The 114052-nt window shown below is 64.8% G+C and carries 101 protein-coding genes, 2 tRNA genes and 1 pseudogene (1 of these 104 cut by a window edge); 49 read left to right on the top strand and 55 right to left on the bottom strand.

Annotation, left to right across the window (positions count from 1 at the left end; genetic code table 11):
• The 5 genes from ugpC to BMZ97_RS16600 form a co-directional block, all read left to right on the top strand.
• Window positions 1–452, top strand: the 3' end of a protein-coding gene (ugpC, locus tag BMZ97_RS16620; RefSeq protein WP_092171763.1) for an ABC transporter ATP-binding protein. Its footprint begins 604 nt before the window's first position; 452 of the gene's 1056 nt are visible here — the last part of the coding sequence; its start codon lies beyond the left edge, outside the window; the stop codon is at window positions 450–452.
• Between the two features lie 166 nt (window positions 453–618).
• Window positions 619–1926: an ABC transporter substrate-binding protein gene (locus BMZ97_RS16615; protein WP_092171760.1), complete on the top strand. Its 1308-nt coding sequence runs from the start codon at window positions 619–621 to the stop codon at window positions 1924–1926.
• A gap of 130 nt (window positions 1927–2056) precedes the next feature.
• Window positions 2057–2998: a carbohydrate ABC transporter permease gene (locus BMZ97_RS16610; protein WP_092172456.1), complete on the top strand. Its 942-nt coding sequence runs from the start codon at window positions 2057–2059 to the stop codon at window positions 2996–2998.
• Entirely contained in the window at window positions 2991–3890 is a 900-nt protein-coding gene (locus BMZ97_RS16605) for a carbohydrate ABC transporter permease (RefSeq protein WP_092171757.1), read from the top strand. The genes BMZ97_RS16610 and BMZ97_RS16605 overlap by 8 nt, the downstream gene beginning before the upstream one ends.
• 171 nt (window positions 3891–4061) lie before the next feature.
• A complete protein-coding gene (locus BMZ97_RS16600) occupies window positions 4062–4964 on the top strand; it encodes an NAD(P)-dependent oxidoreductase (RefSeq protein WP_092171755.1) in 903 nt (300 codons plus the stop codon).
• A gap of 8 nt (window positions 4965–4972) precedes the next feature.
• On the opposite strand, the gene BMZ97_RS16595 is transcribed toward BMZ97_RS16600, so the two are convergent.
• The gene (locus BMZ97_RS16595; RefSeq protein WP_092171752.1) at window positions 4973–6061 is read right to left on the bottom strand and encodes a LacI family DNA-binding transcriptional regulator; all 1089 of its coding nucleotides are present in this window, start codon (window positions 6059–6061) and stop codon (window positions 4973–4975) included.
• A 103-nt stretch (window positions 6062–6164) separates the two neighbouring features.
• On the opposite strand from BMZ97_RS16595, the gene BMZ97_RS16590 reads away from it, so the two are divergent.
• A complete protein-coding gene (locus tag BMZ97_RS16590) occupies window positions 6165–7076 on the top strand; it encodes an NAD(P)-dependent oxidoreductase (protein ID WP_092171749.1) in 912 nt (303 codons plus the stop codon).
• A 255-nt stretch (window positions 7077–7331) separates the two neighbouring features.
• Here BMZ97_RS16590 and BMZ97_RS16585 read toward each other — a convergent pair whose 3' ends face one another.
• The 4 genes from BMZ97_RS16585 to BMZ97_RS16570 form a co-directional block, all read right to left on the bottom strand.
• A complete protein-coding gene (locus tag BMZ97_RS16585; RefSeq protein ID WP_092171747.1) occupies window positions 7332–8075 on the bottom strand; it encodes an aspartate/glutamate racemase family protein in 744 nt (247 codons plus the stop codon).
• A 523-nt stretch (window positions 8076–8598) separates the two neighbouring features.
• Window positions 8599–10827: a hypothetical protein gene (locus BMZ97_RS30765; RefSeq protein ID WP_139221239.1), complete on the bottom strand. Its 2229-nt coding sequence runs from the start codon at window positions 10825–10827 to the stop codon at window positions 8599–8601.
• A 351-nt stretch (window positions 10828–11178) separates the two neighbouring features.
• Window positions 11179–11400, bottom strand: a complete 222-nt coding sequence (locus BMZ97_RS16575; protein ID WP_092171744.1) for an addiction module antidote protein — start codon at window positions 11398–11400, stop codon at window positions 11179–11181.
• Window positions 11401–11608: 208 nt separating this feature from the next.
• Window positions 11609–11693, bottom strand: a tRNA-Leu gene (locus BMZ97_RS16570).
• 232 nt (window positions 11694–11925) lie between these two features.
• Here BMZ97_RS16570 and BMZ97_RS16565 point away from each other — a divergent pair.
• Both BMZ97_RS16565 and BMZ97_RS16560 read left to right on the top strand, forming a co-directional pair.
• Window positions 11926–12537, top strand: coding sequence for a YqaA family protein (locus tag BMZ97_RS16565; protein WP_092171742.1), 612 nt, complete (start codon window positions 11926–11928; stop codon window positions 12535–12537).
• A gap of 10 nt (window positions 12538–12547) precedes the next feature.
• Window positions 12548–13072 (top strand): disulfide bond formation protein B, encoded by a 525-nt coding sequence (locus BMZ97_RS16560; protein ID WP_092171739.1) that lies wholly within the window; start codon window positions 12548–12550, stop codon window positions 13070–13072.
• Window positions 13073–13109: 37 nt separating this feature from the next.
• Here the strand turns inward: BMZ97_RS16560 and BMZ97_RS16555 are convergent, their stop codons facing one another.
• The 22 genes from BMZ97_RS16555 to BMZ97_RS16450 form a co-directional block, all read right to left on the bottom strand.
• On the bottom strand, window positions 13110–14342 hold the full coding sequence (locus tag BMZ97_RS16555) for an amidohydrolase (RefSeq protein WP_092172454.1): 1233 nt from the start codon (window positions 14340–14342) through the stop codon (window positions 13110–13112).
• A gap of 85 nt (window positions 14343–14427) precedes the next feature.
• Complete coding sequence (locus BMZ97_RS16550; RefSeq protein WP_069693314.1) at window positions 14428–14985, bottom strand: HNH endonuclease; 558 nt, start codon at window positions 14983–14985, stop codon at window positions 14428–14430.
• 262 nt (window positions 14986–15247) lie between these two features.
• Entirely contained in the window at window positions 15248–16132 is an 885-nt protein-coding gene (locus BMZ97_RS16545) for a 3-hydroxybutyryl-CoA dehydrogenase (protein ID WP_092172451.1), read from the bottom strand.
• 149 nt (window positions 16133–16281) lie between these two features.
• Window positions 16282–17226, bottom strand: a complete 945-nt coding sequence (locus tag BMZ97_RS16540; protein WP_092171736.1) for an electron transfer flavoprotein subunit alpha/FixB family protein — start codon at window positions 17224–17226, stop codon at window positions 16282–16284.
• A complete protein-coding gene (locus tag BMZ97_RS16535) occupies window positions 17226–17975 on the bottom strand; it encodes an electron transfer flavoprotein subunit beta/FixA family protein (RefSeq protein WP_092172448.1) in 750 nt (249 codons plus the stop codon). Before BMZ97_RS16535 ends, BMZ97_RS16540 begins: the two co-directional genes overlap by 1 nt.
• A 155-nt stretch (window positions 17976–18130) precedes the next feature.
• A complete protein-coding gene (locus tag BMZ97_RS16530; RefSeq protein ID WP_092171734.1) occupies window positions 18131–18826 on the bottom strand; it encodes a rhomboid family intramembrane serine protease in 696 nt (231 codons plus the stop codon).
• Between the two features lie 188 nt (window positions 18827–19014).
• On the bottom strand, window positions 19015–19590 hold the full coding sequence (locus BMZ97_RS16525; protein WP_092171731.1) for a cob(I)yrinic acid a,c-diamide adenosyltransferase: 576 nt from the start codon (window positions 19588–19590) through the stop codon (window positions 19015–19017).
• Window positions 19591–19774: 184 nt separating this feature from the next.
• Window positions 19775–20365: an acyloxyacyl hydrolase gene (locus BMZ97_RS16520; RefSeq protein ID WP_092171728.1), complete on the bottom strand. Its 591-nt coding sequence runs from the start codon at window positions 20363–20365 to the stop codon at window positions 19775–19777.
• 182 nt (window positions 20366–20547) lie between these two features.
• Complete coding sequence (locus BMZ97_RS16515) at window positions 20548–20736, bottom strand: twin transmembrane helix small protein (protein ID WP_069688739.1); 189 nt, start codon at window positions 20734–20736, stop codon at window positions 20548–20550.
• Between the two features lie 126 nt (window positions 20737–20862).
• A complete protein-coding gene (locus BMZ97_RS16510) occupies window positions 20863–21735 on the bottom strand; it encodes an ABC transporter permease (RefSeq protein WP_092171725.1) in 873 nt (290 codons plus the stop codon).
• Complete coding sequence (locus tag BMZ97_RS16505) at window positions 21732–22781, bottom strand: ABC transporter substrate-binding protein (protein WP_092171723.1); 1050 nt, start codon at window positions 22779–22781, stop codon at window positions 21732–21734. Before BMZ97_RS16505 ends, BMZ97_RS16510 begins: the two co-directional genes overlap by 4 nt.
• A gap of 30 nt (window positions 22782–22811) precedes the next feature.
• On the bottom strand, window positions 22812–23870 hold the full coding sequence (locus BMZ97_RS16500) for an ABC transporter ATP-binding protein (RefSeq protein WP_092171720.1): 1059 nt from the start codon (window positions 23868–23870) through the stop codon (window positions 22812–22814).
• Window positions 23871–23874: 4 nt separating this feature from the next.
• A complete protein-coding gene (locus BMZ97_RS16495; protein WP_092171718.1) occupies window positions 23875–24693 on the bottom strand; it encodes an ABC transporter permease in 819 nt (272 codons plus the stop codon).
• A 328-nt stretch (window positions 24694–25021) separates the two neighbouring features.
• The gene (locus tag BMZ97_RS16490) at window positions 25022–26254 is read right to left on the bottom strand and encodes a metal-dependent hydrolase family protein (RefSeq protein WP_092171715.1); all 1233 of its coding nucleotides are present in this window, start codon (window positions 26252–26254) and stop codon (window positions 25022–25024) included.
• Window positions 26255–26639: 385 nt separating this feature from the next.
• A complete protein-coding gene (locus BMZ97_RS16485; protein ID WP_092171712.1) occupies window positions 26640–27923 on the bottom strand; it encodes a glycosyltransferase family protein in 1284 nt (427 codons plus the stop codon).
• Between the two features lie 149 nt (window positions 27924–28072).
• Window positions 28073–28843, bottom strand: a complete 771-nt coding sequence (locus tag BMZ97_RS16480) for a polysaccharide deacetylase family protein (protein ID WP_092171710.1) — start codon at window positions 28841–28843, stop codon at window positions 28073–28075.
• Window positions 28840–29955: a glycosyltransferase family 4 protein gene (locus BMZ97_RS16475; RefSeq protein ID WP_175525597.1), complete on the bottom strand. Its 1116-nt coding sequence runs from the start codon at window positions 29953–29955 to the stop codon at window positions 28840–28842. The genes BMZ97_RS16480 and BMZ97_RS16475 overlap by 4 nt, the downstream gene beginning before the upstream one ends.
• Before the next feature lie 37 nt (window positions 29956–29992).
• The gene (locus BMZ97_RS16470; protein WP_175525596.1) at window positions 29993–31165 is read right to left on the bottom strand and encodes an ABC transporter permease; all 1173 of its coding nucleotides are present in this window, start codon (window positions 31163–31165) and stop codon (window positions 29993–29995) included.
• Complete coding sequence (locus BMZ97_RS16465; protein WP_069693309.1) at window positions 31162–32160, bottom strand: ABC transporter permease; 999 nt, start codon at window positions 32158–32160, stop codon at window positions 31162–31164. Before BMZ97_RS16465 ends, BMZ97_RS16470 begins: the two co-directional genes overlap by 4 nt.
• Before the next feature lie 5 nt (window positions 32161–32165).
• Window positions 32166–34124 carry an ABC transporter substrate-binding protein gene (locus BMZ97_RS16460; protein WP_092171704.1) on the bottom strand — a complete coding sequence of 653 codons (1959 nt, stop codon included), beginning with the start codon at window positions 34122–34124 and terminating at the stop codon, window positions 32166–32168.
• Window positions 34124–35995, bottom strand: coding sequence for an ABC transporter ATP-binding protein (locus BMZ97_RS16455; RefSeq protein WP_092171702.1), 1872 nt, complete (start codon window positions 35993–35995; stop codon window positions 34124–34126). Before BMZ97_RS16455 ends, BMZ97_RS16460 begins: the two co-directional genes overlap by 1 nt.
• 98 nt (window positions 35996–36093) lie before the next feature.
• Complete coding sequence (locus BMZ97_RS16450; RefSeq protein WP_244546455.1) at window positions 36094–37083, bottom strand: heparin lyase I family protein; 990 nt, start codon at window positions 37081–37083, stop codon at window positions 36094–36096.
• 154 nt (window positions 37084–37237) lie between these two features.
• On the opposite strand from BMZ97_RS16450, the gene BMZ97_RS16445 reads away from it, so the two are divergent.
• From BMZ97_RS16445 to BMZ97_RS16395, 11 genes are all read left to right on the top strand, one after another.
• The gene (locus BMZ97_RS16445; RefSeq protein WP_092171699.1) at window positions 37238–39970 is read left to right on the top strand and encodes an ABC transporter ATP-binding protein/permease; all 2733 of its coding nucleotides are present in this window, start codon (window positions 37238–37240) and stop codon (window positions 39968–39970) included.
• Window positions 39967–40416 carry a cyclic nucleotide-binding domain-containing protein gene (locus BMZ97_RS16440; protein WP_092171696.1) on the top strand — a complete coding sequence of 150 codons (450 nt, stop codon included), beginning with the start codon at window positions 39967–39969 and terminating at the stop codon, window positions 40414–40416. Before BMZ97_RS16445 ends, BMZ97_RS16440 begins: the two co-directional genes overlap by 4 nt.
• 16 nt (window positions 40417–40432) lie before the next feature.
• Entirely contained in the window at window positions 40433–42364 is a 1932-nt protein-coding gene (locus tag BMZ97_RS16435; RefSeq protein WP_092171693.1) for an adenylate/guanylate cyclase domain-containing protein, read from the top strand.
• Between the two features lie 78 nt (window positions 42365–42442).
• Window positions 42443–43102 (top strand): hypothetical protein, encoded by a 660-nt coding sequence (locus tag BMZ97_RS16430; RefSeq protein ID WP_092171691.1) that lies wholly within the window; start codon window positions 42443–42445, stop codon window positions 43100–43102.
• Window positions 43099–44355, top strand: coding sequence for a glycosyltransferase (locus BMZ97_RS16425; RefSeq protein WP_092171688.1), 1257 nt, complete (start codon window positions 43099–43101; stop codon window positions 44353–44355). Before BMZ97_RS16430 ends, BMZ97_RS16425 begins: the two co-directional genes overlap by 4 nt.
• A complete protein-coding gene (locus BMZ97_RS16420) occupies window positions 44355–45554 on the top strand; it encodes a glycosyltransferase family protein (RefSeq protein WP_092171685.1) in 1200 nt (399 codons plus the stop codon). The genes BMZ97_RS16425 and BMZ97_RS16420 overlap by 1 nt, the downstream gene beginning before the upstream one ends.
• 201 nt (window positions 45555–45755) lie before the next feature.
• Entirely contained in the window at window positions 45756–46739 is a 984-nt protein-coding gene (cobS, locus tag BMZ97_RS16415; RefSeq protein WP_092171682.1) for a cobaltochelatase subunit CobS, read from the top strand.
• A gap of 14 nt (window positions 46740–46753) precedes the next feature.
• Complete coding sequence (locus tag BMZ97_RS16410; protein WP_092171680.1) at window positions 46754–47110, top strand: GFA family protein; 357 nt, start codon at window positions 46754–46756, stop codon at window positions 47108–47110.
• A gap of 8 nt (window positions 47111–47118) precedes the next feature.
• Entirely contained in the window at window positions 47119–47535 is a 417-nt protein-coding gene (locus BMZ97_RS16405; protein ID WP_139221238.1) for a GNAT family N-acetyltransferase, read from the top strand.
• The gene (gene cobT / locus BMZ97_RS16400; RefSeq protein WP_092171674.1) at window positions 47532–49430 is read left to right on the top strand and encodes a cobaltochelatase subunit CobT; all 1899 of its coding nucleotides are present in this window, start codon (window positions 47532–47534) and stop codon (window positions 49428–49430) included. Before BMZ97_RS16405 ends, cobT begins: the two co-directional genes overlap by 4 nt.
• A gap of 220 nt (window positions 49431–49650) precedes the next feature.
• Entirely contained in the window at window positions 49651–50655 is a 1005-nt protein-coding gene (locus BMZ97_RS16395) for an esterase-like activity of phytase family protein (protein ID WP_092171671.1), read from the top strand.
• Window positions 50656–50830: 175 nt separating this feature from the next.
• Here the strand turns inward: BMZ97_RS16395 and rpmB are convergent, their stop codons facing one another.
• Window positions 50831–51118: a 50S ribosomal protein L28 gene (rpmB, locus tag BMZ97_RS16390; RefSeq protein WP_092171669.1), complete on the bottom strand. Its 288-nt coding sequence runs from the start codon at window positions 51116–51118 to the stop codon at window positions 50831–50833.
• Window positions 51119–51394: 276 nt separating this feature from the next.
• Here rpmB and BMZ97_RS16385 point away from each other — a divergent pair, with 276 nt between their 5' ends.
• The 6 genes from BMZ97_RS16385 to BMZ97_RS16360 all read left to right on the top strand — a co-directional run bounded on the left by BMZ97_RS16385 (window position 51395) and on the right by BMZ97_RS16360 (window position 58991).
• Window positions 51395–52219, top strand: a complete 825-nt coding sequence (locus BMZ97_RS16385) for a DUF3108 domain-containing protein (protein WP_175525595.1) — start codon at window positions 51395–51397, stop codon at window positions 52217–52219.
• Window positions 52220–52489: 270 nt separating this feature from the next.
• The gene (locus tag BMZ97_RS16380) at window positions 52490–53377 is read left to right on the top strand and encodes an alpha/beta fold hydrolase (protein WP_092171664.1); all 888 of its coding nucleotides are present in this window, start codon (window positions 52490–52492) and stop codon (window positions 53375–53377) included.
• A gap of 347 nt (window positions 53378–53724) precedes the next feature.
• On the top strand, window positions 53725–57027 hold the full coding sequence (locus tag BMZ97_RS16375; protein WP_092172439.1) for a helicase-related protein: 3303 nt from the start codon (window positions 53725–53727) through the stop codon (window positions 57025–57027).
• Between the two features lie 145 nt (window positions 57028–57172).
• Window positions 57173–57484, top strand: a complete 312-nt coding sequence (locus BMZ97_RS16370) for an RNA-binding S4 domain-containing protein (protein WP_092171661.1) — start codon at window positions 57173–57175, stop codon at window positions 57482–57484.
• 177 nt (window positions 57485–57661) lie between these two features.
• Window positions 57662–58000: a ferredoxin FdxA gene (fdxA, locus tag BMZ97_RS16365; RefSeq protein WP_092171658.1), complete on the top strand. Its 339-nt coding sequence runs from the start codon at window positions 57662–57664 to the stop codon at window positions 57998–58000.
• Window positions 58001–58391: 391 nt separating this feature from the next.
• Window positions 58392–58991, top strand: coding sequence for a CarD family transcriptional regulator (locus BMZ97_RS16360; RefSeq protein WP_092171656.1), 600 nt, complete (start codon window positions 58392–58394; stop codon window positions 58989–58991).
• A gap of 448 nt (window positions 58992–59439) precedes the next feature.
• On the opposite strand, the gene BMZ97_RS16355 is transcribed toward BMZ97_RS16360, so the two are convergent.
• Both BMZ97_RS16355 and BMZ97_RS16350 read right to left on the bottom strand, forming a co-directional pair.
• Window positions 59440–60936 (bottom strand): M48 family metalloprotease, encoded by a 1497-nt coding sequence (locus BMZ97_RS16355; RefSeq protein ID WP_092171653.1) that lies wholly within the window; start codon window positions 60934–60936, stop codon window positions 59440–59442.
• Window positions 60937–60940: 4 nt separating this feature from the next.
• The gene (locus tag BMZ97_RS16350; protein WP_092171651.1) at window positions 60941–61723 is read right to left on the bottom strand and encodes a hypothetical protein; all 783 of its coding nucleotides are present in this window, start codon (window positions 61721–61723) and stop codon (window positions 60941–60943) included.
• 28 nt (window positions 61724–61751) lie between these two features.
• On the opposite strand from BMZ97_RS16350, the gene BMZ97_RS16345 reads away from it, so the two are divergent.
• Window positions 61752–61828 (top strand) — tRNA-Arg (locus BMZ97_RS16345).
• Window positions 61829–61931: 103 nt separating this feature from the next.
• The gene (locus BMZ97_RS16340) at window positions 61932–62309 is read left to right on the top strand and encodes a hypothetical protein (RefSeq protein WP_139221237.1); all 378 of its coding nucleotides are present in this window, start codon (window positions 61932–61934) and stop codon (window positions 62307–62309) included.
• 136 nt (window positions 62310–62445) lie between these two features.
• On the opposite strand, the gene BMZ97_RS16335 is transcribed toward BMZ97_RS16340, so the two are convergent.
• The 11 genes from BMZ97_RS16335 to BMZ97_RS16285 all read right to left on the bottom strand — a co-directional run bounded on the left by BMZ97_RS16335 (window position 62446) and on the right by BMZ97_RS16285 (window position 72962).
• Complete coding sequence (locus tag BMZ97_RS16335; protein WP_139221236.1) at window positions 62446–63270, bottom strand: MipA/OmpV family protein; 825 nt, start codon at window positions 63268–63270, stop codon at window positions 62446–62448.
• 79 nt (window positions 63271–63349) lie between these two features.
• Window positions 63350–64729 (bottom strand): sigma-54-dependent transcriptional regulator, encoded by a 1380-nt coding sequence (locus BMZ97_RS16330; RefSeq protein WP_092171642.1) that lies wholly within the window; start codon window positions 64727–64729, stop codon window positions 63350–63352.
• A complete protein-coding gene (locus BMZ97_RS16325) occupies window positions 64726–66495 on the bottom strand; it encodes a sensor histidine kinase (RefSeq protein ID WP_175525594.1) in 1770 nt (589 codons plus the stop codon). Before BMZ97_RS16325 ends, BMZ97_RS16330 begins: the two co-directional genes overlap by 4 nt.
• A 180-nt stretch (window positions 66496–66675) precedes the next feature.
• Window positions 66676–67101, bottom strand: coding sequence for a DUF2147 domain-containing protein (locus BMZ97_RS16320; protein ID WP_175525593.1), 426 nt, complete (start codon window positions 67099–67101; stop codon window positions 66676–66678).
• A complete protein-coding gene (locus tag BMZ97_RS16315; RefSeq protein WP_092171637.1) occupies window positions 67094–67504 on the bottom strand; it encodes an EamA family transporter in 411 nt (136 codons plus the stop codon). Before BMZ97_RS16315 ends, BMZ97_RS16320 begins: the two co-directional genes overlap by 8 nt.
• Window positions 67501–68664, bottom strand: coding sequence for a GNAT family N-acetyltransferase (locus BMZ97_RS16310; RefSeq protein ID WP_175525592.1), 1164 nt, complete (start codon window positions 68662–68664; stop codon window positions 67501–67503). The genes BMZ97_RS16315 and BMZ97_RS16310 overlap by 4 nt, the downstream gene beginning before the upstream one ends.
• Before the next feature lie 5 nt (window positions 68665–68669).
• A complete protein-coding gene (locus BMZ97_RS16305) occupies window positions 68670–69524 on the bottom strand; it encodes an alpha/beta hydrolase (RefSeq protein WP_092171632.1) in 855 nt (284 codons plus the stop codon).
• 10 nt (window positions 69525–69534) lie between these two features.
• The gene (locus tag BMZ97_RS16300) at window positions 69535–69894 is read right to left on the bottom strand and encodes an EamA family transporter (RefSeq protein WP_092171629.1); all 360 of its coding nucleotides are present in this window, start codon (window positions 69892–69894) and stop codon (window positions 69535–69537) included.
• Window positions 69891–70814, bottom strand: coding sequence for an arginase family protein (locus BMZ97_RS16295; RefSeq protein ID WP_210188270.1), 924 nt, complete (start codon window positions 70812–70814; stop codon window positions 69891–69893). Before BMZ97_RS16295 ends, BMZ97_RS16300 begins: the two co-directional genes overlap by 4 nt.
• A gap of 17 nt (window positions 70815–70831) precedes the next feature.
• Window positions 70832–72274 carry an aspartate aminotransferase family protein gene (locus BMZ97_RS16290; protein WP_092171624.1) on the bottom strand — a complete coding sequence of 481 codons (1443 nt, stop codon included), beginning with the start codon at window positions 72272–72274 and terminating at the stop codon, window positions 70832–70834.
• The gene (locus tag BMZ97_RS16285; protein WP_092171621.1) at window positions 72267–72962 is read right to left on the bottom strand and encodes an MtnX-like HAD-IB family phosphatase; all 696 of its coding nucleotides are present in this window, start codon (window positions 72960–72962) and stop codon (window positions 72267–72269) included. The genes BMZ97_RS16290 and BMZ97_RS16285 overlap by 8 nt, the downstream gene beginning before the upstream one ends.
• 412 nt (window positions 72963–73374) lie before the next feature.
• Here BMZ97_RS16285 and BMZ97_RS16280 point away from each other — a divergent pair, with 412 nt between their 5' ends.
• The 4 genes from BMZ97_RS16280 to BMZ97_RS16265 all read left to right on the top strand — a co-directional run bounded on the left by BMZ97_RS16280 (window position 73375) and on the right by BMZ97_RS16265 (window position 77780).
• Window positions 73375–74646: an SAM-dependent methyltransferase gene (locus BMZ97_RS16280; RefSeq protein ID WP_092172433.1), complete on the top strand. Its 1272-nt coding sequence runs from the start codon at window positions 73375–73377 to the stop codon at window positions 74644–74646.
• 223 nt (window positions 74647–74869) lie between these two features.
• On the top strand, window positions 74870–75868 hold the full coding sequence (locus tag BMZ97_RS16275) for an ABC transporter substrate-binding protein (protein ID WP_092171619.1): 999 nt from the start codon (window positions 74870–74872) through the stop codon (window positions 75866–75868).
• Window positions 75869–76067: 199 nt separating this feature from the next.
• Window positions 76068–76892, top strand: coding sequence for an ABC transporter ATP-binding protein (locus tag BMZ97_RS16270; RefSeq protein WP_092171616.1), 825 nt, complete (start codon window positions 76068–76070; stop codon window positions 76890–76892).
• A 12-nt stretch (window positions 76893–76904) separates the two neighbouring features.
• Window positions 76905–77780 carry an ABC transporter permease gene (locus tag BMZ97_RS16265; RefSeq protein ID WP_092171613.1) on the top strand — a complete coding sequence of 292 codons (876 nt, stop codon included), beginning with the start codon at window positions 76905–76907 and terminating at the stop codon, window positions 77778–77780.
• A gap of 43 nt (window positions 77781–77823) precedes the next feature.
• Here BMZ97_RS16265 and BMZ97_RS16260 read toward each other — a convergent pair whose 3' ends face one another.
• From BMZ97_RS16260 to BMZ97_RS16240, 5 genes are all read right to left on the bottom strand, one after another.
• Window positions 77824–79227: a sensor histidine kinase gene (locus tag BMZ97_RS16260; protein ID WP_175525591.1), complete on the bottom strand. Its 1404-nt coding sequence runs from the start codon at window positions 79225–79227 to the stop codon at window positions 77824–77826.
• A gap of 81 nt (window positions 79228–79308) precedes the next feature.
• A complete protein-coding gene (locus tag BMZ97_RS16255) occupies window positions 79309–79980 on the bottom strand; it encodes a response regulator (protein WP_092171608.1) in 672 nt (223 codons plus the stop codon).
• Window positions 79981–80132: 152 nt separating this feature from the next.
• Window positions 80133–80969: a heme ABC transporter ATP-binding protein gene (locus BMZ97_RS16250; RefSeq protein ID WP_092171604.1), complete on the bottom strand. Its 837-nt coding sequence runs from the start codon at window positions 80967–80969 to the stop codon at window positions 80133–80135.
• Complete coding sequence (locus BMZ97_RS16245; protein ID WP_092171601.1) at window positions 80956–82065, bottom strand: FecCD family ABC transporter permease; 1110 nt, start codon at window positions 82063–82065, stop codon at window positions 80956–80958. The genes BMZ97_RS16250 and BMZ97_RS16245 overlap by 14 nt, the downstream gene beginning before the upstream one ends.
• Complete coding sequence (locus BMZ97_RS16240; protein ID WP_092171599.1) at window positions 82062–83018, bottom strand: heme/hemin ABC transporter substrate-binding protein; 957 nt, start codon at window positions 83016–83018, stop codon at window positions 82062–82064. Before BMZ97_RS16240 ends, BMZ97_RS16245 begins: the two co-directional genes overlap by 4 nt.
• Before the next feature lie 299 nt (window positions 83019–83317).
• On the opposite strand from BMZ97_RS16240, the gene BMZ97_RS16235 reads away from it, so the two are divergent.
• From BMZ97_RS16235 to BMZ97_RS16215, 4 genes are all read left to right on the top strand, one after another.
• Entirely contained in the window at window positions 83318–83665 is a 348-nt protein-coding gene (locus tag BMZ97_RS16235; protein ID WP_092171596.1) for a heme-degrading protein HmuQ, read from the top strand.
• A gap of 68 nt (window positions 83666–83733) precedes the next feature.
• Window positions 83734–84219 carry a heme utilization cystosolic carrier protein HutX gene (hutX, locus tag BMZ97_RS16230; RefSeq protein ID WP_092172430.1) on the top strand — a complete coding sequence of 162 codons (486 nt, stop codon included), beginning with the start codon at window positions 83734–83736 and terminating at the stop codon, window positions 84217–84219.
• Window positions 84220–84681: 462 nt separating this feature from the next.
• Window positions 84682–85695, top strand: coding sequence for an ABC transporter substrate-binding protein (locus BMZ97_RS16220; RefSeq protein WP_092171591.1), 1014 nt, complete (start codon window positions 84682–84684; stop codon window positions 85693–85695).
• On the top strand, window positions 85692–88436 hold the full coding sequence (locus BMZ97_RS16215; protein ID WP_092171588.1) for a hybrid sensor histidine kinase/response regulator: 2745 nt from the start codon (window positions 85692–85694) through the stop codon (window positions 88434–88436). Before BMZ97_RS16220 ends, BMZ97_RS16215 begins: the two co-directional genes overlap by 4 nt.
• On the opposite strand, the gene BMZ97_RS16210 is transcribed toward BMZ97_RS16215, so the two are convergent.
• Window positions 88400–89137 carry a response regulator gene (locus BMZ97_RS16210; protein WP_092171586.1) on the bottom strand — a complete coding sequence of 246 codons (738 nt, stop codon included), beginning with the start codon at window positions 89135–89137 and terminating at the stop codon, window positions 88400–88402. The genes BMZ97_RS16215 and BMZ97_RS16210 overlap by 37 nt on opposite strands.
• 390 nt (window positions 89138–89527) lie before the next feature.
• Here BMZ97_RS16210 and BMZ97_RS16205 point away from each other — a divergent pair, with 390 nt between their 5' ends.
• The 3 genes from BMZ97_RS16205 (at window position 89528) to BMZ97_RS16195 (ending at window position 92312) form a co-directional block, all read left to right on the top strand.
• Complete coding sequence (locus BMZ97_RS16205; RefSeq protein WP_092171583.1) at window positions 89528–90418, top strand: UbiA family prenyltransferase; 891 nt, start codon at window positions 89528–89530, stop codon at window positions 90416–90418.
• Window positions 90419–90431: 13 nt separating this feature from the next.
• Window positions 90432–91745, top strand: a complete 1314-nt coding sequence (locus tag BMZ97_RS16200; RefSeq protein WP_244546454.1) for an FAD-binding oxidoreductase — start codon at window positions 90432–90434, stop codon at window positions 91743–91745.
• A 273-nt stretch (window positions 91746–92018) separates the two neighbouring features.
• Entirely contained in the window at window positions 92019–92312 is a 294-nt protein-coding gene (locus BMZ97_RS16195) for a hypothetical protein (protein WP_139221235.1), read from the top strand.
• A 255-nt stretch (window positions 92313–92567) separates the two neighbouring features.
• Here the strand turns inward: BMZ97_RS16195 and BMZ97_RS16190 are convergent, their stop codons facing one another.
• The 5 genes and pseudogenes from BMZ97_RS16190 to BMZ97_RS16170 all read right to left on the bottom strand — a co-directional run.
• The gene (locus BMZ97_RS16190) at window positions 92568–94697 is read right to left on the bottom strand and encodes an alpha/beta hydrolase domain-containing protein (protein ID WP_092171578.1); all 2130 of its coding nucleotides are present in this window, start codon (window positions 94695–94697) and stop codon (window positions 92568–92570) included.
• Between the two features lie 201 nt (window positions 94698–94898).
• Window positions 94899–95276, bottom strand: a complete 378-nt coding sequence (locus BMZ97_RS16185; RefSeq protein ID WP_092172424.1) for a VOC family protein — start codon at window positions 95274–95276, stop codon at window positions 94899–94901.
• Between the two features lie 154 nt (window positions 95277–95430).
• Window positions 95431–96870 carry an aspartate aminotransferase family protein gene (locus BMZ97_RS16180; protein WP_092171575.1) on the bottom strand — a complete coding sequence of 480 codons (1440 nt, stop codon included), beginning with the start codon at window positions 96868–96870 and terminating at the stop codon, window positions 95431–95433.
• Window positions 96867–97871 carry an NAD-dependent epimerase/dehydratase family protein gene (locus BMZ97_RS16175; RefSeq protein ID WP_092171572.1) on the bottom strand — a complete coding sequence of 335 codons (1005 nt, stop codon included), beginning with the start codon at window positions 97869–97871 and terminating at the stop codon, window positions 96867–96869. The genes BMZ97_RS16180 and BMZ97_RS16175 overlap by 4 nt, the downstream gene beginning before the upstream one ends.
• A gap of 248 nt (window positions 97872–98119) precedes the next feature.
• A pseudogene (locus BMZ97_RS16170) lies at window positions 98120–98485 on the bottom strand (EamA family transporter); the annotation flags it as partial.
• Between the two features lie 311 nt (window positions 98486–98796).
• Between BMZ97_RS16170 and cynS the strand changes: the two are divergent.
• The 9 genes from cynS (at window position 98797) to BMZ97_RS16125 (ending at window position 107076) form a co-directional block, all read left to right on the top strand.
• Complete coding sequence (gene cynS, locus BMZ97_RS16165) at window positions 98797–99285, top strand: cyanase (RefSeq protein ID WP_092171567.1); 489 nt, start codon at window positions 98797–98799, stop codon at window positions 99283–99285.
• 173 nt (window positions 99286–99458) lie between these two features.
• Complete coding sequence (locus BMZ97_RS16160) at window positions 99459–101204, top strand: alkaline phosphatase (RefSeq protein WP_092171565.1); 1746 nt, start codon at window positions 99459–99461, stop codon at window positions 101202–101204.
• Window positions 101205–101249: 45 nt separating this feature from the next.
• Window positions 101250–101714 (top strand): hypothetical protein, encoded by a 465-nt coding sequence (locus BMZ97_RS16155; protein WP_244546453.1) that lies wholly within the window; start codon window positions 101250–101252, stop codon window positions 101712–101714.
• Window positions 101692–102423, top strand: a complete 732-nt coding sequence (locus tag BMZ97_RS16150; RefSeq protein ID WP_092171562.1) for an ABC transporter ATP-binding protein — start codon at window positions 101692–101694, stop codon at window positions 102421–102423. Before BMZ97_RS16155 ends, BMZ97_RS16150 begins: the two co-directional genes overlap by 23 nt.
• Window positions 102420–103655 carry an FtsX-like permease family protein gene (locus BMZ97_RS16145; protein WP_092171559.1) on the top strand — a complete coding sequence of 412 codons (1236 nt, stop codon included), beginning with the start codon at window positions 102420–102422 and terminating at the stop codon, window positions 103653–103655. The genes BMZ97_RS16150 and BMZ97_RS16145 overlap by 4 nt, the downstream gene beginning before the upstream one ends.
• Window positions 103656–103735: 80 nt before the next feature.
• Window positions 103736–104359 (top strand): hypothetical protein, encoded by a 624-nt coding sequence (locus BMZ97_RS16140; protein ID WP_092172418.1) that lies wholly within the window; start codon window positions 103736–103738, stop codon window positions 104357–104359.
• A 193-nt stretch (window positions 104360–104552) separates the two neighbouring features.
• The gene (locus tag BMZ97_RS16135) at window positions 104553–105050 is read left to right on the top strand and encodes a hypothetical protein (protein WP_092171557.1); all 498 of its coding nucleotides are present in this window, start codon (window positions 104553–104555) and stop codon (window positions 105048–105050) included.
• Window positions 105051–105373: 323 nt separating this feature from the next.
• Complete coding sequence (locus BMZ97_RS16130; protein ID WP_092172415.1) at window positions 105374–106300, top strand: ABC transporter ATP-binding protein; 927 nt, start codon at window positions 105374–105376, stop codon at window positions 106298–106300.
• The gene (locus BMZ97_RS16125) at window positions 106297–107076 is read left to right on the top strand and encodes an ABC transporter permease (protein WP_092171554.1); all 780 of its coding nucleotides are present in this window, start codon (window positions 106297–106299) and stop codon (window positions 107074–107076) included. Before BMZ97_RS16130 ends, BMZ97_RS16125 begins: the two co-directional genes overlap by 4 nt.
• Before the next feature lie 239 nt (window positions 107077–107315).
• Here BMZ97_RS16125 and BMZ97_RS16120 read toward each other — a convergent pair whose 3' ends face one another.
• Entirely contained in the window at window positions 107316–108989 is a 1674-nt protein-coding gene (locus BMZ97_RS16120; protein WP_175525590.1) for a methyl-accepting chemotaxis protein, read from the bottom strand.
• A 319-nt stretch (window positions 108990–109308) separates the two neighbouring features.
• Between BMZ97_RS16120 and BMZ97_RS16115 the strand changes: the two genes are divergently transcribed.
• Window positions 109309–110928 carry a peptide chain release factor 3 gene (locus BMZ97_RS16115; protein WP_092171549.1) on the top strand — a complete coding sequence of 540 codons (1620 nt, stop codon included), beginning with the start codon at window positions 109309–109311 and terminating at the stop codon, window positions 110926–110928.
• Window positions 110929–111286: 358 nt separating this feature from the next.
• Here the strand turns inward: BMZ97_RS16115 and BMZ97_RS16110 are convergent, their stop codons facing one another.
• Window positions 111287–112582: an aminotransferase class V-fold PLP-dependent enzyme gene (locus BMZ97_RS16110; RefSeq protein ID WP_092171546.1), complete on the bottom strand. Its 1296-nt coding sequence runs from the start codon at window positions 112580–112582 to the stop codon at window positions 111287–111289.
• Window positions 112583–112839: 257 nt separating this feature from the next.
• Here BMZ97_RS16110 and BMZ97_RS16105 point away from each other — a divergent pair, with 257 nt between their 5' ends.
• Entirely contained in the window at window positions 112840–113529 is a 690-nt protein-coding gene (locus BMZ97_RS16105; protein ID WP_092171544.1) for an OmpW/AlkL family protein, read from the top strand.
• 202 nt (window positions 113530–113731) lie between these two features.
• Here the strand turns inward: BMZ97_RS16105 and BMZ97_RS16100 are convergent.
• Window positions 113732–114052: PLP-dependent transferase (locus BMZ97_RS16100; RefSeq protein WP_175525589.1), on the bottom strand; the 321-nt coding region annotated here is incomplete at its 5' end.

Raw genomic sequence — 114052 nt, 5'->3', positions numbered from 1 at the left:
ACAAGATCGTCGTGATGCATGACGGCATCGTCGAGCAGATGGGCGCCCCGCTCGATCTCTACGACAAGCCCAACAACCTCTTCGTCGCCGCCTTCATCGGCTCTCCCTCGATGAATCTGCTGAAGGGCACGATCAAGCCCGAGGGCTTCGTGACCGAAGGCGGCGTCACCTGGCCGATCGGCAAGCACCCGGCGGATTCGAACGGCAAGGCCGCGGTCTACGGTATCCGGCCCGAGCATTTCCGGCTCGATCCCAACGGCCTGAAGGCGGAGGTCGTGGTCATCGAGCCGACCGGTTCGGAGACGCAGGTGGTGGTGCGCTGCGGCGGGCAGGAACTGACCTGCGTCTTCCGCGAGCGGATCGATGCCAAGCCCGGCGAGAACATCGGCATCACGCCCGACACCAATGTGACGCATCTCTTCGATGCGGCGACAGGTAAGCGGATCGACTGAGCCCGGCTTCACGAAGCCGACAGCAACGGTCACGCGATCAGGAGAGACGATAACGAGACATCAAGCCCGACCCGTTCCCTAGCGAACGGGCGGGCCGACAGGAAAACCGGATGGTCCGGTTCAAGGCGGCCGAAAAAGAGCTGCCGGACCCAAATCCCCAGGGAGGATGACGATGAATTTCGATCGCAGATCGCTGATCAAAGGCGGTGCGGCGCTGGGCCTTGGCGCCAGTACGAACCTGCTCGACTACGCCAAGGCCTGGGCGCAGGCCTCGCCATTCAAGGCGGAACCCAACGCCAAGATCAACCTGATGCGCTGGAAGCGCTTCGTCGAGGCCGAGGACGTCGAGTTCATGAAGCTCGTCGCGGCTTTCGAGGCAGCGACCGGCGCCAAGATCACCGTCACCAATGAATCCTATGACGATCTGCAGCCAAAGGCTTCGGTCGTTGCCAATACCGGGCAGGGGCTCGACCTTGTCTGGGGGCTCTATTCGCTGCCGCATCTGTTTCCGCAGAAGTGCCTCGACCTCACCGATGTCTCGAAATATCTCGGCGAGAAGCATGGCGGCTGGTTCCCCTCGGCGGAGGCCTACGGCAAGCTCGGCAACAAGTGGATCGGCATTCCGATCGCTGCCAGCGGTGGCCTGATGAACTACCGCATCTCCTCAATGGAGAAGGCCGGCTTCAAGGAGTTCCCGAAGGACCATGCGGGCTTCCTGGAGCTCTGCAAGGCGCTGAAGGCCAATAACACCCCGGCAGGCTTCGCCTTCGGCCATGCCTCGGGCGACGCCAACACCTGGCTGCACTGGTTGCTCTGGTCGCATGGCGGTTATCTCGTCGACAAGAACGACAAGGTGATCATCAACTCGCCCGAGACCGCCAAGGCGCTCGAATACGCCAAGGCGCTGTATCCGACCTTCATCCCCGGCACGGCCTCCTGGAACGATTCCTCGAACAACAAGGCCTTCGTGGCAGGCGACCTGCACCTGACCGCTAACGGCATCTCGATCTATGTCACGGCGAAGAAGGACAATCCCGCCGTCGCCGCGGATATGAATCACGCCTATCTGCCGGTGGGTCCGGTCGGCAAGCCGACCGAATTGCATCTGCCCTTCACGATGCTCGCCTTCCAGTTCACCAAGGTGCCGAATGCCTGCAAGGCCTTCATCGCCTTCATGCTGGATGCGCCGCAATACAATCCCTGGATCGGCGCGGCGCAGGGCTATCTGTCGCATTTCCTCGGCGAGTACGACGCCAACCCGGTCTGGACGGCCGACCCCAAGACCACGCCTTACCGCGATGTCGCCAAGCGCACGCTGACGCCTGCGGGTCTCGGCACGCTGGGTGAGAAGGCGGCGTCCGCGATCGCGGATTTCATCGTGGTCGACATGTTCGCGAACTACGCGACTGGCCGCGAAGACCTCAAGGGCGCCATCGCCGGCGCCGAGCGGCAGGCCAAGCGAATCTATCGCTGATCCGGGAGGTTCGATGGCGGCCCGTCTCCAGCGGGCCGCCTTTCGCTCCCAGATGCGCATTCCGGCCCGCGGGCCGGCCCACGCCGCGTTTTTTGAACATGGAAGCGTGATGGTGAATTCGGCAATCGACATGACCGGGAATCCGGGCAGGCGCCAAAGCGAGCGAACGCTTTGGGCGAAGCTGCAAGGCAACCGGAATTGGCTCGGCTTCTGGTATATGCTGCCGGCTATCGGCATCCTGGTGCTGTTCCTCGCCTATCCGCTGTTCCTCGGCGTCTGGCTGTCCTTTACCGACACCAAGATCGGCCGGGCTGGCGAATTCATCGGCTTCGAGAACTATGAATGGCTGTGGGACGACAGCGTCTTCTGGGTGTCCGTCTTCAACACGCTACTCTACACAATCGTCGCCAGCGCGGCGAAGTTCGGCATCGGCCTCTACCTCGCCTTGCTGCTCAACAAGCGCCTGCCGTTCAAGGCCCTGATCCGCGCGCTGGTGCTGATCCCCTTCATCGTGCCGACGGTGCTTTCTGCCATCGCCTTCTGGTGGATCTACGATTCGCAGTTCTCGATCCTGTCCTGGTCGCTGCGCAAGCTCGGCTGGATCAGCGCCAATATCGATTTCCTCGGCGATCCCTGGAATGCGCGCTGGTCGACGATCTTCGCCAATGTCTGGCGCGGCGTGCCCTTCATCGCGATCACCCTGCTGGCCGGCCTGCAGACCGTCTCGCCCTCGCTCTACGAGGCGGCGACGCTTGACGGCGCCACGCCCTGGCAGCGCTTCCGGCACATCACCTATCCGCTGCTGACGCCGATCATCGCGGTGGTGATGACCTTCTCGGTGCTGTTCACCTTCACCGATTTCCAGCTGATCTGGGCGCTGACCCGGGGCGGGCCGGTCAATGCGACGCATCTGATGGCGACCTTGTCCTATCAGCGCGCGATCATCGCCGGGCAGCTTGGCGAGGGCGCAGCGATCTCGACGGCGATGATCCCCTTCCTGCTCGCGGCGATCGGCATCGCCTGGTACGGGCTCCAGACACGCAAATGGCAGCAGGGCGGCAGCAATGACTAGCATCGACGCCGGCCGCCGCGCCGATACCACCGACCACAGTGATGGGATGGCCTATCTCGAGACGGTGCCGAGCCGCGTCGTCACGACCTATATCCCCCTGTTGCTGATCCTCATCGTGCTGCTGTTCCCGTTCTACTGGATGGCGTTGACCGCCATCAAACCGAACGATCAGCTGATCGACATGGACAAGGTCAGCCCGTTCTGGACCTGGAATCCGACCTTCCAGCACATCCACAAGCTGCTGTTCGAGAGCGACTATCCGCGCTGGCTCTGGAACACGATGTTCATCGCCAGCTGCGCCACCTTCATCTCGCTGGTCGCCAGCGTGCTCGCGGCTTACGCGATCGTGCGGCTGCGCTTCAGGGGCGCGCAGACCGTCGGCGCGCTGATCTTCCTGGCCTATCTCGTGCCGCCCTCGATCCTGTTCATTCCGTTGGCGACGGTGATCTACAAGGTCGGCCTGTTCGACTCGCCGCTGGCGCTGATCCTGGTCTATCCGACCATCCTGATCCCGTTCTCGACCTGGCTCCTGATGGGCTATTTCAAGACCATTCCTTTCGAGCTCGAGGAATGCGCCCTGATCGACGGAGCGAGCCGCTGGCAGATCCTGACCAAGATCGTTCTGCCGCTGGCGATCCCGGGACTGATCTCGGCCTTCATCTTCTCGTTCACGCTGTGCTGGAACGAGTTCATCTACGCGCTGACCTTCCTGTCCTCGACGCAGAACAAGACGGTGCCGGTGGCGATCGTCAACGAGTTCGTCGATGGCGACATCTATCGTTGGGGCTCGCTGATGGCCGGGGCGCTGGTAGGCTCCTTGCCTCTGGTCATCCTCTACGCCTTCTTCGTCGAGCATTACGTGTCAGCGATGACCGGGGCGGTGAAGGAGTAGCCTTCAGCGAGGGTGGTCTTTTTACATGATCCCCGCGCCGTCATCCCGGCCGAAGCGGCGAAGCCGCGCCGAGCCGGGATCCATTCCGGAACGTCGATCGGATAGGCTCAGGAATGGATCCCGGGTCTGCGCTTCGCTCGGGATGACGCCAGCATAGGATATAGCGAGCAGATGCCGACCATCCCCAATTCCATCGCCTTCATCGGGCTCGGCGCCATGGGCGCGCCGATGGCCGAGAATCTCGTCAAACGGCAGTTCCGCGTCACCGGCTTCGATATGCGCGAAAGCGCGCGCGAGGCGCTGGCGGCCGCCGGCGGGCATGCCGCCGACAGCGCCAAGGCCGCGGCTGCCGGCGCCGAGGCGCTGGTGCTGATGGTGGTGAACGCCGCCCAGGCGCGCGCGGTCCTGTTCGAGGCCGGCGCGCTTGCCGCGCTCAGCGACGGTGCGGTCGTCATGCTGATGGCGACCTGCCCGCCCGGCGAAGTCGAGGCGATCGCGGCCGAGGTCGTCAGATCCGGCCGGCATTTCGTCGATTCACCGGTTTCGGGCGGCGTGGTCGGGGCAAGGGCCGCGACGCTCTCGATCATGGTCGGCGCGCCGCAGGAGAGCTTCGACAAGGCCAGGCCCGTGCTCGACGCGATGGGCGATAAGGTCTTCCATGTCGGTGAGAGGCCGGGGCAAGGCGCGACGGTGAAGACGGTCAACCAGCTGCTCTGCGGCGTGCATATCGCGGTCGCCGCCGAAGCGCTGTCGCTCGCGGAGAAGGCCGGAATCGACGGGCGCGTGCTGTTCGAGATCATGGGCGGCTCTGCGGCATCCTCCTGGATGCTCAGGGATCGCGGCCCGCGCATGCATGAGCCCGATCCGACTGTCGCCAGCGCCGTCGACATCTTCGTCAAGGATCTCGGCATCGTGCTCGATGCCGGGCGCGCCGCCAAGACGGCGCTGCCGCTGGCGGCCGCCGCCCACCAGATGTTCCTGGCGGCCTCGGGGCTTGGCCATGGCGCACGCGACGATTCGCAGGTGGTGCGGGCCTATCGTGCGCTCAACGCCAAGCCTGCGAATGATCCGTGAAGCCAGGCTCAGCGCCGGGGCGGAGCGGTCGTGGCGCGCAGCACGAGCTCCGGCGTCAGCAGCAGGCGCCGCGTCGGGGCGTCGGGCTCGGCGATACGCTTGATCAGGAATTCCGCGGATTTGTGGCCCATCTCGTCCTGAAAATTCCTGATCGTCGTCAGGGCCGGATACCACTGCGCCGCCTCCTGAACGTCGTCGCAGCCGATCAGCGAGAAATCGACGCCCGCCTCCAGGCCGCGATGGCGCAAGCCCATCATGGCGCCAAAGGCGGTCAGGTCGTTGAAGCAGACGGCGGCGGTCGGCGGGTCGTCGACGTCGAGGACCGCCTGGATGCCCTTGAGGCCGTTCTCGCGCGTGCCATAGGCGGAATAGACGATGGCCGGGTCGAGCGGCATGTCGTGTCGCGCCAGCGTCCCGCAATAGCCGGCATAACGGTTGCGACCGGTCGAGATGCTCTGGCTCTCGCCGAGAAAGGCGATGCGGCGGTGGCCGAGCGCGATCAGATGCTCCATCGCCAGAACCGTACCCTGGCGGTCGTCGGAGCCGACGAAATCGAGATCGAGCCCGATGATCTCGCGCGAGAGCTGGACGAGCGGCACGCCGGCCGCGATCAGATGGTTGAAGGCCTCGGGCGTGCTGCCCCCGGCCGCGCAGATGATCATCCCGTCGGGGCGGTATTCCTTCAGCGTGGAGAGCACGCGGTCCTGGCGTTCCAGGCTCTCGGCATAGGTGCCGAGCAGGATCGAGCGGCCATGAGCGGTGGCCGTCTCCTCGATCGCGGCCAGCAATTCGGCGAAATACGGGTTGGTGATGTCGTGGAAGCCGACGCCCAGGATGTTGGTGCGGTCGGTCCGCAAGGAGGCGGCGCTGCGATTATAGCTGTAGCCCATCTCGCGGGCGATCTGCTGGACGCGTGTGCGGGTCGCTTCCGCGACCAGGGGCGAGCCGCGCAAGGCCAGCGAGACCGTCGCGGTCGAGACCGAGAGACGGTCGGCGATGATCTGCAGGGTGACGCGCCCGCGACCGTTGAGGACTGCCGGCGGGTTTGCGGTCCTGCCGGGGGGCGTCGTCTCGGGCGGGGGGCCTTTGCCGGTCATGCGCGCTTCTCCGGAAGCGGAATCAAGACCTCACAGCCTGTCCTGGGCCCGGCCATTCCGTCACTCGATGATGTCATTCTCATAGAAACAGGAGAAATTGAAGATGAGCGCAAGCAAAGAGTCCATCGGTTTCATCGGCGTCGGCCTGATGGGCCAGGGCATGGCCCGCAATCTGGTGGATAAGGGCTTCCCACTGACCGTGATGGGCCACCGCAACCGCAAGCCGGTGGAGGCGCTGGTCGCGGCCGGCGCGAAGGAGGCCAGAACGCCGAAGCAACTGGCGGAGAACGCGACGATCATCTTCCTGTGCGTCACCGGCTCGGCCCAGGTCGAGGCGGTGGTGAACGGCCCCGACGGCATTGCGGCCGGAGCCAGGCCCGGGACTGTGATCGTTGATTGCTCGACCTCCGATCCGGGCGTCACGGTTCGGCTTGCGGCCGAGCTGGAAGCGAAGGGCCTGCATCTGGCGGACGCACCGCTCGGCGGCACGCCGGCCCAAGCGGCGCTCGGACAGCTCTCGGCGATGGTCGGCGCCGCGCCTGAGGTGTTCGCGCGGATCAAGCTGGCCTGCGAGGCCTGGGCGCAAAAGGTCGTGCATCTCGGTCCGGTCGGCGACGGCCACAAGATGAAGCTGCTCAACAACTTCCTCTCGATGGGCTATGCCGCGATCTACTCGGAGGCGCTGACGCTGGCGCAGAAGATCGGCATCACGCCGCAGACCTTCGACAGCGTCTTGCGTGGCAGCCGGATGGATTGCGGCTTCTACCAGACCTTCATGCAATATGTGCTGGAGCGCGACCGCGACGCGCACAAGTTCACGCTGGTCAATGCGCTGAAGGATGTCCGCTATCTCGAGAGCGTCGCGAATGCGGCGGGCGTGCCCAACCCGGTCGGCAATGCGGTGAAGAACGCGTTTGCCTCGGCGGTCGCTGCCGGGAAGGGCGAGGATTACGTGCCGATGCTGTCGGACTGGGTCGCCTCGCAGAACGGCATCTCGCTGGCCGGGAAGGGCTGAGCGCTTAGCTCGAAAGCATGCGCCTCAGGAGAAGTATCATCCGCGCCGTCATCCCGGACACAGCCCCCAGGTCCGATCTTCGATCGGCCCAAGGATAAACTCCGCGGAGATCCGGGATCCATGCCGGAGCGCGCTGCCTGGTTAGGCTCCGGCATGGATCCCGGGTCGGCGCGGCGGAGCCTGTCCTTGGGCCGGCCAAAGGCCGGACCCGAGGGCCGCTTGCCCGGGATGACGCAGTGTTTCCGAGGAAACCTGTCAGGGCTTCGCGAGAAGGGCAGCAAGGCGCTCCGACAAACCCTTGCTTCCAACGGGCGGCGGCAAGGCGAGATCTCCCGCTGCCGGTTTGTCGAAGCCGCCAGCCAGCGCCGCCAGAACGGCCTTCGCCCCGGTCTCGACCGAGCAGAGAACGGGGATGTCGACGAGGGGCTGGACGCGCGCCGCCAACCCCGCGAGCCCCGCACCGCCGAGAATGACCGCGCCGGCGCCGTCGCGCTGCGCAGTCTTGCGGCAAGCCGTAGCAAGAAGCGCGATCGAACCTTCCGGATCGCGCGCGATGTCGGCGCCTGTCGGGGCAACTGTCTCGACAGCGGCCAGGCGCTCGCCGAGCCCGAGCATCGCGACGAATTCGTGCAGGATCGGACCCCAACGCTCGCCACCGGTGACGATCGAGAAGCGGCCGGCCTTTTGCGCGGCGGCCTTGCAGCTCGCCTCGGCCATGCCGATGACGGGAATGGGCGCGAGCTCCTTCAGCGCGAACAGGCCGGGATCGCCGAAGCAGGCGAGATAGACCGCGTCGCAGCCCTCGCCATGCTCGGCATAGGCCTCGAGCGCGGCATGGGCGGCGATCGCGCCGGCGCTGCGGCTGGCGATGTACTGCGCTCCAAACCGCCCGGTAGCGGCTTTCAGGGAGACGCCTGCCGGCAGATGTGGAGTGACGACGCGAACGACCAGATCGGTCATCTCCGGCATCGTGTTCGGATTGATCAGGAGGATGCGCAAGAGGGCCTCGGAACCGAAAGCCGGCTGTGGTGCGCTTCAACCGAGAAGAAGCGAACCGGCTTTTCGATGAATTAGCCGATTGGGCGCAGGTTTTAAAGGACACATCGTTGGCGCGGCCCAAGCCGTCCTCACCGCAAGACGGCGCGCATCTGGACGGAGGCCGTAGCGCACACGCTCTATTGCGGCCTGCCCGACAACGACAGGCTGCGCGATATCGAGCACCGTTCGGGCAAGACGTCCGTCATGATGCGCGGGTTCAACGTCGACATGAATCAGGTTAACGGCTCGGGCGACAACTCTCCGAACAGGCGCGGCCATTGCTACAGATGGAAGACATCCGCATCGCCATCGACGGCGAGACAGCGCTGCTGGAATCGCGGGATCAGGGATATTCCGTCGTGGATGCGTCGAATTTCTGGGAGCGACCAGCGATGTCCGGTGTGCTCCGTGATGTGCGCGAGAAACTAGACGAGTACGACTGGCTGGAAAGCCGTTCTCGTGAGGTATTAAATCGCTCATGTGATCAAGATAGTTTGTCGGCCGGAGTATCCGGCTTCGAAGCAAACCCGTACCGATAGAAACTAACTGCATCGTGCGTGTGTTGCTTCGTCTTCCTCTCGAAACGAAAAAAAGCACACTCGACAGCACCATGTTCTTGCGCAAACATTCCCATAATACTTCTACCTGTGTCCTGCCACTCCTTGGGATCCGGCGGTGTCTTTGCCAAATGGCATGCCAAGACAAAAATACGATTCCCGACAGGAAATTTTGTTATTAAAACATCCTGGCCCTTAAGAGGCTCTCCGCGCCTAAATCGGCGTATGCGACGCTCAAAATCCGCGAGCGCAGGCGGAAGTTGATTGAGGATAACGTTTATCATATCGAACCGATGCCGCTGACTAATATTGGCATACAGCTCTCTAGCGATGCTTACCCAAAGTGGTGATAGTGAAACACCAAGAATCTCAAAATCGCTTCTGTTCTTGCGTGCAATTTTGGATTGGCGGACTGGGCTATCCGCGTCGTGAAATATGACTTTAGCGCCATCGAAGATGGAATTGTCGAACCACATTCCATTCGTTAGATAGACGGACAGCAAGTCTTGCTCATCTCCGTCAAAATCTAACATTTCTTCTATTGTTGATCTGCGCGTCAAATAATGCTGAAATGATACTTCTGTATCCAGGTGTTTGGCAATCATTTCAAGTTCGCCTAACGAAATGACTGGAGCCCACGCCGTTTCTTTCGTTATTAATCCAAGTTCTTTTAGGTAATAATTTGCGCTAGTAAGTGCGATAAAATGTTCGAAGCAAATACTAAATCGAAATACGACCTTAGGCCTATCGAGGTAAAAATGTATCTCTTCACCTGTTTTTTGCATAAAAAATTTTGCAGTTTCTTTGTACGTGTCCAGATAATTTTGAAGTCTCCAAGCCTGTAAGCCAGGTTCAATAAAGAGTTCCTTAAAGTTCTTATTAAGGCTCAACATCCCGCCTCGGCGTGCGGCATCGTTTATACGGCCGGATTTTGCTTCGAAGACAAATACAAAATTTCCAAGTAGGGCTACTACATCATTCTCCCAATTTTGACCGGTTTCAGGATCTGTCCATGTGACACTTTCGTAGACTGTGGCGTTTGGCATCGCCTTCCGCACAATACCAGCAATCGCCGCCTCAAGGTAATCCGCCCTAGCCTTCTCGTACGCACCTTCAAGAATTTCGTGTCCCTTCATCGCTTTTTCGGCGATTAAGAACGGAAAAGAAAAAATAAGCTGAGGAGATGCGTTAAATATGTCTCCGTTTTCTAGTCTTATATACGGTTGCCTCCATATAGGGTTGTCCAAATATATATGCTGTGGGTTTGAGTTGGAGAGATCTCCCCGGCTGAGTGACATTTTGTACAAAGCCTCAGAAATTTCTCTTGAAAATCCTGAATCAACGTCCTCTTTCTTCACCGTGAAAACCCAAGGATAGGCAAGCTCAGACATTTGAAAGGCTGCGTTGCGGAGACTTTCAATGTCAGTGAACCGGCTGTTTCTGTCTCTCCAAGCCATACTGGCTGTTGGGTATGCCGAGCAGAAGAAGGTAATCGCTTCTTGCAATTCTTCCATAGAACTTGTGGATAATAGTTTTCTGATATACCTACAAAAAATATGGAACTGCTCCGCAACGATGTCTGACATCCTGATCATCGCTGTAAATAAATCGGACAGGCGATATCCCAGGTCTTTAATAGATCGCTTATCAATAATTCGCAATATTTTGGACAAATGCAAAATGCAATCTTCGCGCGAAAATAGATTTCTATAATATAGTGTTTGAATTCGCGCTCTGCTTGCTACCATTTGTTCTATATCAGACGAGGTCGAATTCGATTTTTGCATTCGCACGAATGAATGAATATGCCGACCCACTAGAGGCCAATAACGCAGTAAATTTGATGGCGATGAGGGGACGCGGCGAATAGGGCCGCCATACATCAGGATTAGCGCTTGAGTTATTTCTACTTCAGGCTGCTCAAGGCGGTGCGCCATTTCGCTGGGAGGGCCCTGCTCCGTAAGAAAACGTGCTGCTGTACGAGCCAGCACTACGAATGGATCGCGTGCCTTTAGAAACTCAATCAAGCGATCTCTCGAAGAATAAAATTCAGTCTGCCACTGCTCCGGTGATAAATCCTCTGCGCCAAGTAAATCTTTTAACGTGGATGCATCTAAAGTGGTGTAGCCAGGTAACGCTTTCTCTATATCTGTCATTGTATCGCTTTTCGTTGAGTTATTGCTCTGCAGAATAACGATCGAATTGGGGGGCGGTCTTATTGGGCGGCGGTCTTAAGGGCTTCCTCGTTCATTGCGAGCCGTAAATGGGAGCGGCCTCACCAATATTTTTTACTTTTGACGGCTCGGCATTCGGCACGGCCGTCAGTTTGCTACAGTCAGGGCATGGAAAGCGGTGCGCGACCCGTCTGGAAAGCGCCTCAATGATTTTTGCATTGAATTCGGTGGTAATCGATCGCTCCTACCAATCTATGCAAGCGTAGGTTGATGAGGTTGCGCTTTCGCCGTCAACTCAAAATGTTGAGCGCCTTCAACATCGCGATGGTGTTTTCAGGGTCGGCCGTTCTCGCTGAACGAACGATAGAGTTGGTCGGGCGAAACGCCCGCATCTTTCGCGATCTGCGCCTTACCTCTGGCTCGCGCAACCATGCCGAGGGCGTGCGCCATGTATCCGGTATCTTCCGACGCGAACGCTTCCGCCATGAAGGCCGCAATGGCTTCATCGGAAGCAAGCCCCTCTGCGGGGTCGAAGATGGTCAGTTTTTCGGCCATGTCATTCGGTAATGGATGCGCCGTTCGCTGATGCCCCTGCCGAGGTGCTCAACATCGCCCACGTGCCCATACGCCAGCGGTCAAGCCGCACGAAGATCACGCTTCGGGCGCTAGGCGACTGACCCATGTGCGTGAAAGCGTCTATCGACCGCTCAAATCTCCATGCCCTTCAATATGTTGGGAGGCATGAAAATGGCAGGAAAAGCTGTGGTGCCCCTGGCCGGAATCGAACCAGCACTCCTTGCGGAACTCGATTTTGAGTCGAGCGCGTCTACCAATTCCGCCACAGGGGCCCTTGCAGGCGGGCGGGACTATAGCGATCGAACGCGCGCGGTCAATGCGTCTGCTGCGTCGCGCGAAATTGCATATGACCCTGCGCAAACGCATGGACGAGTGAACAGCGCCACCACTACAGCATCGGACCGAACATCGTATTCGGTCCGATGCTGTAGCTCTTTGATGTTGCATCCGCTTCCTCGGAAAACCGCATTCCACTTTTCGGGCCGATGCTCTACTAAACCCGCCATGATCAAGCGCCTCTATGAATGGACCATGTCCCTCGCCGCCCGGCCGCGCGCCGAGCTCTGGCTCGCCGTGGTCGCCTTCGTCGAGAGTTCGTTCTTTCTGATCCCCGCCGATGTGCTGTTTGTGCCGATGGCGCTGGCCCGGCCGACCCGGGCCTATCGATTGGCCCTGATTGCGACGGTTTTCTCGGTGCTCGGTGGCATCGCGGGCTATGCGCTCGGCTATTACGCCTTTGAAGCGCTGGCGCGGCCGGTGCTCGCCTTCTACGGCAAGCTCGGCGCATTCGAGGCGCTGCGCGCCTGTGCCGGGCCCGACACCACGCTGATCCTGCTGACGACCTCGGGGCTGGCGCATCTGCCGCCGATCAAGGTGGTGACGATCCTGGCCGGAGCGGTGCATATCGGCCTTGGCTTCTTCATCCTGTCCTGTGTGCTGGCGCGCGGCGCGCGCTTCTTCGCGCTTGCCTTCCTGCTGCGCCGTTTCGGCGAGACGATCCGCCATTTCATCGAACGTCGCTTGAAAGTGATCGCTGTCGTCGCGGCTGCAGTGCTGATTGCGCTTTATTTCGGCCTCAAGCTGGTTGCAGGTTCGGGGCAGCTTCTCTCCTGCTGAGCGCCTTGCCATGACAAGTTCGACCCTCGACCGACCCAGCGCCGATAGCTCGGTCTCGCCGGCCCGCGTGATTCTCCTGATCGGGCTCGGCTGCCTCGCTTTGATCGCGGGCGCCTGGTTCTTCGAGCTGGTCCTGGGCCTGCAGCCCTGCAAGCTCTGCCTCGAGCAGCGCCTGCCGCATTACGCCGCGATCGGGCTCGCCACCGCGGGGCTGGTGCTGGCGCGTTCGCTTCGGCTGCAATGGCTGGTGCTGCTCGGGCTTGCTGGATTGATGGCGTGGAGCACCTGGCTCGGTTTCCACCATGCCGGCGTCGAATGGGGCTGGTTCGCCGGTCCCACCGATTGCGCCGGCGCTGCGCCGACCGCTGTCGGCGTGCAGGATTTCATGAAGCAGCTGCAGACGGTGAAGGTCGTCTCCTGCACGGAAGCCGCCTGGCGCTTCCTGGGCCTGTCGCTCGCCGGCTGGAACGCGCTTGCTTCGCTCGTGCTGCTGGTCGCAGCCTTGTTTGGGCTGGCGCGGGCACGGAGCGCCTGAGGCGCTCCGTGGCACTAGGCTTGAATTGGGACGGCGCTCAGGCGGCTGCGGCCTGCCAGCCCTGGCCGAGTTCTTCGCTGACGACATTCACCCAGTAGCGAACGCCGTCAGGGATGATGGCGTCGTTGAAATCATAGCGCGGCGTATGCAATCCGGCGAAGGAGCCGTCCGCCGCGACGCCATTGCCGATCCGCATGAAGGCGCCGGGCTTGACCTCCATCATCTCGGCGAAGTCCTCGCCGCCGGTGCCGGGCCTGATCGCACCATTCACATTGGCCGCTCCGACCGAACTGGTCGCCGCCGCGACCGCGACCGCGACCTGGTCGGGCTGGTTGAGCAGGGCGCGCGGTCCGCGATGATAGGACGCCTCGGCGGTGCAGCCCCAGGCTTGGGCGGTGGCCTCGGCGAGCTCGGCGATGCGGCGTTCGATCAAAGCGCGGATCTCGGGCGAATAGCTGCGGGCCGTGCCGCCGATCCTCAGTTCCGACGGAACCACATTGGAGGCTTCCGTCGAGCCGGAATGGATATAGCCGACGCTGATCACGGCGGTGTCGAGCGGCGGGACGTTGCGGCCGACGATGCCCTGCAGGCCGAGCACGAAATGGGCCTGGGCATAGGTGATGTCGGTGGAGAGATGCGGCTGAGAGCCGCCATGACCGCCGACGCCGCGGAAGGTCACGGCCCAGCTGTCGGCTGCGGCCAGCATCGGGCCGTTGCAGGTGCCGAAATGCGCGACGGGCATGCCCGGCGTGTTGTGCAGGCCGTAGATCGCGTCGCAGGGAAAGCGCTCGAACAGCCCGTCCTTCAGCATTGCGACCGCCCCGCCACGGCCTTCCTCGGCCGGCTGGAAGATCAGGTGCAGCGTGCCGCCGAAATCGGGATGGGCGGCGAGATAGCCTGCGGCGCCCAACAGCATCGTGGTGTGGCCGTCATGACCGCAAGCATGCATCTTGCCAGGATATTGCGAAGCGTAGGGGAGGCCGGTCTCCTCGTTCAGCGCGAGGCAGTCCATGTCGGCGCGTAAGCCCACGGCACGCTGGCCGGCTCTGCGGCCCCGGATGACGCCGACGACGCCGGTGCCGCCGATACCCTCGGTGACCTCCACGCCCCATTCGCGCAGCTTGGCTGCGACCAGTGCGGCGGTGCGATGCTCCTCCAGGCCAAGCTCCGGATGGGCATGGATATCGCGCCTGATCGCGGTCAGTTCCGCATGGTGCTGATCGAGCCACTGGTCCAGAGCGGTCTTGTGGTCCAGGACAGTCTTGGTCATCGTCATCCTCGGCTTGATCAGCGGCGTCCGCGCGCCTGATTGTGCCGTGGATACAAGACGTTGCCTGGCCAGCCGTCAAGCCGGCTCACGGCTCCAGCTCGGAATCCCAGTAGAGATAATCCAGCCAGCTCTCATGCAGGTAATTCGGCGGGAAGAGCTTGCCGTTGCGGTGCAAATCATTGACCGTCGGCGCGTAGGGCTTCTGCGTCGGGAACATCTCGATCGCCGCCGGCATCTTGTCACCCTTGCGCAGATTGCAGGGCGAGCAGGCCGCAACGACGTTCTCCCAGGTGGTGAGGCCGCCTCTGGAGCGCGGCACGACATGGTCGAAGGTCAGATCCTCGCGCGAGGTGCAGTACTGGCAGGAGAAGCGGTCGCGCAGGAATACGTTGAAGCGCGTGAAGGCCGGCGTCCGCGACGGCTTGATATAGGTCTTCAGCGAGACGACCGAGGGTAGCTTCATGTTGAAGCTCGGGCTGCGCACCACGGTGTCGTATTCGGAGACGATGTTGACGCGATCCATGAAGACCGCCTTGATCGCGTCCTGCCAGCTCCACAGCGATAGGGGATAATAGCTCAGAGGCCGGAAATCGGCATTGAGCACGAGTGCCGGACAACCGTCCGGCGACGCCATCGGATGCATCACATGCGCCGTCAAACCCGCCGCACCTCCGCTAATCGGAACGGGACGAATCCCGTCACATGATCAATGTAAGCGCGAGACGACAGGAATGTGAAGAGGATGCGGCGTTAAGGCAGTCGGCAATAGGCAGTCGGCAGTGGCGAAGACGCGTAACGGAGACGATTGTTGCCGGCGCGGCGCGTCCCGGAAAAGGCGAAAGCCTCCCCGCGCGCGCCTTACATCGCGATTGCCGACTGCCTATTGCCGACTGCCCAATGCATCCTCAGCGCGTCGGAACCGGCTTCTCGCCGCGATAATCGTAGAAACCGCGCTTGGTCTTGCGGCCGAGCCAGCCGGCCTCGACATATTTCACCAGGAGCGGGCAGGGGCGGTATTTCGAGTCGGCGAGCCCGTCATGCAGCACCTGCATCACCGACAGGCAGGTGTCGAGGCCGATGAAGTCGGCAAGCTGGAGCGGGCCCATCGGATGATTCGCGCCGAGCTTCATCGCAGTGTCGATCGCCTCGACCGAGCCGACACCCTCATAGAGCGTGTAGACGGCCTCGTTGATCATCGGCAGCAGGATGCGGTTGACGATGAAGGCCGGGAAGTCCTCTGAGACCGAGACGGTCTTGTGCAGCTTGCCGACGAATTCCTTGGCGAGCTCGAAGGTCTGGTCGTCGGTGGCGATGCCGCGAATCAGCTCGACGAGCTGCATCAGCGGCACGGGATTCATGAAATGGATGCCGATGAAGCGCTCGGGCCGGTCCGTTGCCGCCGCCAGTCGCGTAATCGAGATCGAGGAGGTGTTGGAGGCCAGCATCGTCTCCGGCTTGATATGCTGGCAGACGGCGGTGAAGATCTTGCGCTTGGTTTCCTCGCTCTCGGTCGCGGCCTCGATGATGAGGTCGCAATCGCCAAGCCCCGACAGTTGCGGCGCGGCGAGGATCTTGGCCATGGCGTCGCGGCGAATCTCGTCACCGATCGCACCCTTGGCGACCTGGCGCGCCATGTTGCCGTCGATGGTGGCGAGCGCCGCCTTGATCCGGTCCTCGGCGAGATCGTGCAGCCGGACCTCGAACCCGGCCACGGCCGCGACATGGGCGATACCGTTCCCCATCTGGCCTGCGCCGATGATGCCGATCGTCCTGATCGCCCTGTCCGACATGGTCTGATCCATCTTTGGTGGCACCGCTTTCACTTCGAAAGCCGGTGCGGGCCGCCTTGACGGCAGCCCGGTTGTCATGTGTTGGCCGGCGCCAGCCTGGTCGCCGGCTTCCCTGTCAATCTACTTGATCAATCGATTTGCCGCGCCTGCTATTTGCCGAGCTTGGCAAGCTCGGCTTCAAGCTCGGGCATGATCGTGAAGAGATCGCCAACGAGGCCGTAATCGGCGATCTGGAAGATCGGCGCTTCCTCGTCCTTGTTGATGGCGACGATGACCTTGGAGTCCTTCATGCCGGCGAGATGCTGGATCGCACCGGAAATGCCGACCGCGACATAGAGGTCGGGCGCCACGACCTTGCCGGTCTGGCCGACCTGCCAGTCATTGGGGGCGTAGCCGGCATCGACCGCGGCGCGCGAGGCGCCCATGGCCGCGCCCAGCCTGTCGGCGACGGGCTCGATCACCTTGGTGAAGTTCTCCGCCGAGGCGAGCGCGCGCCCGCCCGAGACGATGATCTTGGCCGAGGCGAGCTCGGGACGATCGGATTTGGCGACCTCCTCGCCCTTGAAGCTGGAAACGCCGGGATCGCCCACGGCGGAGATGGTCTCGACGCTGGCCGAGCCGCCTTCGCCAGCCGCCTGGAAGGAGGCGGTGCGGATCGTCATCAGCTTCTTGGCTTCGGAGGACTGCACCGTCTGGATGGCGTTGCCGGCATAGACCGGGCGCTCGAAGGTGTCGGGCGAGACGATCTTCATCACATCCGAGATCTGCATCACGTCGAGCAAGGCGGCGACGCGGGGCAGCACGTTCTTGCCACCGGTCGTCGAGGGCGCGACGACGGCGTCATAGCCCTCGGCGAGCTTGGCGACGAGAGCGGCGAGCGGCTCGGCAAGGCCGTGGCCGTAGATCGCGGCATCGGCTAGGAGCACCTTCTCGACGCCGTCGAGCTTGGCTGCCGCATCGGCCGCGCCCTTGGCGCCTTCACCTGCGACGAGGATATGGACGGGAGCGCCCAGCGCCTTGGCGGCGGTCAGCGCCTTGGCGGTGGCGTCCTTGATGGTGGCGTTGTCGTGTTCTGCAATCAGCAGCGTGGCCATCACAGCACTCCCGCTTCGTTCTTGAGCTTGGAAACCAGTTCGGCGACGGAGCCGACCTTGACGCCGGCCGAGCGGCCCGCCGGTTCACGCGTGTTCAGCACCTTGAGACGGGGGGCGACATCGACGCCCAGCGCCTCGGCCGAGGTCTCGTCGAGCGGCTTCTTCTTGGCCTTCATGATGTTGGGCAGCGAGGCGTAGCGCGGCTCGTTAAGGCGCAGATCCGTGGTGACGATCGCCGGCAGCTTGAGCGAAACCGTCTGCAGGCCGCCATCGACCTCGCGGGTGACGTCGACCGTCTCCGCCTCGAGCGCGACCTTCGAGGCGAAGGTCCCCTGCGGCCAACCGAGCAGGGCCGCCAGCATCTGGCCGGTCTGGTTGCAATCGTCGTCGATCGCCTGCTTGCCGAGGATGACGAGCTGCGGGCTCTCCTGCTCGACCAGTTTCTTCAGGAGCTTGGCCACCGCCAGCGGCTCGACCACGCCGTCGACTTTGACCAGGATGCCGCGATCGGCGCCCATGGCGAGCCCGGTGCGGATCGTCTCGGCGGCCTGCGCCGGACCGATCGAGACCACGACGACCTCGGTTGCCTTGCCGGCTTCGCGCAGCCGCAGCGCCTCTTCGACCGCGATCTCGTCGAACGGATTCATCGACATTTTCACATTGGCAAGCTCGACGCCCGAGCCGTCCGCCTTCACGCGGATCTTCACGTTGTAGTCAACCACCCGCTTCACGGGCACAAGGATCTTCATCGTCAAATCACCGTTCGGGAGAGATCAGTTGCGGGGCCGCGCCGCGTCAATCGGCGGGAAGGCGGCATCGCGGCTCTCGGCTGGAATGCGGAGGGACCGTAACGACGCCCGTTTGCGCTTGTCAACGCCGCAGGCGGGGCGTGCGAGAGCCGTCTTCACTTGCGTACCGGGCGGCCGAACAGCGCCACGCCGCGATGGATGAAGATCGGCGTCAGCGCCGCACCAGTGCCGAGCCCGCCGAGATGAGCCCACCAGCCGACATGGCCTTGCGGATCGAGAATCGCCGAGACGATCTGAAACAGGATCCAGCCACTGAGCGCATAGAGCGCCGTGATGTGCAGCGGGATCCAGTTGAAAGCCAGGCCCCAGATCCGGACGCGCGGATAGAGCATCAGATAGGAGACGATCACGCCAGAGATCGCACCGGATGCGCCGATCAATGGCTGGTCCGAGGCGGGGTTCATCAAGGCGTGTGTCAGCGAGCCGGCGAGCCCGCAGATAAAGAAGAACAGCAGGAAGCGCAGATGCCCCATCGCATCCTCGACATTGTCGCCGAAGACCCAGAGGAACAGCATATTGCCGCTGAGATGGGCGAAGCTGGCATGCAGCAGGATGTTGCTGAACAAGGTCAGCCAGACCGGCGCCTGCAGCAGATCAGTGGGCAGTTGCGCCGTGCCGAACAGCACAGATGGGATCAGCCCGAAGCCGGCTGCGACCGCGATCTGGGCGGGCTCGCTTCCGCGCAGCCACATCAGCAGGAAGAGGCCTATGCAGGTTATGACCAGGCCATAGGTAACGTAGGGTGCGCGCATGAAGCGCAGCGGGACGCCATCATGCAGCGGCACGAACATGGATGCGTCCTATCAAGCGCCGCAGCGGGTTTCGTTGCTGCGGGATTCTTGTGAAAAACCGGCTTCGATTTTTTCGCATCGTGCCTCTAGAGCATTTCCGCGTTTCTCCGAATCGCGGAAATGCTCTACCTCCTTGTTTTATCGCATTTTCTTCACGCGAACCGGTATCCACTTCGCTCGAAAATGCTCTAGCGATTCTGGCCCGGCACCCAGAGTACGTCGCCCCGCGCCTTGGCATTGAGGAAGCGGGAGGCGACGAAGAGGAAATCGGAGAGGCGGTTGATGTATTTCAGGGCGGGTCCGGCCACGGCCTCGCCCTGGGCGAGTTCGACCATCAATCGCTCGGCGCGGCGGCTCACGGTCCGTGCGAGGTGAAGATGAGTGGCGGCTGGTGTGCCGCCAGGCAGAACGAAGGAGCGCAGCGGCTCCAGAGTGGCGTTAAGCTGGTCGATCTCGGCCTCGACCCGGTCGACCTGGATCTGCGCGATGCGCAGCGGCTCGAAGGCGAGTTTCGTGCCGGTGTCGGGCGTCGAGAGGTCGGCTCCGAGGTCGAACAGGTCGTTGCTGATGCGGCCGAGCATGGCGTCGACAGCGGCGTCCTCGGCTGCCGCGTGCAGCCGGGCCATGCCGATGCAGGCATTGGTCTCGTCCACCGTGCCATAAGCGGCGACCCGCAGGTCGAATTTCGGCCGGCGCGGCCCGGTGGTGAGGCCCGTTGTGCCGTCGTCGCCGGTGCGGGTGTAGATGCGGTTGAGCTTGACCATCGACGCGTTATAGCGCGACGCTGACCGAGCGAAAGGGCCTGCATGCGGCAATCGCGCCGCTAGATCACGTCGCATTCGGACGGAACCGTCCGAATGGGAAAAAACGCGATCGATTCCTAGAGTTCAGAGCATTGCTCTAGCGAAAAACCGGTGCCCAGTTTCTCGCGCAATGCTCTGGCCATTCTCAGAAGGTGTAGCCGAGCTTGGCGCCGAAATTGGCCGGGCCGCGCGGCTTGTCGCGGTCGGAGCAGCCGGCCGTGCTGAAATGCTCCAGCGTCGCGACCAGGCTCCAGCGGTCGTTGAGCCGCAGGCCGAGCGCGGCGGCTTCGCGCGAACCGCTGTTGCAGCCGACATTGAGGCGGTTCTCGGGAACGACCACGCCGGTCTTGCCGTCATTGAGGGCGGCGCCCAGGCTGGCCTCGACGAAGACCGCCTTGGTCAGGTCGACGGTCCAGGTCGCGCCGGCATAGGCATAGCGCGTGCCGTTGAAATTGATGCTCGAACCGAGATGGAAGCGCGGCACGAAGGCTGCGGAGAAGCGGTCGTTCAAGGTCGCGACGCGTGGCGTGACGACCTCGCCGCTGAAGTTGAGCAGGCCGCTTTCGCGCCCGCTCGGATTGGCGGCGGCGGCGCCGATGCGCGCTTCCCATGAGAGCGAGGGCGTCTCGGTCGCAGGAGCGTAGCTGGAAACACCGGCCGGGAGAGGCTGAGACTGCGCCCAAGCGGGGGCGGCTGCCATCATTCCGGCGAGGACCAACAATGCAACGCGAACCATGGGGGACTTTTCTTGTTGTCGGCGGAACGGCGTTAGTGAAGCGCAGAGACTCGTGTCCGGAATATGGCAGTATTGCGGCAAAGGTCGTGTCGGAGCCGCGCCAGCCGAGACGAAATTCTGCAAAATCAATCGCTTAGAGAAAGGCAAACAAAGCGGGGATAGCTTCGGGCGCGACGGCCGTATCAGCCGCTGCGCCACCACATGATGCCGAGGATGACGAGGATCGCGATGAACTGCAGGACCACCCTGAGCCGCATCAGGTTCTGCGACGTGCTGGGGCTGCCGCCGCGCAGCATGTTGGCCAAGCCGAGCAAGAGGACGATCGCAACAGCGCCGACCGCGACGGGAACGAGAGAGGCGGATAGGTTCATGGCCCATGATCTAGTGCGCGGCAGGCCACTTGGCCAGCCGCCTCAGAGCCGGAATCTGAATCCGGCTCTGATCTATGAGTTAGAGCAGGATGCGAAAAACCGGTTCCCACTTTTTCGCATCCTGCTCTAGCGATAGCGCCGCTGCACGATGAGATGGGCTGCGACCGTCAGCACGATCGTGGCGGTCATCAGGATGAAGGAGATCGCGCCGCCGAAGGGCCAGTTGTTCTGCTGTGCGAACTGGCCATAGACCAGCGGGCCCATCATCTGGAATTTCGGCCCGCCAAGCAGCACCGGCGTGGCATAGGCGTTCATCGCCAGGATGAAGGTCAGGATCGTGCCGGCCAGGATGCCGGGCAGGGCGAGCGGCCAGAGCACGCGGCGAAACATTGCTGCGGGGCCGGCGCCAAGGCTGAAGGCGGCCTCCTCGACGTTGCGGGGAATGCCCTCGATCACGCTCTGCAGCGTCAGCACCATGAAGGGCAGGTTGACCGCGACGATGCCGATCAGCACGGCGTTTTCGGTGTACATGATCTCGAGCGGATGGTTGATCAGACCCAGCCCCATCAGCGAGGCGTTGAGTGCGCCCTTGCTGCCGAAGGCGGTCATCCAGCCCGCCGCGCGCACTGCATTGCCGACGAAGAGCGGCAGCACGACGAGCATGATCAGCAGGTTCTTGAAGCGGCTTTCCATGCGCGCCAGCACATAGGCCAGCGGGAAGCCCATGATCAGGCAGGCGACCGTGCAGATCACCGCGACGCGCACCGTGCGCAGCAGCACGTTGAGGTAATAGCTGTCGGTGAAGAACTTGATGTAGTTCTCGATCGTCAGCCCATCGACCATGAACTGGCCGGGGATGAACTGGTTCAGCGAATAGCGGAACAGGATCGCGATCGGGCCCAGGAGCCCGATCGCAACGAAGATGGTTGCCGGCACGACAAGCGCGCCGGCAAGGCCGGTGCGGGCGCCAGCGACAGCCTCTGGAGCAGCAGTGCTCACGCCTTGAAGACCTTGTCCCACCACTCCTTCATGGCGGAATCGTTCTTGGCGAGGAAGGCGTAGTCGAGATCCTTGAGGCGCTTCTCTTCCTCGGGGGTGAAGCCGATGCGCTTCTGCAGATCGGGCGCGACATTGAGGCCGGTGACGGTGCCGTTATAGCCCATGTCGACGGCGAAGGCCTCCTGGGGTGCCTTCTCCAGCATCGCGTTCATATAGGCGTAGGCGTTGTCCTTGTTGGGCGCGTTCTTGGCGATGACGAAGCCCGAGACATAGGCCGGGATGCCCTCGACGGGCGAGACCGCCTCGCAAGGGATGCCGGCGTTCTGCCACTGCACGACGCGCGCCTTCCAGATCGCGCTGATGCCGATCTCCTCGTTCTTCATCGCGGCGGCGAAGGCCTCGTTGGTCGGGTAGACGCGCCCGCCCGCCTTCTTCACGGCGAGGAGAACCTCCTTGGCCTTGTCGAGGTCGTTCATGTCCTTGCCGCCGGTCGCGGCCATCGAGGCCGCGATGAAGATCGACTGGTACTGGATGTCGATGAAGCCGATCTTGTCGCCCCATTTCGGATCGAGCCAATCCTTGAAGCCGGTCGGCGCCGGCGTGATCAGCTTGGGATTGTAGATGACGACGTTGCCCGAATAGATGTGCCCGATGCCATAGGGGTATTTCATCGTCGGCAGCAGGTTCTTGGCGTTGGGAATCTTCGAGTAGTCGAGCTGCTCCAGGACGCCCGCCTCGTTCATCTCGAACATATTGGCGGCCGAGAGGCCCTGCACGTCGACGGTGCCGCGCGGCAGGCGCTTTTCAGCAGTCATCTTGGCGCGGCGCGGGGCGTCGCCCGCCTGGTCCTGCACGATCTCGATGCCCTTGGGCTTCAGGATCGGCTCGTCGATGTTCTTGGTCAGGAGGCGGGCATAGTCGCCGCCCCAGGTGCCGATCACGACCTTGCCGCCGGCTTGCGCAAAGGCATGGTGGCTCATGGCCGGGGCCAGCACTGCGGCGCCGGCCAGGCCCTTGATAACGGTCCGCCTATCGATCTTGGTCATGGTTGAAGTCCCCTGTTTTCGCCTGTTTGGTCAGGCTTCGCGCGGATAGACCAGCCCGGCGTCCTGCGCCCAACCGATCGTGATGGTCTCGCCCGGCTTCGGCTCGGCCACGCCGGCCCGGTTCGGGATCTGCAGCAGCATGCGGTCATGCTCGGACAGGCTGACATGGATGTCGAGCAGCGCGCCGAGATAGGAGGCGTGTTCGACCCTGGCCTCGTAATGATTGGGGCAACCCTGCGCCTCGCCGCCGACGGCGATCCGCTCGGGCCGCAAGGCGAGGGTGGCGGATCCCATGCCGGTCGCGGCTGTGCAGGCGATGTCGAGCCCGCCCTTGGTGCGGAAGCGGCCATTGCCCGCGATCTCGCCGTCGAGGAAGGCGCTGCGCCCGATGAAACCTGCGACGAAACGATCGGCGGGCTTCTCATAGAGCTCGCGCTGGGTGCCGATCTGGCGGACCTGGCCCTTTTCCATGACGACCAGCCGGTCGGCCATGGTCAGCGCCTCTTCCTGGTCATGCGTGACCATGATGGTGGTCAGGCCCAGCTTGCGCTGCAGGTCGCGGATCTCGACGCGGACCTCCTGCCGGAGCTTGGCATCGAGATTGGAGAGCGGTTCGTCGAGCAGGAGCACGTCTGGCTCCATGGCGAGTGCGCGCGCCAGGGCGACGCGCTGCTGCTGGCCGCCTGAGAGTTGGCGCGGATAGCGCCCATCGAAGCCGGTGAGCTGGACGAGCCGGAGCGCCTCGGTGACGCGCGTGCCGCGCTCGGCCTGCGCGACCTTGCGCATCTCCAGCCCGAAGGCGACGTTTTCCGCCACCGTCATATGGGGAAAGAGAGCGTAGCTCTGGAAAACCAGGCCGCAATTGCGCTTCCAGGGCGGCAGCGCCGTGACGTCGCGCTCGCCGATGCTGAGCTTGCCGGAGCTCGGCGGCACGAAGCCCGCGACCATGCGCAAGGTCGTGGTCTTGCCGCAGCCGGAGGGGCCGAGCAGGACGAGGAACTCGCCGTCGGCGATGTCGATGGTGACATCGTCGACGACGGTCAGGTCGCCATAGGATTTGCGGAGATGCTCGATCGAAAGCCGCGCCATTGTTTCAAACCACCCGGCTCAGCTTGACGTAACGATCCGTGACGACCATCGCCACGGCGATCAGGACGATCTGGATCAGCGAGGCCGCGGCCACGGTCGGATCGATCTTCCATTCCAAATATTGCAGGATCGCGATCGGCAGCGTGGTGCGCCCCGGTCCAACGAGAAACAGGCTCATTTCAAGATTGCCGAAAGAGGTGACGAAGCCGAACAGCCCGGCCGCGACGATGCCGGGTCGAATGCTCGGCAAGGTGACGCGCCAGAAGGTGGTGAGCGGGCCGGCGCCGAGATTCTGCGCGGCCTCCTCAATGGTGCGGTCGAAACCGGCGAGGCTTGCCGTGACGAGCCGGACGACCCAGGGAATGACCACGAGCGTATGCGCGGCGATCAGGCCGCCGAGCGAGCCCAGAACCGGCAGGCCCGTGGCGATCTCGGTCTCGATCTGGAAGACATAAAGCGCAGTGCCGAGCACGATGCCGGGCATCACCAGCGGCAGCAGCAGGAGCGTGTTGACGGCGGGGCCGAGCGTGATGTGGTGGCGCACCAGCGCCAGGCTTGCGGGCACGCCCAGCGCCAGCCCGATCAATGTCGCCAGCACGCCGACCTGGAGGCTGAGAATGAAGCCGTCGATGAATGGCTTGTTAGTGGCCGCGGCGGAGAACCATTTCAGCGAATAGCCCTCGGGCGGGAAGGAGGGGATCTCCTGCCGGAAGAAGGCGAGCCAGGTGACGAAGATCAGCGGCAGCAGGATGAAGCCGAGCGAGAGGCAGGCGGCTCCGTTGAGCGCGACACGACTGAGGCTCGGGCGGGCGGCGGCGCTCAAGCCGGCGCTCCGAGGCGAGGCCGAGCCGCTATGGGGGCTTGCTGTGCGGAGCTTGCCGCAAGCTGTCTCTCTTGCACGCGTGCCTGGCCTGCCACCACCTTATCCCGCCTCCCGATCCAAACCGGCCGCAAGCTGCGGTTCCACTTACAAACAGTCAAGATTGTCTTTCTCTATCCGTCGCATCGTTTGTCCCTATTCGTTGCGAGCGGACATCACGCTTCCCGGAGCGGTTTCCGATCCGATTGGATCGGAAACCGCTCCGGCTCTTTGTTCTGACGCGTTTTCTTCACGCGAACCGATACCCACTTCGCTCGAAAACGCTCTAGCCTCAATGCAGCGTGTTCTTGTGGAACGCGCCGCCCTTCATGATCATCGCCAGGTGCTTGCCCTGTTCCTGGAAGAGTCCGAGGTTCTTCAGCGGGTCGCCATCGACAAGGATCATGTCGGCGAAGGCTCCAGCACGGAGCGTGCCAAGCTTGCCCTCCATGCGCAAAAGCTGCGCGCCGATCGTCGTTGCCGAGCGAATGATCTCGATGGGGGAGAGCACCTCGCTGCGCAGCAGGAATTCCCTGGACTGCTCGACCTGGAGCTGGCCGAGCAGGTCGCTGCCATAGGCAACAGGCACGCCGGCGCGCTTGCAGATCTCGAGCGAGCGCAGGCCGCCATCGATGACGAGATCGTTCTTGGCGAGCATGTCGCTGTTCATGCCGAATTCGGCGGCGCGTTCCTTCATCGCATAGTAGGCGACGAGGTTCGCGGTCAGGAACATGCCATTCTCGGCCATCAGCTTGGCCGAGGCGTCGTCGATCAGATTGCCGTGCTCGATGGCGCGGACGCCGCATTGGGCTGCACGCGTGATTGCCTCGGGCGTATAGGCATGGGCGCAGACATAACGGCCGAAGGCCTTGGCTTCCTCGACCGCCGTCTTCACCTCATCGACGCTGAACTGCATGGAATCGAGCGGGTCGTAGGGTGAGGCGACGCCGCCCGACATCATGATCTTGATGTGGTCGGCGCCGAGCCGCATCTGCTCGCGCACCGACTTCTTCACCGAGGAGACGCCGTCGGAGACGTTCATGGTGTAGGCCATGGCGTTGCAGCAATGGCAGCGCGCGCCGAAATCGGTGCGCCGGCGCGGGTCGCTATGGCCGCCGGTCGGGCCGATTGCCGCACCGGCGATGAACAGGCGCGGAGCCGCGACATCGCCCTTGTCGACCGCTTCCTTGATACCCCAGTCAGCGCCGCCGGTGTCGCGCACGGTGGTGAAGCCGCGGTCGATCATGCCCTTCATCAGGCGGACGGCGCGCGCCGTCATCAGCGTCAGCGGCATGCTCTCCATGGCGCGGATATAGACTTCGGAGAGGAAGACATGGACATGGCTGTCAATCAGGCCCGGCATCAGCGTGCGGCCGCCGCAATCGATCACATCGGCATTCGCGGCCTTGATCGGCTTGTCCTGGAGTTCGCGGATCGTCTCGCCATCGACCAGGAGTTCGTAGCCTCGGCGCAGCTCGCCATGATCGGGTTCGAGCAGGGCGAAATTCTTGAAGTGCAGCGCCATCGCAAAATCCTTCCCTAGAGCCGGATGATTTCAGATGGGCTCACGAAGTGATCCCATCTGAAATCATCCGGCTCTCGCCAAAGAGTTAGAGCAGGACCAATGCGAAAAACCGGTTCCCACTTTTTCGCATCCTGCTCTAGGAGCGCGCGCACGAAGCGCCGTCCTCCTCCGATGGCTGATATATTGAGAAGTTTACTCCGGCCTGTCTACGCACTTGCGATGAGTCGTGACGGCGGTTTTTGCAGGACGGGCCGGCTCCTAGCCATGGCTGCCGGCAGGCAGGCACTCCCGAGCATTCTCAGCTTGCTTTTGCGATCGGGCCGGGCTCGGGTGCGCGCTTGGAGTTGATCGGTTTTGCACGCTTGCGCAAAGCGGGATGGGCCTGTCAGCTCACCACAGCGGCGTTTTGCGCCAGGATTCTGCCGCGGACCGGCATCGAGAGATCGTCGGCGAGTGCGCGGGCGACGGCCGGCAGGCCGTCGAGCAGGCTCGGGACGAAGGCCTGGGAGGGCGGCACGCGTTTGGGCAAGGCATGCAATGCGGCGGCCATCACCAGCGGGTCGCGCGCGCCCTCGCCGTTCTGCGCCGGATCATGCAGGACATCGATCAGCTTCAGATGGTCGGCGCGCTCGGCGCGGATCGCCTGTTCGAGCCGCGGCTTGACGCGCGGCACGATCAGCGCCGGTTTGTCGAAGGAGAGGATCTCGCAGAAGGTGTTGTAACCGCCCATCGCGACGACGCAGTGGGCGCGGTTCATCAGCAATTCGAGGCGCGGCTCGAAACCGAGGCTTTCCAGCTTCGGAATACGGGCGATGCGCTCGGCGAATTCCTTGCGGCGCTCGCGCGACATGAAGGGACCGAACACGATCAGCGCCGGCAAGGCGATAGTCGGGTCGGCCTCGTAGGCGGAGATCACCCAGTCGATCACGCCGGCCCCGTCGCCGCCGCCGCCGGGCGTCACCAGGATGAATGGCCCCTTGGTGATGCGCGGATAGCGGTTGGGTGGCATTGGGCTCGGCACGGCGCGCTTGAGATAGCCGGTATAGCGGATCTTGTCGGCGAAGAGGTGCTGGTTCGGCAAGCCGGCAAGCGGCTGGTAGATGCTCTCCAGCCCATAGACGAAGATGTCGTCATAGACCTGTTCCAGCGCTTCGATCGCTCCGGTATGGCGCCATTCCTCATAGAGCTTCGTCGGCTCGTCGAGCACGTCGCGCAGGCCGAGCACGATGCGCGCGCCGCGCCGGCGCAGGACTTCGAGCGCCGGGATCAATTCGCCGCGCAGGCCGACCGGCTCCTTGTCGACGATGACCACGTCGGGATCGAAGGAGAGCACGACCTGTTTGATGATGTCGGTGCGCAGACGGATCGTGTCGGTGAGGTCGAGATTGAGATGATGAGGCCCATAACGGCCGTCGCTCTGCTTCTCGACGCCGGGGATGCGGACATAGTCGACGCCGTCACCGAACTGGAAGCTCGAGATCACCGACGAGCCGGAGACGATGATCACTGATATATGAGGATAGTTGGCCACGAGCGAATTGGCGATCGCCCGGCAGCGCCGGATATGGCCAAGGCCGAAGGTGTCGTGGCTGTAGATCAGGACGCGCGGCGCATGGGGGTCTCGCGGCGCGCGCTCGACGCCGGGGAGGTCGACGACGTTGAAAGACATGACTGCGTCGTCCTCCGCAGAAAGGCCAGACGACCCCCGTGGAGAGGACGAACGCACCCGGGAATGCAAGATAGGATCATAGCGTGGCGTCCGCTTCGATCCAAGTCCGCTCTTCAGGGCAACGAACGCCCCAAGCCGGAGTGCCGCATTTATGCGGCACTCCGGTCCGAAAACAACCGCTCCGGATCGGTGGTCACGATAACGGGATGCGCCGTGAGCGTCGCAAGCAGGGTTTGCAAGGCGGCCCAGGCGGTCTCGTCATGGTCACGGTGGTGCAGCAGCAGGCCGAGCGTGTCTGTGCCCTCCAGTTGCTGGCGCCGCGCCGCGAGCTGGTCGCGGATCTCCAAGGCCAGGGCCTGCAAGGAGCGGCCGATCCGCCCGCCATGCCAGTCCATCACGTCGATGTCGCTGTTGACCAGAGCCGGGCCGTCGCCGCCGAGCCCGAAGCCGCGAAAGCAGGACAGGCCGGTGAGGCCGAATTCCGGCAGAACCCGTGCCAGAGCGGGGTCGATGCGGTTCCAGGGCGGCACGAAGACGGGCAGCACGGAGGCCCCGAGCAGATCACCGAGCCGCTGCCGTCCGGCCGCGATATCGGCCGCAGCCTCAGCGCGCGGGCGTTCGGCGCCGAATTCGGATTTCTTCATACCCGCGGTGGCGTGGTTCTGGTGCCTGCAGCCATGTTGGCAAGGCAAGAGCGAGGGGGCCGCCCGCAGCGCCGCGGCCAGAGCCGGCTCGGCCAGAAGCGGGATGACGGCCAGGAGCACGGGCAAGGCGAAGCGCTCGCTCAAGCCGGCGAGACGGTCGAGCGCCGGGCAGGGGGCGACAGCGTCGTCATCGCGCAGCCAGAGTCGGATGGGCCTGTCGGCCTCGTTCCAGCAATCGAGCTCGGCGAGAAGTTCGTCCAGGGATGTATCGCTCATGGCATCGCCCTTTGGCGAGCCGATGCGATGCGCGCAAAGCCTTGTGCCAGGATGGCGCTGGCCGTCTCCAAGGTGCGCTCGCTCCTGACGAAGGCTGCGGCGGCGCGGCTCATTCTGGCGCGCAGGGCCGGGTCTGCGAGCAGCCGAGACAGCGCCAGAGCGAGTGCCGCTTCGTCGTTCTCTGGTGCGAGGAAGGCGGTTTCATCCGGCTTGACGGTGTCGGGCACGCCGCCACTGGCGAAGGCGATGACGGGGAGGCTGGCGGCTTGCGCCTCCAGATAGACCAGCCCATAGGCCTCGCCGAGACCGGGCCAGATGAAGATGTCGTGGCTTGCGAGTTCAGCCGCGACCTGGTCATGGGCGAGCGCCCCCAGCCAGGTGACGCGGCCCGGCGGCAAAGCGGCGAAAGCCTGCTCGACCTCGCTGCGCAACGGCCCGTCTCCGATCACGGTCAATGTCCAGGGCTTGTCGGCGAGCTGCAGCAATGTGCGCGCCAAAGCGAGGTAGCTCTCATGTTTCACGCCGGCGCGCATCATTGCGACGGTGACGAGGCGTGGCGGGCCGGGTTGCGGCTTTGGCTGCGGCGCGTCGGCATCGAGCGCGATGAAGGGTGGGAAGGCGAGGAACTGCGTGCGCGCTCCGCACCAGAACTCGACACCCATCCGGTCGCGTTCTGTGAAGCAGAGATGCAAATCGGCGGCCCCGAAGCTGGCGCGCGCCAGCGCGACATGCTGCGCCCATTCCCCCTTGGCGCGGCGCTCCGAACCGCTCGCTTCCGCGACGACATAGGGGATCGAGAGATGCTCGGAGATGGCGGGCCCGAGCAGATCAGGCGCCTTGTAGTAGCTGTGATAGGTGAACCAGAGGTCGGGAGGCGCTGCTCCCGCGCGCCAACTGGCGGCAAGAGCTTCGATCTTCGCCACCGCCTGGGTGCGGTGGCGTTCCAGCAGGCCGGGATCCGACGTCTTCATGTAGGAGCGCGCATCGCGCACGGGCTCGACGACATGGCCGAGCCGTTCCAGGGCGGTTGCGATCTGCCGCGCCATGCGCCTGTCGCCGGAGATGCGGCCGTCCTCGAAGGCGTTGAGCGGCGTATGGAAGGCGATGCGCACCGCGTGGTGCTCCGCGTGCTGCTCTGCGGGCTTGCGCTCAGCGATAGGGATCGGCCGCGTCGCGCAGGCCATCGCCGAGGAAGTTGAAGGCCAGGATGATCAGGATCACCGGGACGACCGGATAGAGCAACCAGGGATACAGCGCCACCACATTGATGTTCTGCGCCTCGTTCAGCATCACGCCCCAGCTGGTGATGGGTGGGCGCAGGCCCAGACCCAGGAAGCTCAGCGCCGTCTCGCCCAGGATCGTCCTGGGAATGGTGATCGTTGCCGAGGCGATGAGATGGCTCATGAAGCCGGGCACGAGATGCAGGCCGATGATGCGGGCGGGCTTGGCGCCCATCAATTGTGCCGCGACGACATAATCCTCCTCGCGCAGCGAAAGCAGTTTTGAGCGCACGGCGCGGGCCAGACCCGTCCAGTCCATCAGGCCGAGGATGACGGTGATGCCGAAATAGACCAGCAGCGGGCTCCAGGAAGGCGGCATGATCGAGGCCAGCGCCAGCCAGAGCGGGATATGCGGCAGCGACTGCACGATCTCGATGATGCGCTGGACGATGAGATCGACCTTGCCGCCGTAATAGCCGGCGATGCCGCCGATGATGACGCCGAGCACGAAGGAGACGAAGACGCCGAGCAGTCCGATCGAAAGCGAGATGCGCCCGCCATAGAGAATGCGCGAGAACATATCGCGGCCGAGCCGGTCCGAGCCGAGCAGGAAGAGCGTGCCGCCTTCCGGAGGGCAGGTCAGATGCAGGCTGCCCGGGATTACTCCCCAGAAATCATAGGCGTCACCCCGGCAGAAGAAGCGCAGCCTCTGCGGGCGGGTGGTGTCGACATCATATTCGCGCTTCAGGTTCTCCATGTTGAGGCGCTGCGTGTAGGGGTAGACGAACGGGCCGATGAGGCTGCCCTGATGGAACAGGTGCACCTCCTGGCGCGGCGCGCGGATGAAGTCGGTGTTGCGCGTCGTGTAGTCGTAAGGCGCGAGGAACTCGCAGATCGCGACCATGGTGTAGATCGTCAGAATGACGACGCCGGAGATCACCGCGAGCTTGTGCTTGCGAAACTTCCACCACATCAACTGCCATTGCGAAGCGAGATAGACCCGCTCCTGCTCGGGCGTCATCTTCTCGACCGCGTAGGGCTCGAAGGGGGCGGTCGAGGCGGTGTGCGGCAGGGGCGCGCCGTCTGCGGGAAGAGCGCTCACTTGGTCGCCGTGCCTTGCAGCCGGATCCGTGGATCGAGGATCGCGAGCGAGATGTCGGAGATCAGCACACCGATCACGGTCAGGAAGGACAGGAACATCAGGAAGGAGCCGGCGAGATACATGTCCTGGCTCTGCAAGGCCCGGATCAGGAGCGGTCCTGTGGTCTGGAGCGAGAGCACGATCGCGACGATCTCGGCGCCCGAGACGATCGAGGGCAGGATGTCGCCGATATCGGAGACGAAGAAGTTGAGCGACATGCGCAGCGGGTATTTGCGTAGCGCCTTGCCCGGCGGCAACCCCTTGGCGCGCGCGGTGACGAAATACTGCTTCTGCAATTCGTCGAGCAGGTTTGCCCTGACGGCGCGGATCATGCCGGCGGTGCCGCCTGCCCCGATGATGATCACCGGAATCCAGAGATGTTCGAGGATCGACCAAAGCTTGGCCCAGCTCATCGGCTGATTGAGATATTGCGGGTCGACGAGCCCGCCGATCGAGGTCCCGAACCAGACATTCGCCGCGTACATGAACACCAGCGCCAGCAGGAAATGCGGGATCGCCAGACCGATCAGCCCCAAGAAGGTCAATCCGTAGTCACCCCAGCTATATTGATGCGTCGCCGAATAGATCCCGATTGGGAAGGCGATCAGCCAGGTGACGATGATGGTGACGAAGGAGACCACCATCGTCAGCATCAGGCGGTCGCCGACGATCTCGCGGACCGGGCGCTGATACTCGAAGGAGTAGCCCATATCGCCCTGGAGAAGGCCGGTGACCCACCAGAAATAGCGTTCGACCGGCGGCTTGTCGAAGCCGTACTCCTTCTTCAGGAACTCGATGCGGCTGAGATCGGCCTTCTCACCCTGTGCCTGCATCTCGGCGGCGAGCGTCTCGAAATAATCGCCTTCGGGCAGGTTGATGACGGTGAAGATCAGCGCGCTGGTGACGAGCAGCGTCGGGATCATCACCAGGATGCGCTTGAGGATGTATTGCAGCAGCATGCTCAGACCTGCGCCTTGCTCGGGTCGAACCAGAAGGTGTCGGGCATATAGCGGCCGAAGAAGGCGCCGGGCTCGAAGCTGTAGAGCCCCTTGTCGGGCACATTGCGCAGGGTCCGCGCGACCACGATCGGCTGCAACGTGCCGTTTATGACGCCGATGGTGAAGAGTTGCTCGGCGTTGATCCTGAGCATGTCGCGCCAGATCTGCCGGCGCTGCTCATGCGTCGCGCTGCGGCGCCAGGCGTGATAGAGCCTGACGAGTTCCTTGACCTCGGGCATGTCGGGTTCCTCGCCCTCGCGGCCGCTGCTCTCCAGGAACTGGCCCCAGCGCGGCCAGTTGAACTGCGAGGCCGATGTGGGCGCCAGCGCATCGGGCTCCATCTCGGGGGCGACCAGGGCGTTATCCATGCCGACCCAGGCGGACATGATGGTCTGGCCTGCCAGGATGCGGCGACGGAAGACGTCGCGCTGCGTCGAGCGCGGATAGATCTTGACCCCGACCGCGACCAGATCCTGCTTGATCAGGTCGAGGATGTCGGTCTCCTCGGTGCTTTCGCCGGAGGTCTCGACGGTGAATTCGAGGCGGCGCCCATCCGGCAGCAGGCGAATGCCTTCGAGATCGCGCTTCACCAGTCCGATCTCGTCGAGCAGACGGTTGGCCAGGGCCTTGTCCTGCTCCATCCATAAACCTGCCGAACTGGCGTCGTAGAGCGGGCTTTCCGGCAACGCAGTGTTGCCGCTCTCCTTGGCGAGGCCGAAGAAGATGACCTTGTTGACGTCCTTGCGGTTGATCGCCACCGAGAGCGCGCGGCGATAGCGGACATCGCGGTTGAGGTCGCGCCAGACCGGGTCGATCGCGTTGAGGTTCGGCATCAATGCGAACCAAGCGCCTTCCGCCCGCTTCCACAGCTTGATGTCGATGTTCATCCGCTTCGAGGCATCCTTGAGGAAGGTGTAGTTGTCGAAGCGGATATAGCGGGCCTGCAGATCGCTTTCGCCAGCGGCGGCCTTGGCCGGGATCAGCGAGTTGGTGCCGATCGTCAGCGTGACCTGGTCGATATAGGGCAGTTGCAAACCGTTCTGGTCGATGCGGTGGAAATAGGCGTTGCGCTGGAAGGTGAACTGCTCGGCTGGCAGCGGCGTGGTGTTGCGCCAGGGATCGAGCGTCGGCAGCTCAGGGTTCTCTGGCCGGTACATCCGCGACATGCGCTCATGCAGCGAACCCCAGTCCTTTATGCGTGCGGTCTTGATGCGCGAGGCGAGCGTGGCCTTGTCGGCATAGCGCTCGTGGAACTGCTTCAGATAGGCCGAGGGCATGTAGATATAGGCCGGCTGTGCGCCTGCGAGCGAAGGCAGGAAGACCGGGTTCGGCGCGTCCCAGCTATAGCGGATCTCGGTCGGCGACAGCACCTCGACGGTCGGCGTCTTGCCGGCCGCGATCAGCGCCTGGGACGGCCCGCCCGGCGAAAGCCGCTTGTTGTTGGCGACATCCTCCCACCAGTAGCGGAAATCCTCGGTGGTGAAGGGCGAGCCGTCCGACCAGCGATGGCCGGCGCGCAGTTTCAGCGTAAAGATGCGCCCATCCTCGACATCGAAACCCGCGAGGATATCGCTGGCGAGCTCGAGATTGTCGTCATAGACGATGAGGCGGGCATAACCGTAGATCGTCATCATGCGGATGTCACGCTGGTCGCCCATCAACATACGCATCGTACCGCCATGGCGGCCGGCTTCGCGTCCGTCTCCGGACACCATGATGATGCGGGGAGAGGTCGGCGCGCGCTGGACGACGGGCGGCAACGTGCCATCCGCGACCTGCTTGGTGAAGAAGGGGCTGTCGACCAGTGTTGGCGGCGTCTGTGGCTGGCCGAGCGCCAGGCGCGGCAGGCCCACTGCTGCGATGGCGGCCGAACCGAGCGCGAGGGACGCCCGACGCGTGGGCTTGCGCGGAAAGCCGTTCATCAGGCCACCTCCCTGACGGATGCGCCGGCCTGCGCGAGAACGAAATGCCCGTCGCCGAGCGGCAGATGCGCCAGCGCCGGGCCGTTCTCTTCCTGCCTGAAGGCAGGTGCCCAATGCGTGGAGTCGGAGGCGCCGCCGGGCGCGACCAGCTTGAAGTTGAGCTTGCGATCGAGATCGGCGAAAGGCACCGATTTGAGCAGCGCCTTGGTGTAGGGATGCACCGGCTTGGTGAACAGCGCGTGGCGCGGGGCGATCTCGACGATACGGCCATTGGCCATCACGGCGATGCGGTCGGCCATGTAGTTCACCACCGCGAGATTGTGCGAGATGAACAGGAAGGTCAGGCCACGCTCGGCCTGCAAATCCTTGAGCAGGTTGAGGATCTGGGCCTGCACGGAGACGTCGAGCGCCGAAACCGGTTCGTCGCAGATGATCAGATCGGGATCGAGCGCGAGCGCGCGAGCGATGCCGATACGCTGGCGCTGGCCGCCGGAAAAGGAATGCGGATAGCGGTTGAGGAAGCGCGGATCGAGACCGACATCTTCCATCAGCGCCCTGACGCGGGCGGTCTGCTCGGCCCCTTCACCACGGTCGTGGACGACCAGCGGCTCGCGCAGGATGTTCATCACGGTCATGCGCGGGGACAGTGACGAGACCGGATCCTGGAAGATCATCTGGACCCTCGGCCGGAAGGCGCGCAGCGCCTCGCCCTGCAGCCCCAGCACATCGGTGCAGGTCCGGCCATCGTCGAAAATGATCTTGCCCTCGTTGGGCGTCACTGCCCGCATGATGATCTTGCTGACGGTGGTCTTGCCGCAGCCGCTTTCGCCGACGAGGCCAAGGCATTCGCCGCGCCTGATGTCGAAGCTCACATCATCGACCGCGACGACGGTCGAGAGCGTGCCCTTGCCGAAGAACTTCCGCGAGCCGGTCGTGTAGGTCTTGCGCAGATTGCTCACGCTGAGCAGCGGGGCCGCATTCTTCGGCGCGGCGGGCCTTGGTGCGACGACGGGGCGGGTCCTTGCCTCGCGCAAGGCGACGAGGCGCTCGCCCTCCTGCATGTCGAAATGCGGCGAGGCCTTGAGCAGGGCCTTGAGATAGGGGTGGCGCGGCCGGCGGAAGATATCCTCGACCGGGCCGCTTTCCATGATCTCGCCATGGTAGATCACCACGACCTCATCGGCCATGTTGGCGACGACGCCGAGATCATGGGTGATCAGCAGGATCGCCATGCCCATCTCGGCCTGGAGATCGCGCATCAGGTCGAGCACCTGAGCCTGGATGGTGACGTCGAGCGCCGTCGTCGGCTCGTCGGCGATGAGCAGGGCCGGCTGGCAGATCAGCGCCATGGCGAGCATGGCGCGCTGGCGCAGGCCGCCCGAAAGCTCGAACGGGTAGAAACCGAAGGCGCGATGCGGGTCCTTGAAGCCGACGCGCTTCAGCATGACCTCGATCAGTTCGCGCGCCTGCGCCTTGGGCGTCGGCCGGTGCAGCTGCAGCGCTTCCTCGATCTGGTTGCCGATGGTGTGCACCGGCGAGAGCGAGGACATCGGCTCCTGGAAGATCATGCCGATGCGCCCGCCGCGCAGCGCCCGGATCTCGCGTCCTTCCGAGGGCAGTCCGGCGATGTCGATCGAGGTGCCGGGCGTCAGCGGATCGCGGAACAGGATCTCGCCGCCCGTGATCGCCCCGGCGCGGGGCAGCAGCCCCATGATCGCCTGCGAGATCACCGATTTGCCGGAACCGGACTCGCCGACGAGCGCGACGGTCTTGCCGGGCGGCACGCGCAGACTGACGCCCTTCACGACATCGCGAGCAAGCCCGTGAATGGTGAAGCCGATGCGTAGATCGCTGACCCGCAGGATATCCATACGTCACTAACGCCGATTGGCTTTCGATGTTGCCTTACGTCCAAGTGCAATCACTAGACGTTGAAAGAGCCGTATTGCCAATGGCTTTCGACACAAGTTCATTCGGCGGGACATTGCCCGGAACGGATGACGTCCGTGCAACGCGGCCCACGCCGGAAATCGTCGAAGGTCAGGCTCCAGTTCTGCGGGTTGGGCGCGCGGTAGGGGCCGAACTTGAAGTACTGGTTCTTGTCGAGACCGGGTCCGCTATGGCCGATATGGCCTTTGACGGTGCCGACGTGCACGCCATTGGCGATGATTTCGACATGCCCATTGCCGGCCGGCCCCGGGCTCGAGCGGAAGACGAAGTCGATCCAGCCCTTCCGGCCGGAAGGCAGATCGGCATGGCGTGTCACCATGATGCCTGGCGCACAGGAATCGAAATACGCCGGGTAGTTCGCGGGCGCCATACCGCTCTCGATCGCGACGAGGGCTCGCGTCTGGTGCGCCGCCTGGCGGTTCACGGCCAGGGCTTCGCCGGGAAGGCAACCATTCGGCCGAGCCGCGCCGCCGATCGGAAACGCCTCGATCATGTCGGTTTCGACGGTGACGCCGAGATGGCCCTCATAGAGCCTGAGCGCCAGAAAGGGTGAGTAGTCGCCCTTGGCTCCGGGAATGATCTCGCGCTTCCACTGGGCCATGACATAACGGCCGTCATCCTGTGGCAGCGGATCGTCCATGAACATGGCAAAGCCGTACCAGACCGTCTGGTTATAACCGGCGAGCACCTCGGGCGTTTCCCAGACCTCGGCGCGTTCGCTGCATCGCCTCTGCAACGGCGGACAGGCAGGCTTGACCGAAAGCGTCAGCGCGCTGTGGCCGGTCATGACGTTGCGGCTCTGGAAGGTGACGCTGCCGTCGCGCTGTTCAGGGTTGTTCTTGTAATACAGGCCGCCTTCAGGCGCGAACCGGCCGGCCTCGAAATCGTCCCTCAGGATGAGTTGAGCCGGGTCGCTGCTGCTATTGGCCAGCGCCGACCGGCCCATGCCGCCAAGCGCGAGCGTGAGGCATAGCAGCCGGCACGCCCGGTCGATCGAACCCAGTCTCATCGAGATCCTCCACGGGTCGTGATCGAAACATGACAGCATTGCCGGGGCAAGCGCTGGCTGCGTGGCCCGCCCGCATTGCACTGCGGCCGAGGCTGACCACATATGGGGGGCAGAAGATGAGAAGACGGGCGCGGCCCGCCGGACAGGATCGCCGTTGGAGACCAACCTCTTCCGTTATGTCTGGCAGAAGAGCCGCGGCGATCAGATCATCGTCCTGCTCATCATCCTCGTCTCGATCGCCTTCTATTGGGCGTCGTTCGATGTGCCCAAGCGCATCGTCAACGATGCAATCCAGGGCGGCGCTTTCAAGAACGGCAAGACCACCGCGACGCTGCTGGAGTTCACGCTGCACATGCCGAGCTGGCTTGGCGGCGCCAGCTACAAGCTGTTCGAGGGCTTCCAGGTCGGCCAGCTTGGGCTGTTGTTCGGGCTGAGCGGATATTTCCTGGCGCTGGTGCTGATCAACGGCGCGTTCAAATACGTCATCAACCTGCGTAAGGGCATTCTCGGCGAGCGCATGCTCAGGCGCATGCGCTACGACCTGTTCAGCCAGCTCATGCGCTTCCCGCCCGAGGAGATCCGCGCGGTCAAGCCCGCTGAGGTCGCCAGCATGATCAAGGACGAGGTCGAGCCGATCGGCGGCTTCGTCGGCGAGGCCTTCATCCAGCCCGTCTTCCTGCTGAGCCAGGCGCTGACGGCGCTGGTCTTCATCATGGCGCAGAGCATGTGGCTCGGCTCGATTGCGCTCGTGATCGTGCTGCTGCAGGCGATCATCATCCCGATCCTGCGCAAGGAGCAGCTCAGGCTCGGCCGCCAGCGCCAGATCGAGTCGCGCCAGCTCGCTGGACGCATCGGCGAGATCGTCGACGCCGGGCCGACGATCCAGGGTCATGGTGCGACGAATTATGTGCAGTCGGACATCGCCGGCCGGCTGGGGAAGCTCTTCGACATCCGCTACGCGCTCTACAAACGCAAATTCGCAGTCAAGTTCCTGAACAACCTCCTGGCCCAGATCACGCCATTCTTCTTCTATGCGGTGGGTGGCTTCTTCGCGCTGCAGGGCAGGCTCGACATCGGCCAGCTCGTGGCCGTCATCGCCGCCTATCGCGACCTGCCGCCCCCGATCAAGGAGCTGATCGACTGGGACCAGCAGCGCAACGACGTCACGATCAAATACGAACAGGTCATCGCCCAGTTCAACACCGACGAGGCGGTCGTGCTGGACGAGGCAGACGGGGTGAAGCCCCTGCCGGAGACGGGGCAGATCCGGCTCGAGGCCGTGCAGATGCTCGATAATCGCGGCCAGCCCTTGCTGTCGCCCTTGACGCTGCGCCTGCAGCGGCCGGGCACGGTCGCGGTCATCGGCCCCCATGGCGGGGCGCGCGAGGTCCTGGGCCGCATCCTTGGGCGTCAGGCCATGGCCTATTCCGGGCGGGTCATGATCGATGCGAACAACCTCGCGCGGATGTCGGTCGAGCGCGCGAGCCACATGATCGGCTATGCCGGCAACGAGGCCGAGATCATCGCCGGCACGCTGCGCGACAACATCCTGCTGCCGCTGAAGCGACGCCGGCCGAGCCTGAGGCCGACCGGCAAGGTCAGCCAGGAGGATCACCGCGTCTTCATGGAGTCGATCCGCTCCGGCAACACGCCGTTCTCCTTCACCGCCGACTGGACCGATTACGAGGGCGCTGGGGTGAGCGATGCCGCCTCGCTTGAGGAGCATATCAAGGATGTGCTCGAGGTGCTGGGCTGCGCCGAGGACGTTTATGAGCTTGGCCTCGACGGCAAGGTGCAGGCCTCTCTGAACGAGAATGCCAAGGAGCAGATCGTCCTGGCGCGGGCCGCCGTTGCGGAAGAGCTCGGCCGCAGCAAGCTCGCCGGGCTGATCGAGACCTTCGACCCGCAGCGCTACAACGCCAATGCGACTGTCGCCGAGAACCTGATCTTCGGCGCGCGGCGGACGCCACGCTTCGCCAACGAGACACTGCTGTTCGAGCCTTATGCCCATGCCATCCTGGCGGCGGAGACGTTGGTCGCGCCGCTGATCGAGGTCGGCTCACGCATCGTGGCGACGGTGGTCGAGATCTTCGAAGGCCTGCCGCAGGGCCACGCTCTGTTCGAGCGCTACTCCTTCAGCGCGGGCTTCGGCATGGAGCGACTGACCGAACTGTCCGCGACCTTGAATAAGCAGGACATGCGCGCGCCGCTCGATTCCGAGACGGAGCGCGATCTGCTTGCGCTCGCGCTCGGCTATATCGAGCCGAAACACCGGCTGAACCTGCTCGACGACCGGCTGCGGCGGCGGATCATGCGGGCCAGGGCGAGCTTCAAGGCTCACCTGCCGGCAGATGCCGTCCATGACGTCGACTTTTACGATCCCGGCAAGGTGATGCTGGGCGCGAGCCTGCGCGACAATCTGATGTTCGGCCGCATCGGCTACGGCATCGCCGATGCGCGTAAGAAGGTCGCGGGAATCGTGCGGGCCGCATTGGCGCGGGCGGGCCTCGATGGCGAGCTCTACCGGATCGGCCTCAACACCGATTGCGGCATTCGCGGGCGCTTCCTGCCCGGGCGTCTCAAGCTTGCGGTGCCTCTGGCGCAGGCCCTGATCAAGGCGCCGCAGATCGCAGTGCTAGATGTTGCGGCACTGGTCGCGACCAGCCCGGAGCCCGAGGCGCTGATCGCCCGGCTGCGCGAACATTGCGCCGGCATGACACTGTTCCTTCTTCTTGGGGATGCTAGTCTTTCAGCGGGGATCTCGCCGCGGATCGTGTTCAGCGGACCGTCTGGCGTGATTGAGGACGATGACCGGGACGGCGAGGACGAAGTCGCGGCAGAGGTGCCGCTGCGTCAAGGCGCCGAACGGCTGGAGGCGCGACCATGACGCTCGAAACCGACATCACATGCCTGCGAAGGCTGCCGCTGTTTCGTTCGCTTCCCGGGCCCCGGCTGAAGCTCGTCGCGCTGATGGGCGAGCGTCTGCATTTCGATGCGGGAGCGCGGATCATTGCCGAAGGAGAGATGCCGGAAGGCGTCTATGTCGTTCTGGAAGGCGAGGTCGAGATTTCGCATGAACGGAGCGACGGGCGCAGCAAGCGCTTCTTGCTGGCCTCGGGCAGCATTATCGGCGACGTGCCGATCCTCTGCGGCCAGTCCTATGTCGGCGAGGTCACCGCCAAGAGCGATGTCAGCACGCTGCGATTGCCGAAGGATCTGTTCTTCGAATTGCTCGAAACGATCCCCGATTTCAGCATAGCCCTGTCGCGCGATCTTGCCGCGCGGCTGTATCGCCTGGCCGATTTCGTGCTGCACAACGAGAAAGTCCATTGATGAGGCGGGTAGCGGCATGAGTTTGCCCTCGACGGCAGGTGCCAACAGGCAAGGCGCGGGTTTCGGAGCAGGCATGGACCAGGTCTCGTCCTGGAGTCGTGACATCCGCTTCGCATCGGGCATGGTGCTGCTCGCTTTCGCGGCGACGCATTTCCTCAACCACGCCTCCGGCATCGCAGGGCTTGAGGTGATGGAGGCCGTGCAGAACTGGCGCTACGGGTTCTGGCATTCCTGGCCGGGTACGGTCGCGCTCTATGCCGCGCTGATCGTGCATCCGCTGTTTGCGCTGCTGCGGGTGGCGCAGCGCCGCACCTTCAAGATGCCGGCGCGTGAAATGCTGCAGATCGGCCTCGGCCTCATGATCCCGCTCTTCCTCGTCGATCATATCGTCGGGACGCGGGTGATGGGCACGTTCTTCAATCTCGACGAGAGCTATCACGCGGTGCTGCGCCGCTTGTGGCCGAACCTGGCGCTTTCGCAAAGCATCCTGCTGCTGCTGGTCTGGACGCATGGCATCATCGGCCTGCATTTTTCGCTGCGCTCGCGCGAGAGCTATCAGCGTTGGCGCGACCCATTCATGCTTGCCGCGATCCTGCTGCCGATTTTGGCGCTGATCGGTTTTGCCGTTGCGGCGCGTGAGGCCGGGCATATGGAATTGCCGCCCGAGACCTATTCGGACGCAGCGGTCGCTATGTTCAACCAGAATGTGACCTGGGCGAAGAGGGCGTTCTATGGCCTCGTCGGCTGCTTCGTCGGCTTCGTCGCAATCCGCGAGATCAGGGTTCGCACCACCCGCCACATCACCGTGCGCTTCGTCGGTCATGGGGTGCGCAAGCTCACGCCGGGGCTGACCGTGCTGGAGATGTTCCGGCGCTTCGGCATCCCGCATGCGGCGCTCTGCGGCGGCAGGGCGCGCTGCGCGACCTGCCGTGTGCTGGTGCTCGACGGTGGCGACAAGCTGCCGCCGCCCGGACCGAACGAGGCCAGGCTGCTGCGCCGAATTGCTGCGCCGGATCGTGTCCGCCTGGCTTGCCAGATCAGGCCGAAGGATGATCTGCAGGTCCAGATCCTGCTGGCCTCGCGGCTGGGCGCTGCCGCGCGCGCGACCGAGCCCGAGGCGACGGCCGGCAAGCGCGGGCTGACCGTAGTCGTGGCTGATCTGCGCGCCTTCTCGGCCTTGTCGGAGCGGCAATTGCCGCAGGAGTTGATCGGTCTGCTCAACCGCTTCTTTGACGAGATGGCGCAGGCCATCGCCGCTCATGGCGGGCGGATCGATGCCTTTTATGGCGATGGCTTCATGGCGGTGTTCGGGTTGGAGGGCACGCCAGCGCGTGCCGCCCAGGCCGCGATCAGCGCGGCCGGGGACATCGTGCGCGCCGTCGAGGCGCTGAATCGCGAATTCGGAGCGGCGTTGCCCTTACCGCTACGGATCGGCATCGGCATCCATACCGGCCAGGCCATCATCGGCGCCGTCGAGAGTGAGAGCCTCGGCCGGCGCGAGATCACGGTCGGCGAGACGGTGATGATCGCAAGCCAGCTCGAATCGGCGACGCGGCGCGTGCTGTCCGATCTCGTCGTGTCGGAAGAGACGATCCGCGTCACTGGCCGGGGCTATCGCGGCACGACACCGTTGAAGATCTCGATCAAGGGCCGCGAGAAGCCGCTGACCGCCTATGGCTTCGCCAGCGTTCCGGAACTGGCCGAACGCGACGGCGATGATCAGGAGGCGGCTCCCGCCATCGAGACAGATTCGACAGGATTGCAGGAGTCGGCCGCTGCCCCCGATGCATCGGCCATGGAGGCCGCCAGCGAGCACGAGCCCTTGTCCGGGGCGGGTACACTGCAGGAGGAAGCCGCGCCCGCGCCGCAGCCCCCCGTGAAGCGAGGTCGCCGGTCCAAGGCCGGCACATCGACCGCAGCGGAGAACACCAAGAAGTCACCGATCTGAGCTCGCGGGGGCGGCTGGCCTTTGCGCCCGGGCTTGCCTATGGTCCCGCCGATTTTGGCTCGCTTTGACAGAGACGGCATGACCCAGGAGCCCTCGGAGGCCTTTCACGACATCCTGCGCGGTGTCGCGGCGCTGACGCGCAATCCCGTGGCCGCCGACATCGCGCGGCTCTATGGCAAGGGCGCGCCGGCTGATCTCTCGATCGCCGTCAACCACAAGCAGATCGCCTCGAAGCAATGGCTGGTCGAGACGCTGGCCGAGACCTTGCCGCGTCCCGACGGCCCCGTCTGGGTGCTTGGCGCCTGGTATGGCGTGCTCGGTGCGCTGCTGCTGGAAGAGCCGCGGTTGGCGATCAGCGAGGTTGTGAGCCTCGATATCGATCCGGGCTGCGCCACTGTCGCCGAGACGCTGAATCATCGCCATGTCGCGGCCAAGCGTTTTCGCGCAATCACCGCCGACATGACCGACCTCGATTTCGCGACGCAAGAGAAGCGGCCCGGCCTCGTCATCAATACGAGTTGCGAGCATCTCGACGATGTGCCGGCCTGGCTGGCGACCTTGCCGGCAGGCATGCCCCTGCTGCTGCAATCGAACGATTATTTTCGCGAGCCCGATCACCGCAGCTGCGTCGCTTCGCTCGATGCGTTCCGGGAGCAGGCGAACCTATCCGAGACTTGGTTCGCTGGCGCGCTGCCGACGAAGAACTATACGCGCTTCATGCTGATCGGCGCGCGATGAGCACCGCGCCCGAGCCGGTCGTCGCGATCGCGATGAAGGGCTATCCGCGCCTGTCGGAAACCTTCATCGCCCAGGAGTTGCTCGGGCTGCAGCAGCGTGGCCTGCCTTTCGCGATCTGGTCGTTGCGTCATCCGACCGATGCCGATCGCCATCTGATGCACAAGCAGATCACGGCGCCGGTGACTTATCTGCCGGAATATCTGCATGACGATCCCCACCGCGTTTTGCGCGGCGCCTTGAGCGCGCTGCGACGGCTGGGGGTGCTCAGGCTCGCCGCGGTCTTCCTGCGCGACCTTGCTCGCGATCCGACGCGCAACCGCCTGCGCCGGCTCGGCCAGGCCTGTGTGATGGCGCATGAATTGCCGATGAGCGTCCGCCATCTGCATGTCCATTATCTGCACACGCCGGCTTCTGTGATCCGTTATGTGGCGTTGCTGCGCCGGCTGAGCTGGTCGTTCTCGGCCCATGCCAAGGATATCTGGACGACGCCGGACTGGGAGAAGCGCGAGAAGATCGCGGCTGCGGCCTGGGGCGTGACCTGCACGCGCGATGGCCATGCCGAGCTTGCGCGCCTCGGCGACCGGGCCGACAAGGTCGCGCTGGTCTATCACGGGCTCGACCTTGCCCGCTTTCCGAGCCCGCCTTTACGCCCGCTGCGCGATGGCAGCGACCCGGCCGATCCGGTGCGCTTCGTCACCATTGGCCGTGCGGTCGAGAAGAAGGGCTTCGACGATCTGCTGGCGGCGCTGGCGCGTTTGCCGGCCACGCTGCATTGGCGTTTGACCCATATCGGCGGCGGCGAGAAACTGAAGGGGCTGAAAATACTGGCCGAGGTGCTCGGGTTGTCGGAGCGCGTCATCTGGGCCGGGCCGCAGGCGCAAGCTGCGGTCGTCGCGTCCTTGCGCGAGGCTGATCTCTTCGTGCTGCCGTCAAAGCAGGCCGACAATGGCGACCGCGACGGCTTGCCTAATGTCGTGATGGAAGCGGCGAGCCAGGCGCTGCCGATCGTCGCGACGGATTTCGCCGGCATTCCCGAATTCGTCAGCGATGGTGTCGAGGGTCTGCTGGTTGCGCCGGGCGACGTCGCTGCGCTGGCACAGGCCATGGCTGAGCTTGCGATGGCACCGGAACGGCGTGCGGCGCTGGGCGCTGCGGCGCATGCAAGGCTGACCCAGGATTTTTCGGCTGCAGCCGGGCTCGACCGCATTCATCAGAAGCTGCTGAGTACGCTTCGATCAGGCGGGCGCGGTTGATGCCACGCATCCTGATCGCCGTGACGCATCTCCTGGGCAGCGGCCATCTCGTGCGGGCGCGGCATCTGGCGCGGGCGCTGGCAGGGGCTGGGCATGAGGTGACGCTGGCGAGCGGCGGCATGACTTTGGCAGCGCGACAAGGCGAGCCCTTCGCTTTCGTGCAGCTTCCTCCGGTCAAGGTCGAGGGCGTCGATTTCCGCAATCTGCTCGACGAGGCCGGGCAGCCGATCGATTCGGAACGTCGCGCGATGCGGCAAGCGATGCTGAGCGGTCTCGCAATGTCGCTGCGGCCCGATGTCGTCGTCACCGAGCATTTCCCGTTCGGGCGGCGCCAACTCGCCAGCGAGTTCATGGGGTTGATTGCCGCTGCAAAGGCGGCGAATCCGCAGGTTCTGGTGCTGTCCTCTATCCGTGACGTGCTGGTCGCCCCGCGCGCCGACCGGGTCGCCGAAGCGGAGCGGCGCATCGCCAGCGATTTCGATGGCGTGCTGGTGCATGGCGATGCCGCCTTCCTGCCGCTGGAGGCGTCCTGGCCGGCCTCGCCGGAATTGGTTGGACGGCTGCATTACACGGGTTATCTGGCTGAGCCGTCATTGCGAGCGGAGCGAAGCAATCCAGCGTCTTGCTCTGCGCCTCCTGGATTGCTTCGCTGCGCTCGCAATGACGAGGAGGCGGAAATCATCGTCTCCGGCGGCGGCTCGGCGGCTGCGCTGCCGCTGTTTGAGCTCTGCGTCGCTGCCGCCGGCTTGCTTGGCCCGGCACGAGGCTGGCGCATCCTCGTCGGGCGAGGCGTATCCGAGGCAGCGTTCGACCGCCTGCGGGATTCAGCGCCCGCTCATGTGACCGTGGAATGGGCGCGGCCGGATTTTCCGGCGCTGCTTGCGGGTTGTGCGTTGTCGATCAGCCAGGCTGGCTACAATACGGTGCTTGATCTCGTGGCGGCTGGCCGGCCGGCGATCGTCGTGCCGTTCGACGCCGGCAACGAGACCGAGCAGGCGATACGAGCGGAGGCGATGGAACGGGCGGGGCTGGCGCGTTGCCTGCGCCTTGATGATGAAGCGCCGCTCACGCCGGGGCTCATGGCGCAGGCTGTCGAATCCGCATTGCGAAACGCCCCCGCGCCAGGCGTGACGATCGACCGCAGCGGAGGGGAAGCGGTTTGCGGCATCTTGGCGCGGCTTCTCGATAAGCGGCGCTAGCCCGTTTCTTCGTATGGGTGGACCCTTCTGGCACGTCCATTGCGAATCCGACATGTCTGCCGGGAATTCCCGCCCCGGCGGTTTGCGAATTGCCGCTGCCGGTCTTTCGCTTTAGTTAGACAGCGTACGCCTCCCTTTTCGGTCGGCTCTTGGGACAACCGGTCCTCTCCCGGACCTGTCCCATGCCCGGAGACAAGCCAGATGACGATGACGACCGCCCAAGGCCTTCCCGACATGAAGTTGTCGGTGCGTCAGACCTTCGGGATTGATTCAGACCTCGAAGTGCCGGCCTATTCCAAGGTGGAGGCGCATGTTCCCGATTTCGATCCGGATTACCGCTTCGACCGCGACACCACGATCGCGATCCTGGCCGGCTTTGCGCATAACCGCCGCGTGATGATCTCGGGCTATCACGGCACCGGCAAATCGACCCATATCGAGCAGGTTGCCGCTCGCCTGAACTGGCCCTGCGTGCGCGTCAACCTCGACAGCCACGTCTCCCGGCTCGATCTCGTCGGCAAGGACGCGATCGTGCTGAAGGAAGGCAAGCAGATCACCGAGTTCCAGGACGGCATCCTGCCCTGGGCCCTGCAGAACAACATCGCGCTGGTCTTCGACGAATATGACGCCGGCCGCCCCGATGTGATGTTCGTGATCCAGCGCGTGCTCGAGCAGTCCGGCAAGCTGACGCTGCTCGATCAGAAGCGCGTCATCCGCCCGCATCCCTGCTTCCGCCTCTTCGCCACCGCCAATACGGTCGGCCTCGGCGACACGTCGGGCCTCTATCACGGCACGCAGCAGATCAACCAGGGCCAGATGGACCGCTGGTCGATCGTGACCACGCTGAACTACCTGCCCCATGACAACGAAGTCGCGATCGTGCTCGCCAAATCGAAGCACTATCAGGCCTCGCCGGAGGGCAAGGACATCGTCAACAAGATGGTCCGCGTCGCCGATCTCACCCGCAACGCTTTCATGAACGGCGATCTCTCGACCGTGATGAGCCCGCGTACCGTGATCACCTGGGCCGAGAACGCCGCGATCTTCGGCGATGTCGGCTTCGCCTTCCGGGTGACGTTCCTGAACAAATGCGACGAGATGGAGCGCACGCTGGTGGCCGAGTTCTTCCAGCGCTCCTTCGGCAAGGAGCTGCCGGAGAGCGCGGTGAACGTGGTCCTCAGCTAAAAGGACGACATGAGATGGCGAGCGCACGCTACGACGGCGGTTGCCATTGCGGCCGTGTCGCCTTCACGGTCGAGACCGATCTCGACCGGACGATCACCTGTAACTGCTCCTATTGTCAGAAGCGGGGCTCGGTGTTGGCTTTCTCGCCTGCGGGGGCCTTCAGCCTCGGCAAGGGCGAGGATGCGCTGACCGAGTACCGCTTCAACACGGGCAAGATCCAGCATCTGTTCTGCGAGACCTGCGGTGTCGAATCCTTCGCGCGTGGCGCCTTGCCGGACGGAACACAGACGGTGGCGGTCAATGTGCGCTGCTTGAGCGGCGTTGAGCCGGCCGAGCTGCAGCCGACATTGTATGATGGGCGTTCGCGCTAGGAGTGAAGATGGTCGCGATCGTCGTCGAACCGGACCAGGACGAGACGCGCACCGCGGTTCTGCGCGGCCTGTCCGCTTTTAACGAGGCGAAGATCGGCCCGCGTAATACGAAGCCGCTTGCGATCAGCCTGCGCGACGAGAGCGGGGCGATTGTCGGCGGGCTCATCGGCGAGCTGAAATGGGAGTGGCTTCATGTCGACCTGCTCTGGGTCGATGGGAGCCGTCGCGGCGCCGGCTTTGGTGAGGCGCTGGTGGCGCAAGCTGAACAGACCGCGCGGGACCATGGCGCGCGCGGCGTCTATCTGAGCACGATGAGCCTTCAGGCGCCGGATTTCTATCCTCGGCTGGGCTATCGCGAATGCGGCCGGATGGAGGACTATCCGGTAGCCGGTCATCGCATTCATCACTTCACGAAGGCGCTATGAGCATCTCCAATCGCAAGCCCGGCCAGACCAAGGAAGCGCCAGCGGAGCCGCTGAAGCGCGCGATTTCGGGCGCGATGAAGGCGATCGCGCGCAGGCCCGAGATGGAGATCGTCTTCGCGGCCGACAAACCCTCGCTCGTCGGCGAGCGCGCCCGCCTGCCCGAGCCGCCGCGCAAGCTCACCGCCCAGGATGTCGCGATCCTGCGCGGCCATGCCGATTCGATGGCGCTGAGGCTCGCCTGTCATGACGCGACCGTGCATCGCCGCGCCGCGCCCGAGGGCGATGCGGCGCGCGCCGTGTTCGATGCCGTCGAGCAGTCGCGCGTCGAATGCGTCGGTTCGCGCCGGATGAGCGGCATGGCCGGCAACATCACCGCCATGCTGGAGGACCGCTACCATCGCGGCGGGCGCTATGAGGAGATCACCGACCGCGCCGACGCGCCGCTGGAGGATGCGCTCGCCTTGATGGTGCGTGAGCGCCTGACGGGGCTGAAGCCGCCCAAGGCTGCCGAGAAGCTGGTCGATCTCTGGCGCGAGCAGATCGAGGCCAAGGCCGGGGCCGATCTCGACCGTCTGGCGAAATCCGTCGAGGATCAGCGCGCCTTCGCCCGCACCGTGCGCGACATGCTGGCCTCGCTCGACATGGCCGAGCAGACCAGCCAGGGCCAGGACGACGAGCAGGACGAGGACAATCAGGACCAGTCCTCCGACGAACAGCAGCAGCAAGACGGCGAGGCCGAGCAGGAGAGCCAGGGCGAGCGTTCCGAGGTCGAGGTCAGCGACGACGCGACCGAGGAACTGCAGGAGGGCGCCTCGGAGGCGACCGACGCGCCGGCCGGCGACTGGGAGGACGAGGACGAGAATTCCGAGTCCGAGGAAGCCGGCGAGGCGCCGCGTCCGCGCGAGGGCAAGCCGAACGATCGCCCGGTGACGGACTACAAGGCCTATACGCAGAAATTCGACGAGGTCGTCACGGCCGAGGAGCTCTGCGACGCCGAGGAGCTGACGCGGCTGCGTGCCTATCTCGACAAGCAGCTCGCGCATCTCCAGGGCGTGGTCGCGCGCCTCGCGAACCGGCTCCAGCGCCGGCTGATGGCGCAGCAGAACCGCTCCTGGCAGTTCGACCTGGAGGAAGGCGCGCTCGACCCCGCCCGCCTGCCACGCATCATCATCGATCCCTACCAGCCGCTCTCCTTCCGGCAGGAATCGGACGTGAATTTCCGCGATACGGTGGTGACGCTGCTGATCGACAATTCCGGCTCGATGCGCGGCCGACCGATCACGGTCGCGGCGACCTGCGCCGATATCCTGGCGCGCACGCTGGAGCGCTGTGGCGTCAAGGTCGAGCTTTTGGGCTTCACCACGCGGGCCTGGAAAGGCGGGCTTTCGCGCGAAGCCTGGCTGCAATCGGGCAAGCCGGCGGCTCCCGGCCGCCTCAACGACCTGCGCCACATCATCTACAAGGCGGCGGATGCGCCCTGGCGGCGGGCGCGCAAGAATCTCGGGCTGATGATGCGCGAGGGCCTGCTCAAGGAGAATATCGACGGCGAGGCGCTGGACTGGGCGCATAAGCGCCTGCTGGCGCGGCCCGAGCAGCGCAAGATCCTGATGGTGATCTCGGATGGCGCGCCGGTCGACGACTCCACGCTTTCGGTCAATGCCGGCAATTATCTCGAGCGGCATCTGCGCCATGTCATCGCCGAGATCGAGACGCGTTCGCCCGTCGAGCTGATCGCCATCGGCATCGGCCATGACGTCACGCGCTATTACCGCCGCGCCGTCACCATCGTCGATGCCGAGGAGCTCGGCGGCGTCATGACCGAGAAGCTGGCGGAGCTCTTCGAGGAGGATGCCGGACTCTCGACCAAGTCACGCGGGTCGCGGCGGCTGCAGTGAGGATCACCCGCAACGTCTGCGAGGCAGGCGCGGGGAACCCTCTCCCGAAGGGAGAGGGCAGGGTGAGGGGTCGGCCGTTTGACGCCTTGGCCGCGACCCCACCGCTGCGGCACTGTGACGTCGGCACTACACTGGTCCAGGGGCCTACACCTCACCCCTGCCCCTCTCCTTACAGGAGAGGGGTTCCCCGCGCCTTTTCAGGATACGGCGGCAACGGCCTATGCGTCTGACGCGCCGTCGCGCCTTGGCTGGACTCGCCGCACTCGGCCTGGCTCCGCCCGCGCTCGCCCAATCCTCCGAACAGACCCGCATTCCGATCATGATCTCGGCGCGCCCGATCAAGGCGTTCGAGCCTCGCAGCCCCGAGAAGGCACGTTTCGGCCAGTTGAACTTCCGCGGCGGGCTCGTCCTGAGCGGAAATCATCCGCGCTTCGGCGGCTTTTCCGGGCTATGGCGTTCTCCCGACGGGACCGAGCTCGTCTCCATCACGGATAATGGCTTTTGGCTGATGGCGAAGCCGCGCTCGCAAGGCGGCCGTATCGTTGCGCTCGATGCGGCGGAGCTCGCGCCTATCCTGGGAGCTTCGGGCAAGCCGCTGCATCGCTCGCGCTATTTCGATACGGAGAGCCTGACGATCGCGGATGGCGTCGCCTATATCGGCGTCGAGCGGACGCAGGACATCCTGCGCTTCGACTGGGCGAAAGAAGGCGTCGCTGCGCGCGCCCGCATCGTACCGGTGCCGCGCGAGGTCAAGCGCCTGCCGAGCAATCGCGGGCTGGAGGCGATCGGCATCGCGCCAACCGGCCATCCGCTTGCGGGCGCGCTTGTCGCCATCGCCGAGCGCTCGGGTGGTGAGAATGAACCGACGCTCGGCATCATCCTCGGCGGCCGGCAGCCGGGCCTGTTCCAGCTCGTGCGCCATGACGGCTTCGACATCACCGATCTCGCCTTCCTGCCCGGCGGCGACATGCTGGTGCTGGAGCGCTGGTATCGGCCGCTGCGCGGCGTCGGCATGCGCATCCGCCGGATCGCGGGGGCAGGCATCAAGTCGGGCGCCGTGCTCGACGGCCCCTATCTGATCGAGGCCGATCTCGGCCAGGAGATCGATAATATGGAGGGCTTGTCCGTCCATCTGGAGCAGGGCAAGACGATCCTGACCCTGATCTCGGACGATAATTTCTCGTTCCTGCAGCGGACGATCCTGCTGGAATTCGAGCTGGTCTGAGGTGCGCTGCCCGAAAGTGGCCACAGCCGTCATTGCGAGCGGAGCGAAGCAATCCAGCATCGCAGAGCGCTACGGCCCCTGGATTGCTTCGCTCCGCTCGCAATGACGATGAGCCTAGCCCAAACGAAAAAAGCGGCCTCGCGGCCGCTTCATTCATGCCGAAAAGAAAGTCCGCTCAGGCGGTGGCGAGCTTCTTCTCGATGTCGCGCTTCAGGGTCAGGGCGCCAGCCGAAAGGTCGGAGGCCGGAGCCTTGACCAGGAAGGCGTCGAGGCCGCCGCGATGGTCGACCGTGCGCAGGGCATTGGCCGAGACGCGCAGACGAACCGAACGGCCCAGCGCATCCGACTGCAGCGTGACCTGCACGAGGTTGGGACGGAAAACCGTCTTGGTCTTGCGGTTCGAGTGGCTGACGAGGTGCCCGGTCAGGGTACCTTTCCCGGTCAGTTCGCAACGGCGGGCCATGTCATCGTTCCTTGCTGCAACCGGTTCGCTCAAACAAAAATGCCGACACGCGACGTGCCGGACATGAGCACCGGAAGTCAAATTGAAGTCGCGGTTCCATAGCCAAGGCAGGCGGCCGCGTCAAGGAGAACTCGCCGATATCGGCGCGTTGCGGCCGACGGCGACGGGAGAGAGAGGTCGGACTGGCGCGCGGCTCGCCAAATGCCGCGAAACAGGTCACGATTCAGACCGATTCGCAGTGCATTGCAAACCATACCCCAAGCTCGGAGGAAACGGATGAAACCCGCCATCGCGCCGTCCCTGGCCGGGTTGTCCCTTGTCGCGATGCTGGTGGCCGCCGGCCTGCCGGCGCAGGCAGCTTCGCTCGACGCGAAATACCAGGTCTCGCTGCTGGGACTGACGCTTGGCACGGCAAATCTCAGCGGTGGCGTCGATTCCAGTGGCTACAAGCTCGATATCGTGGCGAAGCTGACCGGATTGGTCGGTGGCTTCACCGGCGGGCGCGGCTCGGGCGCTGCGACCGGCAATATCAATGGCGGCAAGCCGATGCCGGCGACCTTCGCGATCAGCTCCGCCAGCTCCAGCGAGAGCCGGACTGTGCGCATGGCGCTCGGTGGCGGCAATGTCCAAGCGATCGAGATCGTTCCGCCGATCGACTTCAAGCCGGACCGCGTCCCCCTGACCGACGGCCACAAGCGCAATATCCTGGATCCGCTCAGTGCCTTCCTGATGCCTGTCGATGGCAAGGGCGGCAGCGCGAGCGCCTGCAACCGCACGCTGCCGATCTTCGACGGGGCGGCCCGCTATGACATCAAGATGAGCTATGCCGGCTCCCGCGAGGTCAAGCTGGACGGTTATGGTGGCCCGGTCGCGATCTGCCAGGTGCGCTATGTGCCGATCGCCGGCCACAGGGCGCTGCGGCCCAGCACCAAGTTCATGGCCGAGAACAAGGACATCAGCGTCTGGCTCGCACCGGTGGCGGGGACGAATGTGATGGTCCCGGTGCGCATTTCGGTGAAGACGATGATCGGCACCGCCGTGGTCGAAGCCTCGAGCTTCAGGGTCGATCCGGGTGTGACGGCGAGCACCGCCGGAGATTGAGGCTAGAGCAGGATGCGAAAAAGTGGGAACCGGTTTTTCGCGCCGATCCTGCTCTAACTTCTTGATGAGAGACGGATTCAGATTTCAGATGGGATCACTTTGTGATGCCATCTGAAATCATCCGGCTCTCGGCGCGCTGCGTTCGAGCGAACGCGCTCCGGCCGCGCCTGTGGAGAACCGACGCCGCAAGGGCGTCATGCTCCGCAGCCGATTGCGGCGGCGACGAAGCCGGCGCTACTTTGAGGTTACTGCCTGGGCCAGAAAGACGCCATGACCAGCGATTTCACCGCTCCGCCGGGTCTGCGCCATCGCCAGATCGTCGTTCGCGACACCACGCTGCATGTCGCCGAGATCGGCGATGGCCCGCCTGTCCTGCTGCTGCATGGCTGGCCGGAGTTCTGGGCGACCTGGCTGCCGCTGATCAATCGTCTGCATGGCGAGTTCCGATTGATCGCGCCCGATCTGCGCGGTTTTGGCGACAGCGCCAAGACGGCGGGGCCCCGCAGCGATGTCGGCGCCAATTGCCATGCCGACGATATGGCGGCGCTGCTGCATGCGCTGGATCTCGATTCGGTCGGCGTCGTCGGCCATGATGTCGGAGCCTATGCGGCACAGGCACTGGCGCGCCGGCATCCGCAAGCGGTCGAGCGATTGCTGTTCTTCAATTGCCCCACAGCGAGCGTCGGTGGGCGTTGGGTCCATGACGGGCATGTCAACGAGGTCTGGTACCAGGCGTTCCAGCAGCTTGGTCTGGCCGAGGCGCTGGTGGGGTTGAGCCGCGAGGCCTGCTCGCTCTATCTCGGGCATTTCCTGACGCATTGGTGCCACCGCAAGGACGCCTTCGAGCCGGCCTTTGAGCTCTGGGTCGATAATTTCATGAAGCCGGGCAATCTGCGCGGCGGGTTCGACTGGTATCGCAGCCAGAACGCGCTGCGGCTGGCGGCGATCGACGGCCACGCACCGCCATCCGTGCGGATCCACCAGCCGACGCGGGTGCATTGGGGCCGGCATGATCCGATCCTGAAATCGGAATGGGCGGCTTTCGTGCCGGAGCATTTCGACGAGGCCAAGGTCACGTTCTGCGAGAGCGCCGGGCATTTTGTGCATGTCGAGGCGGCGGACGAGGCGGCCGAGGTGTTCGTCGACGTCTTCGGCTGATCACGACAAGCCGAATGCGATGGCGATCTTGACCATCGTTATGGCGCGCCCTCTCGTTTCGGCGCGGGAAAGACTTAAATAGCGAGGGCGCGATGCGGCCCGGAGCCGCATCAGGAGCGCGAGAGGACGGACGATGCCGATGGTTCGATTCCAGATAGGGTGGTCGCGTTTGCCTGAGCCGCGATATCTTGCCGGGAACGAAACCGGATTCAGGCCGAGTCAGCGATTCGGGCTTGCTTCGTTCAGGACTCGTTCTATCCCCTGATGCCACGTCGTCGCCCTGAGGCTACCCGGCGCAGCCGCGTGCCGGATGGTGGGGGCGGGCGGTCACGATCGGTCGCGTTTTGATTTCAGCTCGTCCCTTGCCTCGCTCCGTCCGTGCAAACGGCGTCACCGCGGTTCTCGGCCCCACCAACACCGGCAAGACGCATCTCGCGATCGAGCGGATGGTGGCGCATCCGACAGGCATGATCGGCTTGCCGCTCCGGCTGCTGGCGCGCGAGGTCTACAGCCGCGTGGTCGAGAAGGTCGGCGCTGAGGCTGTCGCGCTCGTCACTGGTGAGGAGAAGATCAAGCCGGAGCGGCCGCGCTTCTGGGTCTGCACGGTTGAAGCGATGCCGCGCGATCTCGCGGTCGATTTTGTCGCGATCGACGAGATCCAGCTCGCCGCCGATCTTGATCGCGGCCATGTCTTCACCGACCGGCTCCTGAACCGGCGCGGCCGGGCCGAGACCATGCTGATCGGGGCCGGCACGATGAAGCCGCTGATCGAGCAGCTCATCCCCGGCGTCAACGTCGTCACGCGTCCGCGCCTGTCGCAATTGCTGTTCGCCGGCGACCGCAAGATCACAAGGCTGCCGCCGCGCTCGGCCATCGTCGCTTTCTCGGTCGAGGAGGTCTACGCCATCGCCGAGCTGATCCGCCGGCAGAAGGGCGGCGCGGCCGTGGTGCTGGGGGCATTGTCGCCGCGGACGCGCAATGCGCAGGTCGAGATCTACCAGTCGGGCGATGTCGACTATCTCGTCGCGACCGACGCGATCGGCATGGGCCTCAATCTCGATGTCGACCATATCGCCTTCGCAGCGGACAAGAAGTTCGACGGCCATCATTTCCGCAAGCTCAACCCGGCGGAATTCGGCCAGATCGGGGGGCGGGCGGGGCGGCATCTGCGCGATGGCACCTTCGGCACCAGCGGACGTTGCCCGCCCTTCGAGGCTGATCTCGTCGATGCGATCGAGAACCATCGCTTCGAACCGGTTCGGCAGTTGCAGTGGCGCAACACCGATCTCGACCAGCGTTCGATCGAGAGTTTGCTCGACAGCCTCAATATCCAGCCTTCGGAGCAGGGGCTGACGCGGGCGCTGATCGCCGAGGACATGACGACGCTGGAAATCCTAGCGAAAGACCCGGACGTCAAGGCGCTGGCTCAGGGGCGTCCCGCGGTCGAGCGGCTCTGGGAGGTCTGCGGACTGCCCGATTACCGCAAGATCGCGCCGATGCAGCACGCGGACCTCGCGACGACGCTTTATCTGCGCCTGATGCGCCATGGCCGGCTCGATCTGGACTGGTATCACGCCCAGCTTTCGGCGCTCGATCGCACAGATGGCGAGATCGATACGCTGTCGGCCCGCATCGCGCAGGTGCGAACCTGGACCTTCGTCGCCAACCGTCCCGACTGGTTGCCTGATCCTGAGCATTGGCAGGGGGTGGCGCGTCTTGTAGAGGACAAGCTGTCGGACGCTTTGCACGAGAGGCTTGCCAGCCGTTTTGTGGATCGGCGCACGAGTGTGCTGATGCGTCGTTTGCGGGAGAATACCATGTTGGAGGCTGAGGTCACCACGGCGGGCGATGTGCTCGTCGAGGGCCAGCACGTCGGAATGCTGCAGGGGTTTCGCTTCACGGCGGACCCGAAGGCCGGCGGGCCGGAGGCGAAAGCCCTGAATATGGCTGCGATGAAGGCGCTCGCCAGCGAGATCGAAGCGCGTGCCGCGCGTGTCGTTCTGGCCGGCGACGATGCTTTCGTGTTGTCGCATGACGGTTTGCTGCGTTGGGTCGGCGAGCCGGTGGCGCGCCTGGTCGCGGGCGAGAAGGCGATCGAGCCGCGCCTGCGCCTGTTGGTCGAGGAACATCTGACGGGGCCGGCGCGCGAGCAGGTCGAGACGCGCCTGACGCTCTGGCTGAAGAATCACGTCACCCGCCTGCTCGGCGCGCTGCTGTTGCTGGAGGACGCGACGACGCTGACCGGCATCGCGCGCGGCATCGCTTATCAAGTCGCCGAATCGCTCGGCGTGCTCGAGCGCACCAAGGTCGGCGAGGAGATGAAGGCGCTCGACCAGGAGGGCCGTGCCGCCTTGCGCCAGCTGGGCATCCGTTTCGGCGCATTCCATCTTTATGTGCCGGCGCTGCTGAAGCCGGCACCGCGGGCGCTCGCGGCCCAGCTCTGGGCCCTGAAGCACGGTTCGCCGGAGATGAGCGGGCTCGACGACATTGCTCACTTGGCGGCCTCGGGCCGGACCTCGTTTGCGGTCGACAAGGCGGTTCCCAAAGGGCTCTATCGCGCCGCCGGCTATCGCGTCTGCGGCGAGCGCGCCGTGCGCGTCGATATCCTGGAGCGCCTGGCCGATCTGATCCGGCCGGCGATCGCCTATCGCCCGGGCCTCACCCAAGGCACGCCGCCGACTGGCGCCGCCGACCAGGACGGTTTCGTCGCCACCGGCGCGATGACCTCGCTCGTCGGCTGTGCGGGCGAGGATTTCGCTTCGATCCTGCGCTCGCTCGGCTATGTCTCGGTCAAGCGTCCGGGCCCGGCCATCACCGTGCCGTTGGCCGCGCCGCCAGTGCCGAAGCCGGAGCCGGTCAAGGTCGATGAGGCTGTTGTCGCCACTGAGACTGCCGAGCAACCGGCGGAGGGCGTGGTCTCCGACGAGCCCGCTTCTGTCGCTGAGGATGTGGCGTCCGTATCCGAAGTGACGGAGGCCGTTACGTCCCTTCCAGCGGAAACCAAAGTGGCGCCGGCTCCCGAGCCGGAACCCGTGGCCGTTCCCGCTGATCTGATGTCGGCCTTGCCGGCTGCCGCCGAGGAGCCGGCCGCGCAAGCGCCAGCGGACGCTGCTGCCGAGGCCACCGAGCTGGCTGCGACCGCAACGCCTGCGCCAGCAGCCGAGCCGGAATTGATCGAGGTCTGGCGGCCGCATCGCCACCAGGGCGGACGCAGGCCCGAACCGGCTGGCCGTGGCGCTCCGCGCGACGGCGCCCCCGGCGAACGTCAACCCGGTGGCCGTCGTGGCGACAGGCCCAACCGCGGCGGGCGGCCCGATGACAGGCGGCGGGAGGGAGGGCAGGATCGCCCGGCGGCGGCCGTCGCTGCGGAGGCTGCACCCGTTGCGCCGCGCCCGGAGCGGGGACCTCGGCGCGACGATGCGCCGCGCCAGGGGCAGCCGCCACGCGCCGGGCGTCCCGAGCAGGGTCGCGGCCCACGGCCCGAGTTCAAGCGCGATCAGCGGCCGGGCGGGCCGCGCCGCGAGGATCGCGGTGGCGAGCGCTTCCAGCAGCCGCAGCGCCCGAGGCCGGCCGAGCGCGAGCCGGATCCGGATTCGCCCTTCGCCAAGCTTGCAGCGCTCAAGGCCCAGCTCGAGGGGCGCAAGACCTGAGCGGGCGATTCCAGAGCATTTTCGAGCGAAGTGGACACCGGTTCGCGTGAAGACAATGCGATAAAACAAGGAGGCAGAGTATTTCCGCGAGTCCGAGACACGCGGAAATGCTCTGAGATCACCACGCTGAACGGAAAGGCGGCCCTTGCGGCAGGATCGGCAACGCCTCGACAAATGGCTCTGGTTCGCGCGTTTCGCCAGGACGCGCCCGGTCGCGGTGCGCCTGGTCGAGGATGGGCATGTCAGGGTCGAGGGGCGCAGGATCGAGAACGCTGCGCATGGGCTCAAGCTTGGCGACGTGCTGACCCTGGCGCTGCCGCATGCCACGCTTGTCGTGCGGGTGCTGGAGCTGGGCACGCGGCGCGGTCCTTACGAGGAGGCGCGGCTGCTTTACGAGCCGTTGAACGGCGCGGCGCGCGACGATCCGTCGCTTGCCGAGGGGAAGTCGGGCGGTTAAGCTGGATATTCATTTGTGTACATATGAATGTCGCCGGGCGGGCCTTGGGAATTTCCATCTCCGCACGGCGCTCCAGGAAGAAGTTCCTGCTGTCAAATGGGCTGAAAACGGCCTTGAAACCCGCGCCCTTCGGCGCTTTATGAGGCGGCCGCGCGCGGACGAAGAAGGACGGACGACATGACCTATGTGGTCACCGAGAACTGCATCAAGTGCAAGTACATGGATTGCGTCGAGGTCTGTCCGGTCGACTGCTTCTATGAGGGCGAGAACATGCTCGTCATTCATCCCGACGAATGCATCGATTGCGGCGTCTGCGAGCCGGAATGCCCGGCCGAGGCGATCAAGCCCGACACCGAACCGGGGCTCGAGAGCTGGCTGCAGCTCAACTCGAAATATGCCTCGTCCTGGCCCAACATCACCCAGAAGAAGGACGCGCCTGCGGATGCGAAAGCCTTCGACGGGGTGGCCGGCAAGCTTGATGAACATTTCTCGCCCAATCCCGGCGAGGGCGACTGAATCTGCCGTTAGGTGAACAGGGGCAAGTGCCGACTTGCTTGGCTGCATTGCGAGCCGAGCCGAGGCTAAAACGCGTTTACCTTTGATTCGGCGTGTTTTTTGTGCTATGCATATCAGCACAGTCGAATTCGTTCCGCATGCCCCTGCGAGGTTTTCACGAACGGGGCGCCCCCTTCGCTACGAACGATCCCAGCTCCCGGTGCGTTGCCGGAGCGAAGTCGTCCGTTGTCTTTGGGTGCGTATGAAACGGTCGGCTGAGGGACGCGTGAGGCATTTGGACCGATCCTGATGATCGGTCCGTTCGCATCAGGCAGAGCGCCTCCGGTCATCCCGTCCGGAGGCGGACAACGTCAAGCCCGCGTCAAGCGGTCCGGTCAGGAGTCGTAACGGCATGTCCATGGTGAAGAAAGCTGTTGTGCGCCTAGGTTTCAAGACGGGCGAGTTCGTCGTCTACCCGTCTCATGGCGTCGGCCAGATCACGGCGATCGAGGAGCAGGAAGTCGCGGGTTTCAAGCTCGAGCTCTTCGTCGTCAGCTTCGCCAAGGATAAGATGACCCTGCGCGTTCCGACGGCCAAGGCCGCCAGCGTCGGCCTGCGCAAGCTCGCCGATGCGGAGAGCGTCACCAAGGCCCTGACCACGCTGACCGGCCGCGCGCGCATCAAGCGCACCATGTGGTCGCGCCGGGCGCAGGAATACGAGGCCAAGATCAATTCGGGCGATCTCGTCGCGATCGCCGAGGTCGTGCGCGATCTCTATCGCTCCGAGGCGCAGCCCGAGCAGTCCTACTCCGAGCGCCAGCTCTATGAGGCGGCCGTCGATCGCATGACCCGCGAGATCGCCGTCGTCGACGACGTCACCGAGACCGAGGCCCTGAAGAAGATCGAGGCCCAGCTCGCCAAATCGCCGCGCCGCGCCGCCAAGGGCGAGGCGGCCGAGGCTGAAGCCGAGATCGAAGGCGACAATGACGACATCCAGGAAGAAGCCGCCTGAGGCTCCTTCCCCTGTGAGTTACGAGAAACCCGGCGGGCAACCGCCGGGTTTTTCGTTTCGGCGGGTTTTTCGTTTCGGATTGTGTCGGCACGGGTGCGGCCGCGCGGCCCCCGGCTCTCATCTAAGAGATCGTTAGGAAACTCCAGCCCTCATCCTGAGGAGCCTGGCCTCAAATGAAGCCAATGATATCAATGGCTCCGTCTCGATCACGTTCGCGCCGTCATCCTGGGCGAAGCGAAGCTTCGTCCCGGGATCCATCGTAGAGTTCCGGAGCCCTCCGATGGATCCCGGAGCTGCGCCGCTGACGCGGCTTGTCCAGGATGACGGCGCGGGTGATAGCGAGCGATCGGAAGCCCTTGATATCGCTTAGTTCATTTCAGGTCAGGCTCTGAAGAGCCGCGTAAGCCCTCTCAGAATGAGGGCTCGGGCGGTTTCTAAAGCGCCTGCTCTATTCCGCGACGATCTTGTAGCGCTGCCCGGGCGTCAGCGGGCCGCTGCGATCCAGCCCGTTCAGGACCAGGAAGAGCTCCTGCGCGCGGTCCAGGCTGGGCATGCGCGCGGCCATGGTGGCAGCGGTGTCGCCGGCCGAGGCGGTGACGATGTGGATCTGCATCGGCCTGGCTGCCTGCGCTTCCGCCGCTGTCAGGGCGCGGAAGCTTTCGATTACGGCACGCATCGGCCGCTCCGGGTCGTTTGCGCCCTTCGCTGCCAGGATGAAGCGATAGACCCGCCCGCCGGCCTGGATCGCGGCGAGCCTGAACGTCCAGTCGGTGCCCCTGCCGGTGGTGATGACGGCGGGCTGGCCGGCGACGTCGAGGGTCTCGACCGCGCCGGTCTCGACGCCGTCGATCCAGCCCGAGGTGACATAGGCTTCCAGCGTCTGGCCCGATTTCAGGCTGACGGAATCGAAGCGCAGCGCCTGGTTGCCGTTGGTGCTGACGCCGATCACCATGTCGCGTGCCGACTCCAGGCTGAAGCCGTCCGGGGCGGTGAAGGCGATGCGCAACGCGCTGTTGAGATAGCGCTTGCCGCGCACAACGCCGTCGCGCGGGTCGTCGCCATAGGCGATGCCGTCGATCGCGGCGAGCCAGCGGGCGGCGTCGCGCTCGCCAATGCCCGGCGCGCCGATCTGGCGGGCGCCGGCGGTCACGGCGGCCACGCGCTCGGGCGTCTGGGGATGGCTGGAGAGAATGTCGAGCCGCTTGTCCTCGGCGCTCTGGCCCTGGCCGGCATTGCGGAAGGCGGTGTTGCGGCCGAGTGCCGCGAGGAAGCGGCCGGCGCCATAGGGGTCGTAGCCGGCGCGCGAGATGTTGCGCACGCTGATCTGGTCGGCGGTCAGCTCCTGCTGGCGCGAGAAGCGCGCCAGCGAGAGCTTCGAGCCCGCCTGTACCGCCGCGCCCGCGGCGGGATCCTTCAGCACCTGCGAGACGACCTGGCTGACCAGGGCGGATTCAAGCTCCTTCTCGGCGCGCTCGACCGCGTGCTGCGCCGTGACATGGGCGATCTCATGGGCGAGCACCGAGGCTATCTCGGCGGTGTCGTTGGCGAGCGCCAGCAGACCGCGCGTCACATAGAGCCGGCCATTGGGTAGGGCAAACGCGTTCACCACCGGCGAATTCAGGATGGTGATCTCATAGGCGCCGATCTGGCCCTCGCTCGCCTTGGCCAGCCGCTGGACCACCTCGTCGAGCGCGGCGCGGGCGTTGGGGGAGCGATACTCGCCGCCGAAGGCCGTCAGCAGCCGCTGATGCTCGCTGTCCGAGGCGCGCTGGATCGCGTTGACGCGCGGCGCCAGCTCGCCGCCGGTGGTCTGCTGCGGCAGCAATGCGCTCTGGTCGTTGGTGCAAGCCACGAGAAAGGCCGCCACGAGCAGCGCTGCCGGCAAGGCCAGCGCGATGAGCCGCTTGGGAAGAGCGCGGTATGCGTGTCGCCAGAACGCCAGCATGCTGTCAGTCGATCAGCTCCAGGGCGGCGGCCGAAGACGCCTCGAGCAGGGTGCCATCTTGTCCCGATAGCACACCGCGTGCCCGCACGCGTTTACCGGTCAGACCGCTCGCGGTCCAGCCGGAAGCCTGGAGTTCGCGCCATTGCGTGCGCGACAGCATGATCGCGCCGGCCTCGGCGCGTCGCCTTGAAAAATTCAGATAGGTGCGTTGCGCCCGCTCGCCCACGGAAGCCACCCGTCCCTCTACCGCCACGAAGCGCCCCGCTTGCGCCTTCAAGGCGGCAATATCGTGACCATCGATGGCATCTCCGACCAAATCGGGCTTCGCTGGCGCCGGGCCGCGCGCTGAAGAGGGGCGCGCAGTCGGTGTCGCGCCGCAATCGGGAAAGGCCGCTTCCGGCAAGCGTTGCCCGGCGCCATTGCGCAACAGCGCGGCGGCAAGGTTCGTCGGTTCCGAACCTGGGGCCTCGGCGGGCGCAAACAGTCGCGCCGGCAAGCGGCCCCAGCGGTCGCTCCCGGCCAGGACGACGAGCTTCAGCTCGCGCTCGCGCCACTGGCCGATTTCGCCGGCGAAGCGCGCCGCTTCCACGGCGTTCTGGCGCGGCGCGATGCCGACGAGCCGCAAACTGCGGCCATCCGCCAGGATGGGGTCGCCGGCCGCATCGACGCCGGCCAGGCGCACGCTCGGCGCATCCGCCGGCAGCTGCGTGCAGGGCCCGGCAGCGCCGGCCGCGCTGAAAGGCGCCGCCACAACGACAAAAACGACGAGAAGAGGCTTCACCGGCATGGCGATTATGCTACACGGTTTCGCGTGCGTCCCGGTAGCTCAGCAGGATAGAGCAACGGTTTCCTAAACCGTAGGTCAGGGGTTCGAATCCCTTCCGGGACGCCATTTTCCCCAGCTTCGACCATGTCCAGCCTGTCCTGGCGAGTATGACCCTTGACGACTCAGGCCTTGCTGCGGCATCCCCCGCCGCTCGAATGCGGAGGCGGTTATGCGGGTGTGGGTTGTTGCGGGCATGCTGGCTTTGGCCGGCGCGGCAAGCGCTCAGGACGGGGCACGCGTCGTTACTCTCGCGAAGATTAGGGACCATCGAGCCGCCGGAGAGTTCATCCGGGTCGAGAATGTCACGATCGTGCGGTTCTCGACATCCAAGGGCGGCGTGGCGAGCGACGCCACGGGCAGCGTTCGCTTCGATGACATCGGCATGCCGCCGCGGACGATCAGCCATCTCGAACGCTATTGCAGCGGTGCCCATCCGGGCCAGGATCGTGGCGAATGCCGCGGTGCGCTTGAGTTCACGATCAATCCGCGCGACGGCTATCGCGGCAGTTTCACGATCAGCGACGCCGATTTCATCCCGGAGAATTGAGCCGCTGCATCGGGCTTTGCATCGGTCACGTCGCCTTCGGACGTTCTGCCCGAAGGTGAGAAACGTTATCGATTCTACGAGTTTAGAGCATTACTCCAGCGAAAAACCAGTACCCAGTTTTTCGCGCAATGCTCTATCAGCCGCCGACCTTGAACGAGTAGGTCGCCCCCACGCCGAACGTCACCTGGTCGCGCTGGCCCAGCACGCGCACGATCGGAGAGGTGTCGGCGGAATCGAGAAGCCGCTCATATTTGACGAAGGTTCTCGTGCTCCAGACCGGGGACCAGTCATAGTCGAGCGCGGCGCCGACGCCGGCTGATTTGAGGCCGCCATTGGGGCGGTACGCCGTCAGCCAGCCATTCGCCGCCGCTTCTCCTGCGCTGACGCCGAAATTCTTGCGCATGAAGGCCTTGTCGCCCAGCGAAAGCCGCGGTCCGCCCGAAAGCGTGAAGGCGCCGAACTTCTCGACCCAATCGGCCGAGAGATCGGCGACGATGCCGTGATGGCCGTGGAAGCCCTGGCGGATCTCGATGCGGGTGCGCAGGCGGTCCTGGATCGGCCAGAACTCGGCGAAAGCGCCGGCCTCGATCGTCCAGGGCACGTCCCTCAGGCCGGTGAGCTTGACGTCCGCGCCGCTGTAGCGGCCGGCGCGGAAGCTGGCGACAGGGCCGAAGCTGAAGGTCTTGGTCTCGAAAAGCGCGTAGTCGAGCCCGTCATCGGGGCTGCTGAAACTGGCGGCCTCGCCGGCGCGGCGCCAGCTGATCGAGGGCATGCCGGAAAAGCCCGCCTTGCTCGCCCCGTCATATTTCGGGCCGATCTGGCCGGTGCCGCCGAGCGAGATGATCCAGCCGGAAGCGGGTTCGGGATTGAGGACCGGGGTTGCGGGATCCGCCGCCTGCGCGCTGCTGATCGCGGCGCAGAGGCCAGCCAGTAGGGCCATCGGCAATGTTGAACGAGCCAAGCGGAAAACTCCCGTAACACTTCGCGAAGCACATGACACATCGGCGCCCTCAGGCCAATGCCCTCCCTCGCATGGGGGCTCATTCGGCGACGCGGCGATTGACCTTGATGTCGAGCTTCTTGATGCGATGCCAGAGGCTGCGTTCGGCGATCCCCAGCAGTTGCGCCGCCAGGACCTGCTTGCCGTCGGTGCGGCGCAAGGCCTCGATGATGAAGCGCCGTTCGATGTGCTCGAGCTCGGCGTCGAGATCATGGGGCAGATCGTCGAGCTCGCGCTGGCGTGTCGGCACGTCGAACAGGTCGCGCGGCAGATCGGGCGCATCGATCGTCGGCGATTTGGCGACGATGACGGCCCGCTCGACACAGTTCTGCAGCTCGCGGATGTTGCCGGGCCAGGAATAGGCGCTCATTGCCGAGAGCGCGCCGGGCGTGAAGCCGATGACACGCTTGCCGACGCTCTCGGCCAGCTGGCGCAGGAAATGCGCGGCCAGGATCGCGATGTCCTCGCGCCGCTCGCGCAGGGCCGGCAGCTGGATCGGGAAGACATTGAGGCGGTAATAGAGATCCTCGCGGAACTGGTTCGTCGCCACCGCCTGCCGCAGATCCTTATGGGTCGCAGTAATGATGCGGACATCGACGGTCTGGCTCTGATTGCCGCCGACGGGCTCGAAGCTGCGCTCCTGGATGACGCGCAGCAGCTTGGCCTGGATCGCGATCGGCATATCGCCGATCTCGTCGAGAAACAGCGTGCCGCCATCGGCGGCGGCAAAACGCCCGACCCGGTTGGCGAGCGCGCCGGTGAAGGCGCCCTTGACGTGGCCGAACAGCTCGCTTTCCAGCAAAGCCTCGGGGATCGCCGCGCAATTGACCGCGATGAAAGGGCGCTTGCGCCTGGGGCTATTGAAGTGGATGGCGCGCGCCACGACTTCCTTGCCGGTCCCGCTCTCGCCATTGAGCATCACCGTCGCGCGCGTCTCGCACACTTCGGTGACCTGCTCGATCACCCTGCGAAAGGGCGGGCTATTTCCGATCAGGTTCTCGAAACTGTAGCGGCCCTCGAGCTCGGTGCGCAGGCGCTCATTGTCGCGCACGACCTCGCTGAGACGCAGCGCCCGGCCGATCGTCGCCGCGACGTCGTCGATCTCGAAGGGCTTTGCGATGTAGTCGAAAGCGCCTTCCTTGACGAGCTCGACAGCGTCGCGGACGGCGGCGAAAGCCGTGATCATCACCACCGGGATGTCGGGCCAGCGCCGGCGTACCTCGCGCATCAGGGTCCGGCCATCCATGCCCGGCAGGCGCAGATCGGTGAGAACGAGGTCGATCCGCTCCCGGTCCAGGATCGCGAGCGCGTCCGTGGCGCTTTCGGCGGCGATGGCGCGATAGCCGAAATCCTCCAGCGCGGCGGTCAACACGTCGGCGAGGCGGGTCTCGTCATCGACGACCAGGATCGTATGCGTCATGAGGGCACCCTCGCATCGGCCTTCCCCGCATCGGTCTTGGGCGGGCTGCCGGGCAGGGCATTGGGCGGGGCGACGGGCAAGGCGATGGTGAAGGAGGCTCCTTGCCCTTCCTTGCTCGTACAATGCGCGGTGCCGCCATGGGCGGCGGCGACGGACTGCACCTTGGCGAGGCCCAGGCCCGTGCCCTTGGCCTTGGTGGTGAAGAACGGGTTGAAGATCTGGCCGATGATGGCGGGGGGAATGCCTGGTCCGCTATCGGAAATCGTCAGCGAGGCCTGGGTGTCGTCGACGGCGAGGCTTGCGGTGATCGTGCCGCCCGAGGACATCGCATCCATGGCGTTGAGCATAAGATTGAGGCAGGCTTGGTGGAGTTGGTCGGGGTCGCCCGAAATCAGCACGCCATTGCTCTCGTCCCGGATGTCGAGGGCGATATGGCGCTTGGCCAGCTCCGGCGCGGCGAAGGATGCGACCCGGTCGATCACGGAGCGCAGCAGGAACACCGATTTGCTCGGTTCCTTGGGCTGGGCGAAGTCGAGGAAATCGCGCACCAGCGTCTCGATGCGGCGGACCTCGTCGATGATGTAGCCGAGCATGCGATCCTCGGAGGGGCCGAGCTTGGCGCGGTTGCGCACCACCTCGGTCGAGGTCTTGATGATGCCGAGCGGGTTGCGCACCTCATGCGCGATCACCATCGCTGCTTGTCCCAGCGCCGAGAAGCGGTCGCGCTGGCGCAGTTCGGCCTCCAGGGCCTGAACCTTGCCGAGCTGTTCGGCCATGATGTTGAAGCCGGTCGCCAACTCCGCGATTTCGCGGCCACCCTGGGCTGGCACACGCTGCTTGTAGTCGCCTGCCGTGATCGCCCTGACGCCGCGCGTCAAGGCTCGCAGTGGCTTGACCAGGATGCCCGACATCGCGACGCCGACGATGATGGCGAGCGCGGAGCCGAACAGGAAGATGCCGACGAAAAGCCGCCAGCGGCCGATCTGCTCGAAGAACCCGGCCCGGCTCGTCAGCCCGATGAAGGCGACCGCGACGAGCTTGCCGTCGATACCGCGAAAGCCGGTATAGACCGCCCGATAGGCCCCTTCATCGGCCTGGTTGTCGAAGATCGTCTTGGCGCCGGCTTCGAGCTTGTCGTGGATCGCCTGGGGAATCGGTTTGGCCGCGGCGGCTGAATGGGTCAGCAGGATCGGTTCGAAGCCATTGCCGGTGTCGGCGAAGAGCCTGACATCGAGCGATGTCACGACCTTGATGCCGCCGAGATACTGGTCGTCGAGCCAGGTGCCGACGAGGACGTTTGCGGGCTTGCCGAGCAGCTTCACCGTCTGGACGGCGCCGGCCATGATATAGTGGCGGCCCTCGGTCTCGATCTTGAAGATGCCCTGTACCGTCTGCGTTGGCAGCGCGTCCGCGGAGATGGTGCGCGAGCTATAGAGCATTTCGTGTTCGTCGCTGTAGATCGCGATCAGATCGTAGCCAACCGAACTCAGGACGGCGAGATCCTTTTCGATGATCGCAGGATGCTGCAGCTCGTCTTCCGTCGTGCTTTCGATGCGCTGTGCGACCACGCTCGCGACGCGCTGCGCCTCGAGCGTCGCTTCGCGCACCTCCAGCTTGAAGTAGCGGGAGGTTTCACCCAGCCATTGCTCGACATTGCTCTCGAACGCGTTCGAGATCAGCCGTGCGGCGACATAGGCCGAAGCCAGCATCGCCGGCACGCTGACCAGCAGAAAGCCGATCACGAGCCGCAGTCTCAATGTCGTCATGCGGCCCCGCATCATGAGACGATCATCCCGCGCTAGAGCAGTTTCCGATCCGATCGGATCGTCCAACTGCTCTAGCTATTTGTTTTAACGCGTTTTCTTCACGCGAACCGGTACCCACTTCGCTCGAAAACGCTCTAGCTGCGCTGGCTGCGTGCTGGAAAAGCGGCAAGGCGCGCCGCCTCATGGACGCCTCGTCCAGATGTCGTCGTCGCAAATGAGCCCGCCCATCACGCACCCCTTGATCGAAAGCGTCGTCTTCGATTTCAGCTCCAGCGTGGTCTTGTAGCTGCGACCGTCCTCGGGGTTATAGCCGTCTCCGCTGAATGTGGCAGCAGCGGGATCGGGCTTGAAGCCGCTGAGCACGCGCAGGCCGAGAAGCGAGCGCTCCCGGTTTGCGGGGTCGGGGTTGGCGGCATCGACGCGCGGTTGCTTGAGCCAGACGATCGTGCCGCACAGGGCCGCGCCGCAGCGGGCGATCTCGATCTCGGACTCGCCGTCGGAATCGCGCCAGCGGCCGAGGATGTCGGTCAGCGAGTCCGCCATGGCTATTGGCGCGAAGAGCAAGGTGGCGACGACGCTCCAGGCGAGGGAGTGAGCTCTACGCATGGTCCTCATCCGTTTCTCCCGATCCCAGTAGAAGAACGCCCGCGATGATCGTGGCGATTCCGCCAGCCTGCACCAGGTTGATGCGCTCGCCGAGCACCGCCCAGGCGAGCAGCGGCACGGTGACATAGGCCAGGCCGGTCATCGGGAAGGCCCGGCTCAGTGGCGTGGTCCGCAGGATGATCATCCAGACGACGAAGGTGCCGCCATAGCCGAGCGCCGCCAGCCAGACGCCTGGCAGGGTCAGGGCCCGGGAGATCATCGCCAGTCCGAAATCGAGATCGGCGAGCCCGTCCGCCCCCCATTTGAAGGCGAGCTGCGTGCCCGTGTCGAGCGCGATGAACAGCGTCCAGATCACGATTGCGCGCCAGGGCACACCGGTCGATGGCATTTCGGTCGCGCTCATGGTGACACCTGCGCGTGCTGTTGGAGGCGATGGGCTTTCAGATCAGGATCGAGCCTGTCGAAGGCGATATAGGGGCTGATCGATCGCAGGACCCAGTTGAGCACGCCTTGCCGGTGCCGGAAGAAGATCACCGACGGCACGAGCCGGCTGCCGAAGCGCAGTTTCGAGGCATAGGCGGTCTGCCCGCTCTGCAGCCGGCTGATGCCATGAGCGAGGCAGTATCGGACATTCGTCATCCAGCTCAGCGCGTAGAGATTGTGCTCGCGCGCCAGCGGGTAGCGCATGCCGAGAAACTTATCGATGACGCGCTCGCGCTCGATCAGCAGCAGGTTGAAGGCTGCAAGCGTCGTTCCGACCCAGTAGAGGACGAACAGCGCCCGTTCGCCCAGCGCTGCGGTGATCCCGGAAAAGTAGCCCGGCGGCAGCTTTTCGAGATCGCCATAGTCGAGGCCGCTTTCGGCGCGGGTGGATTCGTAGAGCGCGACGATCTCGGCTTCGATGTCGGCGATCGAGTGGCGCATCTCGATCCTGACATTCCCGGCCTTGGCGAGCTTGCGGCGGATATCCTTGCGCGTCGCGGCCGAGAGCGTGGCGAGATAATCGGCCTCGCTGGCGAAGGGCAGATCGAGGACCGCGACCGGCAGGCTGCCGAGGCGAATGAAGCCATCACCCTTCAGGATGTCCTGGAAGGCTTCTGCATCGTCCGGGGCGAGATCCTTCCAGGCGATGATGTGGACGCCCTCATCGCGGCCATGGGCGTCGATCGCCTCCCGCAAGGCAAGCCGGGCCTGTTGCCGCGCCTGCGCGTCGAGCTCGGGCGACAGACCGATATGGCAACGCTCCGCATAGGGCGACCCGATGCACAGGACCCGCAGTGCAACAAGCCGCGGCGCATGCCGGAACAGATAATCGCCGAGCGCGCGCAAAGGCCCCTGCAATGGCGTGTCCAGCCGGTAGTCGATCAGGAAGAAGGGTGCGACCGCGATCGTCTCGCCATCGCGCTCGACAGAGGCCGCGGAGGTGACGAGTTCCGCGCCGCTCGCCAGCGCGGCGTTTTCGCAGGCGGTGTAATAGGCATGGTTTTCCGCCTCGCCTGGGAAACAGGCGTCCCAGGCGTCCGCACGAATCTCGGCGACGCGGCTGGCGATATGCGTGCGCAACGTATTCATTCGGCGGCGACGGCGCAGGCGCTGGCGCCTTCCCTGGCGGCGAAGGCAGCCGCGAGGCGCTGTGCAAGGCCCAGGCTCCGCTCGACGACGACGTCGTTCTGTCGGTCGATCGTGACGAGATGGTAGCAGTCGTCGAGCACCACCGTGTCGACGATTCCGCCGAGATGGCGCTGGATATGGACAGCGTTGGACAGGCTTGCGACGTCATCTTCGCGTGCATGCACGATGAGAGCCGGCTGCTTGATCGTGCCCATGCTGCGGCGGGTTTCCTTGATCAGCCCCCACATCTGCTTGACCGCGCCCGACGGCGTTCCGAGCAGGCCGGCGACGGCGCTGTCGCCGCGCCCCATCGCATGCACGATCATGGCGCGGATGCGTGGATCCTTGATGCCGTAGGGCTCGCGCTCGACGAAGCGGAAGCGGCGGCCCATCGGCGTGTCGATCAGCAGCTTGAGCAGGAAGCTGTACCAGGGGATAGACCAACCATCATACCACAGCGTCGGCGCATAGAGCGCCAGGCCATCGATATCCTGCGGGCGCTTGGCGGCGATGTACATCGCCATCACCGCGCCCATCGACAGGCCGCCGATGATGATCGTGTCGCATTGTGTCTTCATGCGGTCGAGCGCGGTCTCGACGCTGGCGACCCAGTCCTGCCAGTTCGTCGCGAGCAGATCGGCCTCGCTGCCGCAATGGCCGGCGAGCTGCGGACAATGCACGGTATGGCCGCCGGTCCTGTGCAGGGCCCGGGCGACGAGGCGCAATTCCACCGGTGTCCCGCCCAGGCCATGGATGAGCAGGAAACCTGTGCGGTTGCCGGTGAAGCGGAGGCTGTGATCAGCGAGGGGCACGGTCGCTCCGTCAGGCTGTGCGGGCGACGACGACGACGCCCAGGGTGATCAGGATCGCGCCGAGCCATTGCAGACGGCTGACGGATTCCTTGAGGAAGACATGGCTGGCGAGCGTCACGCCCAGGAAATTCAGGCTGGCGATCGGGAAAGCGATGGAGAGCGGAACTTCCGCGAGGATGCGCAGCCAGACGAAGATCTCGACGATGTAGATCAGGACGCCGCCCGCGACCCAGGCCGAGCAGAGCAGCGCCATGGCGAGTTCGCGACCCTGGACCTCGGGCAGGTTGTCGGCGCCGCGCTTGAGGCAAAGCTGCCCCGCGACGTCGCAGATCACGGAGAAGGCGAACCAGAGGATCAGGGACAGGCTCATGACAGCACTCGCTCGAAACAATCCAGCAGGGCGGCATTGACCTGCGCATTGACCGCGAGATCATCCACTGAAGGCTGGAAGCGTGGCGGATGGTCGAAATAGGCCAATGTCGCCCGCAAGGGGTCGGAGAAGACGGCTGCCGAATAGTCGCCGCAGACGTCGATCCCGAGCACCTCGCACTGCGCGGCCAGCCGCTCGACAGCCAGGAGCAGCCGGGCGAGCGGCATGTCGCCCTGATCCCAGTTGGTCACGGCGTCGCTGCGGCCGAGCACATCCTTGTCGATGGTGATCCAGATGGCCTTCGTCGGCAGCCCGTCGATCATCTCGTCGAGAAAGCCGTCCCAGCGCTCATCGGCGAGATTGCGCCAATGCAGGTGGCCGCGATCCTGGCGATGGGACGGCCCGTCGCGATAGCGGCCCCAGATGCGGGACGGCGCGTGGCGCCAAGGGTAGAGCTCGATGCGCCCCTGCGACAGGGCCGGCAGGTTGGCGAACTGCAATTCGGGACGGACGAGGTCGCCGCTGCAAGGGCCCAGCGTCACCACGCGCCTGACATGGGGCAGCTCCAGCGCCCGGTTGACCCAGGCGCCGCAATTGAAGGTCGGCGGAAAGCGCACCCAGTCGGGGTGGTTGTCGAAATGGATCACGCTGACATCGCGCCTGACATCGGCAAGCAGGCCTGCCGTCAGGTGGTGGAAATCGCCGGAGCCGTAAAAGGTCACGGAAGGATCGTCGCCGGGCGCCGCGCTGTCGCGCAGGCGCCCGGTGAATTTGTCCATCGCGGCGCGGGTGGCGAGAATCCGCAGCGAGGAGGCAAGATCGGCGGCATCGATGCGGGTGGCGGCTCCCGCATCGATGCGCCGGCGCAGCGGCTCCTGAGCCGCCACGCTGCCGTCGAGATCGATCACGCGCAATCGCAAGGCCGCCTCCAGGGATGTCAGGCGTTTGCGACGCGGGTGAAGAGCTGGTCGAGCAGCTTGATCGCCAGATCGATCTCGGCGTGGCTCATGGTGAGGGCGGGAGCCAGCGTAATGACGTTCTTGTGGTAGCCGCCGATGTCGAGAACGAGGCCGTAGCGTTTCCCATCCGTCTCGAGATCCGCCTTCATGCCCTCGTCGCACATCAGGTCGACCAGCCGCTTCGACGGCGTGTAGCTGTCATGGGGCTCGCAGATCTCGATGCGCAGCGCCATGCCGAGGCCGTCGACGTCGCCGACGATCTTGTGGTTGCGCTTGAGCTCTTCCAGGCCCCGGAGGAAATAGGCGCCCTTCTCCATCACCATGGTCTCGTAATCGTCCTCGGCCATCATCTTCATGGCCTCAAGCGCGACCGCGGTGCCCAGCGGATTGGCGTTGAAGGTCGAATGCGTCGAGCCCGGCGGGAAGATCGTCGGGTTGATCAGCTTTTCCTTGGCCCAGATGCCCGAGAGCGGGTTGAGCCCGTTGGTCACGGCCTTGCCGAAGACGATCACGTCCGGTGTCACGCCGAAATGCTCGATCGACCACAATTTTCCGGTACGGTAGAAGCCCATCTGGATCTCGTCGACGACCATCAGGATGCCGTGGTCGTCGAGCACCTTCTTCAGCCCGATGAAGAAGTTCTTCGGCGGGATGACGTAACCGCCGGTACCCTGCAGCGGCTCGACATAGAAGGCTGCGTATTCGGCCTGACCGGTCTTGGGATCCCAGACGCCGTTATATTCGCTCTCGAAGAGACGGGCGAACTGCTGCACGCAGTGCTCGCCATACTCCTCCTTGCTCATGCCCTTGGGTCCCCGGAAATGGTAGGGGAACGGGATGAAATGCGCGCGCTCGCCGAAATGGCCGAAGCGGCGGCGATAGCGGTAGGACGAGGTGATCGCCGAGGCGCCGAGCGTGCGGCCATGATAGCCGCCCTCGAAGGCGAACATCAGGCTCTTGCCGTTGCTGGCATTGCGCACGAGCTTGAGGGAATCCTCGACAGCCTGGGCACCGCCGACATTGAAGTGGACACGGCCCTTCTCGCCGAATTTGGCTTCCGCATCCTGCGCGATCAGCGCGGCGAGCTCGATCTTCTCGCGATGCAGATACTGGCTGGCGACCTGCGGCAGCGTGTCGATCTGGCGCTTCAGCGCATTGTTCAGGCGGGGATTGGCGTAGCCGAAATTGACGGCCGAGTACCACATCTGCAGGTCGAGGAAGCGGTTGCCCTCATCGTCGAACATGAAGGAGCCTTCGCAGCCCGAAAAGATCTTGGGGAACTGCGTATAGTGGACCGTGTCGCCATGGGAGCAATACTGCGCCTCGAGCGCGAGCAGGCGAGCCTGTTCCTCCTTGTGCGAGAGAGGCGCGGGCGCCGCCTGGGGAGCGGGCGTATCGAGCAAAGCGTAGCCGTCAGCCATTGATCGTATCCTTCGTCAATTCGCGCGCCTGGCCGCTCCTGGCGGTGGTGCACAGCAGATCCTCCAGCAGGCCGACGGCCTGGGAGAAGTCGGTGAAGGGGTGGTGGGGAAGCCCCTGGTCGCGGCAATGAGTGATCAGACCCTTCTTCGCGAAAACGAGATCGGCCTGGCCCGCGACGCAGTGGTCGGACTTGCCGTCGCCGACGAGCAGGGTCAGCGGCCGGTGGAGGCTATCAGTGACGGCGCATTTGCAAGTGCCGCTGTCGCAGCCGCCGGTCGTGGAAGCGTAAGGCGAGGTCAGCTGCCAGCGGCCTTCGCCGGCATAGTCGAGATGGTTGGCGACGATCGGCAGGAAGCCGAGGCCGGCGCGGTTCAGCACGGCCCTGATCGTCCGGTCAAGCCCGTCCGAGACGACGGTGACGGGGATGTCATGGCGCATGCAGAGCCGAACGAAGGCGGGGAAATCCCAGTCGATCGCGATATCCGCGATGAAGCTGTCGAGCATCCCCGGCGAGACCCGCAGCATCTCGACCTGCCGTTTCATGCACTCGCGGGACCCGATCTTGCCGTCGATCCAGTCCTGTTCGACCTCCTGCCAGGCCGGCGCGGCGAAGCGCTCGAGGATCTGATCCGTGGTATCCCGACACGAGATCGTGCCGTCGAAATCGACGATGGCCTGCCATTCCATTGCTGACGCCCGATCCAAATTGTTGACGGCGGCGTTAGCGCAAGGGGTGTGCCAGCAATCAGTATGTTGATTTAATTACATATTTTCCGATTTTCTGAATGGTTTGATCTCCCTGTCTTGGAGCCGCCATCAAAAAATGGAGCTTCTTCCCGCCCGTTCATAGGTCCCGAAGGCTTCGGATCAGCGGGCGCGGCAGCAAAGCCTTTTCCGCGGCTTCAAGCCGGAAAGCGCTATATCGGCCCTCAAAATGCAGGATATGGCGGAAATTTCCGATGCCGGCGCGGCAAGAGCCTGCCGGCGGTCGGCTTGCTGGCTTGTCTGGGATCGTCTGGCACGTTTCCTGCGGCAGGACGGGCTCACGCGCCACGTTTCACCTGTGCGAGAGCTGCTCCACGGGCTCAAGGGATCGCCGATGCTCCGAATTCTCCAGGCGGTCCTGTCGCGGCTCGTCATCCACGGCACGCTGCATGTCGTCCTGCCCGATGGCCGCGGGTTCAGCTGTGGCGACGGTTCCGGCGCGCCGGTGCAGATCCGCTTTGCCGACAGAATGGCCTTGTGGGCCTTCCTGCTTGATCCCGAGATGAAGCTCGGCGAGCTGTTCATGGAGCGGCGGCTCCTGGTCGAGCAGGGCTCGATCCATGGTTTTCTGGTCCTGATCCTGTCGGGAGCGCGCGGACAGCCTGCCAGCCTGCTGGAACGGGCGCTCGATCATGGCCGCTTCCTGCTGCGGCACCTCACCACGCGCAATACGCGAGATCGTTCGCGCGAGAACGTCGCGCATCACTATGATCTCGACGACCGGCTTTACGCACTCTTCCTCGACGCGGATTGGCAATATTCCTGCGCCTATTTCGAGAACCCGGAGCAGAGCCTCGACGACGCCCAGCTGGCGAAGAAGCGGCACATTGCGGCCAAGCTCCTGGTCGAGCCGGAGCATCGCGTCCTCGACATCGGCTGCGGCTGGGGCGGCATGTGCCTGTACCTGACGGAAACCGCGCGTGCCCGCGAGGCTTTGGGCGTGACGCTGTCGCATGAGCAGCTCGCGGTCGCCAATCAGCGGGCGCAGCGTTCCGGGGCCGGCGAACGGGCGCGCTTCGCATTGCAGGATTATCGCGATGTCGCCGGCGTCTTCGAGCGCATCGTCTCGGTGGGCATGTTCGAGCACATCGGCCCGCGCTTCTACCTGGCCTTCTTCGAGACCTGCCGGCGCCTGCTGAGCGAGGACGGCGTGATGCTGCTCCACACGATCGGCTGCTCGGACGGGCCCAATCATCCCAATCCCTGGCTGAACCGCTACATCTTCCCCGGCGGCTATCTGCCGGCCCTGTCGGAAATCCTGCCCGCCGCCGAGAAGGCGGGGCTCATCGTCACCGATGTCGAGGTGCTGCGATTGCACTATGCCAAGACATTGCAGGCCTGGCGCGAGCGCTTCATGGCGCGTCGCGAGGAGGCGCTCGCGCTCTATGACGAACGCTTCTGCCTGATGTGGGAATTCTATCTGGCGATGAGCCAGGCCGCCTTCGAACATCAGGACGTCGTCGTCTTCCAACTCCAGATCGTGCGCCATCAAGAGGCTGTTCCCTTGACGCGCGATTATATCGACGAGCGCAAGGCGGCCCTGCGGACGGCCGAGGTGGCGGCGGATATGATGAAAAAGCCGTCGAACCTGGCTCCCGCGGCCTGATTTCGCTCCGTCTCTCATCCAAGAGTTAGAGCAGGATCAATGCGAAAAACCGGTCCCCACTTTTTCGCATCCTGCTCTAGGGGAAACCGACCAGCCGCCGAACATTGAAAGTCTGGTGAAAGCTTGGCGGGTTAACGGTCGGTCAGTCGCGCTTCAGGCAATCCTCTCGACGACAAAGAGGAATTGGGGCGCGCGAGGAAAAACGAACCAAGGAGCCTGGCCCATGCGCGCCCGTATTCTCACGACATCTCTCGCTTTCGCAGCCCTGCTCGCCGGAGCCAGCGCCGTGCTCGCGGCCGACAAGGTCACCATCATGGTGGGCGGCTATGAGAAGCAGATCTATCTGCCCGCCAAGCTCGCCGAGAGCCTGGGCTACTTCAAGGATGAAGGGCTCGAGGTCGAATTGCTGAACGAGGCAGCCGGCGTCGATGCGGAAAACGAGATGCTCGCCGGCGCCGTCCAGGGCGTCGTCGGCTTCTACGATCATTGCGTCGACCTGCAGGCCAAGGGCAAGTTCGTGATGTCGGTTGTCCAGTTCAGCCGGGCACCGGGCGAGGTCGAGCTGGTTTCGAGCAAATACCCGGACGTGAAGTCGATGGCCGATCTCAAAGGCAAGAATCTCGGCGTCACCGGGCTCGGCTCCTCCACCAACTTCCTGACGCAGTATCTGATGATGAAGTCGGGCGTGAAGCTCGGTGATTTCACCTCGTTGCCCGTCGGGGCAGGCACGACCTTCATCGCCGCCATGCAGCAAGACAAGATCCAGGCGGGCATGACGACGGAGCCGACGATCTCGCGCCTGCTGGCGACGGGGGAGGCTCGCGTGCTGGTCGATATGCGCACAGTCGAGAAGACCACCGAAGCGCTTGGCGGCACCTATCCGGCGGCCTCGCTCTACATGCAGACGGCCTGGATCGAAAAGAACAAGCCCCTCGTCCAGAAGCTTGCCAATGCCTTCGTCAAGACGCTGAAATATATCGACACGCATAGCGCCGCCGACATCGCCGACAAAATGCCGAAGGACTATTACGCCGGCAACAAGGACGCTTACGTCAAGGCGCTCGCCGATGGGAAGGCGATGTTCACCTCCGACGGCGTGATGCCCGCCGGCGGGCCCGAGACGGTCCTCGCCGTGCTCTCTGGCTTCTCGAAGAACATCAAGGGCAAGCAGATCGACCTGTCCAAGACCTACACGACAGAGTTCGTGAAGAACGCCAAATAGCGGCTATTCGCATGCTAGATCACGTTGCATTCGGACGGTTCCGTCCAAATGCAACGTGATCGGTTCTAAAAGTTGAGAGCGTTGCTCCTGCGAAAAACCGGTACCCACTTTTTCGCGCAATGCTCCAGGGGCGGCGCGCCGCCCCTAACTCTCCTGTCTCGAAACCAAAGAACGCCGCGAAGCCGGCGAAGGAGGACGCATGTCCGCGACGGACCCGAATGAGAGCCCGGCGATCGAGCTGATCAATGTCAGCCGGCGCTTCATCACCCCCGACGGCAAGTCGATGACGGCGATCCGCGATTTCAACATGAGTGTGGCGCGCGGCGAGTTCGTCGCCGTTGTCGGCCCCACCGGCTGCGGCAAGTCGACGACGCTGAACCTCGTCACGGGCCTGGCCAGCCCGTCGAGCGGCGAGGTCCGCCTGTTCGGCGGGCCGGTCAACGGTATCGACCCGCGCATTGGCTTTGCCTTCCAGACCGATGCACTCTTTCCCTGGCGCAGCGTCATCGACAATGTCGTCGCCGGCCCGCTGTTCCGCGGCAAGCCGCGCGAGGAGGCCTATGCCAAGGCGCGCGAATGGCTGGCGCGCGTCCATCTGACCGGCCATGAGAGCAAATATCCGCACCAGCTCTCCGGTGGCATGCGCAAGCGTGTCTCGCTGGCGCAGACCTTCATCAACGAGCCGCAGATCCTGCTGATGGACGAGCCTTTCTCCGCGCTCGATGTGCAGACGCGCGTGGTGATGCATGATGTGCTGCTCGACCTCTGGTCGGAAGCCAAGGCCTCGGTCGTCTTCGTCACGCATGATCTCGAGGAGGCGATCGCGCTCGCCGACAAGGTCTATGTGCTGACCTCGGGGCCGGCCACGGTGAAATCGGTCTATCCCGTTCACCTGCCGCGCCCGCGCGTCGTCAGCGAGATCCGCTATCAGGAGGATTTCATCGCCCTGTCCAAGACGATCTGGGACGACCTCCGCGACGAGGTCACGCGTGGCGCCGCGCGCGACGAAGCCCGCGCAGCCTGAGGAGATAAGGACATGACCGACACAGCCATCGCCTCAGGCGCCATCTTCCGCGCCGGCACCTCGGATGCCGAGATCGAAGCCGCGGCCGCCAAGGCCTCCCGCCACCGCAAGCACATGGTGCTGTTCTGGCGCTGGGCCATTCTTGCCGCCATCCTCGGCGGCTGGGAGATCGCCTCCCGCACCGCGATCATCGACGAGTTCTTCTTCTCGAGCCCCAGCGCGATCTATGAGCGCCTGGTCGAATGGATCACGGAGGGCACCTCGGAAGGCCCGCTCTGGTTCCATCTCTGGGTGACGATGGAGGAATCGCTGATCGGCTTTGCGACCGGCTCGATCGCCGGCATCGTGGTCGGCATCGCGCTTGGCCGCAATCGCATGCTCGCCGACATCTTCTCGATCTACATCAAGGTGATCAATTCGATCCCGCGCGTGGTGCTGGCGCCGATCTTCATCATGATCTTCGGGCTCGGCCTCGCTTCCAAGGTCGCGCTCTCCTTCGTGATGGTGTTCTTCGTCGTCTTCGCCAACGCCTTCCAGGGCGTGCGCGAGGCCGACCGGAACCTGATGGCCAATGCCCAGATCCTGGGCGCCAAGGGCTGGCAATTGACGCGCTCGGTGGTGATCCCCTCGGCGATGAGCTGGATCTTCGCCTCGCTCCATGTCAGCTTCGGCTTCGCCATCGTCGGTGCCATCGTCGGCGAGTTCGTCGGGGCGCGCTACGGCGTCGGCCTCCTGATCAACATCGCCAAGGGCTCCTTCGACGCGGCCGGCATGTATGCGGCGATCGTCATCATCATGGTCGTGGCGCTTGCTGCCGAATATCTGATGACCTGGGTCGAGAACAGCCTCGCGGCCTGGCGTCCGGCGCCGCTGCAAGACAACCAGTAAAACAGGACAACCAGTAAGATGTGTATTGCCGGCGGGCTCTTCCTCAGCTCGTCGGCAATATGATTTCGGCGTGCAGGCCGGGCGGCGGCGTGCGTTCCGACAAGATGATGCGGCCGTCATGGGCGGCCACGATCTCGCGCACGATCGCAAGCCCCAGCCCGGTTCCGTCCGTGCCCGAGGACAGCCGGTAGAAGCGCTCGAACACGCGCTCGCGCTCGGCTTCCGGGATGCCTGGGCCATTATCCTCGATGCTGAGATGGATCTCGCCCGGCTCCCGCGTCAGGCGCACGCTGACGGCTCCGCCCTCGGGCGTGTAGCGCAATGCGTTTTCGACCAGATTGGCCACCATCTCCCGCAGCAGCGTAACATGGCCCTGCAGTTCCAGGCCGGTCACGTCGCCCTCGAAGGAGAGGTCTATGCTCCGGTCGAAGGCGAGCATGGCGCGGCTTTCGAGCGCGGCCCGGGTGATCCCGGCGAAGTCGACCGCCTCCTTGCGCATCGCCGCACCGCCGGGCTCCGCCCGTGCCAGCACCAGGAGCTGGTTGACGACGCGCGTCATGGCGTCGAGCCCGCCATCGATCGCGAACAAGGCCTCGGTCTTGGCCGTTGCCTCGTTCTCGCGCAGCCCGACGGTGGCTTGCGTCTTCAGCACGGCGAGCGGAGTACGCAACTGATGCGAGGCGTCGGCGACGAAGCGCCGTTGCAGCGTGATATAGGTCTGGATGCGCGCGAAAGCGTGGTTCAGCGCGTCGATCAGCGGCTTCAACTCGGTCTGGAGGTTCTCGGCGGCCAGGGGTCGAAGCGAGCCGGGATCGCGGGCGACGAGCTCGCTGCGCAGGCGCAGCAGCGGCGCCAGGCCCCTGTGAAGACCAAACAGCGCCAGTAGCGCCGCGATCCCGACGAGAAGCGTCTGATCGCGCAGCGATCTCAGCCAGAGTTCGGTGACGAGCCGGTCGCGGCCGCGCAAGCTCGTGGCGACCACGACGAGCGCGTTTCCGCCCGCCGACTTCGAGACGACAGGTTGGGACATCGCGACCGCCCGGATGTCCTCGACGCGAAACCGCGCCTCGAAATAGACCGGCTGGAGGTCGGTGGGTGGTCGCGGCGGTATCGCGACGTCGGGGAAGCCGGCGATCAATTCTCCCGAGGGCGCCATGACACGGTAGATCACATGGTCCCGGTCGGGCGAGGCGAACATCTCCAGCGCGGAGGGCGGGATCAGCGCCTCGACGCTGCCCTCATTGTCCTTCACCTGCTCTGCGATGACGCGGGCCGAGGCCAGCAAGGTACGGTCGGTGATCAGATTGGCGGTCGCGACCGCGCTGCGATGGGTTGTCCAGACATTGAATGCGACCACGCCGGCCAGCGGAATCAGCAGCCAGGCGAGCAATTCGCCGCGCAGAGTCCTAGAGCAGGATGCGAAGAAGTGGGAGCCGGTTTTTCGCATCGATCCTGCTCTCATTCTTTGGTGAGAGCCGGATGATTTCAGATGGGATCACCAAGTGATCCCATCTGAAATCATCCGGCTCTAGGCATCCTGCTTCCTCAGCGCATAGCCGAGGCCGCGCAAGGTGCCGATCGCGACGCCTTGGCCCTCGAGTTTCTTGCGGACGCGGTGGACATAGATCTCGATCGCGTTCGAGCTGGCATCGTCGTCGAGGCCAAACACGGTTTCGCTCAGGGTCGCTTTCGACACGACGCGGCCGGAGGCCAGGATGAGCGTTTCCAGCACCGCATGCTCGCGCTGCGTCAAGGACAGGACTTCGCCGGCCAGCAGGAACTGGCGCGTATTGGTCTCCAGTTCGAGCGCACCGAAGACGACGCGCAGGCTCTTGTCGTTTTGCCGGCGACGCAATTGCGCGCGAATGCGCGCCTCCAGCTCGTCGGGGTCGAACGGCTTGACGAGGTAGTCGTCGGCACCGGCGTCGAGCCCGGCGATGCGGCTGGTGACGGCGTCGTTGGCGGTCAGGATGATGACGGGCGTCAGGCCGCGGCGGCTCCTGAAACGCTGCAGCACTTCGAGCCCGGTCATTTGCGGCAGGCCCATATCGAGGATGATCACGTCGTAGTGCTGCGTCGACAGCGCCGCATCGGCGTCCGCACCGTCATGGACGCAATCGACGACATAGCGGCTCTTGCGCAGCAAACGGCCGAGCCAGTCCGAAAGCTCGCGATTATCCTCGACCAGTAAAATGCGCATCTGCCATCGCTGCCCGGGCGGTAGTGCTCCTTATGTTCCAAAAGCCGGGTGAGGGCAAAGCCAGGGCCGGTACGAGCCTGCCGCGCGAGCGTGACCGAGGGCTGTCGCCAATTTTCGACCAAAGCGCGCCTCATGCGGCTGTGCTCTCGCCATCACGCGGCGCTTTGCGCCCGGTGCTGTTGCGGCAACAGGAAGGGCAGGCCCGGCGCCGGCGCGCGGCTGAGCGAGAGGTCGACCTTGAAGACCTGGCGCAGCAGCGCGTCGTCCAGCGTCGCGGCGGGGGCGCCGCGGGCGACGATGCGGCCCTGATCCATGATGACGAGCTCGTCGGCATAGGTCACGGCAAGGTTGAGGTCGTGCAGCACGATCAGCATGGCGACGCCACGGCTGGCCAGGCTGCGGGCCATGTCCAGAAGCGCGAGCTGATGGCAGAGGTCGAGGCTGGCGATCGGCTCGTCGAGGAAGAGTGCTTGGGATGGCCCGGCTCCGCGCCCGGCCTCGAGCTGGCAGAGCGCGCGGGCGAACTGCACCCGCTGCTGTTCGCCGCCCGAGAGGGTCTGGTAGCTGCGCGCGGCGAGGTCGAGCACGCCGGCTGCGCTCAGGGCCTGACCGATCAGAGCTTCGCGCTGGCCACGCGACAGGCGGCGGCCGACGCCGTCGACGCCCAGCCGTGCGACCTCGTAGACGGTGAAGGGAAAGGCGAGCCTGGTCTGCTGCGCCATCACGGCGCGCCGCGAGGCAAGCCGCCAGCCCGGCACCGCAGCGAGCGCCTCGCCATCGAAGGATATTCTGCCTGCGCTCGGATGCAGTTCGCCGGTCAGGAGCTTCAACAGCGTCGATTTTCCCGCGCCGTTGGGGCCGACCAGAATGGTCGTGCGGCCTGGGCGCAGCTCAAGCGAGGCCTGATCGACGAGCTTGCGCCGGCCGATCGCGAAGCTCACGCCCTCGCAGGCGATGAGCGCGGGGCCGTGCTCGTCAGAGGTCGACATGGTTTGCCCGGCGCAGGAGAAGCCAGAGGAAGAACGGCGCACCGACCGCTGCGGTGACGATGCCGATGGGCAATTCCGCCGGGGCTACGATCAGGCGCGCGGCGATGTCTGCCCCGACCAGCAGGGTTGCGCCGCCAAGCGCCGAGAGCGGCAGCAGCAGACGATGATCAGGCCCGATGGCGAGCCGGATCAGATGCGGCACGACGATGCCGACGAAGCCGATGACGCCGGCTGTGGCGACGCTTGCACCAACGGCGAGTGCGACGAGCAGGATGGCGAGCCCCTTGATGCGTTGCACCGGCAGGCCGAGATGGTAGGCCTCCGCCTCGCCCAGCATCAGGGCGTTGAGCCCGCGCGCGAGCAGGGGCACTGCGAAGAGCAGAGGCAGCACGATCGGCGCGACGATGACGAGCTTGGCCCAGCTCGCCCCGCCGAGACTGCCGAGCGACCAGAAGGTCAGGTCGCGCAATTGCCGGTCGTCCGAGATAAAGGCGAGCAGGCCCGTGAGCGAGCCCGCAAGCGCGCCAAGCGCGACGCCGGCGAGCAGCATGGTCGCGGTCGAGGTGCGGCCCTGGCGCGTCGCGATCAGGTAGAGCGCCAATGTCGAGACCAGGCCGCCGCAGAAGGCGCCGACGGGCAGGGCGGCGAGGGGCAATTTGAAGCCGGTGCCGGCGAGGAGGCGGTCGCCCAGGACGATGGTCGCCGCGGCGGCGAGCCCCGCTCCGGCCGAGACGCCGACGAGGCCGGGGTCGGCGAGCGGATTACGGAACAGGCCCTGCATCAGCGCGCCTGAGATGGCGAGCGCCGCGCCGATCAGCATCGCGAGCAGCACGCGGGGCAGGCGGATGTTGAGCATGACCAGCGCGTCGCGCCCGGCAAGCAACTCGTCCTGGCCGGAGAGCTTGGCCATCAGAATCTCGGCAACGCGGGCCGGCGCGATCTGGACCGCGCCCTGACCGGTCGCGACGATCGCGAGCACGAGGCAGAGCAAGGTCACGCCGACGACCGCGAGGGCCGCCTGTCGCCTGCGGCCGGCCGCGAAAGCTGCAAGCGACGACAGGGCGGCGAGCTCGCCGGGACGGGCGGCAAGCGTCATGGTGCAGCCGCCGTGTTCAGCGGCGGGATCACGGCGTTGGGATAGAGCGCGGCCATGAGGTCGCGGGCGGCCGCCGGCGTGCGCGGGCCAAAGCCGAGCAGATAGAGGCCGTCCATGACGATATGGGCGCGGTGCGCCGCCGCCGGCGTCTGGGAGAAGGCGGGCAAGGCGAACAGCGCCTCGGTCGCCGTGTCGTGGTTGCCGCTGTTGCGCATCATCAGGATGGCCTCGGGCGCAGCTGCGATGATCGCCTCGTCGGTCATCGGCTTGTAGCCCTCGACCGCAGCCGCCGCATTGATGCCGCCGGCGAGATCGATGATCGCGTCCGCCGAACTGTTGCGCCCGCCGACCATTATGCGGCCATTCTGCAGTGAGAGCACGAAGAGCACCCGTCGCTTAGCCGGCAAAGTCGTGCGTAGCGTCGCCAGTTCGTCGAAGCGCGCCTTGGTCTGCGCCGCGAGCCGGCGCGCGGGCACGACCGCGCCGGCGACCGCGCCGATCGCCTCGATCTTGGTGACGACGCCCTCGGCGCTGGTGTCGTCGGGAATTCGTGCCAGGCGCACGCCTGCTTCGTTCAGCAGCGAGATCGCATCCGGCGGGCCGGCGCTGGTGATCGCCATGACGAGCGAAGGCTTGAGCGAGAGCACGCCTTCAGCCGAGAGGGCCCGGACATAGCCGATATCGGGTTTGTCCTTCAGCGCCTCGGCCGGGAACTGGCTGGTCGAGTCGACGCCCACAAGCCTGTCCTGGAGACCCAGGGCATAGAGCACCTCGGTGATTACGCCGCCGGCGGCGACGATGCGCTCGGGCGTCTGCGCGAAGCTGCGGGTGACGAAGGAGGCGGGGCTCGTCAGATCGATGGCGGCGATCAGCGTCAAGGCGAGGGCTGCGCCGAGTTCGCGCCGATTGAGGCGGCGAGCCGCCGGGGCGAGCAGGGCGTTGCGGCCGGCCATGAGATCATCTCCGTCAGGTGTTGATTGTCTCGCCCCGGCATTCGAGGCAAGTATTCGTTCTTTTTAATTCGTCTAAATTGGATTATGTTTCGGCGTTGTTGACGGAGATATTCGGTTTTACTACAGAGGGTCAAGAGCGGCTTGCCGGGCACGGTAGCCGCTGAACGCTTGTCGGCGAGGCGCATCCGGCGTCAGCCAGCGAGAGCGTTTTCGAGCGAAGTGGACACCGGTTCGCTTGAAAATGCTCAAACAGAACCACTCAAGCCAGCTCATCCGCCAGCCAAGTCAGGACAAATCCCATGTTCATCGCCATGAACCGCTTCAAGGTCGCCAAGGGAGAGGAGGCTGCCTTCGAGGCGGTCTGGTCGTCGCGCAAGACGCGCCTCGACGAGATGGCGGGCTTCCTCGGCTTCCATCTGCTGAAGGGCCCGGAGAAGGCGGATCACACCCTCTATTCCTCGCATACCAGCTGGGCCTCGAAGGAGGATTTCACGGCCTGGACCAAGTCCGAGCAATTCCGCGAATCCCATCGCAATGCCGGCCAGCCGCGGGAGACGCCGATGTATCTCGGTCATCCCGAGTTCGAGGGCTTCGAGACGGTGCTGAGCGAAAGCAATCCGCATCGGCCTCGCCAGGCGGCCGAGTGAGGGGAGGCGGTATGTCGATCTCGCAGGTGATCCCGCTGGCTGGCCAGGAACCGCTGGCGACCGACCCGATGGCGCGTGTCAGGCAGATGCTGGCGGCCAAGCCCGACGGCGTCATCGAGGCGATCGCCCGCGAGGTCGGCGTACCGACGCTTGCCGTGCTGGAGGAGACGCCACTGGGGCAGCGGACGGCGATCGCGCCTGAGCGCTTCGAGGCGCTCTGGCAGGACCTCTCGAACTGGGGGAGCGTGCTCTTCATCGTCCACACGCCCGATATCGTGCTGGAATGCGAAGGCACGCTGCCAGTCGGCTCCTTCGGCCATGGCTATTACAACATCCATGGCGACAGCCCGATCGGTGGCCATATCAAGGCCGAGAATTGCCGCGCGATCTATCTGGTCGACCGGCTTTTCCACGGGCGTCGGTCCTGTTCGGTGCAGTTCTTCAATGGCGGGGGCGAGGCGATGTTCAAGGTCTTCGTTCGGCGCGATACGAGCCGAGTGCTGATCGCCGAGCAGGTCACATTGTTCGAGGCGCTGAAGACCCGCTTCGCCTGACAGCCGGCGCAGCGGCCGCGCGCCGGAGCATTGATCCTGCTCCAGGCGAGGTGGCTGTTTAGCGTTTGGTAGGACATCCATGCGTTCCTCATGAGCTTGGTGTCGGAGCGGACCCGGTCGACGGGGCTGCCAATGAGGCGTCGCTGCTTGAGCCGATCGATCTTCGTCCTCGCGCTTGCGCTGTTCGCATGGCCCATGCCGGCGACCGCCTTTTGGCAGCGCTCGCATATCGGAGCCTGCAAGGGGGCGCGGAATGCCGCCGAATGGAATCGGCTGCAATGCTGGATCTTCGCGCCGGTCTATGAGTGGCCCATCCCCGAGGCGCGGGTTGATGCGCGTTATTGGCCACGCGACATGCCGCGCTGGCGCAAATAGGCCGCCTATTTCCCTAACGTTCTGACGCTCGACCTGCGCGGCGGGACATGGCACCGTTCGTATCGATCGCCGTGGTGAGCACGGCGCATGACGATCCTGGCGGCACGGATGCAGCGTCGGTCCTTTCTCTGTGGGTTGGCCTCCCTCACCGCGGGCTTCGCGTCGTCGTTCACCGAGGCGGCCGAACGCATGCGGCTTGCCGCCTTCATGATCGGCTTGCCGCTCGATCATCCGATCGTGCTGGCGCGGCTGGGTCTCCTGAAGCGCCTGATGGTGCAGCGCGGCTGGGTCGAAGGGCAGAATATTCGCTACCTCGTCCGCTCGTCCAACTCCGATCCGCAGACCCTGGCGACGACGGCGAGGGACCTGGTCGGCGAAACGCCCGACGTCATCGTCGCCGGCTCCAGCACCGAGACGGCTGCCGTCCTGGCCGCGACGCGCACGATACCGGTGTTGTTCTCGACGGCGTCCGATCCGCTCGGGAGCGGTTTCGTGCGTTCGCTCGAGCGCCCGGAAGGCAATGCGACCGGCTTCAGCAACAATGAGCCGTCGATGGCGGCGAAATGGGTCGATCTGCTGCGCGAGATTGCGCCCGCGACCGTGCGGATCGGCGTCATCTACAATCCGGTGTCCGCGGCTGCCGGAGGCGTGACCTATGTCGAGCATCTGCGCTGGAGCGCAAAAGAGGTCGGGATGTCACTGGTCAGCGCCCCGGTCGCGACCATGAGCGAGATCGAGCCAGCCCTTGCCGAACTCGCCGCGCAACCGGGCACGGGACTGTTTTTTCCGCCGGACAGCTTCACCTTCCGGAATGCCCGGGCGATCGCGCCGCTGGTGGCGAAGTACCGGATGCCGACGATGTACCCTTACGAGACCTTCGTCGAGGCAGGCGGGCTGATGTCCTATACCGGCGGTCGCGACGAATCCGATCTGGTCATGGCGAGCTATATCGACCTGATCTTTCGTGGCGCGAACGTCGCCGAGCTTCCCGTCCAGTTTTCGCGCAGCTTCGAGCTGGTGATCAATGAGAAGGCGGCGACGGCGCTGGGATTGACGATCCCGCTTTCGCTGCGCGTGCGCGCCTCGCGGATCGTGTCATGAGAAGGATCATCGACGCGGCCAGGCGCGGGCCGCGCGGCGCGCTCGCCCGCAAATATGCGGTGTTCGTCGGCTTCGCGATCAGCCTCGCCCTGGGCATCAATGGCATCGTCGGCACGATCTTCGCTTTCTCCGACCAGCGGGCGCTGGTGGCGCGTGTCCAGCAGGAGCAAGCGCAGGCGGCGGCGCAGCGCATCAGCGGATTTGTCGGTGATATCGCGCGGCAGCTCGATTGGGTTTCGCTGAACAGCTCGGGCGCCCTTGCCCTCGAAGAACTTCATCTCGATGGGCTGCGCCTGCTGCGGCAGGCCCCGGCGATCCTCGATCTCAGGCGAACCGACGCCGAGGGGCGCGAATTGCTGGCCTTGTCGCGCACCGGCCGCGACCGCATCGGCGCGGAGACGGACCTGTCCAGTGATCCGATCGTTCAGGCGATCTTGGCTCAGGGCAACTTCCGCAGCGATGTCGAATTCCGGCGCGGCTCCGAGCCTTATCTGCTGTTGGGAAAGCGGGTGACCGAAACGAAAGGCGGCGTGGTCCTGGCGACGGTCAATCTGACCTTCATCAAAGAGCTCGTCTCGCAGATGAAGGTCGGCGTGGAAGGCCGGGCCTATGTCGTCGACCGCACCGGCCGGCTGATCGCGCATCCCGATCTCCGCTTCGTCCTGAGAGGCACGAATCTGCTGCCGCTCCTGCGAGCCTATCCGCGGCCGGACATCCAAGGGGCGATGCTGCCCGGCAGCAGCCTGTCGACACGCGATATCGAGGGGCGGGCTGTCCTGTCGGTCGTCGCGCCCGTGCCGAATCTCGATTGGAGCGTCATCGTCGATCTGCCGCAAAGCGAGGCTTATGCGCCGATCTATGCTTCGATCCAGCGCTCGCTGATCATCCTCGCCGGGGCGCTGCTCGTCACCGTGGTGACCAGCATCCTGCTCAGCGGGCGCCTGGTTGCGCCGGTCCGGGCGCTGACCGAAGGCGCCGCACGGATTGGCGAGGGCCAGCTCGACGAGCGCATCGACATTCGCACCGGCGACGAGCTCCAGGAACTCGGGGACCAGTTCAACCTGATGGCTGAGCGCTTGCAGGAAAGCCGGAGCATCCTGGAGGACAAGGTGTCCCAGCGCACGGCCGCCCTCGCCAAGGCGCTCGACCAGGCATCGGCCGGGCAGCGCGCCGCCGAACAGGCGCGCGAATTGGCCGAGGAGGCGACGAAAGCCAAATCCCGCTTCCTCGCGGTGGTTGGGCACGACATCCGCACGCCCTTGTCAGGTGTGCTCGGCGTGCTCGAAATCCTCGACCGCAAGCGCATGAGCCAGCGCGACCGGCGGCTGGTCGAAATGGCGGCGACCTCCGGCGAGACGCTGATCGACCTTGCCAATGCGACGCTCGACCTTTCCAGGCTGGAGGCGGGCACTGAGAGCCTGGAGAAGCGTGATTACGAGCCGGGCCCCCTGCTCGCGGCGGCCATCGCGCTGATGCGGCCGGCAGCCGAGCGCAAGGGTCTCGCGCTGCGCCTCAGTATCGAGCCCGTCGACAGGGCGAGGCTCAACGGCGATCCTGGCAAGATCAACCGGATCGTGCAGAACCTTCTGCGCAATGCGATCAGCTTCACCGATGCCGGCGAGATCGAGGTTGGCGCCGCCCTGGAGCCGGCCGACGACGTATCGGGGCCGATGCTGGTGATCGCGGTGCACGATACCGGCATCGGCATCGATCCCGCCATGCAGCGCCGCATCTTCCAGGATTTCGTGCAGGTCGATCCCGAAACCGGGCGACGCTCCGGTGGGGTCGGTCTGGGCCTGGCGATCTGCACCAAGCTTGCGAATCTGATGGGTGGCTCGATCTCGGTCCTCAGCGAAGTCGGGGCCGGCAGCACCTTCTGGGTCAGGTTGCCGGCTGCTGCCGCAACGAGCGCTGTGCATTTGTCGCATGCGGAGACGACCGAGGCGCCGCTTGTCGTACTCGTCGTCGATGACGAGCCGGTTACGCGGGAGGTGGCGCGGATCATGATCACCAAGGCCGGGCACCGCGTGCTGACAGCCAGCTCCGGCGAGGCTGCGCTGGCGCTGCTGGCATCGAAGCGCGTCGACCTCGTGCTGCTCGACATGCACATGACCGGTATGGACGGCATCGAGACGGCTGCCGCGATCCGTGCCATCCCGGAGATCGCCTGCCCGACGATCGTGGCGCTGACCGCCGATGTGTCGCCGGAGACGATGCGCCGGCTTCTCGCGGCGGGCCTGACCACAATCGTGCCCAAGCCCGCGACGTCCGCGGCCTTGCGGCAGGTGCTGACGCGCAACGCGCGTAGGCCGGGCCGTCTGGCGAATGCGAACCTGTCTTCGGACCACCCCGTCGACGACGCCTTCCTCGACGAGCAGGCGCTGCTGGTGGGAGCCGAGCGGATGGTGCGCCTCGTTGCACTGTTCCAGACAGTCTCGGAGGATCTGCTGGAGCAGCTTGGCCGGGCGACCGAGCAGGGCGACCGCAAGGCGCTGGAGCGGGCGGCGCATCAGTTCGCAAGTTCGGCCAGCGCGCTGGGCCTAGGCCAGGCTGTGACCATCGCATCGACGATCGAGGCCGAGGCTCGTGTTGCATCCATGCAGGTCATGGTGCAGGCCGTGGCCGATCTGGAGCGGGCGCGCAGCGAGGCGCTGGCGGCGCTTGCATCGCGAAGCGCGACGGTTGTGAAGGGCCTCTCGGAGGATCAGGCGTTACGGTCGGCGAAGATGCCGAGCTTGTAGCCGATGCCGCTGACTGTTGCGATCACCCCCGGATCGCCGGCCCCCGTCAGCTTGCGCCGCAGCCGCGCCACGAGCGCGTCGACGGTGCGGGCGTCGACCTCGCCATGGCGGTTGCTGACGACCTCGATCAGGTAGTCACGGCTGAGCGGCCGGCCATTGCTGTCGACGAGCGCTGCGAGCAGGTCGAACTCGCCTCGTGTCAGGCGGATCGGATCGCCGTTGACCGTCGCCAGCTCGCGCCGCAGCAGGTCGATCATGAAGGGACCGAAGGTGATCGTGGTGCTGCGCCGCGCCGTATCGCGCTCGATCTTGCGACGGCGCAGCAGCGAGCGCGTCCGCGCCAGCAGATCGCGCAGATTGACCGGCTTGGTGACGTAGTGATCGCCTGCGAGCTCGAGCCCGACGATCCGGTCGATGTCGGTGTCGCGGCGCGTAACGAAGATGATGCCCGCGTCGGAAAAGCCCTGGAGCTCCTTGGCCAGGTCGAACCCGTCGCCATCAGGCAGGACGACATCGAGGAAGATCAGTTCGGGCTTGACCCGACGCACCACCCTGCGTGCCTCGGCGACGCTCTCGGCCTCCTCGACCCTGAAGCCCTGGTCGGCGAAATAGCCCGAGATCATGGCGCGCGTCACGGGATCGTCCTCGACGATGACGAGGCGTTCGCGATTCGCCGCTGCCGTTTCGCTCGTCGCGTTCATGCCCGAAGCGCACCTGTCAGATCAGATCCGGCCCGAAGCACCGGTCGTATGCGCCGAACCCCCCGGCGTGCCTGTACGATCCATCTGTCCGACGGGCTTTGCAAGGCGATGCGCGCGGGCGACGTGAATGCCGGTTCACGAAAGGGAGACATCTTGCTGGGAGAGCAGAGGTCTCTGGAGAGCGCGCTTGGCGCGGATATTCGCAGGCACCGGCAGGTAGACGTTAATCATGGCAAGCAATAGCGCCGCGTTGCGCTTTGTTTCTGCACTGGGATTTAGGATTTCTCACAGAAGAAAGCCTCGCCCGAATAGTGGAGATCTGGCTGGGCCTTGTGGCTGCGCGTCTTTGGCTCGCCGTCGGGCAGACTCTTGACGGAAGAGAAGGGTGACATGGCTTTCAAGGCGATGATCAGGGCAATGAGGCCGCATCATTGGCTGAAGAACGGGCTCGTCTTCATCCCGATCCTGCTGAATCACGACGTTTTCGATCTGGAGGCGCTCGGACAGGGACTCGTCGCCTTCATCTCCTTCAGCCTGATGGCCTCGTCGATCTATCTCCTCAACGACATCGTCGACGTCGAGGCTGATCGCCGGCATCCGACGAAATGCAAGCGTCCGCTCGCCGCCGGCGAGATCACCGCGCACCAGGCTTATATGGTGGTGCCCGCCTTGCTGGCCGGCGCTTTCGCCCTGTCCCTGCTGCTGCCGCAGCCCCGGCTTTTCGTGCTGGCGTTGACGGCCTATCTCGGTCTCGCTTTGGCCTATCTCTTCGTGCTCAAGCGCAAGCTCCTGGTCGATGTGCTGGGGCTGGCGGCGCTGCACACGTTGCGCATCCTGGCCGGCAATGCCGCCGCCGGGATCCCGCTCTCGTCATGGCTGCTTGCCTTCTCGATGTTCCTGTTCCTGAGCCTGGCGCTGGTGAAGCGTTATGCCGAGCTCAGGATCACGCAGGACCAGTCGGGGCTGAAAAAAGCCGGGCGCGGCTATCATGCCGAGGATATCGAGGCGCTCTCGCAGCTCGGCATGGCCTCGGGCTGCACCTGCGCCCTGATCCTGGCGCTCTATGTCGACAGCGCCGCGGTGAAGCAGCTCTACCGTCACCCGGAGCTGATCTGGCTGATCTGCCCGATCGTTCTCTACCAGATGTCGCGGGTCTGGTTCCTGGCCAGGCGCGGCCTGATGCCGGATGATCCGCTCGTCTTCATGATCCGCGACTGGCGCAGCCAGCTGACGGGTTCGCTGGTCCTGCTGATCATGGTTGCGGCGACGTTCCTGCCGTGAGCGAGATCCTGCTATGAGCGAGATTCTGCCGGAGTGCCGCTCCTGGGGTGGGCTCGTCGCTCGCGACACCGCGATCGTCGCGGCCGAGCCGTGGATTACCGCGCCGTCGCGGTATCGGGCGCCGGCCCTGGCCTACGGCAATGGCCGCTCCTATGGCGATTCCTGCCTGAACGATGGCGGCGCGCTCATTCTCGGCCGCAGCCTCGACCGAATCCTCGCCTTCGACCGCGTGAGCGGCCTCCTGACCTGCGAGGCGGGCGTGCTGCTCGACGATGTGCTGAAGCTTACGGTTCAGGCCGGCTGGTTTCCGCCGGTGACGCCCGGCACCGCATTCGTCACGATCGCCGGTGCGCTGGCCAATGACGTCCATGGCAAGAACCACCATCGCGCCGGCACTTTCGGCCGGCATGTGCGCGCCTTCGAACTGATCCGCTCGGATGGCAGCCGCCTGACCTGTGCGCCCGACCTGAACGGCGAGCTCTTCGCGGCGACCATCGGCGGCTTTGGCTTGACCGGCCTGATCACGCAAGTGACGCTGCAATTGATGCCGGTCGCCTCCGTCGAAATGCAGCAGGAGGTGCTGCATTTCGACGGGCTCGACCGCTTCTTCGCGATCGCGGCCGAATCGGATGCGAGCCATGACTACACCGTCGCCTGGATCGACTCGCTGGCGAGTGGCGCGAAATTCGGCCGCGGCGTCTTCTTCCGGGCCAATCATGCAAGGGGGGGCGATGCACCGCTCGCGCGCGCGAAGCGGCCACTGCCGTTCCCGATCAGGCCGCCGATCCCGCTGATCAACGGGCTGACCTTGCGCGCCTTCAATGCGCTCTACCGGGCGGCGCAACCCTCGTCGCCTGAGCCGCGGCGCATTCCCTATCGGCCGTTCTTCTATCCGCTCGATCGTGTCGCCAACTGGAACCGCGCCTATGGACCCAAGGGCCTGCGCCAGTTCCAATGCGCGGTGCCGATGGCCCATGCCCGCGAGGCGGTGGAGGTGATGCTGAGGCGCACGCTGGCGGCGGGTGAGGCTTCGTTCCTGACCGTGCTCAAGCTCTTCGGCGATCTGCCGTCGCCCGGCTTGATGTCGTTCCCGATCGCGGGGGCGACCCTGACGCTCGACTTTCCCAATCGCGGGGCGCGCACGGAGGCGCTGCTGGCGGAGCTCGACCGGATCACGATCGAAGCCGGCGGACGCGTGAATCCCTATAAGGATGCGCGCATGTCGCCGGCGACATTCGAGGCTTCCTTCCCGGATTGGCGGGAGTTTGCGCGCCATATCGATCCGGGGTTCTCGTCGAGCTTCTGGCGACGGGTGACGGCGGGTTGAGCGTCACGACGGTGAAGACCCGAGACGCTGCCATCATCTGAGCCCTCATCCTGAGGAGCGCTCCGCAGGAGCGCGTCTCGAAGGATGCTTCAGCGATCTCGGGAGCCTCCTGGAGCATCCTTCGAGACGGCCGCTGACGCGGCCTTCTCAGGATGAGGGCTGAGGAGATGCAAAAAATCTTCGTCTCCCTTTGAACCTCCCACGCTCCCGCTGCGACCAAGGATCATGGAGGGCGAATGGTTCGCCCCCGACTGGACCTCGGGAGATACCATCATGACCCGCTTCAAGAAGACCGCGACCGCCGCTCTGGCCGCTCTCACCCTCTCCACCGCCATTCTCGCCGGCGCGGGCAGCGCGCAGGCCTATCCGCGCCATCGTGGCTGGGGCGTCGGGGCCGGCATTGTCGGAGCGCTCGCCGTCGGCGGCCTGCTCGCGGCCTCCGCCAACCGCGCCTATGCCGAGCCCGTCTATGAGGATGATGCTCCGGTGCGCCGCTGCGAGATGGTCGAGCGCGTCAACCGCTTCGGCGAAGTCGTCGGCTATCGCAAGGTCTGCTCGCTCTACTGAGCGGCAAGCGTGGCCCGTATCGATCCGGCCCCTCGGCACCCCCGAGGGGCCGGATGGCGTTTGCAAGGACAAGATGCGCTGCGAGAGCAGGAACAATGCAAGAACCGGTGCCCACTTTTTCGCATCCTGCTCGAGAGCCGGATGATTTCAGATGGGGTCCCAGAGTGATCCCATCTGAAATCTGAATCCGTGTCTCATCTAAGAGTGAGAGCAGGAACAATGCAAAAACCGGTGCCCACTTTCTCGCATCCTGCTCTATGGAGCGAGCCGGATGGCTTCGCTGCGCGCCTTTTCCGTCAGCAAGGCTGCGTCCTCCGGCAGGAGATAACGCTTCGCCACCAGCGCATCGGCTGCCGTCTTCACCGTTTCGGCATAGGCGTGCGGCGTCGGGTAGCGCTCTTCGATCGAGAGGCGCGGGTCGCCGGTATCGAGGCGCTCCTGCCTGGTGCGGGCGAAGGGCACGAAGCTGCCCTGGAAGATGCAGAAGCCGTCCTCGAAGCGGTCCTTCCGGAACAGGTTCCAGCCGGTATAGGTGCCGATCGGCACGGCGGTGACGACATTGTTGATGCCGGCGAGATCGATGCCGTCGGCGTCGACCTGCGGTACCAGCACACCATAGCTGCCGGGCTTCGCGTGCGGCGGCTCCACGCTGATGACGCCCATGCCGTCGGCGGCGTTGTAACCCTTGCCGAAATCGAGCGGATGCAGCGGATTGGTCGCGCCAAGATAGCGCAGGGCCGGGCGCACGACATTGCCATAGCTATTGGCGGGGATCGTTGGGAAGCGGACGAGATCCGGCGTCACCAGCGTACCGTCGGCGATGCGCGGCACGGCGGAAGGCGGCGGAGCGATGCCATCCCGGACCCAGCCTGTCAGCGCGGTGAGCAAGGCGCGCATCGTCCAGTTATGCGGGTTGGGATTGGCCTGCTGCTGGCATTGGCCGAAGGGCGCAGCCGTCGGCAGTGGCAGGGGCGGCGGGCTGTGCTGGGTCGAGGCCATGATGTAGGTGCGGACATTGGCCGGATCGGGAATGTCGCGCAGGCCCAGCGGATCGGTCAGGCCGAGCGACTGGCGCGCCTCCCAGATCTCCAGCGCCGTCGCGGCATGGAAGATCAACGGGCAGGCGCCGTCCCTGCGGCAACGGTCGAGAATGCCCTGCCGCCGCCCGGTCAGCGGGTCCTGGACGCGGGCGTAGTTGAACGGGAAATCATAGGCCGGATAGAGGTGGTCGATCTGTTGGCCCCAGGCGCGGCCAGGCTGGGCGAAGCGCAGCGAGAGCGGCATCAACCCGCCGCCGATATGCGGCAGCGCCGCGTCATAGGCTTTCCGGCCAGCCTCGTCCCGGTTGAAGCCGAGCTGCAGGAAGGAGCGGATGAAGCGGCCCGATTGCGAGGTGCCCATCACCATCGCCTTCTGGCTGCGCCTGCCGATCGGGTTGAGCGTGCCGGCCTGGTCGGCCTTGGCGTCGCGCAGGAAGACGGCGAGGTCGCGCGCGGCGGCGTAGCCGAGGCCGAGCACGGTCGGATCCTTGGCGCGATAGATCAGCTCGTAGAGCCGCCCGGGTTGGAAGCCGGCGGGCAGGCAGATCGCCTTGGCGTCGGGCTTGACCGCTCCGTCCGCGGCGCAGTTGCCGAAGCTCCATTCGCTGTTGGGCACCGCCGTGCGCGGTGCATTCTCGCGGGTGCGCACCGTCAGCGTCGGCAGGAAGCCGTCGGGCAAGGGCGCGCGGTTGTCGGTGCTGACGGTCGGATAGGAATCATGCGTCATGCCTGTGAACCAGCCGCTCGACAGGTTCTGGGTCTTGGCGGCGTCCGTCACCACGAATTCGGCGCGGACGAGGCCGGTGACGGGCGAGCCGTCCGGGTTGCGCGCCACAGGCGCCTGCATGGTCATGCGGTTGTTGCCGGGCAGCAGATCGGCCTGCCAGCCGAACCAGATCATGCTGTAGCCCTGTCGCTGGAGGAAGCCGTCGCCGGGTTTGGCGAGCGCGTTCATTTCGGCGACCGTGCCGGTGTTGAGATTGAAGGGCTGGAGCAGCCCCTTATTGCCGCGGTTTGGGATGTTGAAGAGCAGGATGCCGTTGCCCGTGCCCTCGTCCTTCGGCCTGAGGATGTCGATGTCGGTCGTGTATTCGACCATGCCGTGGGCATTGCGCGGGGCAAGCGCGAGGTCTTGGATGCGGGCATTGGCCGGGTTCTTCGGATCGACCTCGCCGAAGGCCTTGCCGGTGATGCGCTCATAGGCGCCGACGGCGCCGAAGGATTGGCCACCGAAGGCAGGTTCGGTTTTGGCGATCTCGATGCGGGTAATCTTGGCCTTCGCCGGCTGCGAGGCCGAAAGCGCGCAGGCAACCAGCATGGCTGCCGCAATAAAGCGACGGATCATCTCGACTTCCTCCAGGACGCCGATCCTGGTTCAGCCGGATCGGTCGAAGTCCGAAGGTTAGGAGCGCATCGGCGTTGCCGCAAATACCCTGATGCTGCAGGGCTTCGATCTTGCGTCGGCTTGTCCCGAAAACCGGTTCCACCTTTTCGGGCCGATGCTCCGAGATTTCCGCAGACGGGCCGTCGGGAGACGATCCCGGCTTCAGCTCGTCGCGTGACAGACGGCCTCGAGATTCCAGCCTTCAGGAGCGATGACGAAGGCGGCGTAGTAGCTCGGCCCGTAATGCAGTCGCAGCCCAGGCGCGCCATTGTCGCGTCCGCCGGCCAAGAGCGCCGCAGCGTGGAAGGCATCGACCGCGGTGCGCGTCGGTGCATTGAGGGCGAGGTGGAAACCCGGCCCAGGCGAGGCGGTTCGCGGCCGCAGTTTCAGCGCCAAGAGGTCGCCGCCGCCGGGCGGCCCATAGCCGGCGGCATCGGGAGCGGTCCAGACGCGCTGGAGGCCGAGCGGGGCGAGGGCCGCATCATAGAAGGCGATGGCGGTGGTGAGATCGCGGACGCCGAAGGAGAGATGGCCGAGCATGAAGCGCTCCTGTTTCGGCAATCCTTGGTTTCGGCAATCCTTGCCTTGAGCTTCCGTCAGCGCATGTCAGCGGCTGCCGTAAGAAAAGAATTCCGCGCGAACGGAAAAGGGCCGGCGAACCGGCCCTTCGCAGCATAACGGGTGGCGGCTGGCCTCAGCCCTTCGCCACTGCGACCTTGCGCAGATAGTCAGTGACGATCTTGGTGATGCCGCGCGAAAGCAAATCGTCGAGCGCCGCGACGAATTCGTCGCATTGCTCGCGGGTGACGATCAGCGGCGGCTCCAGGCGGATGACATTGCGGTTGTACTCGGTGAAGGCGACGAGCATATCGTAATCCTTCAGCAAGAGCGCGCCGATGAAGCCGCAGAGCGAGCCTTTCAGCTTGTCGTCGAGCAATGCGACCATGTGCTTGAGGCCAAACGGCATGGTCTCGCTGATGTCGTTGAACTCGATGCCGATCATCAGGCCGCGCCCGCGGATCTCCTTGAGCAGGCTCGGATGCTTCGCGCGCAGGCCGTTGAGCTTCTCGATGAGATAGTCGCCCTGGCGCTGGGCGTTGCCCATGAGGTCTTCCTCATAGAGCACGTTCAGCGCCTCGATCGCCGAGATGCAGGCCTCGCCCATGCCGCCGAAGGTGGCCTGGGCGTGGATCAGCGCGGTCTTGGGCTTGCCGTAAGCCTTCATGTAGATTTCGCGGCGCGCGATCATCGCGCCCATCGCCGCCTTGGAGCCGCCAAGCGCCTTGGCGAGTGCGGTCACGTCCGGCACGACGCCGTCACGCTCGAAGGCGAAGAACTGGCCGGTGCGGCCGAGACCGCACTGGACCTCGTCGGCGACCCAGAGCACGCCATGTTTGTCGCAAAGCGCGCGCAGCTCGCGCCAGAAGCCCACCGGCGCCTCGACGATGCCGCCGCCGCCCTGGATCGTCTCCATCACGACGATGCCGATCGCAGGATCGCTCTCCAGGGCCAGGCGCACGGCTTCGATGTCGCCGAAGGGCACCTTCACCCGGTTCTCGACCAGCTTGAACTGCGACTGGTAGAGCGTGGAATCCGTGACCGAGAGCACGCCCTTGGTCTTGCCGTGGAAGGAGTTCGCCGCGTGCAGGATTTTCGAGCGCGCCGGTCCCTGCGCCTGCTCGGCGACCTTCAGCGCCGCCTCCATCGCCTCCGAGCCGGTCGAGCCGAGGAAGACCATGTCGAGATCGCCGGGCGCGATCGCGGCGAGGTTGGCCGCTAGCGCCGAGGCGTATTGCGACATGAAGGCCATGCAGATCTCATGGCGGTTCTCGTCCTGGAATTTCTGCCGCGCCGCGACGATGCGCGGGTGGTTGTGACCGAAGGCGACCGAGCAGAAGCCGCCGAAGAAATCGAGGATCTTGCGGCCATCACGGGTGATGTAATGCATGCCCTGGGCGCTATCGACGATGATCTTGTCGAAGCCGAGCAGTTTCAGGAAATGCACCTGGCCGGGATTGACATGGGCGGTGAAGAGTTCGCGCACGGTCGTGGCGTCGAGCTGCTTGGCCTCCTCGACGCTGTAGAGTTTCGGGCGAGCCGGCGCAGCGTCGGTCTTGAAAGCGGGCATGCTCATGCTGCGAGGCTCCTCTGCGCCTGATTCCGGATGTCTTTGCTCTTGCGGTATTCGGTGTAGGCGGCGAGCAGCATGTCCTCGTCGCGGTGCTTGGGCGTCCAGCCGAGCTCGCGCTTGGCCTTGGAGGTGTCGAGAATGCAGATCTCGTCGGCGATCATGTACTGCTCCGGATCCATGATCGGCAGGTTGATCCAGTCGAGCGTGTTCAGCGTCAGCTTGACCAGCGGCGCCGGCGTCGGCAGCAGGATCGATTTCGAACCGGCATGCGCGATAAGATCGCCGAGCAGCTTCTTCACCGGCGGCGGATCGTCCGAGCCGAGATTATAGGCGCTGTTGGGGAAGCCGGCCTTCCAGGCCGCTATGCAGGCGCTGGCGCAGTCGAACACCGAGATGAACTGATAGGGGTTGTTGCCCGAGCCGATCATCGGCACCGGCAGGTTCAGGTCGATCAGCGTGAACAGCTTGACCAGGATGCCGAGCCGGCCCGGCCCGATGATCAGGCGCGGCCGGAAGATCGGGATCTGGAAGCCTTTTTCGCGATAGCTCTGCGCCAGCGTCTCGGTGGCGAGCTTGCTCTCGCCATATTCGCCGAGCGGCTTGGCGGGATGGGTCTCGTCCTGCGGCACGGTGACGGAATGGCCGTAGATCATGTCCGTGGTGAAGTGGACGAGCTTGTTGGCGCCGTTCTTCTCCATCCAGGCCAGGATATTGGCGGTGCCGTGATAGTTCACCGGCCAGAAGAAATCGTGGCGCTCCTTGCGGGTCACGATGGGCGAAAGCATCTTGGCCGAGAGGTTGTAGACGAGGTCGTCCTTGGCGAGCGGGATGGCGCTCACGCTCTCGGCGCTGGTCACATCGATCTGCTGGAACGGCACCTTGGCGTAGTGCCCATGGCCGCTCTTGACGATGTCGGCGACCAGCACCTCCTCGCCCATGGCCGCCAGATCCGCGGCCAGATGCGAGCCGACGAAACCGTCTCCGCCGATGATGATATGTTTCATGGGTTCAGGTCTTCCGGACGAGAGCATTTTCGAGCGAAGTGGACACCGTTCGCTGAAAGAAAATGCGTTAAAACAATGCCTTGGAGCAATTGAGCGATCCGGCTGGATCGGAAATTGCTCTCAGGTCAGCGCGGCAGGCGCGGCGGAGTACGGACCGGCACCGGGACCGGCCGCAGCACGGGTTTTGGTTCCAGCAGCGTGCCGAGACGAAGGAAGAGGCGTGCGATCAGATCCATGTCGGTCCCTCAGCTCTGTGCGATGAAAATGGTGCCCAGCACGATCAGTCCGATGCCAGCAATGCGGGCAGGGCTCAGATCCTCCTGGAAGAAGAAATAGGCGTAAATCGCGACCACGACGTAGGCGAGGCTCAGGAACGGATAGGCGTAGCTGATCTGAACCTTCGACAGCACGATGAGATGCGAGGCCATGCTGACCACGAAGGTGCACAGGCCGAAGAAGACGAAAGGGTTGAAGACGACGCGCAGGACCGTGGCGATCAGCCCGTCACGGCCGGGGTCGAGTTGACCCAGGCCGGTCATGCCGCGCTTGAGCATGAGTTGAGCTGCGGCGTTGGTCAGCACCGTGAACAGGATCAGGGGAATATAGGAGTTCATCGGGCGATCAAGTTTTCCGCGTGGTCGATGGACCTCTGGATGACGCAGAAATTACTTCAAACACCTTACATTGCGGTCCTTACTTCCGCGTAACGTTAAGACGATCCTGCCGGAATCTCATAAAGTCGGAATGACTTCACTTCGCGCCCGCAAGCGGCGCTCGCGCGAGCGCAAGGCCTTGGCCCGCCGTTTGCTACTCATGGCTGGGATCACCGGCCCGTTCGACGCGTTCGACGCCACCGGCCGCCTGACCAAAGGCCGCGTAACGCTGGCTCGACCGATATTCAGCACCGCCAAGGAGGACGCAGACCATGAAGCGCGAAGAACTCACCGAGAAGATCCTCGACATCAAGCGCGAGAAGGGCTGGAGCTGGAAATACATCACCGCGGAAATCGGCGGCATGTCGGAGGTGCTGATCGTCGGCGCGCTCCTGGGCCAGATGAAGCTGGTCAAGCCTCTGGCGGAGAAGGCTGCAGCTCTGTTCGGCCTCACCGAGAACGAGAAGCGGATGCTCAATGAGGTGCCCTATCGCGGCACGGGTACGCCGATGCCGCCAACCGACCCCCTGATCTATCGCTTCTACGAGATGGTGATGGTCAACGGCCCGGCCTGGAAGGCGTTGATCGAGGAAGAATTCGGCGACGGCATCATGTCGGCGATCGACTTCGACATCGAGTTCGAGCGTGAGCCGAACCCGAAGGGCGACCGCGTCAAAATCGCGATGTCGGGCAAGTTCCTGCCGTATAAATATTACGGCAACGAGCAGGGCATTCCCGATTACGGCGTCAAGGAGGCGTAGCCTGCCGGTTTATGGCACCGTGCGGGAGATGGCAGTGGGCGTTCGAGGAGTGCGCGAATATTGTTATAGTATAACAATCTCGACTTCATGAAGGCGCATGTAGTAATCGTACTGTCACATGCGCTTCCTAACGGTCGCCGGCGGATATCGAACGGGTTCGAGCGGAGACGGACATGCGCGCGCAAAAATGGCTGATGACGATCCTGGCGACAGGGCTTGCCGGGGCCACTCCCGCGCTGTCTCAGACGATCTATCCGATCAACCGGGCTGAAATCCTCGAGGGCTCGCGCTTTGATTTCAAGGTCGAGTTCCCGAACGCGCCGACCTCGGCCGATGTGGCGGTCACGATCAACGGCAAGCCCGCGGCCGAAGTCTTCGGCAAGCCGACCGCCTTCACCCAGAACGAGGAAGGCCAGAAGCATTCGGCGCTGTGGTTGCGTGGCGCGACGCTGCCGGCCGGCAACTACGTCGTCGAGGCGACGCAAGGGGCCAACAAGGCGACGGTGAAATGGGAGGTCTTCGCGACGGCCCAGCCGCGCCGGGCCAAGAACGTCATCCTGTTCATCGGCGATGGCATGTCGGTGGCGCATCGCACCGCGGCGCGGATCATGTCCAAGGGTTGGGAAGAGGGTCGCTTCAATGGCGAGCTCGCCATCGACGACATGCCGAACATGGCGCTGATCTCGACCTCGGGCAGCGATTCCGTCGTCACCGACAGTGCCAACAGCGCCCATGCCTACACCACGGGCCACAAATCCTGCGTCAACGCGCTCGGCGTCTACTGCGCCAAGAACGCGCTGACGCTGGACCACCCCAAGGTCGAGACCATCTCGGAGCTGATCAAGCGCCGCAACACGATGACGGTCGGCGTCGTCACCAATGCCGAGATCGAGGATGCGACGCCCGCCGCCATGGTCGCCCATACCCGCCGGCGCTCGGATTACAACGACATCGTCAAGATGTTCTACGATGTGAAGCCGGACGTGATCATGGGCGGCGGCTCGCCGAATTTCCTGCCCAGGACGACGCCGGGCTCCAAGCGCACCGACGATCTCGACTTCATCGCCCAGTTCAAGACCGCCGGCTACACGATCGCCACGACCAAGACCGAGATGAACGCGGCCGCCGCTGCCGGCACCAAGAAGCTGCTCGGCCTCTACAACACCAGCAATGTCGACGGCGCCTTCGATCTGCGCCTCGCCAAGAAGGGCAGCATTGCCAAGTTCCCCGACCAGCCCGACGTCGCCGAGCAGACCAAGGCTGCGATCGACATGCTGAAGAGCAATGAGGACGGCTTCTTCCTGATGGTGGAGTCCGGCCGCATCGACAAATACAGCCACTCGCTCGATTGGGAGCGGGCCGTGTTCGACACGATCATGCTCGACAACGCCGTCAAGATCGCCAAGGATTTCGCCGGTGAGCGCAACGACACGCTGATCATCGTCGTGCCTGACCACACCCATGCGGTCTCGCTCGTCGGCACCTATGACGACGAGCGCCCGGGCCAGCTCCTGCGCGACAAGCTCGGCACCTATGCCGATGCCAAGGCGCCGAATTACGGTCCGCTCGACGCCGATGGCTATCCGACCAATGTCAACACCTCGCGTCGCCTCGCCGTGGTCTTCGGCACCTATCCCGACACCTGCGATACCGGTCGCCCCTTCATGGATGGCGAGCGCGTTCCGGCGGTGAAGAGCGCCGACGGCAAGACCAATGTCGCCAACGAAGCCGATTGCACCGGACCGCTGGCGACGCGCAAGGTCGGCAACCTGCCCTTCGATGCGAATTCCGGCGTGCATTCCGGCGACGACGGCATCTTGACCGCGATGGGCCCGGGCGCCGAGAAATTCCGTGGCCACAAGCCCAACACCTATGTCTTCCGTGTGATGGCGGAGGCGCTGGCGCTGGGCGGCAAGTGAAGCCGGGCGGCAAGTGAGCCTGTCCTGATCCGAGGCAAATGATCCGTGCAGCAACCGATCCTCCTCGCAAGACTATCCCGTCGCGGGCTCCTTCAGGGGCTCGCGACGCTCGCGCTTTGCGAAGCGGTCCGCGCAGATGAGCCCGCGACGATCAGTTTCGACGGGCTCTACAAATCCTTCGGCGTACTCGGCTTCCAGTTCTCGGATCGCGCCACGAGCATGCGCGGGCAGGAGGTGCGCATGCTCGGCTACATGGCGCCGCCGCTGAAGCCCGAAAGCCATTTCTTCGTGCTGACGCGCGAGCCCCTGGCGATCTGCCCGTTCTGCCAGTCCGATGCCGACTGGCCGGTCGACATCGTCGTGGTCTTCATGAAGGCGGTGACGCCGATGGTCAGCGCCGGGCAGAAGGTCGCCGTCTCCGGCCGTCTCGAAATCGGTTCCGCGATCGATGCCGAGACCGGCTTCGTCAGCCAGATCAGACTCGTCGATGCCAGCTTTCACGTCGCTTGAACGGCAGCCGGCGGCCGCGGCGCGGGCGCTGCAGTTGACCGGAGTCAGGCTCGACCATCGCGGCGGCGATGGCCGGCCGTTCCGGGTGCTCGATCTCGCCGGCCTGGCAATTCCAGCCGGCGCGCGCGTTGGGCTGCGCGGTGCGTCGGGCTCGGGCAAGACCTCGCTCCTGCATCTCGTCGCCGGGCTGATCCGGCCCGATGCCGGTTCGGTCAGCTGGGGCGACATGGTCGTCTCGGACCTGTCGGTCGGCGCCCGCGACCGCTGGCGCCAGGCGACGCTGGGCTTTGTCTTCCAGGATTTTCACCTGATCCCCGAGCTCGACGTCGCGGCGAACATCACCTTGCCCCTGACCTTCTCGCGGTGGCGGATCGGGCCGGCCGAACATGAGCGGGCGGCGATGCTCGCTGCCCGGATGGGGCTGACCGATCTCAGGCGCAAGGCGGCTGTGCTCTCGCGCGGCGAGCAGCAGCGCGTGGCGATCGCGCGCGCGGTGCTGCTCCAGCCGGCGCTGATCCTCGCTGACGAGCCGACAGCCAGTCTCGACGCAGCCCATGCCGCCGAGGTCGGAGCGCTCCTGGTCGAGGTCGCGACCGAAACCGGCGCGACCCTGATCTGCGCCTCGCATGATACGGCGCTGCTGGCGCGGATGGACCGGCGCATCGAACTTGCAACCTCGTCCGTCCCGCCGATCGAGAGCGCGGCATGAACCCGTTTCCGATGGTCTGGGCCGATATCCGGGCCCTGCGCTGGACGGCGCTGGCGATCATCGTGCTGGTGGCGCTCGCGGTCGCTGTCGGGGTGGCGATCGGGGCGCAGGAGCGGGCCTTGCGGCGCAGTTCGGCGGCCGCGGCCGAGGATTTCGACCTGCTGATCGGCGCGCCGGGCAGCCAGACGCAATTGCTGATGTCGGCGGTCTATCTCCAGCCGGATGCGGTGCCGCTGATGGACGGGCGCTTGCTCAACACGTTGGCGCAGGATGAGCGCGTCGCCGGCGTCGCGCCGATCGCCTTCGGCGACGTCAGCAAGGGCTATGTGATCGTGGGCACCACGGCGGCCTTCGCCGGCCGCTGGGGGCGGCTCGCGCCATCGCAGGGTCGGCTCTTCCAGAAGGAGGGTGAGGCGGTGCTGGGGGCCGATGTCAGCTATGGCCTCGGCGACAGCATCGCGCCGTCGCATGGCATCCTCGGCGCAACCGCGCGTCCGGGTGTGGCGCATGAGGACGAGGCCGGCCATCGCCATGCCGGTCACGATTATGTCGCGGTCGGGCGCTTGCCGCGCCTCGGCTCGCCCTGGGACCGGGCGATCCTGGTGCCGGTCGAGAGCGTCTGGGAGATCCATGGCCTCGCCAATGGCCACGCAGCGGATGACGGGCGGATCGGGCTGCCCTTCGACGGGCCGCGGATTCCCGGCGTGCCGGCCCTGGTCGTCAAGCCGCGCAGCGTCGCCGGGGCCTATGCCTTGCGGGCGCAGTATCGCCAGGGCGGCACGATGGCGTTCTTTCCTGCCGAGGTCCTGGTCACGCTCTACCGCGCACTCGGCGATGTCCGCAGTGTTCTGGTCGCAGCCTCCTTCCTCAATGCGCTGCTGATCCTGGCGGCGGTCCTGCTGCTCTTGATCGCGGTCGCGGGCCTGCGGCGGCGGCGCTATGCGATCCTGCGGGCGCTGGGGGCGCCGCGTGGCTATGTGTTGCTGGTCGTCTGGTTGGGCATGGCCGGGCTGATCGGCGCGGGCTGCGTCGCGGGCCTGCTGGCCGGCGTGGTGCTGACGACCGCGCTGTCGGGCGTCATCGCCGGGCAGACCGGATTGCAGCTCGTCTTCGCGATCGAGAGCCAGGAGATCGTCTTCGTGGCGGCGCTGCTTCTCGTCGGCAGCGCGATCACGCTGGTGCCGGCGCTGATGTCCTATCGCGCTCCGGCGGTCGCCGGCCTGCGCGATTGAGCTTGCCTGCCCGCACGCTGCTGTCGCGCTCTGACATCGAGGCGTCTAGTCTTGCACGCAACCCGAGCGTGGTGCGCAGCATGCCTCTCCCCAATCGCGTCAGACCCGATGGCAGCCTCTTCGCCGATCCGGCGCGCGGCCTGTTCTACGGCAATCGCGGCGGGCGTTTCCATGACCCGCAGTCGCACGCCGTGCCGACGCGGCTATATGCGAACCGGCAATGGCTCTGCTGCGTGCTCTCCTTCAAAGGGCGCAGCCGGAAGGTCTGGGGGCAGGGCTATACCGAGCTGTTCTTCTGCGATGAGGTGACCGCGCTCGCCGCCGGCCACCGGCCCTGCATGGAATGCCGCCGCGCAGATGCGCTGCGCTATCGCGCGGCATTGGTAAGCGGGCTCGGCTTGAGCGAGACGCCGCACTTTCCGGCAATCGACCATAGGCTCGATGCGGAGCGGCGCGTCGGCCGCGCGAAGCGCCTGCACCAGCTGGAGGCAGACGCATTGCCCGATGGCGCAATGCTCGCGAGTGAAGCGGGGTTCCTGGCTCTCAAGGGCGATGCGGGGCTGCTCTGGTCACCGGCGGGCTATATCGCGCGCCGGCCCCGCCCGAGTGGAGTAGCCGCAGTCCTGACGCCTCCGGCGACGCTGAGTGCGTTGATGAACGGCTATCAACCGAGCTGGCATCCCAGCGTCACAGCGTTCGCCTGAAACCGCGCGAACCCGATTGCCAGCCTCCTGCCCCAAGGGCAACGTGCCGTGGCCGAGCCTGGAGGGCTTGCCGGTTTCCGCCTGCCGAGATCTGCCGGCTCTAGAGCAATGCTCTAGACTTTTAGAATCGATCACGTCGCATTCGGACGATTCCGTCCGAATGCGACGTGATCTAGGCGCTGGGGAGATAGTGATGCTGCCAAACATGATCCGGGCTTTCACCGTTGCCGCTGTGATGGCCACCATGCCGGCCCTGGCGGGTCCGCTCACCCTCACCGCGGCCGACCCCGTTGCGACCGTGACGATCCCCGAGGAATGGTCGGGCAAGAAGATCGCGCGCGGGCTCGAGATCAAGACGCCCGATGAGGAGGTCTATCTCTGGTTCGAGCTGATCGCACCCGGCGAGATGGACAGCGTTCAGAAGGAACATGACCGCTATTTCCAGAAGGAGGGCGTCACGGTCACCGGCGCGTCCGCGACGAAGAAATCCGAGATCAACGGCCGGGCCTGGTCCTTCACCGAACTTGCCGCAACCAACAAGGACGGCCCCTCGATCATCCGCTACGTCGCGATCAATCCGAATGTGGCGAGCGGCAAGATCATCCTGATGACCTATTGGGCCTCGCCGGAAGGCGACAAGACCCATGACGCCGCCATGTCCAAGCTGATCGAGGGCATCAGCTTCAAATAGCGCGCCCTTCCGGCTTCCTGGGATTGAGGAACCTTTCGCGCCATGGGGGCGTTGCCCCAGCATGGTTTGTTCGAGTGAGGTTTTTCAATGCGTTCGATTGTCTTGTGGCTGCTTGGGGTGCCGATTCCGCTGATCATCCTGCTCTGGTTCTTCATGCGCTGAAGCGGAAAGCCGCTTCACATTTGCAATGGCCGGGCCTCGCTCCGGCCATTGCCATGTCGGGCTCCTGACAGAGCCTGTCAGGCGTAGATGCTTTCCCGGTTGCGCGCGGCGCGCATGCCCGCAGCATCGCAACATGAGGTGATCTCGCCTATATGCCGCCCATGCAGCCGATCATTTCCGTTACCAACCTGTCGAAGACCTACAAATCGGGCTTCAGCGCGCTCAAGGGCGTCGACCTGTCGATCCGGCGCGGCGAGATCTTCGCGTTGCTCGGGCCCAATGGCGCCGGCAAGACCACGCTGATCAGCATCATCTGTGGGCTGGTCAACCCCAGCAGCGGGCAGGTGCTGGCCGACGGGCACGACATCGTCACCGATTATCGCGCCGCACGCGCCAAGATCGGCCTCGTGCCGCAGGAGCTGACGACGGACGCTTTCGAGACCGTCTGGAGCACAGTCAACTTCAGCCGGGGCCTGTTCGGCAAGCGCCGGGACCCGGCTCTGGTCGAGCAGGTGCTGAAGGACCTGACGCTCTGGGACAAACGCGACACGCAGATCCGGATGCTGTCAGGCGGGATGAAGCGGCGCGTGCTGATCGCCAAGGCGCTCGCGCATGAACCGCAGATCCTGTTCTTGGACGAACCGACGGCGGGCGTTGATGTCGAGCTGCGCCAGGATATGTGGAAGCTCGTGCGCGGGCTCCAGGAGCGCGGGGTCACCATCATCCTGACGACGCATTACATCGAAGAGGCCGAGGAGATGGCCGACCGGATCGGCGTCATCAGCAAGGGCGAGATCATCCTCGTCGAGGAAAAAGCCGAGCTGATGCGCAAGCTCGGGCGCAAGCAATTGACCCTGTCCCTGCAGGAGCCGCTGGCTTCCGTGCCGCCTGCGCTGGCGAGCTACAACCTGGCGCTGGAGGCTGAGGGCAACGAGCTCGTCTACACCTACGACACCAAGGCCGAGCGCACCGGGATCACGGCCCTGCTGCAGGACCTCAGCCAGGCCAACATCCGCTTCAAGGACCTGCACACCAGCCAGAGTTCGCTCGAAGACATCTTCGTCAGCCTGGTGAGGGACCGTCGATGACCGCGGCAATCGTCAACTGGCACGCCATCCGCGCGATCTATCTGTTCGAGATGGCGCGGACCTGGCGCACGCCGCTGCAGAGTATCGTCTCGCCGGTGATCTCGACCTCGCTCTATTTCATCGTCTTCGGCGGAGCGATCGGCTCGCATATGCCGGTGATCGGCGGCGTGCCTTACGGCGCCTTCATCGTGCCCGGGCTGATCATGCTCTCGCTGCTGACGCAGAGCATCGCCAATGCCTCTTTCGCGATCTATTTCCCGAAATTCACCGGCACGATCTACGAACTGCTCTCGGCCCCGGTCGCCTGGTGGGAAGCCGTAATGGCTTATGTCGGAGCAGCCGCGACGAAGTCGATCCTGCTCGGGCTGATCATCCTGCTGACGGCCTCCTTCTTCGTGCCCGAGATCAGGATCGAGCATCCGCTCTTCATGCTGCTCTTCCTGGCGCTGACCGCGACCACCTTCAGCCTGTTCGGCTTCATCATCGGCATCTGGGCCGACGGTTTCGAACGCTTGCAGGTGGTGCCGCTTCTGATCGTGACGCCGCTGACCTTCCTCGGCGGCTCGTTCTATTCGATCGACATGCTGCCGGGCTTCTGGCGCACGGTCGCGCTGTTCAATCCGGTCGTCTACCTGATCAGCGGCTTCCGCTGGAGTTTCTACGGCGTCGCCGATGTCGGCCTTGGAGTCAGCCTGGGGATGACGCTGGTCTTCCTCGCGGCCTGCATCGCCGTCGTCGGCTGGATCTTCCGCACCGGCTATCGCCTGAAGAACTGAAGCCCCCCACAGCATCAGGCCGAATATCCCGTCGGCCTGATGCTGTGGGGCTGTGATTCTGCATCGGCTTGTCCCGAAAACCGGCTCCCACTTTCTCGCGCAATGCTCTCGATCGCGTCGCCTTCGGACGGAAACGTCCGAAGGCGAGAAACGTGATCGATTCCAAGAGTTGAGAGCATTGCTCCTGCGAAAAACCGGCAACCACTTTTTCGCGCAATGCTCTTGGGGCGGCCCGCCGATCAGGCCGCGCGCACATCCCTGAAGAAGGTCTCGACTGCGCCGCGCAGATCCTGCGCCTCGCGCGCCAGTTTCTCGGCGGTGGCCAGGACCTGGCTCGCCGAAGCCGTCGCCGATTCGGACGCCGCTGTGACCTGCTCCATCTGGTTGGCGACGTTGGCCGTGCTGCCGGCCGTTGCCTGGGCGCTGCCGGCGATCTCGGAGGTCGCGATCCGCTGCTGGATGGTGGCACCGGCGATGGCGACGGTATGCTGCGCAACCTCGCTCATGACGGCCGCGATCGTCTCGATGCTGATGACGGCGTCCTGCGTCTCGCGCTCGAAGGCGCCGATCTGTGCAGCGATCTCGTCGGTCGCCTGCGCGGTCCGGCTCGCCAGCAACTTGACCTCTCCGGCCACGACGCTGAAGCCGCGTCCCGCTTCGCCGGCGCGGGCGGCCTCGATGGTGGCGTTGAGTGCGAGCAGATTGGTCTGGGCGGCGATGTCGCGGATCAGCCCGATCACCTTGGCGATATTGCTCGCTGCCTGTGCCAGATTGGCGACATTGGTACTCGCTGCCTCAGCGTCCTGCGCCGCATTGGTGACAACGCTGTTGGCCTTGTCGACGCGCTCGGCGATTTCCGCGATCGAGGCCGAGAGCTCCTCTGAGGCCGCGGCGACGGCGCGGACGCTGTCGGAAGCATCGAGCGAGGCGCTGCGCGCGCCGCCGGCCTGTGCGGTTGCGTCCGTGGCGATGGCCGAGAGCGTGCGCGCGGTTGCCTCCATCTCGCGGGAGCTGGCGCGCACCGTGTCGAGCACGGCCTCGATCCTGACGTCGAAATCGGCGATCAATTGCTCGCGCCTGGCCTGCCGACCCGCCCTGGCGGCCTCGGAGGTGCGCGCATCGGCTTCGAGCGAATCTCGCGCCCGGGCGTTGTCGCGAAACACGACGACGGCGCGCGCCATGCTGCCGATCTCGTCCTGCCGAGAGGTCGAGGGAATGGCGTCGACGGGTTCGGAAAAGGCCAGGCGCTGCATCGTCTTGGCGAGGAGGCGCAGCGGTTTTGCCACCCGCCAGCGCACGACGATGAGAGTGAGGGCAAGGCCAAGCGAGATGACGAGCGTACCGATCAGGATCTGCGTGCGGATGCTGCTCTTCTGGAGCTCGCTGAGCTTGCTGTCGATTGCGGCGCTGTCGGCGCCGCTGAGCGCCGCGAGGCGCTTGAGAGCTGCGTTCAAGGCCAGTCGATTGGCCCGGTTGCTTTCGTTGTTGGTGAGCTCGTTGACTGCAGCCGGACCGGATAGGCGTCCCTGGCGCACGGCTTCCTCACGGAGGAGGGCGAAGGCCTCGACCTGGACCGCGACCTCGCGGAACGCCGCCTCGTCATCGGGTTTGACGTGCTGGCGCCAATCCGCGAGCAGTCGGCGGATATCGGCGAGCTCGGCCATCAGGGGCTGAGCGAATTGCTCGGCGTCCTGCGTGTCGCGGCTCATGATCATGCCGCGCGTTTCCATGACGACGGCATTGACGAGACCGTTCATGCGTTCGGCCATCAGGACCCTGCGCGAGGCCGCCTGCATCTCGTCCGTCATCGCGGCATAGCGGCTGAGCGTCTGGACGCCGATGAAGATGGTGAGCGCAGCCGCCAGCGCCAGCAAGGCCACGCTTGCGAAAATCTGGTTGGCGATCTTGCGCAAGGCGACCATCCATAGGCGCTGTCTCCCGTTCGCCGGGCCGGTGCGCAAAGCCTGACCCGGGAGCCCCGCATAGTGGCGAGGAATGATTAAGAGCCTCTAACAAAACCCACCTTCGGCGCCGGGAATTCGGTCATGCGCGGCGTCGCGTCGCTTGCCGATGCCAGTGGTATCGGCTTCGCACCGCTTCTGGCGGAACGGCTGACTTGCCGACGTCGAGGCCCCTCCAGGTTTTTGTTAGAGGCTCTAAGCCGAGGTAATTGCCGGCCGCTTTGGGACGGGCTGATTGACTTCCCGGGCCTCATCCTGTTCTCACACGGCCATGACCGACATTCAGACCATCGAGGCGGCCGCGACGACCGCCCCTCATGCGCGCCGGCGCACCTTCGCCATCATCTCGCATCCGGACGCGGGCAAGACCACGCTGACCGAAAAGCTGCTCTATTTCGGTGGTGCGATCCAGCTCGCCGGCGAGGTGCGCGCCAAGGCCGGCCGCCGTCAGACCTCCTCCGACTGGATGAAGATCGAGCGCCAGCGCGGCATTTCGGTCGTGACCTCGGTGATGACGTTCGAATATGGCGGGCATGTCTTCAACCTGCTGGACACGCCGGGCCACGAGGACTTCTCCGAGGACACCTACCGCACCCTGACCGCGGTCGATTCCGCCGTGATGGTGATCGACGCGGCCAAGGGCATCGAGGCGCGCACCAAGAAGCTGTTCGAGGTCTGCCGGTTGCGCGACATTCCGATCGTTACCTTCATCAACAAGGTCGACCGCGAGACCCGCGACCTGTTCGACCTGATCGCCGAGATCGAGACCACTTTGGCGCTCGATGTCGCGCCGATGACCTGGCCCGTCGGGCGCGGGCGCGAATTCGTCGGCACCTATGATCTCAAGGCCAATACCTTCCGCCGCAACCAGAAGGGCGACGAGACCACACAGGACCTGGCGGTCTCGGGGCCTGACGATCCGCTTTTCGATACCTTGCTGCCCAACGGCGCGGCCGAGACCTGGCGCGAAGAGGTCTTCCTCGCTGCAGAGGGGCTCAAGCCGTTCGATCTGGAGTCGTTCCGCGAGGGCCATCTCACACCGGTCTATTTCGGCGCGGCGCTGCGCGATTACGGCGTGCGCGATCTGATCGATGCACTCGGAGCCTATGCGCCGAGCCCGCGCGCGCAGATCGCCGACAAGCGCGCGATCGAGGCGGACGAGCCGAAGATGACCGGCTTCGTCTTCAAGATCCAAGCGAACATGGACCCCAACCACCGCGACCGCATCGCCTTCATGCGCGTCTGCTCGGGCAAGCTCTCGCGCGGCATGAAGGCGAAGCTGGTGCGCACCGGCAAGCCGATGCCGCTGAACGCACCGCAATTCTTCTTCGCCCGCGACCGCTCGATCGCGGAGGAGGCCTATGCGGGCGACATCGTCGGCCTGCCCAACCACGGCACCTTGCGCATCGGCGATACGCTGACAGAGGGCGAGGACGTCGTCTTCAAGGGCGTGCCGAGCTTCGCTCCGGAAATCCTGCGTCGCGTCAAGCTGAAGGACGCGATGAAGGCCAAGAAGCTGCGCGAGGCGCTTCAGCAGATGGCCGAAGAAGGCGTCGTCCAGCTCTTCCTGCCGCATGATGGCGCGCCGGCGATCGTCGGCGTGGTCGGCGCATTGCAGCTCGACGTGCTCAAGGAGCGCATGGACGTCGAATATTCGCTGCCGGTCGATTTCGAGCCTTGCCAGTTCTCGATCGCGCGCTGGGTCTCGTCCGACGACAAGGCGGCGCTGCAGAAATTCGTCTCGCTGAAGCCGTCCTCGATGGCCGACGATCTCGACGGCGACCCGGTCTTCATGGCGTCCAGCCAGTTCACCTTGAAATACGACGCCGAACGCGCGCCGGAGGTGAGCTTTTCCGATGTGAAGGACTATCAGAAGGTGGCGAAGGCGTAGAGATCCCTCGTGAATTCTACTGGCGAGGCCGCCTGACGCGATCGTCTGCGCTTCCGGTGCTCACGTACCAATGTACGCTCCGCTCCGGTTCTCGACGATCACGTCAGCCGACTCACGCCAGCGAATTCTCGAACGATCTCTGAGGTTGGCGGCTTTTCAAGATCATCCCGCCCGGTTGCCCGAGACCACCGCCAGCGCGGCGCTCGTGAATTCTACCGGCGAGGCCGCCTGACGCGACCGTCTGCGCTTCCGGGGTTCACGTACCGATATACGCTCCGCTCCGGTTCTCGACGGTCACGTCAGCCGACTCACGCCAGCGAATCCTCGAACGATCTCTGAGGTTGGCGGCTTTTCAAGCTCACCCCGCGCGATTGCCCGAGACCACCGCCAGCGCCGCAATGAAGCGGTCGAGATCGGCTTCCATGATGTAGGGCGCCGGTGAGATCCGGATGGTGTTGCCCTTGGCGACGCCGCCGCGCCGCACCGTCATCACCTTGTGCTGGTCGCGCAGCGCCGCGACGATCGCGTTCGTCTCGGCCGGCGAGCGCTTGCCGGTCAGCGCGAAGGAGGTGATGCCGGCAACCATGGTGGAATCGTCGGGCGTCTGGATCTCGACACCCTTCAGCTCGCGCGCCTTGTCGACCCAGTAATTGCGCAGGTGGCGATAGCGCGCCTCCTTGGCCTGCGGGCCGATCTCGCGATGCAAGGCCAGCGCGGTCGGGACGGTGAGCTGGGCGGCGAAGTTCGGCGTGCCGGTGTGGATGCGCGAGCGGACATCGTCGGCCTTGAAATCCTCATCGGCCATATAGGGATCGATATCGGCCAGCCGCTCGCGGGCGATATAGAGCATGCCGACACCGAGCGGCGCGCCGATCCATTTATGCAGGTTGAAGCCGATGAAATCGATGCCGAGATCCTTGGCCTGGAAGTCGATCTGGCCCCAGCTATGGGCGGCATCGAGGATAACGTCGACGCCGCGCGCCTTGGCCATGGCGGCGAGTTCCTTGACTGGCATCATCAGCCCGGTGCGGTGGCTGATATGGGTCAGGAGAAGCAGCCTGGTCTTCGGGTTGGCTTTCAGCGCGGCGTCATAAGCGTCGAGCACGGCCTGACGGGTGGCGGGCTCGGGGATGTCGAATTTGGCGACCGCGACCCCGCGCCGGTCCTTCAGCCAGTTCATGGCGTATTGCATCGAATCATAGTCGAGATCGGCATAGAGCACGGTGTCGCCGGGTTTCAGCTTGTTGTAGCCCGAGATCAGCGCCTGCAGCGCCTCGGTCGCGCCGCGCGTCAGCGCGATCTCTTCCCTGGCCAGGCCGAGGAAGGCGGCCAGCGGTGCGCGGACATCGTCGAGATCCTGCCCGATCCTGGTGCGGGCATAGACCGTGTTCTCGAAATTCACGAAGTCGATCAGGCGCTTGTACTCGGCCTTCACCGGCTCGGCCATGATGCCCCAATAGCCGTTCTCGAGATTCACCATGTCGGGGGTGACGCTGTAGAGGTCGCGTACCGCGCCCCAGTAGCCGGCGTCGCTGCCGAGTTTCACTGTCGGCAGGGCAGGCAGGTTACGAGCGGCAGCCGGCAGGGCCAGTGCTGCGGCCCCCAGGCCCAGCAAGAGTGCGCGGCGGCTGGTTTCAAGCTTCTGGCCCGACATGGTCGATCTCCTTGCGATGGTCGGGCTGGGCTAGCGCTGCCCTGTTTCAGGCCTGTGACGGTGCTCCGAGGTCCCGGCGCGGACCTCGCCGCCCCATGGATGTGTGCCCAACATGCAACAGCGAGATTCCATCGGCTGTGGGCGCGGCTCGATTTTGATCCGGATCAATTCCCGCGGGAGCGATTTGGCGCTGATGGGTCATGTGCCTGGCGACGAACTCCTTGCGATCGCGGGCCGTCTCGCCTTGGGGGCCCGTCATGAAGTCTGTCGTGTTACGCACTTGCCTGTCTGCATTCCTGCTTGGCTCTAGCGCGATCTGTGGCGTTCAAGCCGCCGATCTGCCTTCATCCAAGAGCGCGCCGCTGGCTCCGACCATGACGGTGTGGAACCCCTGGATGATCCGCGGCCGGGCTCTCGTCGTCATGCCCCAGGAAAGCGCAAAGCTCAGCATCGGTGGCGTCAGGGTGCCCGGAGCGGATGTCAGCATCTCGACTTCGGTCGTGCCGGAACTCGACATCAGCTATTTCTTCACGAAGAACATCGCCGTCGAACTGGTCCTCGGCGTGACCCCGCATAATGTGAAGGGCGCCGGTGCGCTTGCGGGGGCTCGCATCGGTTCGGCCTGGCTGCTGCCGCCGACGCTGATGCTGCAGTATCACTTCACCGATTTCGGCGTGTTCAAACCTTATGTCGGCGTCGGCGTGAACTACACCATGTTCTTCAATGAGAAGGCCAAAGGCGGCTTCACCAGCTTCAACTTGCAAGACACGTTCGGCCTCGCCCTGCAGGGCGGCATCGACATCATGCTGGACCAGCATTGGGGCCTGAATCTCGACGTGAAGAAGATCTTCCTCGAGCCGAAGGTCAAGGTGAATGCCGGTCTCGTGACCGGCAAGGTCAAGATCGATCCCTGGCTGTTCGGCGCCGGCATCACCTACAAGTTCTGACTTTGCGGGGGGCAGTTATCCCTGCCCCTCCTGTTCACACGACGATATTGGCTCCCTTGTCCGCAGGGGAGCCAATCATGTCGATGAGACAGCTACCAGCGGGGTGGTTCTTGTCGCGTCGAGATAGACCGGCCGGCTGGCCGTGACGCCGCCGCGCCTCACGCCTTCCCAGAGATCCGCGATCAAGAACGGGGCGTCGTGTTCAGGCGTGCCCGGCTTTCAGCGCCTGGTCGAGGTCGGCGTAGAGGTCCTCGACATCCTCAATGCCGGTCGAGAGTCTAAGCAGATCGGTGGGGCAAGGCGAGCCCGCGCCCTCGATCGAGGCGCGATGCTCGATCAGGCTCTCGACGCCGCCGAGCGATGTGGCGCGCTTGTAGAGCTCGACATGAGCCGCCGCCTTGATCGCCGCAGCTTCGCCGCCCGTCACCTGCACCGAGAGCATGAAGCCGAAGCCGCCTTCCATCTGGCGCGCGGCGATGTCGTGACCGGGGTGCTGCGGCAGGCCGGGATAGAGCACGCGCGC

Source organism: Allobosea sp. OK403 (genome assembly GCF_900113835.1).
In the GTDB taxonomy this organism is placed as follows: domain Bacteria; phylum Pseudomonadota; class Alphaproteobacteria; order Rhizobiales; family Beijerinckiaceae; genus Allobosea.
Note: the sequence above shows the minus strand (reverse complement) of the source record. Positions and strands in the feature narration are given on the sequence as shown.

What these genes read in the sequence shown, in the direction of transcription:
- BMZ97_RS16380 (WP_092171664.1), top strand. Translation starts at nt 52,490, where the DNA reads ATGACCAGCGATTTCACCGCTCCGCCGGGTCTGCGCCATCGCCAGATC.
- BMZ97_RS16540 (WP_092171736.1), bottom strand. Translation starts at nt 17,226, where the DNA reads ATGGCCACGCTGCTGATTGCAGAACACGACAACGCCACCATCAAGGAC.
- BMZ97_RS16195 (WP_139221235.1), top strand. Translation starts at nt 92,019, where the DNA reads ATGACCCGCTTCAAGAAGACCGCGACCGCCGCTCTGGCCGCTCTCACC.
- BMZ97_RS16140 (WP_092172418.1), top strand. Translation starts at nt 103,736, where the DNA reads ATGCCTCTCCCCAATCGCGTCAGACCCGATGGCAGCCTCTTCGCCGAT.
- BMZ97_RS16270 (WP_092171616.1), top strand. Translation starts at nt 76,068, where the DNA reads ATGTCCGCGACGGACCCGAATGAGAGCCCGGCGATCGAGCTGATCAAT.
- BMZ97_RS16340 (WP_139221237.1), top strand. Translation starts at nt 61,932, where the DNA reads ATGCGGGTGTGGGTTGTTGCGGGCATGCTGGCTTTGGCCGGCGCGGCA.
- BMZ97_RS16245 (WP_092171601.1), bottom strand. Translation starts at nt 82,065, where the DNA reads ATGACGCTTGCCGCCCGTCCCGGCGAGCTCGCCGCCCTGTCGTCGCTT.
- BMZ97_RS16330 (WP_092171642.1), bottom strand. Translation starts at nt 64,729, where the DNA reads ATGACGCATACGATCCTGGTCGTCGATGACGAGACCCGCCTCGCCGAC.
- BMZ97_RS16590 (WP_092171749.1), top strand. Translation starts at nt 6,165, where the DNA reads ATGAGCGCAAGCAAAGAGTCCATCGGTTTCATCGGCGTCGGCCTGATG.
- BMZ97_RS16505 (WP_092171723.1), bottom strand. Translation starts at nt 22,781, where the DNA reads ATGACCAAGATCGATAGGCGGACCGTTATCAAGGGCCTGGCCGGCGCC.
- BMZ97_RS16240 (WP_092171599.1), bottom strand. Translation starts at nt 83,018, where the DNA reads ATGGCCGGCCGCAACGCCCTGCTCGCCCCGGCGGCTCGCCGCCTCAAT.
- BMZ97_RS16565 (WP_092171742.1), top strand. Translation starts at nt 11,926, where the DNA reads ATGATCAAGCGCCTCTATGAATGGACCATGTCCCTCGCCGCCCGGCCG.
- BMZ97_RS16605 (WP_092171757.1), top strand. Translation starts at nt 2,991, where the DNA reads ATGACTAGCATCGACGCCGGCCGCCGCGCCGATACCACCGACCACAGT.
- BMZ97_RS16530 (WP_092171734.1), bottom strand. Translation starts at nt 18,826, where the DNA reads ATGTTCGTGCCGCTGCATGATGGCGTCCCGCTGCGCTTCATGCGCGCA.
- BMZ97_RS16130 (WP_092172415.1), top strand. Translation starts at nt 105,374, where the DNA reads ATGCAGCCGATCATTTCCGTTACCAACCTGTCGAAGACCTACAAATCG.
- BMZ97_RS16525 (WP_092171731.1), bottom strand. Translation starts at nt 19,590, where the DNA reads ATGGTCAAGCTCAACCGCATCTACACCCGCACCGGCGACGACGGCACA.
- BMZ97_RS16600 (WP_092171755.1), top strand. Translation starts at nt 4,062, where the DNA reads ATGCCGACCATCCCCAATTCCATCGCCTTCATCGGGCTCGGCGCCATG.
- cobT (WP_092171674.1), top strand. Translation starts at nt 47,532, where the DNA reads ATGAGCATCTCCAATCGCAAGCCCGGCCAGACCAAGGAAGCGCCAGCG.
- BMZ97_RS16190 (WP_092171578.1), bottom strand. Translation starts at nt 94,697, where the DNA reads ATGATCCGTCGCTTTATTGCGGCAGCCATGCTGGTTGCCTGCGCGCTT.
- BMZ97_RS16560 (WP_092171739.1), top strand. Translation starts at nt 12,548, where the DNA reads ATGACAAGTTCGACCCTCGACCGACCCAGCGCCGATAGCTCGGTCTCG.
- BMZ97_RS16180 (WP_092171575.1), bottom strand. Translation starts at nt 96,870, where the DNA reads ATGAGCATGCCCGCTTTCAAGACCGACGCTGCGCCGGCTCGCCCGAAA.
- BMZ97_RS16450 (WP_244546455.1), bottom strand. Translation starts at nt 37,083, where the DNA reads ATGAGACTGGGTTCGATCGACCGGGCGTGCCGGCTGCTATGCCTCACG.
- BMZ97_RS16275 (WP_092171619.1), top strand. Translation starts at nt 74,870, where the DNA reads ATGCGCGCCCGTATTCTCACGACATCTCTCGCTTTCGCAGCCCTGCTC.
- BMZ97_RS16610 (WP_092172456.1), top strand. Translation starts at nt 2,057, where the DNA reads ATGACCGGGAATCCGGGCAGGCGCCAAAGCGAGCGAACGCTTTGGGCG.
- BMZ97_RS16515 (WP_069688739.1), bottom strand. Translation starts at nt 20,736, where the DNA reads ATGAACCTATCCGCCTCTCTCGTTCCCGTCGCGGTCGGCGCTGTTGCG.
- BMZ97_RS16480 (WP_092171710.1), bottom strand. Translation starts at nt 28,843, where the DNA reads ATGAGCGATACATCCCTGGACGAACTTCTCGCCGAGCTCGATTGCTGG.
- hutX (WP_092172430.1), top strand. Translation starts at nt 83,734, where the DNA reads ATGGCGCGTGTCAGGCAGATGCTGGCGGCCAAGCCCGACGGCGTCATC.
- BMZ97_RS16250 (WP_092171604.1), bottom strand. Translation starts at nt 80,969, where the DNA reads ATGTCGACCTCTGACGAGCACGGCCCCGCGCTCATCGCCTGCGAGGGC.
- BMZ97_RS16135 (WP_092171557.1), top strand. Translation starts at nt 104,553, where the DNA reads ATGCTGCCAAACATGATCCGGGCTTTCACCGTTGCCGCTGTGATGGCC.
- fdxA (WP_092171658.1), top strand. Translation starts at nt 57,662, where the DNA reads ATGACCTATGTGGTCACCGAGAACTGCATCAAGTGCAAGTACATGGAT.
- BMZ97_RS16145 (WP_092171559.1), top strand. Translation starts at nt 102,420, where the DNA reads ATGAACCCGTTTCCGATGGTCTGGGCCGATATCCGGGCCCTGCGCTGG.
- BMZ97_RS16110 (WP_092171546.1), bottom strand. Translation starts at nt 112,582, where the DNA reads ATGTCGGGCCAGAAGCTTGAAACCAGCCGCCGCGCACTCTTGCTGGGC.
- BMZ97_RS16160 (WP_092171565.1), top strand. Translation starts at nt 99,459, where the DNA reads ATGCGCGCGCAAAAATGGCTGATGACGATCCTGGCGACAGGGCTTGCC.
- BMZ97_RS16265 (WP_092171613.1), top strand. Translation starts at nt 76,905, where the DNA reads ATGACCGACACAGCCATCGCCTCAGGCGCCATCTTCCGCGCCGGCACC.
- BMZ97_RS16360 (WP_092171656.1), top strand. Translation starts at nt 58,392, where the DNA reads ATGTCCATGGTGAAGAAAGCTGTTGTGCGCCTAGGTTTCAAGACGGGC.
- BMZ97_RS16485 (WP_092171712.1), bottom strand. Translation starts at nt 27,923, where the DNA reads ATGTCTTTCAACGTCGTCGACCTCCCCGGCGTCGAGCGCGCGCCGCGA.
- BMZ97_RS16550 (WP_069693314.1), bottom strand. Translation starts at nt 14,985, where the DNA reads ATGCATCCGATGGCGTCGCCGGACGGTTGTCCGGCACTCGTGCTCAAT.
- BMZ97_RS16395 (WP_092171671.1), top strand. Translation starts at nt 49,651, where the DNA reads ATGCGTCTGACGCGCCGTCGCGCCTTGGCTGGACTCGCCGCACTCGGC.
- BMZ97_RS16315 (WP_092171637.1), bottom strand. Translation starts at nt 67,504, where the DNA reads ATGAGCGCGACCGAAATGCCATCGACCGGTGTGCCCTGGCGCGCAATC.
- BMZ97_RS16430 (WP_092171691.1), top strand. Translation starts at nt 42,443, where the DNA reads ATGACCCAGGAGCCCTCGGAGGCCTTTCACGACATCCTGCGCGGTGTC.
- BMZ97_RS16215 (WP_092171588.1), top strand. Translation starts at nt 85,692, where the DNA reads ATGAGAAGGATCATCGACGCGGCCAGGCGCGGGCCGCGCGGCGCGCTC.
- BMZ97_RS16300 (WP_092171629.1), bottom strand. Translation starts at nt 69,894, where the DNA reads ATGAGCCTGTCCCTGATCCTCTGGTTCGCCTTCTCCGTGATCTGCGAC.
- BMZ97_RS16420 (WP_092171685.1), top strand. Translation starts at nt 44,355, where the DNA reads ATGCCACGCATCCTGATCGCCGTGACGCATCTCCTGGGCAGCGGCCAT.
- BMZ97_RS16350 (WP_092171651.1), bottom strand. Translation starts at nt 61,723, where the DNA reads ATGCCGGTGAAGCCTCTTCTCGTCGTTTTTGTCGTTGTGGCGGCGCCT.
- BMZ97_RS16490 (WP_092171715.1), bottom strand. Translation starts at nt 26,254, where the DNA reads ATGGCGCTGCACTTCAAGAATTTCGCCCTGCTCGAACCCGATCATGGC.
- BMZ97_RS30765 (WP_139221239.1), bottom strand. Translation starts at nt 10,827, where the DNA reads ATGACAGATATAGAGAAAGCGTTACCTGGCTACACCACTTTAGATGCA.
- BMZ97_RS16410 (WP_092171680.1), top strand. Translation starts at nt 46,754, where the DNA reads ATGGCGAGCGCACGCTACGACGGCGGTTGCCATTGCGGCCGTGTCGCC.
- BMZ97_RS16285 (WP_092171621.1), bottom strand. Translation starts at nt 72,962, where the DNA reads ATGGAATGGCAGGCCATCGTCGATTTCGACGGCACGATCTCGTGTCGG.
- BMZ97_RS16595 (WP_092171752.1), bottom strand. Translation starts at nt 6,061, where the DNA reads ATGACCGGCAAAGGCCCCCCGCCCGAGACGACGCCCCCCGGCAGGACC.
- rpmB (WP_092171669.1), bottom strand. Translation starts at nt 51,118, where the DNA reads ATGGCCCGCCGTTGCGAACTGACCGGGAAAGGTACCCTGACCGGGCAC.
- BMZ97_RS16235 (WP_092171596.1), top strand. Translation starts at nt 83,318, where the DNA reads ATGTTCATCGCCATGAACCGCTTCAAGGTCGCCAAGGGAGAGGAGGCT.
- BMZ97_RS16205 (WP_092171583.1), top strand. Translation starts at nt 89,528, where the DNA reads ATGGCTTTCAAGGCGATGATCAGGGCAATGAGGCCGCATCATTGGCTG.
- BMZ97_RS16175 (WP_092171572.1), bottom strand. Translation starts at nt 97,871, where the DNA reads ATGAAACATATCATCATCGGCGGAGACGGTTTCGTCGGCTCGCATCTG.
- BMZ97_RS16435 (WP_092171693.1), top strand. Translation starts at nt 40,433, where the DNA reads ATGAGTTTGCCCTCGACGGCAGGTGCCAACAGGCAAGGCGCGGGTTTC.
- BMZ97_RS16385 (WP_175525595.1), top strand. Translation starts at nt 51,395, where the DNA reads ATGAAACCCGCCATCGCGCCGTCCCTGGCCGGGTTGTCCCTTGTCGCG.
- BMZ97_RS16325 (WP_175525594.1), bottom strand. Translation starts at nt 66,495, where the DNA reads ATGACGACATTGAGACTGCGGCTCGTGATCGGCTTTCTGCTGGTCAGC.
- BMZ97_RS16575 (WP_092171744.1), bottom strand. Translation starts at nt 11,400, where the DNA reads ATGGCCGAAAAACTGACCATCTTCGACCCCGCAGAGGGGCTTGCTTCC.
- BMZ97_RS16255 (WP_092171608.1), bottom strand. Translation starts at nt 79,980, where the DNA reads ATGCGCATTTTACTGGTCGAGGATAATCGCGAGCTTTCGGACTGGCTC.
- BMZ97_RS16440 (WP_092171696.1), top strand. Translation starts at nt 39,967, where the DNA reads ATGACGCTCGAAACCGACATCACATGCCTGCGAAGGCTGCCGCTGTTT.
- BMZ97_RS16545 (WP_092172451.1), bottom strand. Translation starts at nt 16,132, where the DNA reads ATGTCGGACAGGGCGATCAGGACGATCGGCATCATCGGCGCAGGCCAG.
- BMZ97_RS16260 (WP_175525591.1), bottom strand. Translation starts at nt 79,227, where the DNA reads ATGCGAAAAACCGGCTCCCACTTCTTCGCATCCTGCTCTAGGACTCTG.
- BMZ97_RS16280 (WP_092172433.1), top strand. Translation starts at nt 73,375, where the DNA reads ATGCTCCGAATTCTCCAGGCGGTCCTGTCGCGGCTCGTCATCCACGGC.
- BMZ97_RS16115 (WP_092171549.1), top strand. Translation starts at nt 109,309, where the DNA reads ATGACCGACATTCAGACCATCGAGGCGGCCGCGACGACCGCCCCTCAT.
- BMZ97_RS16535 (WP_092172448.1), bottom strand. Translation starts at nt 17,975, where the DNA reads ATGAAGATCCTTGTGCCCGTGAAGCGGGTGGTTGACTACAACGTGAAG.
- BMZ97_RS16185 (WP_092172424.1), bottom strand. Translation starts at nt 95,276, where the DNA reads ATGCTCGGCCATCTCTCCTTCGGCGTCCGCGATCTCACCACCGCCATC.
- BMZ97_RS16210 (WP_092171586.1), bottom strand. Translation starts at nt 89,137, where the DNA reads ATGAACGCGACGAGCGAAACGGCAGCGGCGAATCGCGAACGCCTCGTC.
- BMZ97_RS16455 (WP_092171702.1), bottom strand. Translation starts at nt 35,995, where the DNA reads ATGGATATCCTGCGGGTCAGCGATCTACGCATCGGCTTCACCATTCAC.
- BMZ97_RS16460 (WP_092171704.1), bottom strand. Translation starts at nt 34,124, where the DNA reads ATGAACGGCTTTCCGCGCAAGCCCACGCGTCGGGCGTCCCTCGCGCTC.
- BMZ97_RS16105 (WP_092171544.1), top strand. Translation starts at nt 112,840, where the DNA reads ATGAAGTCTGTCGTGTTACGCACTTGCCTGTCTGCATTCCTGCTTGGC.
- BMZ97_RS16150 (WP_092171562.1), top strand. Translation starts at nt 101,692, where the DNA reads ATGCCAGCTTTCACGTCGCTTGAACGGCAGCCGGCGGCCGCGGCGCGG.
- BMZ97_RS16290 (WP_092171624.1), bottom strand. Translation starts at nt 72,274, where the DNA reads ATGGCTGACGGCTACGCTTTGCTCGATACGCCCGCTCCCCAGGCGGCG.
- BMZ97_RS16615 (WP_092171760.1), top strand. Translation starts at nt 619, where the DNA reads ATGACGATGAATTTCGATCGCAGATCGCTGATCAAAGGCGGTGCGGCG.
- BMZ97_RS16425 (WP_092171688.1), top strand. Translation starts at nt 43,099, where the DNA reads ATGAGCACCGCGCCCGAGCCGGTCGTCGCGATCGCGATGAAGGGCTAT.
- BMZ97_RS16405 (WP_139221238.1), top strand. Translation starts at nt 47,119, where the DNA reads ATGGTCGCGATCGTCGTCGAACCGGACCAGGACGAGACGCGCACCGCG.
- BMZ97_RS16125 (WP_092171554.1), top strand. Translation starts at nt 106,297, where the DNA reads ATGACCGCGGCAATCGTCAACTGGCACGCCATCCGCGCGATCTATCTG.
- BMZ97_RS16355 (WP_092171653.1), bottom strand. Translation starts at nt 60,936, where the DNA reads ATGCTGGCGTTCTGGCGACACGCATACCGCGCTCTTCCCAAGCGGCTC.
- BMZ97_RS16555 (WP_092172454.1), bottom strand. Translation starts at nt 14,342, where the DNA reads ATGACCAAGACTGTCCTGGACCACAAGACCGCTCTGGACCAGTGGCTC.
- BMZ97_RS16520 (WP_092171728.1), bottom strand. Translation starts at nt 20,365, where the DNA reads ATGGTTCGCGTTGCATTGTTGGTCCTCGCCGGAATGATGGCAGCCGCC.
- BMZ97_RS16220 (WP_092171591.1), top strand. Translation starts at nt 84,682, where the DNA reads ATGACGATCCTGGCGGCACGGATGCAGCGTCGGTCCTTTCTCTGTGGG.
- BMZ97_RS16320 (WP_175525593.1), bottom strand. Translation starts at nt 67,101, where the DNA reads ATGCGTAGAGCTCACTCCCTCGCCTGGAGCGTCGTCGCCACCTTGCTC.
- BMZ97_RS16200 (WP_244546454.1), top strand. Translation starts at nt 90,432, where the DNA reads ATGAGCGAGATTCTGCCGGAGTGCCGCTCCTGGGGTGGGCTCGTCGCT.
- BMZ97_RS16500 (WP_092171720.1), bottom strand. Translation starts at nt 23,870, where the DNA reads ATGGCGCGGCTTTCGATCGAGCATCTCCGCAAATCCTATGGCGACCTG.
- cynS (WP_092171567.1), top strand. Translation starts at nt 98,797, where the DNA reads ATGAAGCGCGAAGAACTCACCGAGAAGATCCTCGACATCAAGCGCGAG.
- cobS (WP_092171682.1), top strand. Translation starts at nt 45,756, where the DNA reads ATGACGATGACGACCGCCCAAGGCCTTCCCGACATGAAGTTGTCGGTG.